The sequence below is a fragment of the Streptomyces sp. TAA204 genome (assembly GCF_000424965.1).
The window spans coordinates 1-115,343 of the sequence record NZ_AUKW01000010.1 but is presented as its reverse complement, the minus strand read 5'-3'; the positions used below and the strand labels follow the sequence as shown (position 1 = coordinate 115,343).

Sequence of the window (115,343 nt, the reverse complement as noted above, 5' to 3'; positions counted from 1 at the left end):
AGTGTGCTGGCCGCTGCCGCCGTGTGGCACCTGGACCACGTCACCCGGCGCCAGGTCGCCCTGCTCACCTACGGCTCACCGCTGGAGCGGCTCTACGGGCGCTGGTTCCCCGCCTACTTCGGTCCCCGGCAGCTGCGCGACCTCCACCACGAAGTGGACTGCTGGCGCAATCTGTGGCGCCTGACCGACCCCATCGGCGGCCCCGTCCGCGCCCGGGACGACGGCAGCGCGCCCGGTGTGGACCGGGGGCCGCTGCTGGATCCGCTGGACTACGGGCGCACCGTCCGCAACCCGCTTCCCGCGCCCATCCTCGGACACGGCGAGTACCAGGCCGACCCGGCCTTCGACGAGGAGAGGGACCGCCTCCTGGCCCGGCTGCGCAGCAGGGAGCCCGCACTCGGCTGCGCCGCGGACGGGGAGCACGGGCAGGGCGAGGCGAATACGGCCGCCGCGGAGGGCGCGGCGGACGAGCCGTCCGCGGTGCCGGGACAGCAGCGGCGCGCGGCCGGCGCCGAGGGGAGCGGTGCGGGCGGCCCGGCGCACGGGCGGACTCCCCCCGGAGGGGGAGATGTTCACAGCGGGTCGGGCAGGTCGTCCGAGTAGAGCAGCGTGAGTTCCTCCGTGCCCGGGTCGGTGAGCTGCGCCACCCGGCCCGCGTGCCGCTCGACCATCGCCTCGAAAGTCTGCCGCGCCGTGCGCCCGTTGCCGAACGAGGGGCCCTTGGGAAGCGCGGTGAAGTACTTCAGCAGCGCCTCGTTGGCGCCCTCGCTGAGGTGGTACTCGTGCTCCTGGGCCTGCTGCTCCACGATGTGCAGCAGTTCCTCCGGCGCGTAGTCCCCGAAGGTGATGGTGCGTGAGAAGCGGGAGGCGACACCGGGGTTGACCGCCAGGAAGCGCTTCATCTCCGCCGTGTAGCCCGCGGCGATCACCACGACCTCCTCGCGGTGGTCCTCCATCAGTTTCACGAGCGTGTCGATGGCCTCCCGGCCGAAGTCCCGCCCCCCGTCCTCCGGCGAGAGGGCGTAGGCCTCGTCGATGAAGAGCACCCCGCCGCGCGCACGGTCGAACGCCTCCTGGGTGCGGATCGCGGTGGACCCGATGTGCTCACCGACGAGGTCGACGCGGGAGACCTCCACGAGGTGACCGCGCTCCAGCACTCCCAGCGAGTGCAGGATCTCGCCGTAGAGCCGTGCCACGGTCGTCTTGCCGGTGCCGGGAGAGCCGGTGAAGACCAGATGCCGCCTGACCGAGGCGGCCTTGAGCCCCGCGCGCTGGCGGCGGCGCCCCACCTCGATCATGTCGGTGAGTGCCCGCACCTCGCGCTTGACGCTGTCCAGGCCCACCAGGGTGTCCAGTTCGCCCAGCACCTCCTGCGCCGGACGGGCAGGGCCTGCCGGCGGCTCCGCCGTCTCCGCAGCAGAACCCGCCCCGGACGCCGCCTTCTTGGGCTGGAGCGGCGCGGTGGCGGGAGCGGTCAGCAGCCCCGTCCCGCCCGCGTCGGGACCGGGCTGCGCCTGCGTGGGGCGCGGTGCGGGTGCGGGGCCGGCGACGGCCTGGACGGCGCTCTGGTCGCTGGTGCAGTCCTCGACGACCGGGCCCTCCTCGGCGAACTCGTAGCCGCCGCGCGCGCACCGCTCGGCCCGGCAGCGGCGCAGTGTCGTACGGCAGCCGTCGATGACGTGGAAGCCGTAGCCCTGCGAACCGGTGACGCGGCAGCCGTGGAAGGTGCCGCGTCCCCCGGCGGAGACGTAGAAGCCCGCCTCGGTGGGCGAGGTGACCGTGCACCGGTCGATGTCGGGGTCGGCGCCCTTGGTGACGATGAAGCCGGTGGCCACCCCGTCGACGGTGCAGTTGGCGAGGGTGCCTCCGCTGCCGTGGTCACGGAACCAGGCGCCGGTGGCGGCCTCCCGTATGCGGCAGTCGTCGAGCTGGACGGTCGCGCCGTCGCTCACGGAGACCGCCGTACCGCGCACCTGGGTCAGGTCGCTGTCGATGACGTCGGCGCGGGAGCCGCGGTCGAGGACGAACAGGGCGTCAGGCACCTTGTGCACCCGGCAGGAGTCCAGGACGGCCGTCGCGCCGTCGCTGATCCACACGGCCGGATAGTCGCCCGTACTCTCGTGTATCTCGCAGCCGTTGGCGTCGGCGCGGGTACCCGGGTCCCACACGGAGATGCCGTTGCGTCCGAAGCGCCGGACCGTGGAGCGGGTGAGGGTGAGCACCGAACGGGCCCGCAGATCCAGGGCGTTCTCGGGAATGTCGTGGATGTCGCAGTCGGCGAGAGTGAGCACGGCGTCGGTGTCGAGGGTGACGCCGTCCGCGGAGGTGCGGTGGACCTGGCAGTCGGTGAGATGGCCGGTGGCGCGGGAGACGACCTGTACGCCGCTGCCCTTGATCTCGTACACCTCGCAGCCGACCGCCTCGGCCGCGCTGCCCTCGCCGTGCAGCGACAGTCCGGCGCCCGTGGCGTGGTGCACGCGGCAGCGCTCCAGCCGGGGATGGGCACCGTCGCGCACGGATATGCCCGACTGCCCGGCAGAGACGACCTCGCACTCCTCGTAGACGCCGCCCGCACCGCCGGTGACGCTGATGCCCAGGCCCGCGGGGTTGTCGACGGTGCAGCGGCGCACCGTGGGACGGGCGCCGCCGCGCACCTCGATGCCGGCCGCGGAACGCGTCAGCACCCGCAGCCCGGTCAGTTCGGCGGCGCCGTCCTCGACGAGCAGCGCGGGGGACGCGGCGTCCTGCGCCTCGATCTGCAGGTCCTGGACGACCGCGGAGGACCGGACGGTCAGGGCGACGCCCTCGGCGGGAGCGATCCGCACGGAGCCCGAGGCGGCCCGTTCCGGGCCGCGCAGGGTGACGGTGCGCTCCAGCACCAGGTTCTCCCGGTAGGTGCCGGGCGCGACGGTGACGACGTCGCCGTCGGTCGCCACTTCCAGGGCGGCGGCGAGGGAGGCGTACTCCCCCGTGCGGCGCCGCCACCGCGACGTTCCGGTGTGCGTCACCTGCACCGAGCCCTGTGCCATGGACAGTTGTGCCCCAACTTCGAAGGTACGGACGGCGCGTCGACACGCGCCAGGAGAGATGCACCACCGTAGCGTGCGCCGGGAGCGGTGTGACGACGCGTCCGCACTTCGGGTGCCCGCAGCCCGGGCACGGGCCCGCGCGTCAGCTGCTGGAGCCCGTACGGCCCCAGTCCGGGCCGATGCGCGCCCACTCCTCGTCCCACCGCGCATACCGGCGGCGCAGCAACTGCCGCAGCGCCAGGCGCCGTCCGCTCTCCATCACTCCCACGGCCGCGGCAGCGGCGGCCAGTCCCGCAAGTGCGGCGTGGGAGGACGCGGTGCGCGGGTCCATCGGGGCGTTGACGGCCCGGCCCTGCTCGTCCGTCCACAGGCGGAAGCGCTCACCGGGCTGAACCCGCTTCTCCGCGGCGACGGAGTTCTTGTGGTTGCTCCCGTCCGGGCCCGACCAGTGGGCGACGACGGGGCTGCGGTCGGGACGCTGTGCCGCCGACTCCGGGTCGGAGTCCAGGGGAGCGCGCGTCTGCACGGACTCGACGGTGGCCCATACCTGGTGGCGGCTGTGCTGCTGTTCCCGCACGGTCTCCAGCAGCGCGCCGTGCGCCGCGGAGGCTCCCAGCCACCCCAGCAGTGGAGCGGTGAGGACGGTCAGGACTACGGCACACAGTGCCAGCCACGCTTCGCGGCGGTCGCTGCGACGGCACAGCGGGTTGCCGCGCCAGCGCCACAGGCCGACGATCGAGCGCATCATTTCTCACCCCCTTCTCCACGCCGTACGTACCTCGCTGAGACCGGTACATGCGTGCGCGGGCCCCGAAGAGAGCCAAATCACCGGCGCGCGGTCCGACGCCCCGGGGCGCGGTCCGTCTCCGGGTGTCCCCTCTCAGGCGTCCGACCCTACTCCGCGCGGCGCGGCGGCGGAGAGCAGGGTGGAGCAGGGCACCGGGTGCCGTCGGGAGCCCGGTCCTCTCCCCGGACGCGCGGGAAGGCGGCGGTGCGCGCGGAGAGCGGACCCGGCGGCGGGAGCTCACGGCGGGTTACCCCCGAGGGAGAAGGATCATTCCCGGCAATGTCTCATCTTTTGAGCGATTGCCGGTGGTCCCGCGCCCGGCTAGTTTCGTGACCGCAGTGAGTGAATTATCAACGCGGGCACGTAGATTGGCGGTTTCTCAATGGCGACTGCGGTGGAACGGAATTCCGGTGACGAGGGCGCGTCGGAAGACGCACAAATGAGCCTCGCCACTGCTGCCGCACGCAATCTGGCCACCACCACGAAAACACCCCCGCAGATGCAGGGAATCACCTCCCGGTGGCTGCTGAAGGTCCTCCCGTGGGTCGATGTCCCGGGCGGCACCTTCCGGGTGAACAGGCGTCTGACGCACACCCTGGGCGACGGGCGCGTGGAGTTCACCACGACGGGAGCGGACGTCCGCGTCATCCCGCTCGAGCTGACGGAGATCCCGCTGCTGCGCGGCTTCGAGGACCGCGCCGTCCTCGAAGCGCTTGCGAACCGCTGTGAGCAGCGGGACTTCGGGCCGGGCGAGACCATCGTCGAGGCCGGGCGCCCCGCCGACCAGCTGGTGCTCGTCGCGCACGGCAAGCTCCGCGTCAGCGGCGAGGGCAAGTACGGCGGTGAGACCGCTCTGGGGCTCCTGGCCGACGGCGACCATCTCGGCGCCGAACGGCTCGTCGGCGAGCCCTCCAGGTGGGAGGTCACTCTCACCTCGCTGACCAGTGGCACCGTCCTCACCCTCGCACGGGAGTCCTTCGAGGAGGTCCTCGGCCGCTCCGACAGCCTCCGCGCCCAGGTGGAGGCCGCGCGTGCCGACGCGTCCGCGGGCCGCACGGACGACGGTGAGTCCGAGATCGACCTGGCTTCCGGCCATGCGGGTGAGGCGGCGCTGCCGGGGACGTTCGTGGATTACGAACTGGCGCCGCGTGAGTATGAGTTGAGCGTGGCGCAGACGGTGCTGCGGGTGCACACGAGGGTGGCGGATCTCTACAACCACCCGATGAACCAGGTGGAGGAGCAGCTGCGGCTGACCATCGAGGCGCTGCGGGAGCGCCAGGAGCACGAGATGGTCAACAACCGGGAGTTCGGGCTGCTGCACAACGCCGGCACGAAGCAGCGCATCCACACCCGGACCGGCCCGCCCACCCCCGACGACCTGGACGAACTCCTGGCGACGGTGTGGAAGGAGCCCAGCGTGCTGCTGGCACACCCCAGGGCGATCGCCGCCGTCGGCCGCGAGTGCAGCAGCCGGGGCGTCCACCCGGGCACCGTCGACGTGGACGGCCACCGCGTGCCGTCCTGGCGGGGCGTGCCGCTCCTCCCGTGCGACAAGATCCCGGTCGCCGGCTCCGGCGCCACCTCGGTGCTGGCGATGCGTACGGGCGAGAAGGGGCAGGGCGTCGTCGGCCTGCACCAGACGGGAATTCCCGACGAATACCAGCCGGGTGTCTCGGTCCGTTTCATGGGCATCGACGAGAAGGCCCGCATCTCCTATCTGGTGAGCGCTTACTATTCGGCGGCCGTACTGGTGCCGGACGCGCTCGGAATCCTCGAGGACGTCGAGACCGGGTATTGACGGCTGCTTCCACCGCAGCCGCTGAGGAATTCATCGCGAACCCCCAAGGAAGGTCCTCCCGCCCATGACGTCCACGACAGGCCGGCCCGGTTCGGCCCCCGGACTCAGCCTCGCCACAGCCGCCGCGCGGCAGTTGGCCACCACCACCAAGACGCCCCCGCAGATGCAGGGGATCTCCTCCCGCTGGCTTCTGAAGATCCTGCCCTGGGTGGAGACCACCGGCGGCTCGTTCCGCGTCAACAGGCGACTGACGCACACCCTCGGTGACGGCCGGGTCGAGTTCGTCTCCACCGGCGCCGACATCTCCGTCATCCCCTCCGAACTGCGCGAGATCCCGCTGCTGCGCGGCCTCACGGACGACGCCGCGCTGGGGGCGCTCGCCGAGCGCTTCGAGCAGCGCGAGTACGCGGCCGGGGACACCCTGGTCGCGCAGGGCGAGCGGAGGGACCGGCTGCTCCTCATCGCGCACGGCAAGGTGCGCAGGGCCGGCACGGGAAAGTACGGCGACGAAGTGGCCCTGGGCGTCCTTGCCGACGGCGACCACACGGGCGAGGCCGCCCTCACCCCGGACCCGGGCGAGTGGGACCACACCCTGCGGGCGCTGACCCGGTGCACCGTACTGGCCCTGCGCAGTGAGGACTTCCGGGAGATCGCCGACCGTTCGCGCCCGCTGCGCTCATATCTGGACAGCTACCTCTCACGGGCGATCCCCCGCCAGAACCGGCGTGGCGAGGCCGAGATCGACCTGGCTTCCGGGCATGCGGGTGAGACGGCGCTCCCGGGGACGTTCGTGGATTACGAACTGGCGCCGCGTGAGTATGAGTTGAGCGTGGCGCAGACGGTGCTGCGGGTGCACACGAGGGTGGCGGATCTCTACAACCACCCGATGAACCAGGTGGAGGAGCAGCTGCGGCTGACCATCGAGGCGCTGCGGGAGCGCCAGGAGCACGAGATGGTCAACAACCGGGAGTTCGGACTGCTGCACAACGCCGACCTCAAGCAGCGCATCCACACCCGTACCGGCCCGCCCACCCCCGACGACCTGGACGAACTCGTCTCCCGCCGCCGCAAGACGCAGTACCTGCTCGCCCACCCGCGTACCGTCGCCGCCATCGGAAGGGAGTGCAGCAGCCGCGGTATCTACCCCCCGGGGGCGGAGATCGAGGGCGTGCGCGTACGCACATGGCGCGGCATCCCGCTGCTGCCGTGCAACAAGATCCCGGTGGCGGAGGACAGCACGAGCTGTGTGCTGGCCCTGCGCACCGGCCAGGAGAACCAGGGTGTGATCGGCCTTCACCAGACCGGCATCCCCGACGAGATCCAGCCCGGCCTGAACGTCCGCTTCATGGGCATCGACGACAAGGCCCTCATCTCCTACCTGGTGAGCGCCTACTTCTCGGCGGCCGTGCTCGTCCCGGACGCCCTGGGAGTGCTGGAGGACGTCGAGGTCTGAGCCGCGCGGCGAACGGCGCCGGACCGGACTGCCGCCGCCCGGCGGCCCGGTCCGGTCCGTCCGGCCCTCCGGCGGGGCGGCCCCCTCAGTCCCGGGCTGCGGACCAGCTCCACCCGGCGACCTCTGGCAGGTCGGTGCCGTGCTGGCGGACCCAGGAGTGATGCCGCGTCCGTACGTCCTGCATCGCCTGCCGCACGGCGTTGGCCGTGACCGGCAGGCCGGGCGTGCGCCGGATGACGTCCATCACCAGCCGGTAGCGGTCCATGTCGTTGCGCACGACCATGTCGAACGGCGTGGTCGTGGCGCCCATCTCCTTGTAGCCGCGTACATGGATCGAGTCGTGCACGGCCCGCCGGTAGGTGAGCCGGTGCACCAGCCAGGGGTATCCGTGGTAGGCGAAGACGACCGGCTTGTCGCGGGTGAAGACCGCGTCGAACTCGTCGTCGGGCAGCCCGTGCGGATGCTCGGAGGGCGGCATGAGCCGTGCGATGTCGACCACGTTGACCACGCGCACAGCGAGCTGCGGCAGATGCTCGCGCAGCAGCTCCGCCGCGGCCAGGGTCTCCTGCGTGGGGACGTCCCCGGCGCAGGCGAGCACCACGTCCGGCTCGCGCCCCGCCACTTCGGTTCCCGCCCACTCCCACACGCCCAGCCCCCGGGCGCAGTGCCCGCGCGCGTCCTGGAGGCTCATCCAGTCGAAGCACTGCTGTTTGCCCGCCACCACGACGTTGACGGTGTCACGGGTACGCAGCACGTGGTCGGCCACGCACAGCAGGGTGTTGGCGTCCGGCGGGAGGTATACCCGCACCACCGCGGGGCTCTTGTTCATGATGTGGTCGATGAACCCCGGGTCCTGGTGGGAGAAGCCGTTGTGGTCCTGGCGCCAGGCGTGCGAGGTGAGCAGGTAGTTGAGCGACGCCAGGGGCATCCGCCACGGCACGTCCCGGGAGCTCTGCAGCCATTTGACGTGCTGTCCGGCCATGCTGGCGACGATGTGCGCGAAGGCCTCGTAGGAGCCGAAGAGCCCGTGCCTGCCCGTGAGCACGTAACCCTCCAGCCAGCCCTGGCACATGTGTTCCGAGAGCACCTCCAGCACCCGGCCGTGCGGGCCCAGGTGGTCGTCGGTGGGCAGGGTCCGCGCCTGCCAGCCGCGAGGTGTCGCCCCGAACACCCCGTCGAGATGGTTGGAGGCGGTCTCGTCCGGTCCGAAGAGGCGGAAGTCGCGCCGCTCCTGCGTGGCGGAGAAGAGTTCCGTCAGCATCCCGCCCAGCACCCGGGTCGGCTCGTGCGAGGTCTCCCCGGGACGCTCCACGGGGACGGCGTGCCGCTCCGGCGCGGGCAGCGGCAGATCCCGCACGAGGCGCCCGCCGTTGGCGTGCGGGACAGCTCCCAGCCTGTGGTCGCCCTCCGGTACGCACGCCAGCACCGGGGGCGCCGGCCTGCCCCGGGCGTCGAACAGTTCCTCGGGACGGTACGAGCGCAGCCAGCTCTCCAGCTCCCGCAGCCGCTCCGGGTCCTCCCGCACGTCCGGCAGCGGGATCTGGTGCGAGCGCCAGGTGTCCTCCACCGGTTCGCCCGCCACCCGGACGGGCCCCGTCCAGCCCTTGGGCGTACGCAGCACGAGCACCGGCCAGCGCGGCCGGTGACGGGTGCCACCGGTCCGTGCGCGTGCCTCGCGCTGAGCGGTCCGGATGCGCTCCACGGCGGTGTCGAAGGCACCGGCCAGTTCGCGGTGCGTCTCCGCCGGCGGTGTGCCCGGGTGCGCGGTGACGTGCAGCGGGTCGTAACCGTATCCGCGCAGCAGGGCGTCGAGTTCGTCCTCGGGCAGCCGGGCGAGCACCGTGGGGTTGGCGATCTTGTACCCGTTCAGATGGAGAACGGGAAGCACCGCCCCGTCGTGCACCGGGTCGAGGAATTTGCCGGAGTGCCAGGAAGCGGCCAGCGGCCCCGTCTCCGCCTCGCCGTCGCCCACGACCGCGCACACCAGCAGATCCGGATTGTCGAAGGCCGCCCCGTAGGCGTGCGCCAGCGCGTACCCCAGCTCCCCGCCCTCCTGGATGGAGCCCGGCACCTCGGGAGCCGTATGGCTGGGCAGGCCTCCAGGCTGGGAGAAGTCGCGGAAGAGCCCGAGCATGCCCTCCGCGTTGCGCGGCCGGCCGGGGGTGTATTCCGAGAAGGTGCCCTCCAGCCAGGTGCCCGCCAGCACGGCGGGGGCACCGTGGCCGGGCCCCCATACGCACATGGCCTCGACGCCGTGCTCGCGGATCACCCGGTTCAGGTGGGTGTAGACCAGACCCAGACCGGGGGCGGTTCCCCAGTGCCCGAGCAGCCGCGGCTTGATGTGCTGCGGGAGCAGCGGCTCCCGCAGCAGCGGGTTGTCCCGCAGGTAGAGCTGGCAGGCGGAGAGGTAGTTCATGGCCCGCCAGTGGGCGTGCAGGCGTGCGGTTTCGTCCTCGGAGAGCGCGGGGTGCGTGTGCATGGCGGATGGGTACCAGGGACCGCGCGCGCTGACACCCGCGCGGGCCGGGCCCGCACGCATCCGAACCGTGAGGGATTGTCCGGGTCCGCAGCGTTGCCTGGGGCCGTGGGGAGCGGCACGATGACGGTGTGCGCAATCCATGGCTGGCGCTGGAGACCGGGGCCGACGCGGCCGAGCGGGCCGGTCAGGTGCGCCGTGCCCATGAGGAGTTCGTGACGCGGGGTGCCATCGGGGCGCTGGTGCGCGGCGTGGTCGCCGACTCCTGGCAGCGCTGTGCCGGGGCCTCCGTGGAGCCGGAGAGCGTCGCCCGCATCGACATGACGGACGCGGAGCTCGCCGCCTACCGTGCCGCACATCCGCTCGCGCGCGTCATGCCGCTCTTCCGTGAGCTGCTGGGCACCGTCGCCGACGACGGCGCCCACCTGCTGTCCGTGTGCGACGAGAGCGGGCGGATGCTGTGGGTCGAGGGTCACTCGCAGGTGCAGCGGCACGCCGAGCGGATGAACTTCGTGCCGGGCGCCCGGTGGTCCGAGCGCTACACCGGCACCAACGCGCCGGGCACCGCGCTCGCCGTCGACCACGCCGTGCAGATCTTCGCCGCCGAGCACTACTGCCGGCCCGTACAGGCGTGGACGTGCGCCGCAGCGCCCGTCCACGACCCGCGCACCCACCGCCTCATCGGCGCCGTCGACATCACCGGCGGCAACCATCTCGCAGCGCCGCAGAGCCTCGCCCTCGTCCAGGCAACGGCCCGCGCCGCCGAGGCACACCTCGCAGAGCTCTTCACCGAGGAGGACCGCTCCGGCAGGGGCGGGCCCGTGCTCAACGCCCTCGGCTGCGACGAAGCGCTGCTCGGCGCCGGCGGCGGCACCCCGCAGCGTCTGGGCCGGCGCCACAGCGAGATCATGGTGCTGCTGGCCGCGCACCCCGAAGGTCTTACCGGCGAGCGGCTCGCCCTCGAACTCTACGGTGAACGCTCCGTCACCCCCGTCACACTGCGTGCCGAACTCTCGCGGCTGCGGGGCCTGCTGGGACCGCTGCTCGACTCACGCCCCTACCGCCTGAGGCAGCGGCCGGGCACCGACCTCGACGCCGTCGGTGACGCACTGTCCGCCGGCAACCTTCCCGCCGCGCTGGCCGCCTACCGCGGCCCCCTGCTCCCGCTCTCGGAGGCACCCGGCGTCGTCCGGCTGCGCAGACTGCTGGAGGACCGCATGCGCCGGGCGCTGCTGGCATCCCGCGACCCCGCCCTGCTGGAGGAGTGGGTGCGCACCCCCTGGGGCGAGGACGACCTGGAGATGTGGGAGGCCCTGCAGGGCAGCCTGCACCCGGGCGGGACGCGCCGCGCCGCGCTCGCCTCCCGCGTACGTGAACTGCGCCGCGAGTACGGGCTGGAGGAGAGCGCGCCCTGAGGAACGGCCCACTGGGCCCGCACGCAGCGCAGAGGGCGGCGCACGCAACGTATCCGCAACGTTCCCGCCCCTAGCCTTCCCCAGCAGATCGACCCGCCCGCCCCGGCACGAGGCGGGCGGCACGCGCCACAAGGGGAGGCAGCAGGATGAGCCGCTACGCCGCGCCCGGGTCCGACGGGGCCGTCATGAACTACCAGTCGCGCTACGACCACTGGATCGGCGGCGCCTACGTCGCACCCGCACGGGGCGGATACTTCGAGAACCCCACCCCCGTCACAGGTGCGCCCTTCACCGAGATCGCCCGCGGCACCGCGGACGACGTGGAGCGTGCCATCGACGCCGCGCACGAGGCGGCGGGAGCCTGGGGGCGTACGCCCGCGGCCGAACGCGCGGCGGTGCTCAACAAGATCGCCCAGCGCATGGAGGAGCACCTCGAGGAACTCGCCGTCGCCGAGAGCTGGGAGAACGGCAAGCCCGTACGGGAGACCCTGGCCGCCGACATCCCGCTGGCCGTCGACCACTTCCGCTACTTCGCCGGTGCCCTGCGGGCCCAGGAGGGCTCGCTCTCCGAGATCGACGAGGACACCGTCGCCTACCACTTCCACGAGCCGCTGGGCGTGGTCGGCCAGATCATCCCGTGGAACTTCCCGATCCTGATGGCGACGTGGAAGCTGGCGCCGGCGCTGGCCGCCGGCAACGCCGTCGTCCTCAAGCCCGCCGAACAGACCCCCGCCTCCATCCACTTCTGGATGAGCCTGGTCGCCGACCTGCTGCCGCCCGGCGTGGTCAACATCGTCAACGGCTTCGGCGCGGAGGCGGGCAAGCCGCTGGCCAGCAGCGCCCGCGTGGCCAAGGTCGCCTTCACCGGAGAGACCACCACGGGCCGGCTGATCATGCAGTACGCCTCGGAGAACCTCAAGCCCGTCACGCTCGAACTCGGCGGCAAGAGCCCCAACATCTTCTTCGACGACGTCTCCACCGCGGACGACGACTTCCTCGACAAGGCACTCGAGGGTTTCACCATGTTCGCCCTCAACCAGGGCGAGGTGTGCACCTGCCCCTCGCGCGCCCTCATCCAGCAGGGCCACTACCGCGACTTCCTGGACGCCGGTATCGCCCGCACGGAGAAGATCGTCCAGGGGCACCCGCTGGACACCGGGACGATGGTCGGAGCCCAGGCGTCCAACGACCAGCTGGAGAAGATCCTCTCCTACCTCGACATCGGCAAGCAGGAAGGCGCCCGGGTGCTGACCGGCGGCGAACGTGCCGAGCTGGGCGGGGAGTTGGAGGGGGGCTACTACGTCAGGCCGACGATCCTCGAGGGCGGCAACAAGATGCGCGTCTTCCAGGAGGAGATCTTCGGCCCGGTCGTGGCCGTCACCGGCTTCTCCGACTTCGCCGACGCGATCGAGACCGCCAACGACACCCTCTACGGCCTCGGCGCGGGCGTGTGGACCCGCGACGGCAGCACCGCCTACCGCGCGGGGCGGGCCATCCAGGCCGGACGGGTGTGGACCAACTGCTACCACGCCTACCCCGCGCACGCGGCGTTCGGCGGTTACAAGCAGTCGGGCATCGGCCGGGAGAACCACCGCATGATGCTGGACCACTACCAGCAGACCAAGAACCTGCTGGTGAGCTACTCGCCGAAGAAGCTCGGATTCTTCTGATGGCGTCCCCGGAACAGGCGGAGAAGCACGGGCAGGAGCAGGCGAAGGCACCGGCCCCCGAACGGGTCGCCCTCACCGGCGGGGCCGCCGCGATGATCCGCCGCCTGACGCAGCGCCACGGACCGCTGATGTTCCACCAGTCCGGGGGCTGCTGTGACGGAAGCGCACCGATGTGCTACGAGCGGGGCGAACTGCGCACCGGCGACTCGGACGTCCTGCTCGGGGAACTGGAGGTCGACGGCGTCGACGAACCGGTGCCGTTCTGGATGTCCGCCAGTCAGTACGCGTACTGGAGCCACACCCACCTCACCGTGGACGTGGTCCCGGGCCGCGGCAGCGGCTTCTCACTCGAAGCGCCGGAAGGCGTGCGCTTCCTGATCCGCTCCAGACTGCTGGACGCACCCGACTGACCGGCCGGCGGACCGGCGGACCGGCGGACCGGGAGAAGGGTCCGCCGGTCCGTCTTCGGAACGGGTCCGGCGCCGCCCGTGAGGGGCCCGGTCAGCCGAGCACCTCGAACGAGTCCCCGCTGCGCACCCTGCCCGTGCGCTCGGGCACCAGATTCTGGCCGAAGACCAGCTGGTCCCCGAAGCGACGGTGGCGGGCCAGGGTGCGCAGCGGCTCCTTGCCCCGCTCGGCCGTCGACTGGTCGGTGGTGGTCACCACGCAGCGGGCGCACGGCTTGGCGACCCGGAAGACCGCCTCGCCGATCCTGATGCGGCGCCAGTCGTCCTCCGCCCAGGGTGCGGTGCCCGCCAGAACGATGTTGGGCCGGAAGCGGGACATCGGCAGCGGGCCCTCGTCCGCGTGATCCCCCTGTGCGATCAGCGAGTTGAGGGCGTCGAGCGACGCGGTGGTCGTCAGCAGGAGGGGAAAGCCGTCCGCGAAGGTGACCGTCTCACCCGGGCCTGCGCCGTCCCCGATCTCCCGTCGCCGCTCGGGGGCGTCCATGTGCACAAGCCGTGCCTCCTCGCCCAGATAGGCGGAGAACCACGCACTGGCCTCCTCGGCCGCCGGAACGACCTCGATCTTGGTGCGGAAGAGCTGCACGCGGACCGTCTCCCGGTCCCGCGGCGGCAACCCGACCTCCAGCGGCTCCCTCCCCGGAGCCGTGAGCCGGATTCCCCCTCCCCCCGGACCCTGCCCGTCGCTGCCGCCGCCGGGCAGGAGTTCGGCCGCGGCGAGCGCCAGCCGCGGATGCTCCCGCTGCGTCAGTTCTCTCCCGTCGGGGGCCGTCACCATCCAGCGCCGGTCGCCGGCCGGACCCCACGGCTCGACGCTCAGCTCCCCGAGCGCCGTCCCCGCCAGCGCCTTGACCGGGTAGAGGTGGAGCGAGGCCGGCCCGGGAGTGGTCATACGGCCATCCTGCCACCCCGCCCGGACAGTTGAACGACCGGACCGGCAGCCGGGATCAGTAGCCGCGGCCCTGGTACTGGGAGCCGCCGTAAGGGTCCTCGTATGCGCCCGGCATCTGCCGGGGCGCGGCCGGACGCGGTGCCGCGGGACGCGGCGCGACCGGGCGCATCTGCTGCTGAGGCGGCGGCGCCTGCTGCTGGTACTGCTGCTGGTACTGCTGCTGCGGGGCCTGCCGCGGGTCCGGATAGCGCTGGGACGGCGCCTGCTGCGGAATGTAGGGCGCGGGCGTCTGCTGCAGCGGCGAGGGCTGCTGCGCCATGCCGGGCTGTGTGTGCTGCGGGCCCATGGCCGCCGGGTGACCCTGCGGCGGTGTGTGGTGGTACTGCTGGCCGCCGCCACCGCCGGAGGGCAGGGCGGGAAGCGCGGGCGGCAGCGCCGCGAGCGAGTGGATCGATTCATACGCCGACGGCACCCGGATCGGCGCGATCTGCGGTGTGCCACGCTCGTTGACGAGCATGTCGTAGATCGGTGTGTCCGGGTAGGAGGGCGCAGCGTAGTAGCCGCCAGGGGAGTAGCGGGGGGAGGTCATGCCCATAAGGTAAGCCCAAATTGTTGCCGTTGGGCACCCCGGACAGTGGGCCGTTTCTTGTGCTTGCAGTGACGCGGTATCACCAATCCGAGCGAATCTGGGAAAATCGGTCGTTCATCGATGTCGAGATCCTGTAAAGGGACGCGCAGCTGACCGGAATGCGACGGGTGGCATAGGTTGGCAACCCGGGGCCGCGCGCAGGGTGGGCCGCACACAGGAGGGGGAGTGGCATGACGATGCAGAAGGGCACCAACGTCCCGGTGGCCGCGGCGTCCGTACGGGTCGAGCTGGGGTGGCGGTCCGGGCCCGGCGTACCGGACGTGGATGCCTCGGCCCTGCTGCTGGCGTCCGGAAAGGTCCGCTCCGACGGCGACTTCGTCTTCTACAACCAGCCCGCTCACGCCTCCGGCGCCGTACGTCACGACGGCAAGCGTCCCGAAGGCGCCGCCCACGTCGATGTGTTGAGCGCCGACCTGCACCGCGTCGAGGCGGACATCGACCAGATCGTCGTCGCCGCCTCCGCGGAGGGCGGCACCTTCGGCCAGGTCGCGGGACTGTACGTCCGCGTGGTGGACGCGGCCGGCGGGGCCGAACTCGCGCGCTTCGAGAGCACCGACGCCACGGTGGAGACGGCATTCGTCCTCGGCGAGCTCTACCGCAGGCAGGGCGGCTGGAAGTTCCGCGCCGTCGGGCAGGGCTACGGAAGCGGACTGGCCGGCCTGGCGACGGACTACGGCATCAGCGTCGACGAACCGGCACCGGCCGCCCCCGCGCCGCCGTCCGCACCGACCGCCCCCGCCGCCGCGCAGCAGCAGCCGCCCGCCGCGCCCCCGTCGAGCCCGCCGCCCCCCGCCCCCGAGCCGGTGCGGCTGACCAAGGTCACCCTGACCAAGGAGTCGCCGTCGGTTTCCCTGACCAAGCAGGGCGGCACCTCCGGCGCCATGCGGGTCAATCTCAACTGGCAGGTGCACAAGCAGTTCTCCGGCTGGGGCAGGAAGCTCGGCAAGGCGATGGCGATGCACTCCGACCTCGACCTGGACCTGTGCGCCCTCTTCGAACTCGCCGACGGCCGCAAGGGCGTCGTCCAGGCCCTCGGCAACGCCTTCGGCTCGCTTCACCAGCCGCCCTTCATCCACCTCGACGGCGACGACCGTACGGGCGCCGTCGACTCCGGCGAGAACCTCACCATCAACCTCGACCACGCCCGGGACCTGCGCCGCATCCTGATCTTCGTCACCATCTACGAGGGGGCACGCAGCTTCGCCAGCGTCAACGGCACCGTCACGCTCCAGCCCCAGCACGGCGCACCCGTGGAGTTCTCGCTCGACGAGTGCACCGTCGCCTCCAACGTGTGCGCACTGGCGCTGATCACCAACGAGGGCGGCGACCTCGTCGTCCACCGGGAGGCCCGCTACCTGATCACGGAGCGCGGCAGCAGCCCGCAGCGCACTGTCGACGCGGCCTACGGCTGGGGCATGCAGTGGACGCCCGGCCGCAAGTGAGCCTCGTGCGGGGCCCGTCGGGGCGGGAACGGGGATGAGGGCCCGCTCGGGCGCCGCCGTGGTTCAGGCGTAGGTGCGGCCCTTCCAGGCCGCGCCGCGCCCGGTGTGGTGCCGCAGCGCCGAGTGGAGCGTCATCAGCAGATAGAGGGCGGCGGTCAGGGGCAGCGCGAGCGCCTGCCACGGCGGCTGACGGTAGTAGCGCAGCATCGGCACGTAGGTCACCGCCATCACCGCCCAGGCCGCCGCCCCGGCCGCGGAGCCCGCCGCTGCCGCCACCGGGGGCACGAGATACACCAGCGTCAGTCCCGCCACCGTGCCGAGCAACACCAGGGGGCTGTGCCCCAGTTGGGCGTACGCGCTGCGGGCCACCATCCGCCACAGCTGCGGCAGCCGGTCGTACGGGCGCACGCTCGTCACGCCGTCGGCCAGGCCGAGCCAGATGCGTCCGGAGCCGCCGCGCTTGACGGCACGGGCCAGTGTCACATCATCGATGACGGCGTGCCGGATGCTGCCGGGAAGTCCGGCCCGCAGCGCGGCGTCGGTGCGCAGCAGCACACAGCCGCCGGCTGCGGCTGCCGTGCGGGCAGCCGGCCGGTTGACCCGGCCGAAGGGGTAGAGCTGGGCGAAGAAGTACACGAAGGCGGGGACGATGAGCCGCTCCCAGCCGCCCTGCGCACGCAGCCGCGCCATCTGTGAGACGAGGTCCAGCCGGGATCCGACCGCCGCGCCGACCAGAGCGCGCAGCGAGTCCGGCGTGTGCGCGATGTCCGCGTCGGTGAACAGCAGGAAGGCGGGGTCCCCGCGGGAGCCTGCGAGCGACATGCCCTGCTGGAGTGCCCACAGCTTTCCCGTCCAGCCGGGCTCCGGTTCGCCGGGGTCGAGCACACTCAGCGGCAGCCCGTGCGGCGCTCCGTCAGCGAGCCGCCGTGCCAGAGCGCCCGTACCGTCCGTGGAACCGTCGTCGACGAGGACGATCTCCGCCCGTCCGGGATAGTCCTGCGCCAGGAGCGTGGGCAGGCTCAGCGGCAGCACCTCCGCCTCGTCCCGTGCGGGCACCACGATCGCCACGTCCGGCCAGCGCGAGGGCTCCTCACCGCCGGGCAGACGGATGTCCGTGCGCCAGAAGAAGCCCTGGCCGAGCAGCAGCCACAGCCAGGCGGCCAGCGAGACGGCGGCGATCCAGGTGAGGGGGCCCATCGCCGCAGTCTGCCGCACGGGGCGTGCCGGGTCCCGCACGCGGCCGTCGAGCGACGTGTCCCGCGCGGACGGCCCGCCGACGCCGGGCGTACGTCCCGGTCCCGCCAGGCAGCGGGTGCGTGGCACCGGTGTGCCCGGATCGGGTGCGTGGCCCGCATGGCCCGTGGACTACAGTTGCCTGCCGTGAGGATCGCGCTCGTGGACTCGGGAATCGGCTTGCTCGCGGCAGCCGCGGCGGTACGCAGGGCGAGGCCCGACGCCGATCTCGTCCTCTCCAGCGACCCGGACGGCATGCCCTGGGGCCCGCGGAAGGCCGAGGAGATCACCGCACACGCGCTGGCCTGCGCCAAGGCCGCGCGCGCCCACGGGCCCGACGCACTCGTCGTCGCCTGCAACACCGCATCCGTGCACGCTCTGCCGGCGCTCCGCGCCGAGCTGGAGCCCGAGGTGCCCGTGGTCGGAACCGTCCCCGCCGTCAAGCCGGCCGCCCTCGCCGGCGGGCCCGTCGCCGTCTGGGCCACCCCCGCGACCACCGGAAGTCCCTACCAGCGCCGCCTCATCGCGGAGTTCGGGCAGGACGCACAGTTCACCGAGGTGCCCTGCCACGGTCTGGCCGACGCTGTCGAGAGCGCGCATGAGCACGCCGTCGACGTCGCCGTCGAGGCGGCCGCGGCGCTCACTCCGCGCGGCGTGCGGTCCGTGGTGCTGGGCTGCACCCACTACGAACTCGTCGGCGAACGCATCCGTTCGGCCGTGTCGGAGGAGGACGGCCCGCTGCCCGACCTCTTCCGTTCGGCCGACGCGGTCGCCGCGCAGGCACTGCGCCGCCTCGGCGCGCAGCCGGACCCGCACGCCGCCCCCACCGGTGGCCTGACCGTGCTGCTCAGCGGACGCCCGGCCCGGCTGCCCGAGGCGGCCGGTACGTACGCCGAGGGCAGGCTGCTCACCGCGGGCACGCTGACCGCTGACCGCTGACCGCTGCCGCGCGCCGCACCCGCTCCGGCGCACCTGCGCCCCCTACGCGCCCCTTTTCGCCTCGTCCGGGCGGAGGAGCCCGCCCGTGCCGCCGGCCGCCGGCCGCCGTACGCTGCGGCCATGAGTGAGCACTCGCGGGCCCGGCCCTCGCCGGCGGTGGTCTGGACTGGCCGCGCGACCAACCGTCTCCAGTGGCTGCTGGCCATCCTGGGGGCGGGCTGCCTGGCGCTGGGGATCGCCCTGGGGTTCCGGACCGCGTGGGCTCTGGACAGCGCGCCGCTGCTGATGTCGGTCGTCGGCTGTGTCGCGGCCGGGCTCCTCGGGCTCTTCGGGACGCTCGCGTTCGTACACGTACAGGTGAGGGTCGACAGCGAGGCGCTGGAGGTGCGCTGCGGCCACGCCGGTCTCCCGCGCCGCCGCATCCTGCTCGGGGAGGTCCTCGCCGCCGAGGTCGCCACCCGCGTCACCCCTCGTCAGTGGGGCGGCTGGGGCTACCGGTGGCGGCCGGGGAAGGGCACCGCCGTCGTCGTACGGCGCGGAGAGGGAGTGGTGCTGAGGCTGGGGAACGGCCACACCTTCACCGTCACCGTGGACGACGCCGAATCAGCGGTACGCGCCATCCGCGGGCAGCTCCGCCGGAGTGCGCCGCACCTCAGCCCGGCGGCCGAGCGCAGGCACACCCCGCGAGCAGCGCGGCGTCCGCCGTCACCTGGGTGAAGCTCAGCGCGTTGCCTATGGCGGCGAGCGCCGCCAGCGCTGTCAGGGTCGCGGCTGCGGTGAGGACCACCGGCGTGCGCCGGGGTGAGGCGCCGAGCGCAAGCAGCAGCCAGCCGAAGACCGCCCCGAGCAGCAGCAGGCCCGGCAGGCCGAGTTCGGCCGCCGCCTGCAGCGGCGCGGAGTGCGGTTTTCCGCCGGAGGCCGCGGCGGCCCCGCTCGTCGGACTCTGCTCCGCGAAGGAGTCGGGCCCCGTGCCGAGCACCGGGTGCTCCCGCGTGATCAGAAGGGCGTCCTGCCACAGCTGGACGCGGTGCTCCGTCAGCTGGCCCTCCAGCACGGCCGTCACCTCACGCGGCAGCGCGTCCTGGGCCACGGCCGCGGTGACACCGGTGACCGCCGCGGCGATGAGGGCGAGAGAGGCCAGGGCCGGTGCCCGCCGGCGTATCCCTCCCGCCGCCAGGGAGCACATCAGTACGGCGAGTGCCGCCGCGAAGCCCACGGGAGACCCCACGAGCAGCGCGGTCACCACCGTCGCGGCGGCCAGCAGCCGCAGAGCCGTGCGCAGCGCGCGGCTCCGCGTCGCCCACGCGGCACAGCACGCCGCTCCGACCGCCAGGGTGAGCAGCGCTGCGGTCACGCCCGAACGGCCCGCCGGGCCCGAGAACTCGAACGTTCCCGAGAGCGCACGTGAGGAGGACGGACCGAAGAGAGCGAGGAAGACGCCCACGAAGGCCGCACCGGCCGTCGCGCCCACGGGGAGCAGCGAGCCGGCGATGCGCCCGGTGGCGTAGCCGGCACCGACCGCGAGCACGGCGAGCAGGAGCCCTTCCGGCCGGGCGTCCCGGCCCGCGGCCGTGATCAGTGCCCAGGCCGCGCACGCTCCGAGTATCAGCACTCCCACGACATCGGGAGCACCGCGCTCCCGCGCGCGCCCGTCGGGCGGCACGAGCACCGGCGACGTCATTCCCTGCGACCCCCCGAGACCGGCGCACCCCGCGGCCGGACTGCTCCGGACAGGCGGTGCGGTGCGACTGCCGGGTCAACCGTAGTGCTTCCGGGGCGAGTTGTGGATGACCTGCACGGGAATGGTGCTGTTGGTGCGCAGGTGGGGACCGGAGCGCGGGCCGGGCAGGACGTAGGGTCGGGATCATGGCGACACCCGAATTCATCCGCGAGATCCGTGTCACCGCCGGTCATCAGCTGCTCTACCTGCCCGGAGTCAGCGCCGTCGTCTTCGACGACGAAGGTCGCGTGCTGCTGGGCAGGCGGGCGGACAACGGCCGCTGGGCGATCATCGGGGGCATTCCCGAGCCCGGCGAGCAGCCCGCCGCCGCAGCCGTGCGCGAGGTGGAGGAGGAGACGGCCGTGCGCTGCGTGGCCGAACGCGTGGTCCTCGTACAGGCGTTGGAGCAGTCCGTCACCTACCCCAACGGGGACAGGTGCCAGTTCATGGACATCTGCTTCCGCTGCCGTGCCACCGGGGGAGAGGCGAGGGTCAACGACGAGGAGTCGCTGGAGGTGGGCTGGTTCGGGCTGGACGCGCTCCCGCCCATGGAGGAGTTCGCGGTCACCCGCATCAAACACGCCACCCTCGAGGGGCCCACCTGGTTCGAGGGCATCGGCCGGTCCTGAGGCGGCGCCCGCCGTGCCCGTGGCAATGCCGCGGACAGCCGGGCGGCGTAGCCTCGGCAGCGCCTACGGTCCGGCGCCTCCGGCGGCGCAGGGAGGAGAACGACACATGAACACATCAGGAGAGCAGGAGGGCGGGGAGCCGGCATGCCTGCTGCCCCAGGTGTGCCCCGAGTGCGGCCGGGTCCGTGAGCAGCCCGGCCGCGTGGGATGCGAACACTGCGGTCACACTCCCCGCGCCGGTGAACCGCAGGAGAGCCCGGCGGCGCCCGCCCCGGCCGGCCGCCGCCGGGACCGCGACCCGGAGGGCAGGGCACGCAACGCGCGGCCGCGCGACGGACTGGGACGTCCGCTTCCCCACGGCCACCAGGGAGTCGCCCGGCAGCCAGAGGGTGTGCCGCGCACCCCGGCCGCGGCTCTGGACGAGGCCCAGGAGCTGCTGGAATCCGGCATGCCCTTCCACGCCCACGAGGTGCTGGAGGACGCGTGGAAGGCGTCCCCGGAGCAGGAGCGTGCGCTGTGGAAGGGCCTGGCCCAGATCGCCGTCGGCGTCACCCACCTCGCCCGGGGCAACACCACGGGCGGGGCACGCCTTCTCCTGCGGGGCGCCGAGGGCATCGGGCCCTACCGGGAGGATCCCCCGCACGGAATCGACGTCGCGGGGGTGGAGCGCTGGGCCCGGGCCTCCGCCGAAGGGATCGGCGACCGCGCCGCGGACGGGCCGGCGACGGTGCGGCCCCCGTCACTGACCGGACGCGGCGGCGGGGTGACCGGCGGCGGGTGACCGGCGGCGGTGCCCGTCTCCCGCACACCCGTCCACCACCGCGCCCCCGGGCCGTGGGGCGCGTGTGCTCACACCTTCCGGAAGTGGTACGCGTCCTCCGCCGCCGCCGCGACCTCCTCCAGACCGGCCCCGCCCGCCGAGGCGACGACCGCGGCGATCGCCCCCTCGACGAGCGGGGCGTCCACGAGCTGCGAGTTCTCGGGCAGTTCGTCCCCCTCGGCGAGCAGCACCTTCACCGTCAGCACCGCGCTGCCGAGATCGACGAGCACGGCGACACCGGCCCCCGTGTCGACCTTCTGCGCGGCGGCGCTGATGAGTTCGGCGCTCGTGCCCAGACCTCCGTCCGGTCCGCCGCCCGCGCCCTCCACGGGTGCGCTGTCCTGTCCCGCGGCCAGTCCCACGGCGAGGCGGGCCACCGAATCGGCGACCTCCTTGCTGTGCGAGACCAGGACGATCCCGACCCGCGGGGGAGGCGTGTCCTGCTGCTCACTCATCGGCGACCACCCCCGCCAGGGCCGTGAACAGCAGAGCGGAAGAGGTCGCGCCGGGGTCCTTGTGGCCCACGCTTCTCTCGCCGAGGTAGCTGGCCCGCCCCTTGCGCGCCCGCAGCGGCACGGTGGCCTCCGCGCCGTCGTTCGCCGCGGTACGTGCCGCGCCGTAGGGGTCGGGCCCGCCGGCGGTGAGCGCCTCCACGCCCGGATACAGCGCGTCCAGCATCGTCTTGTCCTGCACAGCGGCGCCCCCGAGCTGCGCGACCGCGTCGACGCCGACGCGCAGGGCGTCCGCCAGCTGAGCGCCGGTCACCCGCTCCGCGTCGCCCAGGGCCTTTCCCGTACGGCGCAGCAGTGTCCCGTACAGCGGTCCGGACGCGCCGCCGACGCTGGAGACCAACTGGCGTCCTGCCAGGACCAGTACGGCACCCGGCGTGTCCGGTGACTCCTTGCCCAGAGCGGTGACGACCGCGGCGAACCCGCGCTGCAGGTTGCTGCCGTGGTCGGCGTCGCCGATGGCCGAGTCCAGCTCGGTGAGCAGGTCGGCCTCCCGCTCCACGGAGGCAGCTGCGGCGGTGAGCCAGCGGAAGACGGCACCGGCGTCCAGCTCATCGGTCAGGTCCGTCAAGACAACTCCCTTTCACCGGGGCCGGGGACCGGACGCCCAGGGGCGACCGCTGCCCGGCCCGCTGTTGATGACTCATGTTCAGCAGCCCCAGCGCAGAGAGGGCGTGCTCACCGGCGCGTCGTACAGCCGCAGCATCTCCTCGTCGGCCCGGCACAGTGTCACCGACGCACCGGCCATGTCCAGGGAGGTGACGTAGTTGCCGACGAGCGTACGGGCGACCGGTACGCGTCGCTCGTCCAGGACGCGCCGCACCTCGGCGCAGAACCCGTACAGTTCGATCAGCGGGGTGGCGCCCATGCCGTTGACGAGGGCGAGGACGGGACCGTCCGGCTCGAGATCGGTCAGAACGGCGTCCACCGCGAAGTCCGCGATCTCGCCCGAGGTCATCATCGGGCGGCGCTCACGGCCCGACTCGCCGTGGATGCCGATGCCCAGTTCGAGTTCGCCCGCGGGCAGGTCGAAGGTCGGGCTGCCCTTGGCGGGGGTCGTACAGGGGTGCAGCGCCACTCCGAAGCTGCGGGAGGACTCCGCGACCTGACGCGCCATCGCCTCCACCCGCTCCAGCGGCGCGCCCTCCTCGGCGAGCGCGCCGGCGATCTTCTCGACGTAGAGCGTGCCGCCGGTGCCGCGCCGCCCTGCCGTGAACTCGCTGTCCGTGACGGCCACATCGTCCTGCACGAGGACCTTGCCGACCTGGATGCCCTCGTCCTCGGCCAGCTCCGCCGCCATGTCGAAGTTCAGCACGTCGCCGGTGTAGTTCTTCACCACGAACAGGACGCCGTTGCCGCTGTCGACGGCGGCCGCCGCCCGCGCCATCTGGTCCGGGACGGGGGAGGTGAAGATCTCGCCGGGGCAGACGGCGTCCAGCATGCCGCGACCCACGAAGCCGCCGTGCAGCGGTTCGTGGCCGGAGCCGCCGCCGGAGACGAGGCCGACCTTCTCGGCGACCGGCGCGTCCCGGCGTACCACGACCCGGTTCTCCACATCCACCGTCAGCTCCGGATGCGCGGCGGACACTCCCCGCAGCGCGTCCGGGACGACGTTCTCCGGCACATTGATCAGCATCTTCATTGATACCTCCGAGTGAGCGTGGCTCTGTCCCTCTGGCCAGTACTACTACAGGTCAGAGCTGGAACCGCGAGTTGGCGGTCCCGATGTTTCCGGCTGTGCGGGCGGCTGCCCCCAGTGTCCCGCCCGGCTGCGTCCGGTGGAGCGGGCGCCTCCGGTGCGCACGCCCGCACGCCTCCGCGCCGCCCGGTGACGCCGCGCCCGCGAGGGGGCGCCGCGTTCCGCGGCGGGGGGAGGTGACCTCGGTCGGCTGCACACCTACAGCGTGCCGCACGGCACCGCCGCTGCCGAGGTCCGCCGGGGTGACCCGGCGGGTTTCGCAGTGCCGCCGGCGCGTGTACGGCAGCAGGCGTGTCACCCCAGCTCGAGACTGGTGACCCCGAAGACCTGCTCCGCCCGGAAGCGCGGAGCGGTCCCGGCGTACATGCGCACCGTGTGCGAGCCGGGCTCGAGGCCGCGGGAGGTGGCGAGGGCGACGGCCGCCGCGTGGGTCTCCGGGATGTCGAGGAAGACCTCCTCGTCCGGGCCGAGGTGGGCGGTCAGGGCGTCGAAGAGGGCCTCGGCCGACTGAGGGCCGTCGGCGAAGAGAGGCCCGATCCGCCGGCCCTCCCGCGCCCGGCGGATCACTCCGTAGCCGGCGGTCTCCCCGTCGCGCACGAAGGCGTACGCACTGTGGCCCGGGGCGGTCAGCCAGCGTTGCAGGAAGGCCCGCCGGCCGGCGGGGAAGCACTGCCGGTCGAACGCGGCGATCCCCTCGAAGTGGTCGGCGTCCGCGGGCACCACGGACGGGGAGGGAGCGCCGGGCGGCGTGGGACGTCCGCCGTAGCGGCCGGTGCGGTAGGCGGGCGTGAATCCCGAGCGGCGGTAGGTCTCCTCCTGGGCGGGCACCGCGTCCAGGCCGATGGTGCGCCGGCCGGCGTGCGGTACGGCCTCGCTCCAGGTGGCCATGCCCAGGCCGCCGCCCCGGTGCGCTGGGTCCACGAGGTAGTAGCCCAGGAACGCGAACTCCTCGGAGTAGTTGACGACGGAGACGGCGGAGACCGGACGGCCGTCGCGGCGTCCGAGGAAGAAGCCGCCGGGGTCGGTGGGGTGGAAGCAGGCCGTGTCGCCCAGGCCCGGGTTCCACTGCTCTTCGGCGGCCCACTCCTCGACCTGGAGCCACTCCTCGTACGAGGCGCGGGTGACGCTGAGTCCACCTCCGCCGGGGGCGGGCGCGCCGGGCGGAGCGGCTGCGGCGCCGCTGGGCGGTGCCGCGGCGGGGGAGGGCTGAGACGGGACGTCGTCGCCGGGGGGATTCATTCCTTCTGTTCGTCCTTTCCCTGTGAGGCGGGGGCCGCGGCAGGTGTCCGCGGCGTGGCGGTCTCCGGTCGTCAGATCAGGTCCATCGCGGCGACTTCGTCGGGACGCCCGTAGCTGACGGGGCCCTGGAATCTCCTGCGTGCGGTGGCGAACCACCAGACGGTCGCGATGATCAGCACCCCCGTGAGCGCGATGGGCGCGTAGTTGAACGTGGCCGGGGTGATCGGAGCGGCGTGCGGCAGCATGAACAGCACGTTGCTGACCAGGATCCAGGCGACGGCGACGGTCCCGACGGGCCTGCCCCAGCGTCCCAGGTGCCACGGCCCCGGCTCGAAGTCGTCCAGCCGCAGCCGCAGATAGATGGGCGCGGCGTAGGCGAGGAAGAGGCCCACGACGTTGACGCTGACTATCGCGGTGAAGGCCGTCTTGGACCACCAGCCCGGCAGGACCAGCAGCATGGAGCAGGCCGTGGCCAGCCACACCGCCTTGACGGGCGTGCGGGTGCGGGAGGAGACCGAGTGCCACCAGCGGGAGCCGGGCATGGCACCGTCGCGGGAGAAGGCGAAGATCTGACGGGCGTTGCTGGTCATGTTCGCCAGGCCGCAGAAGAGCATCGCGCCGATCACGACGAGCAGGAGCAGCTTGGCGGTGCCCGTGCCGAGGGCGTCGATGAGGATCTGCACCGGCGGTGCCGCCGCGCCTGCCTGCGCGTCGTAGTCCCGGATCGCGTAGACCAGGGCGAGCATGAGGATCAGGCCGGTGACGGCGGAGTAGCCGATCGCACGGACGATGCCGCGCGGCGCGTTCACGGTGGCGCGGACGGTCTCCTCGGACATGTGGAAACTGCCGTCGAACCCCGTGAAGGTCCAGCTGGTGACGAGCAGCCCCAGCATGCCGCCGTAAATGGCGCTCGTGAAACCGGTGTTGTTGGCGAAGTGCGTGACGAAGGACGCGTCCTGATGGTGCGAGGGCATCACGGTCAGCGCGGTGACGATGACCGCCAGTCCGACCAGCAGCCACCACACGGATATCCGGTTCAGCAGGGCGACGAGTTGCACCGTGTAGGTGTTGGCGAGCGCCTGGAGCAGCAGGATCACCGCCGTGATGAGCACCGTGCGCTCACCCGTGACCTCGTAGGAGGGCCATGTCAGGGCGATGAACGCCTGGATGAAGGTGGCGGCGGCCCAGCCGGTCGCGGCCGTACCGCCGACCTGGCCGACGAAGTTCAGCCATCCCGTGTACCAGGACCATGCGCCCTTGCGGCGTTTGGCGAGTTTTCCCGCGGCGAAATACAGCGCGCCGCTCGTGGGATAGGCGGAGGCGATCTCCGCCATCGACGCGCCGATGAAGAGCACCATCACCGAGACGCCGATCCAGCCGAAGACGAGGACCGACGGGCCGCCCGCGTTCATTCCGAATCCGAACGAGGAGAAGATTCCGGAGATGATGTTGATGATGGTGAAGGAGATGGCGAAATTGTCGAACGCGCGGAATCGGCGCGTGAGTTTGCGCGGATATCCCATCGCGTGCAGTGTCGCGTCGTCGTCGAGCGCGCTCTGCTCTTCTCGCTGCCGGTCTTCCGCGGGTGCGAGGGATGCGGAGTCGGACACAGTGGGTGGAACCTTTCTGGTGGGGCGGCGAAGAGGCGGCGGTGGGGGCGCGGTTCCTCTCGTGGAGCGGGCACGAGCCCGGCAGGGACGGACAGCCGCGGGGGAGGCTGCCGCCCCCTTCAGCGGCTGCCGGGCACGGGCAGCCCGCAGGTGAGCCTGGCCTTGCTCAACTGGTCCTCGGGATCGCCCATGACGCTCCAGGGCATCCGGCACGCGTAAGGACCCATGGCGGCGAAGACCGGACGTGCCTCGAACTCGCACTGGGCCATCAACAGCGCGTGCGCCAGGTACGCGAGATCGAGCACGGGGGTGAACTCGTAACCGGCCACCTCCGGGAGCCACTTCTGGTAGACGCCCAGGGCCGTCGTCTTCCACTGGGGCTGCTCCCAGGCACGGTTCGCCAGGGGCGAGGAGGGGTCGTGCTCCTCGACCAGGGCCACCAGCGGCAGCAGCCGCAACGGTGAGGAGGCGGGGGCGCGTTGGCCGAGGAAGGCGGCCACGTCCCAGGAAGCGGTGGACGATCCGCCGTGGCGGGCGAAGAAGTAGGACAGGAGGCGGTGGTGGGCCTCCCGGTGCCAGGGGTCGATGCGGAGGATGTGCGAGAAGAGCGACCACGGCCCTGTCGGTGCGGTCAACAGCCCCTGGGGGGCCGGGTCGCGGGGACGGTGCAGACGGGCCAGCGTCAGCTGGGTGACCCAGGGGGTGGGATCCCGGGGAGCCATCAGTGCCGCCCGCTGGCAGGCCGTGAACGCGATACGTCCCAGCTCGGTGGCCCTGGGGTCCTGAGCGTCGGCGGCGCGCAGCGCCCGCAGGGAGGAGACCCGCGCCCACAGCAGCGCCGCTTCTCTGCACGGCTCTTCGGCGAGCCAGCGTTCCGCCAGGTCGGAGTCGGCGGCCTCCGAGGCCAGTACGAGCGAGCGGTGGGCGCGCAGCCCGTTGTCCCTGCGGGCGTCCAGGAGCGCTTCGTTGGCGCTGAAGTAACGGCCCGCGCGTACATCCACACACGCTCGTGCCAGCTGGCGATCATCGGCCGCCGGGTGCCATACGTACTGCCCCTCAAAAAAGCCAGCGGTCATGCTCTCCTGCCGATTCTGCTGTCTCAGCCGACGCCGCCCGTATGTGCACAATTCGGGCAAGCCGAATTCAACCGGCGCATAGTACCGGTGCCTGGCAGCAACCCACACCCTACTCAGAGTCATGAGGGACCGGAACCACTATTCCGTAACGCCCGGGCTTCAGTGCCCGTTTATCCGCGCGGGGCCACGGCATTGCCGCGCGACGGAAGTGGAGATATGCGCAGAGCATATGTCAGCGCCTTCACTGTGCAATTTCTGTAGTGGCCATCTTTCTGCGGCGGGTGACGGTCCGTCGGCTTCTGTCTTCCACGAGGCCGGTGGGGCTGCAGCCGGACCGTCCCGGGTGCCGTTCACCGGAGGCCCGTCCCGGAAAACGCTGGGGAGAAATGTGCGTGGGGTGACGGCGATCTGCCGTACGGCGTCCGCCGGTGAAAGGCGGCAGAGAACAGGGGCAGGGCCGCGGCCCTCCTCGGAGGACCGCGGCCCGGGGGCGAAGGCCCCCCGAGGGCCGCCCGTCAGGGGATCAGGGGATCGGGGGCACCGTCGGGCCCTCCGCCGCGAGGAGGTCACGGGCGAACTGCTCCCACTGGGCGTACCGGTCGGGGTAGGCCGAGCGCTGGACGGCCTGGCAGACCTCACCCGGGGGCATGGTCTCCCAGCCCGCGATCTGGATCAGTCCCGGATTGCTGCCGAACGGGGCGACTCCGTAGAAGGACTTGGAGGAGGTGGGCACGTCGGTGATCTGCTCCGGCGTACCCCAGCCGGTGCTGGGGCGCTGCTGGAAGATCCCGAGGGAGTCGTGGTCGACCGGCTCCGTGTAGTTGACGAACTTCGACTCCTGCATGGCCGTCATCAGGGCGATGACCTGCCCCTGTTCGGGGATTCCCGCACCCTTGCCGACGCCGATCACCGTGCGGGCGTTGGCCAGTTCCTCCGGGCCGAGGTCGGCGGACGTCCGGAAGGCTCTGCGCAGCTGGGAGTCCGGTGCCTGCTGCAGCGCCTTCGCCGTCGCCGTGTCGACCGAACCCGTCGCGTCCAGCCCGTGCCTGGCCTGGAACCACTTGAGGCCGTGGCCGTGGTCCCCGGCCGGCGCGTCGGCGGCCGGCCGGGACGGGGACGCCGCCGCGGTGCCCGGCGTGAGAAGCACGGTGCCTGCCGCCAGAAGTGCCGCCGCCGCTGCGGCCGTTGCCCGTGATCCCGCTCGTGATCCTGCTCGTGATTCCTGCAAGGTGGTCCTCCCGTTCGCGCGATGCCGCGCGGTACCTCCGCACGGCTGCCGGTGAGTCCGCCCCGGCGCCCGCAGGTGCGGGGTCGCGCTCCGCCGGGGGTCGGTCCGGGGTGTGCGTGCGGCACACGTACGGGGAGCGTCTCCCGTATGACGCACGGGGATGTGATCCGCGCCACGCCGGTCGGTGGTCACCGGAGACGGAGATGTCACCGCGCACTGGTGATTTCCGTGCTTGACGGGCTCCGCTGTGGGACGTGCAGAGCGACCAAGGACCGTGCCGGCTGGCGGAGTTGGGCCGGCACTGGTGCTCTCGGCGCTCACCGGCCGGGCGCGCGGAACCCACCGCGAGAGCGCGGAGCTGCGCGCCCATGCCCTCGTGAGGACCGCCTGGCCGTCAGCGTCGACACACTGCCGTGGGAGACGGAGCGGACGGAGCCCGCTGCAGGGGGCGGCGGAACCGCCCGCGTGGTGCTGCGGGTGGAGGGCACAGCGGACGTACGGCGGCCGGCCCAGAGCTGTTCAGCACCGAGGGGTGCTGGGCATGGACGTCGCCGAGGACCCCGCCCCCGGCGAATGAGCGTGTGCGCGGCGCTCGTCGCATGCTACGAAGAGGCATGCCTGCCGCATCCTCTCGCGACGCCTCCTCTCACGACGCAGCCCCCTACGATGCCGTCATCGTCGGCGGTGGCCACAACGGCCTCGTCGCCGCCGCCTACCTCGCCCGCGCCGGCCGCAGCGTCCTGCTGCTGGAGCGCCTCGGACACACGGGCGGTGCCGCCGTCTCCACCCGGCCCTTCGCGGGCGTCGACGCCCGGCTCTCGCGCTACTCCTATCTGGTGAGCCTGCTGCCGCAGCAGATCACCGACGACCTGGGGCTGCGCTTCGCCGTACGCAAACGCGGAGTCTCCTCCTACACCCCGGCCGTCCGCGGCGGGCGGGCCACCGGCCTGTTCGTGGGCGGCGGAAGTGCGCGCACACGGGAGTCCTTCGCCCGGCTCACCGGAGGGGAGGAGGAGTTCGAGGCGTGGGAGCGCTTCTACGCGATGACGCAGCGGGTCGCCGAGAGGGTCTTCCCGACCCTCACCGAACCGCTGCCCGCCCGCGATCAGCTGCGCGAGCGCATCGGCGAGGACGCCGCCTGGGACGCGCTGTTCACCAGGCCGCTGGGCGAGACGATCGAGGAGCACTTCCAGGACGACCTCGTACGCGGTGTCGTGCTCACCGACGCCCTCATCGGCACCCTCAGCCACGCGCACGACCCCTCCCTGCTGCAGAACCGCTGCTTCCTCTACCACATCATCGGAGGCGGCACGGGCGACTGGGACGTACCCGTCGGCGGGATGGGCGCGCTCACCGATGCCCTGGCCACAGCCGCCCGTGACGCGGGCGCGCAGATCCGCACCGGTCACGACGTGCACCGCGTGGAGACCGACGGGGACATCGCCGAGGTCCACTACCGCACAGGCGAGGACGAGGGCAGCGTGAGGGGCCGCCGGGTCCTGGTCAACGCCTCACCCGAGGCGCTGGCCGGGCTGCTTGGCGAGGCGCCCGTGCCCGGTGCCGCGCCCGTCGCCGGCTCCCAGCTGAAGGTCAACATGCTGCTGCGGCGTCTTCCCCGGCTCAAGGACACCTCAGTCGAGGCGAGGGAGGCCTTCGCCGGCACCTTCCACGTCGCCGAGGGATACGAGCAGCTGGCCGAGGCCCACCGGCAGGCGCTGCGCGGAGAGTTCCCGCGCACCCCGCCCTCGGAGCTGTACTGCCACTCCCTGACCGACCCCTCCATCCTCGGCCCCGAACTGGCCGAGCAGGGCTGCCAGACGCTCACGCTCTTCGGTCTGCTCACGCCCCCCGAGTCCTTCACCGGCGGCGCGGACGGCGACGGCGCCGCCGCCTCCCGGGAGAGGGCACTGGCCGCCACCCTCGCCGAGCTCGACCGCCACCTCGCCGAGCCGGTCGGGGAGTGCCTGGCCCTCGACGCGGACGGCAACCCCTGCATCGAGGCGAAGACCCCGCAGGACCTGGCCGGTGAACTGCGGCTGCCCGGTGGCCACATCTTCCACGGCGACCTCTCCTTCCCTTTCTCGCAAGAGGGGACCGGACGCTGGGGCGTGGAGACCGCCCATCCCAATGTGCTGATGTGCGGGGCCGGTGCCGTACGGGGCGGAGGAGTGAGCGGCATCGGCGGGCACAACGCGGCCATGGCGGTCCTCGAGAGCGGCTGACGGGACGTCACGGGGCGGGTCGCGGACCGGAGTTGACAAACTCCGCCTGGTATCACGCCGAATTCGCGCGACGGGTGGCTGATTTGTCCGGTACCGGGGCTTCTCCCGCAGGGTCGGCGGCAGCCTCGGCGGTAGGCTCAACATGCCGTTTCCGCTGACGCGTTGGAAGACCGGCGCGTCCACCCGGACGGTCGGCGGGCAGGTCTGGGCGCGGTTCGTGTCCGGTGAGTCCGCCCGGAGGCGGCCGGTCCTTCCGCCCGCGGGCGGAGATGTACCCACGCAGCGGTCCGCTGCTGCGCTCACCTGCTACGGAGGATGCCTTGCCAGACGTCGAAGTTGGCATTTCCCTGCCCACCATGGCCGACCTCGAGCCCAACGGGTTCCCTGGTCTGGCCGCCGGTGCCCGGCACGTCGAGGAGGCCGGTCTCGACTCGGTCTCGGCGTCCGACTTCATCATGGGAAACGGCACCCCCGCCCTGGAGTGCACTCTCGCGTTGTCCGCGGCCGCCGCCGTGACCGAGCGTGTGCTCCTGCGCTTCGGGGTGATGACGCTTCCGCTGCGCAATATCGCCTGGGTGGCGGCCCAGGTCGGGACGCTGCAGTATCTCTCGAAGAACCGTGTGGTCCTGGGAGTCGGGTCCGGCGGAGCGCCCGGCACTCCCTTCTGGGACGCCGTCGGCGCCTCCGCGGAGGGACGCAACGGCCGTCTCGAATCCGCACTGAGGCTGCTTCCGGGCCTGCTGTCGGGTGAGGAGACCCGGCTGGAGGATGAGCCCGGTCAGACGGCGCTCTCCCTGGCGCCGGCCGTCCCCGCCCCGCCCGTCCTGGTCGGCGGCAACACGGACAACGCCATCCGCCGTGCCGCCGTCCATGGTGACGGCTGGATGCCGTCGATGATGGCTCCCCACAAGCTCGCCGAGGGCACGAAGAAGCTGCGGGAGATCGCCGCTGAGCACGGCCGTCCGGCACCCGGCACCACGGTCTGGCTGCACGCCGGTCTCGGTGACGAGGAGTCGGTGCGCAGTGCCCGCGAGAACTTCGAGCGCAGCCTCGTCGAGATGTACGGCGTCTCGCCCGAGGACGCCCCGCACGTGCCCATCGGCGGTACGCCGAAGGAGGCGGCCGAACGCTTCGCCGCCTACGCGGAGGCGGGCGCCGACCACATCGACCTCGTCGTCGACGGCGGTGACTGGCAGCGCCAGGTCGAACTGATCGCGGAGGCGCGCTCGCTGCTCGGCTGACGGCACGCCGCCACCGACGTGCCGTGGTGCCGACTACCGGTACCACGGCGGCAGGCCCCGGCACCGCCCTGTGCGCGGTGCCGGGGCCTGCGGTTCATGGACCGCAGGTCAGGGAAGTTCGACCGACTGGCGGTGGTGGAAGAGGTTGCGCGGATCCCACTTCGCCTTGACCTTCTGCAGCCGGGCGTAATTGTCCTTGTAGTACAGCTCGTGCCACGTGGACTCCGACCTGTTCAACTCGGGGTCGCTCAGGTCCGCGTCCGGGTAGTTGATGTAGCACCCGTCAGTGACGTCGTTGGGAACGGGGACGCCGCCGGTGTCGGCGTAGACGTCCGCGTAGATCTCGCGGACCCACCGGATGTTGCGCTCGTCGTCCTGGGCCTCGTGCCAGTAGGACTCGTAGAACATCAGCAGATGCGACTCCCGGTGCGCGGAGGGCGTCGCGGCGGGATCCGTCTTGTTGATCTGGCACCCGGCGGAGTTGAGCACGATGTAGCTGTAGGTGTTGTCGTAGTCCTTGCGCGTCAGGTGCTTGTAGAGCGCGTCGATCTGCCTCTGGGGGAAGAGGTCCTTCATGAAGGCCGACTTGTGGAACGTTCGCAGGTTCGGGTTGTTGAGTGTCTCGCCGCCCGTCGTGCTGTAGGTGGTCGCCTTCATGAAGGGCAGTTCCTGGGTGTCGAGCATGGAGGGTTCGACACCTCCCATCGCCTCGCCGAGGAAGTCGGTGAAGGCCTTCATCAGCTTCTCGGCGTCGGGAACGGTGGCGTCCATCTGGGCCACCAGGAAGAGCGTGCCCGCCGAGACGTGGTTGAGGAAGAGCCAGTGGCCCAGGTCGGCATAGGGCGAATCCACGTCATTGTGCTTCATGGACCACTCGCCGTACTTCTTCAGCAGAGAGGTGAAGCCGGCCTCGGTGATCTTCTCCCACGGCCAGGTGGCCTGGGTGTACAGCACCCGCGCGGGAGGGGTGGGAAGCAGCGAACTCGGGTCCTGGCCCTCGACGCCCGTGGTGCGCAGCCAGTAGCGGGTCACGATCCCGAAGTTGCCGCCGCCGCCGCCCGCGCAGGCCCAGAGGAGGTCGTGGTTGCGGTCGTTCTCGTCGCGGGTGGCGATGACGGTGCGGACCTTGCCCCTGCGGTCGACGGTGACGACCTCGGCGGCGTAGACGTGGTCGATGACGATTCCGTGCCTGCGGGAGAGGACACCGTAGCCGCCGCCCGCGAAGTGGCCACCGGCGCCCACGCTGTGGCAGCCGCCGCCGGGGATCGTCACGCCCCATCCGTTGTGCAGGGTCTCGTAGATGTCCAGCAGCGTGGCGCCCGGTTCGACGAAGTAGGCCTTGCGCCGCTCGTCCCAGCCGACGCGGTTCATCAGCCGCAGGTCGGTGATGATCTGGGCTTCCTTGTTGAAGACGAAGTCCTCGAAGCAGTGACCGCCGCTGCGGATGACCAGACGCTTGCCGTTCCGTACGGCCTCGCGTACGACCTGGGCCACCTCCTCGGTGGTGGCGGGCAGCTTCACGGCCTCGGGCTCACCCACGAGCCGGGCGTTCATGCCCGAGACCATGTCGGCGTAGCGGGCGTCGGCCGGTGTGACGGTGGCGATGCCGGTGCCGCTCGAAGAGGCAGCCGCGGCGGTGGCGGAGCCGGCCGCCTGCGCCGGAGTCGGGAGGGAGGTGACCGCACCGGATGCGGCGACAGCGGCACCCGTACCGGCCAGGAACCGCCGTCTGTTCAACATACTCAATTCGAGCTCCAGTTCTCGCGAGGTCTGGCCCTGTGGCTCCGGCCCGGTGGGTCCGGCACGGGGGTCCGAGAAACAGGCCCAGCCTCACGCCCGCGGCCCGTCCGTGCAGACGGATGGAAGCGTCTTTGTCAGGTGTCACCGCACCGCAACGCACGACGGGTCACCCTCGCGGGGAGAGCGGCACCGCAGCCCACCGCCCGGGCGCCCGCAGGGCCGGCCGGGAGGTGACACACTCCTGACCGTCGGCCGCTGCGTGACTGGCACCGCGGCGAGAATCCCTGCCATGCGTGCCGCCTTCATGGAACGGTTCGGACCTCCGGAGGTCATCCGGTACGGCGAACTGGAGCCACCGCAGCCGGGACCGCGCGAGGTGCTCGTCGACGTCGCGGCCACCGCCGTCAACCACGTCGACACGTTCGTACGCTCCGGAGCGTGGCGCACCCCTGTGCCCATGCCGTTCGTGGTGGGCCGCGACATGGTGGGCAGAGTCGGCGCCGTCGGGGAGGGGGCGCGGGGCTTCTCCCTCGGCGACCCGGTGTGGTGCAGCAGCCTCGGCTACGACGGCAGACAGGGCGCCGCCGCCGAGCTCGCGGTCGTTCCGGACCAACGGCTCTACCACCTGCCCGGTCACGTCAGCCCGTCCGACGCCGCAGCCGTGGCGCATCCGGCCACGACCGCCTATCTCGCGCTGTTCACGCACGGCGGTCTGCGGCCGGGAGAGACGGTCGTCGTCGTCGGAGCGGGCGGGAACGTCGGCAGCGCGCTGGTGTTGATGGCCGCCCGCCACGGGGCACACGTCATCGCCGTGGCCAAAGAGCGCTCCGCCGGGTACGTACGCACGCTGGGCGCCGTCGAAGTCGTCGATCCCGCCGGGCCGGACGCCTGGGAACGGGTGCGGGATGCGGCGCCGGACGGGGTCGGTCTGTACATCGACACGACCGCGCAGAACGACCTGACCACCGCCGTCGGTCTGCTCGCCAGACGAGGCCGGATCGTGCTGCTCTCCGGGCTGCACACCCGTCCCGTGCTGCCGGTCGGCCCGCTCTACGTCAAGGACGCCTCCGTCATCGGCTTCGCGATCTCACAGGCATCCGTCCGCGAACTCGCCGAGGCGGCACGTGAGATCAACCTGCTGCTGGCCGGCGGAGGGCTGCGCCCGCGCGGGGTGGAGTCACTGCCGCTCAGTGAGGCGGCCGAAGCTCACCGCCGCCTCGAGGCGGGCGAGGTCCGCGGGAAGCTGGTGCTGCACACTTCTCCGCGGCCAGCCGGTGACCTGACCAACCCTGTGCGGGTCCTTGGCCGCAGTGGCGAGAGCGCTGGGACGCTCTCGCACATGGCTAACTCCTCCGTCACAGACAAGTCCCCACTGTTCGAACTGCGGGCCGACATCCACGTAACGGCGACGCCGGACCAGATCTACGACGTGGTCAGCGACCTGCCCCGCAGCGGCGAGTGGAGTCCCGAATGCCAGGGCGGTGAATGGATCTCCGGGCCGGCAGCCGCCGTCGGCTCGGTCTTCCGCGGCGAGAACCTGCGCAGCGAGGAAGTCGTCGCCTGGGCCCCGCTGGTCAGGGGCGTCTGGCACACCGAGTGCCGCGTCACCGAGGCGGACCGCGGGCGCACCTTCCGCTGGATGATGCTCTCCCACGCCGGCGCCGACCAGCAGAGCGTCTGGGGTTTCGACATCGAGGCCGCCGGCGAAGGCGCGGTACTGACCCATCACTTCCGGATGGGGAAGGCCACCGCCGGCATCCACAAGATCGTCGCCGGTCTCGGCGAGGACGAGCGCGCGCGGTTCGTCGAGGAATGGACGGCCAAGCTCGAGCAGGACCTCACGGACACGCTTGACCGGATCAAGAGCGTCATCGAGAAGTCATGAACCGGCAGACGGGAACACACAGACGAGGGGGCGCGGATGCTTCTCCAGCGCATCGGTAACAAGGGCATTCAGCTGGGCACACTCTTCGCGCGGGCGGCCGGCAAGCACCCCGCGAGCCCGGTGATACTCGACCACGAGCTGGACATCGCCCCGGAACGTGGCCGCCGCCTGACGCTGACCGAAGTCGCGGACGTCGTCGAGGACTTCGCGTCGCGCCTGTGGGCCGCCGGTGTCCGCACGAGCGAGCGCGTGGTCATCCACAAGGCCAACAACTTCGACATCACACTGCTCGCCTGCTCGCTCGCACGGCTCGGAGCAGTGCCGATCCTGCTGTCACCGAAGCTGGACGGGGCGACGGTGGCCGAACTGCTGCGGCGCGCGGACCGCCCGTACCTCGTCACCGACCAGGCCAAGCTGGACAACGACCTGCCGGACGAGGTCTTCGAGCTGTCGCGGAAGCTGCTGCTGACATCCGGCCACCACGAGGGCGCCGAGGAACTGGCCGCGCTGGCGGGCGTCAGGCGTGTGGACCCGGTGCACATGTCCCCGGACCACCCCACGCTGATCACCCACACCTCCGGCACCACGGGCGTGCCGAAACTCGCCGTGCACACCGGCCGTACGTTCCAGGCGAGGTACCGTCCGCAGGGCACCGTGGCCAGGATGGTCGGTCCCAGCGAACCGATCGCGATCCACGTGTCGTTCGTGCACTCGCGGATGTTCACCGCGATGCCCATCACCATCCTCCAGGGGCACCCGCTCCTCGTGCTCAGGGAGGACGACCCGGCAAGCGTCGCCACCCTGTTCTCGCAGGTGCCGCCCGGTCTGATCGAGGCGCACCCCAACTCCTTCATGCGGTGGGAGGAGCTGGCCGAGGACCCGCGCGCGCCCCTCGCGAGTGTGAAGTACTTCAGCAGCACCTTCGACGCCATCCACCCGCGCACGGTGCACCGGCTCCTCGGCGCGTCCCGCCGCAAGGGCGCACTGTTCGTCCAGATGTACGGGCAGAGCGAGGTGGGGCCGATCGCCGGGCGCACCTACAGCCACAAGCGCGGGGCGGAGGCCGAAGGACGCTGCGTGGGTGCCCCGTTCCCGGGCATGACCGGGATACGGGTGGTCAGCCGCGACGGCAGTCCGCCCAGCAAGTCCTCACCGGGTTTCATCGAAGTCCGCAGTGACGGGCGGATCGTGACGTACCTGGAGGAGCACGAGCGCTGGCAGAAGCAGGTCAACGATGGCTGGTGGCGGATGGGTGACGTGGGCTACCGCACCAAGTGGGGCTGTCTGCACCTGCTGGACCGAGAGGTCGACGAGATTCCCGGCATCGACAGCACGCTGGAGATCGAGGACAAGCTCTTCGGACGGCTCCCGCAGCTCACCGAGGCGATCATCGTTCCCGGTACGGACGGCGTGCCCGTACCGGTGGTGGCCACCCGCGACGACGAGCCCCTGGACCCCGACGTGTGGCGAGCCGCGGTGGCCGGTCTGCCGACCATGGCCCCGCCGGTGCAGTGGCGCCTGGAGGACCTGCCGCACACCGCCACGACGAAGATCAAGCGGCTGGAGCTCATCGAACGGCTTCAGACACAGCGGAGCTGACGGCCCGTCCGTGGCAGCGACCGCAGCACCAGCGTCCGACCACCGAAGCAACGTGGGTCCGGGTTCCCCCGCCGGAGTGCCGGCCGTGAAACGGAGGGCTTTGATGAGCAGCCATCTGGAGATCGGCATCGTCGGTGCCGGTCCTCGCGGACTGGCGGTGCTGGAGCGGTTGTGCGCGAACGAGCGGGCCTCGCCCTCGTGCACGACGGTGACCGTCCATGTGGTGGATCCCTCCTGCCCAGGGCCCGGAACGGTCTGGCGCACGGAGCAGTCCAGCCACCTGCTGATGAACACCGTCGCGTCTCAGATCACCGTCTACGCCGACGAGAGCACCAAGATCGCGGGGCCCGTCGAACCCGGACCGACACTGTACGAGTGGGCCGCTGCACTCCCCGCTCCCGGTGACGGCGGGAACCTGCCGGCGCAGGTCCTGCGGGAGGCCGGGAGCCTGGGGCCCAACTCGTATCCCACCAGGGCGTTCTACGGTTACTACCTGGGCGGCTGCTTCGAGCGGGTCGTCGACGGGGCACCCGGACACGTCACCGTCGTCACCCACAGGTCGCGGGCCGTCGCCATGGCCGACACGCACGGCGTGCCCGGCGGGCCTCAGGGAATCCGGCTGGAGGACGGGACGCGGCTCAACCACCTGGACGCCGTCGTCCTGGCCCAGGGACACGTGCCCACCCGTCCCACGGCGCGGGAGGAGCGAGCGGCGAGTCTCGCCCGCATCCACCATCTGACCTACCTGCCGCCGGGCAACCCCGCCGACCTCGACCTGAGCGGGATCGGGGCGGGGGAGACCGTGCTGCTGCGCGGGCTGGGGCTGTGCTTCTTCGACTACATGGCCCTGTTCACCGTGGGCCGGGGCGGGCGCTTCCTCCGCGAGGACGGCCGCCTGGTCTACCGCCCCTCCGGCGGTGAACCACGCATGTACGCCTTCTCCCGCCGTGGCGTGCCCCACCACTCACGGGGTGAGAACGAGAAGGGCGCGTCCGGCAGGTACTTCCCGCGTCTGCTGACGGTCGAGAGGGTCCGCGAACTGCGTGTACGCGCCGGGGGCGGCGAGCCCGTGCACTTCGGCAGGGACCTGTGGCCGCTGATCCGCCGCGAGGTGGAGAGTGTGTACTACCGGACGCTGCTCACCTTCCGCGGCCGCGCGGACGAGGCGGAGACGCTGGCCGAGAAGTACCTGAAGCTGCCCGCCGACGCCGGGGAGGACACGCCGGGGGACGAAGCCGCACTGCTGGACTCCTACGGCATCGCGGCGGAGGACCGCTGGGACTGGGAGCGCATCGCCAATCCGTGCGAGGGGCGGGAGTTCACCGGCCGCGACGACTTCCGCACCTGGCTGCTGGGGTACATGGAGCGGGACGTGCGGGAGGCGGGCGCGGGCAACCTCACCGGCCCCCTCAAGGCCGCCCTGGACGTCCTGCGCGACCTGCGCAACGAGGTGCGCCTCGCAGTCGACCACGGCGGCCTCGACGGCAATTCGCACCGTGACGATCTGCGCGGCTGGTACACCCCGCTGAACGCCTTCCTGTCCATCGGCCCGCCCGCCTCCAGGATCGAGGAGCTGATCGCGCTGGTCGAGGCCGGTCTGGTGGAGATCACGGGACCGGGAACCCACATCCGTCTCAACACCGACGAGCCGTCCTTCGTCGCCTCCTCCAGCCGGGTGCCCGGACCGCCCGTCCGCTCCCGCGTGCTCATCGAGGCGCGGCTTCCCGAACCCGATCTGCGGCGCACCGACGATCCGCTGCTGCGGCACCTGCTCAACACCGATCAGGCGATGCCGTACCGCATCCCCGCGGACCGCGGCTCGCTCGTCGAGACGGGCGGGCTCGCCGTCACCGAGCGCCCCTACCGGCTCATCGACGGGCGGGGGCAGGAGCATCCGCGCCGCTACGCCTACGGCGTCCCCACCGAGTTCGTGCACTGGGTGACTGCCGCGGGCATACGTCCCGGCGTCGACTCGGTCACGGTCGGGGACGCCGACGCCATCGCCCGCGCCGCGCTCTCACTGCCGCCGGTGGCACACGTGCCTGCCGCGGTCCGCCGGCAGATCTCCGAGTTCGACGTCGACGGGGTGATCGTGTGACAGGACAGGACGACGTGCTCACGGACGCGGGACTGCTCTCGCCCGTACGTGCCGGTACGCCGGTCGAGGCGGCGGTGTGCGACCGCGCGTGGCTCCAGGCGATGCTGGACGCCGAAGCGGCGCTGGCCCGAGCCCAGGCCCGGCTGGAGGTGCTTCCCGGTTCCGCAGCCGACGTCATCTCCCGCACGGCCCGGGCGGACCATCTGGACATGCGTGAACTCGCCCTCGCCGCACGGGAGACGGCAAATCCGGTCGTCTCCCTCGTGCGTGCGTTCACGGGCGTGGTCGCGGCCGAGGACCCCGGCGCCGCCGAGTACGTCCACCAGGGCTCGACCAGCCAGGACATCTTCGACACCGCCGCGATGCTGGTCGCCGACCGGGCCGTGCGCATCATCCGTGCGGACCTGTCCGCCGCGGCCGGGGCGCTGGCCCGGCTCGCAGCAGACCACCGGGACACCCCGATGGCTGGCAGGACCCTGGCACTGCACGCGGTTCCCACGACGTTCGGTCTGAAGGCGGCCGGCTGGCGGGAGTTGCTGCTCAGCGCCGACGACCGGCTCGGCAGGCTCACCGAGAGCGGACTGCCGGTCTCGCTCGGCGGAGCCGCAGGAACCCTCGCCGGCTATCTCGCGTACGCCGGCACGCCCGACGCCGCTGCGCCCGGCACGGCGGAGCCGCCCGGTTACCACACGCGTCTGCTGGCGGCGTTCGCCGAGGAGGCCGGACTGACCGTGACGCCGCTGCCCTGGCACTCGCTGCGCACGCCGGTCGCCGATCTGGCGGCCGCTCTGGGCTTCACCGCCGGGGCACTGGGCAAGGTCGCTCTCGACGTGCAGTCGATGGCGCGTACAGAGGTCGGTGAGGTGGCCGAACCGGGTGGCGAGGGACGCGGCGCCTCCTCGGCGATGCCGCACAAGCGCAACCCGGTGCTGTCCACGCTGATGCGCAGCGCGGCGCTGCAGGTGCCGGTCATGGCGTCCGGCCTGACACAGTGCCTGCTCTCCGAGGACGAGCGTTCGGCGGGAGCCTGGCACGCGGAGTGGCAACTGCTGCGCGAATGCCTCAGGTTGACCGGCGGTGCCGCGCACACCGCCGTCGGCCTGGCACAGGGGCTGGAGGTCAGCCCCTCCCGCATGCGGGCCAATCTCGCACTGACCGGGGGCCAGGTCGTCGCCGAGCGGATCACCGCCGTACTGGCGCCGAAGCTGGGCAAGGCCGCCGCCCGTGAACTGCTCTCCCGCTGCTCGGCGGCTGCGGCCGGAAGCGGGCGTCCTCTGCGGGAGGTGCTGGCCGAATCACCGGAGGTGCATGAGCTGTTCGGTGACGAGGAGCTGGACGAACTGTGCGACCCCGTCAATTACACCGGGGCAGCAATGCCGCTGGCCGAGCGGGCGCTGCAGACCGGCACACCGTCGTGAACGTGGGCTGAAGGGAAGCAGGACATGATCAGCGGCAAACGGGCGAAGCGGCGGGAGGAGAGGTACGCGCGGCTCCGGCAGATCCGGAGCATGGACCTCTCCGAGTCCTACAGCCACATCTGGTGGCTCGACATGGGATACGAGTTCCCCTGGGACTTCAGCGTCGCGGGCGCTCTCGCCTTCAGCAACAGTGTGGCACCGCCGCACATGGCGGCTCTCCTGGTGCGTACGGGTGAGCTGACGGAGAACACGCAGCGGCGGATGGAGCACTTCGCGCTCATCAGCCTGGAGATGGTCCGTCGCGGCTTCAAGGACCCGCGGGGCAAGGCAGCGGTCCGGCAGATGAACCGCATACACAACAACGCGGTCAGGCACATCACCAACGAGAACCAACAGTGGTCCATCAGCAACGACGAGTACCTGTTCGTGCTGGCCACCAGCATGCTCGTACAGGCCCGCTGGGTGGACCGCTACGGCTGGCGCCCGCTGAGTGAGCAGGAACGCAACGCCGCGTACCTGCACATGAGGGAACAGGGCGAACACATGGGCCTGAGGGACATCCCCGGCTCGTACGAGGAGTTCGCCCGCTTCCACGACGACTACGTCGAGGCGAACTTCAGCTACTCGCCCGAGGCCGAGACGCTGTGGAACATCCTGCGGAACACCGTCATCGAGCCCATGGTGGGGTGGCTGCCGCAGCGGTTGCAGCCAGCCGGCAGACGCGTCGCCGAGAGGGCGGTGCCCGCGCTGCTGACGCCGCACATGCGCGAGGCGTTCGGCGTGCGCAGCCCCTCGCGGCTGACGTGCCTGGCCGTCGACACGGCCATCAAGGCACGCTCGGCCTACGTACGCCGCCTGCCGCCGCGCACCGAGCCGGCCTACCCGGACCCGCTGCCGACTCCGGGCTTCCCGGCCGGCGACTACGAGATCGAGAAGCTGGGCCCCGCGCACACGGTCGGTGCGCCCTCCGAGCGGAGCGAAGACTGAGGACGGCCGCCGGGGCGCTGCAGTGTCCCGGCGGCAGGGCCCGCGCGCTCAGTGAAGCCGCGCGGACGCGGCCACCGCTTCGAGCAGTTCGGCCTGCCGCACGCACTCCCCCTCCGTGCCGGCGGACCTCTCACGTGCCGTGCCCGCGCGTACGGCCGCGGCGAACGCGGCGACAGTGTTGGCCACTTGGTCGTCGGGCCGAAGACGAATCTCCCTCGTGCCGGAGCCGTCCTCCAGCACGACGGAGGGCACGTGCCCGGCCGGGGGCGTGAACGCCCGGTCGAGCGTGATGCGGCCAGTGCTGCCGCACAGTTCGTAGGTGTTGCGGTAGGCGTGATCCAGCCCGAAGGTGAGCTGCGCGGTGGCCCCCTCGGGGGTGCTCAGCAGCGCCGCACCACTGGTGTCGACCTCGAATCCCGGCCCCGTGCCCAGGGATGCGCCGACGACCTCCAGGCCGGAACCCAGCAGGTGCAGCGCGGCACGCAGCGGATAGACGCCGGTGTCGTACAGGGCGCCGCCGCACAGCTTCGCGCTGTAGCGGATGTCGTCCGCCGGAAGCCGGGGCACGGTGAACGTCGCGTGGAAGGAACGTACTTCGCCGATGGCGCCCTCAGCGACGAGCGCGCCGATCCCTGCGTGCTGACGGTGGTGGACGAACATGACGTTCTCCATCAGCGACAGCCCGTTCTTCCGCGCCAGGGCGAACAGCGCGGCCGTGGATGCCGCTTCGTGCGTCAGCGGCTTCTCCGCCAGCACGTGCCGGCCGCTGCGCAGCGCCGCCTCCACCCACTCGGCGTGCAGGGCCAGTGGCAGGGGCACGTAGACCGCCTCGACCTCGTCGTCCGCCAGCAGCCCCCCGTAGCCCTGGACCGCGCGGGCGCCGTACCGGGCGGCGACGGCCTCCGCCCTGGCCCTGTCCCGGCCGGCGACCGCGATCACCTCGGTGGCGGGGCAGGAGGCGAAGGCGGGAAGCATCCTCCGGCGGGCGATCCCCGCGCAGCCCAGTACGCCGACACGGACCGGGGTGCTGCGCGCGCTCATGCCGACACCCCCCGCCAGAGGGGAAGAAGACCGGCGGAGAACGTCTCGGCTAGGGAGGGCGCACGGCTGTCCTTGGGCGACATCAGGGGCGGTTCGGCCAGTTCCCAGGGCAGTTCGAGAGCGGGGTCCAGCGGGTCGATGTCGATCTGGGTGCCGGGCGCGTACACGCTGGACATGGTGTAGCTGATGCAGGTGTCCTGCTCGAGCGCGAGGAAGCCGTGGCCGACACCCTCCGGGATGAAGAGGGACCGGCCCGACGCGGCGTCCAGCGTGGTGACGTGGTGCGTCCCGAACGCGGGTGACCCCACGCGCAGTTCGACGGTGATGTCGCGCAGGCGCCCTCGGACACAGGTGACGTACTTCGCCTGGCCCGGCGGGACGGCCACCGAGTGGATGCCACGGAGCGTGTTGCGCCGGGAAACGGAGTAGCTGACCTGCCGGGGCACGAACGGCTCGCCCAGCACGTCCTCCAGCTTGTCCGCCCGCATCGCCTCCCAGAAGCTGCCCCGTTCATCCGGGAGTTGCTTCGGAGTGATCACCAGGACTCCTGGGATCGCGGTCTCGGTGATACGCACCGGGTCTCCTCCCTGGTAGTGCCCGGGCCGGTCACCGTCCCTGGCCGGGACGGTGACCGTCGCCTGCCGGCTGCCGCTCAGGAGCGGGCGGCGACGAGCTTCTCCATCTCGGTCACCATCTCCGCCGGCGGGGGGAGTTCGGCCATCTCGCGAGAGAGGGCCTGCGCCTTGCGTGCATAGCCCGGATCGGCGAGCAGCTCCTTGCACCCGTCGGTGAAGTCCTCGGTGCGCCGGCCGTCGGACTCGACCAGCAGCGCGGCGCCGTACTTCGTGATCTCGGCCGTGGCCGACGTGGGGTACTCCGGGTTGGCGATCAGCTGCGGGACGCCCGCGTCGAGTGCCGTCATGTCGGTGCCGCCACCACCGTGGTGCATGATGATGTCGCAGGTGGGGGCGAGCACGTCCAGCGGCACCCAGCCGACGTGCACGTCGGGGAGGTCCTCCCGCAGCTCCGCGGCGACGTTCTCGGGGGCGCCGACGACGACTTCCACTCCGAGGCCGCCGATGCTCCTGGCCATGTCCCGCAGCGCGTCACCGCTGAAGAGGCGAGTTCCCGCCGTGATGTAGACCCGGGGGCGGTCGCCCTTGGTGTACATCCACTCGGCCAGCGGCTTCTGCGGGTTGCCCGGCACCCACCGCATGAGCTGCGCGGGTACCGCGTCGTCGGGACGCAGACCGGGCGGGCACACGTCGAGCCACAGGTCCGGCCCGGGGACGCGTTCCAGCCCGAGTTCCCCGAGTACCGGTTCGAGCACGGTGACTGCACCCGGGTCGTACATTCGCGCGTCGATGCGGTCCCACTCCAGTCGCACCGAGGGGATGCCGAGATGGTGCGCGAGGAGCGGCGCCGTGTAGAACATGCCGCCCCCCACAACGATATCGGGACGCCAGTGGTCGGCCAGGTCCAAGAGCGGCTCCAGGCTGTCCACGGCGATCTCCGCGTACACCTTGCCGACGGCCTTGACCTGCTCCGACGGGTCGTCCGGCATCGCGCCCATGAAGGCGCTGACCTCTTCCATCGAGACGGGAGAGATCTTCACCGGAGGGAGCCCGACGCTGGCGATGTTGGGCAGCACCCACTCGATACCGCCTACGAACACCTGATGGCCCGCGTTGCGGGCGGCGGTGGCGAGCGGTGCGTGCGAGAAGATGGGATACGGACTGTTGCCCGGGATGAACAGGACCTTCATCGGCTCTCCTTGCTGGATCGGCTGGGGGAGACGCTCAGCTCGCTGTCGTGAGCGTCTCGGCTGCCCGGACGCCGGAGAGCATGGCGGCCTCCGTGGTGGGGGAGTTGAAGTAGTCGCCGGCGAAGACGACGGGGGCCCTCTGGTCGCGCACGATCCGGGCGGAGGTGCGGTAGCGGCCGGGGGCGGGGATCGGGAATCCGTAGGGGCGCTCCGCGATGTGGAACGGTTCGGCGTCGCCGGGGAAGTCCGGCCACAGCGTCCCGAGCAGCGGCGTGACCGCGTCGAACTGCTCCTGCCGTGAGCGGCCCAGGAGCCGGCGGGTGTTCGCCCGGCCGGGATAGGTGAAGACCAGGAGCTTGTCCACGGTGCGGCCCTGCTCGTCGCGGACCTTGCGGGGGTAGGTGATCATGTTGCGCAGCGGAGGATCGTCCGGGCCGCCTGCCACGATATGCGCCTCCGAGGGCAGCGATCCGGGGGAGACGAGGTAGGAGACCGACAGCGCCGGCTCGTACCGCTGCGACTCCAGGAACGCGCGCGTCTCGTCCCGTACGACATCCCCCGGCAGTGCGGTGACGAGTTTCGCGGCGACCGTCGCCGGGGTGGCGACCACCAGGTCGTCGAAGGTCTCCGTGACGGGGCCGCCCCCTTCGGGAGCGGCAGTGACCTGCACTTCGCCCCCTGCGGTCTGCACGCCGGTCACTTCGTGCGAGAGGCGCAACTCCGCACCTTCAGCGTTGCGTTCGGCGATGATCTCCATGCCGTCGCGGAAGACGTAGAAGCCCGATCCGCCCATCCACGCCAGCAGAGCCCTGGCGTGCACCGCGGAGATGTCCTCGCAGGCGAAGTTCCAGAAGCCCTCCACCTGGGGGCGCAGGAGGAAGTCGAAGCCGCGCGCGGAGACCTGGCCACGGCCCCATTCGGCGGCGGTGGTGCCGTCGTCGAACGGTGCGGACTTCAGGGGGTCGAAGAGATCGAGCTCCTTCTGCCTGCGCACCTGTTTGAGCGAGGTGAGCAGAAATGCGAACCGGTCGCGCAGCGAGACGTGCTTGTACGCGAGCAGGCTGCGCGGGGAGTCCGAGGAGAGACCGACCGCCTTGCCCTTGTCGGAGACGTAGACGTTGCTGGAGATCTGCACGAGTTCGTCCTGGAGCCCGTACTCACGGACGAGTTGCGTCATCAGCGGGTAGAAGCTGACGTACATCAGATTGATGCCGACGTCGGGTTCGATCTCGGGCCGGTGCCAGGAACGCGCGCGCCCGCCGAGCCCGTCGGCCGATTCGAAGATCACCACTTCCCGGCCCGCCGCCAGGAGCTTCTTGGCCGCGGCGCAGCCGGCCATGCCACCGCCGATCACGGCGGTTCTGTTGCGACTGGACATCCGAATCCACCTCCGTCGAAGAGTGCGAGTCGCTGGGTCACGTGACCGCGCTCAGTGCTCGACGATCTCGTCGTGCGGCCACTCCAGGCCCTGGCCGAGGCCACCGTCGACCGGGAGGTCGATCCCGGTGGTGAAGGTGGCGTCGAAGGCGAGGAAGAGCACTGCGTCCGCCACCTCCTGCGGCAGGCCGAACCGCCGCATGGGCGTCAACTCCACGCCCTCCTTGATGTTGGCCGCGCGCAACTCCTCCGAGATTTCGGCGATTCCCATGGAGGGGGTCTCGGTGAATCCCGGGCTGACCGTGTTCACCCTGATCCGCCTGGGCAGCAGTTCGGAGGCGAACACCTTCGAGAAGGCGCGGATCGCCGACTTCATCGCAGTCCCGACGCTGGTGGCGACGAACCCCATTCCGACGGCGACGGCGGTCGTGAAGACGAAGGAGCCGCCGTCCTTGACCAGCGGGGCCAGTCGCTGCGCGGTGAAGAACGCACCCTTGGTGTTGGTGTCGAACATCTTGTCGTAGGTTTCCTCGGTCACCTGGCCGAGAGAACCGAATTTGATGTAACCGACGTTGACGAAGACGAAGTCGACCTCGCCCAGCTTCTCCCTCACCGCTTCGCCGAGGGCGTCGATGTCGGCCATGCTCTCGGCGTCCGAGCGCAGCACATGTGCCCGCGGGCCGAGTTCTTCACGGGCGGCCTTCACATTCTGTTCGTTCAGGCCGGTCAGGAGTACCTCCGCCCCGCCGTCGAGAAGGGACTTGACCACGTTCATCCCGATGCCGTGCGTTCCGCCGGTCACCACGGCCTTCTTGCCTTCGTACTTCGTCATGACACCCTTCTTTTTTCTGTGGGTTTCTCCGTGAGCACGGCGGTTGCCGTCGGCGGCGCGGGTGTTTGCCCGCGGGGATTCCCGGGCGGTTTCGGGAATCGGCTCCGTCACGTCAGACGATGTGGACGTCCGGGACGTAGAGGATCCAGCGCCCGCCCGACTCGCGGAATCCCCGCTCCTTGGCCATGATTTCCTCTGCGTGGTTCCACGCGAACAGCAGCGCGTAGTCGGGGTAGGGGTCGCAGAACGCGGCCGGCGAGTGTACGGGAATGTGCGTCCCCGGGGTGAGCCGGCCGTGCTTGGCCGGGGTGCTGTCGCAGATGAAAGGCAGCAGTTCCGGCCCGATTCCGCAGTAGTTGATGACGGTCGCGCTCTTGGCCGTGGCGCCGTAGCCGACGACGCTGCGGCCCTGTGCGCGCAGTTCGGTGAGCAGGCTCATCAGCTCGCGGCAACTGCGCCGGACCCCTTCGGCGAAGCGCTGGTAGGTCGAGGGGCTCGCCAGTCCGCGCCGTCGCTCCTCCTCCAGAAACCGCGAGACGGAAGGGGAGACGGGACGCCTCCCGGGCCGTGCGATGGTGTAGCGCATCGAACCTCCGTGCACGGGAATCGGGTCCGCCCCGACGAGTTCGAAGCCGAAGGTACGGGCCATGGAGGAGACGGAGGAGACCGAGAGCAGATAGAAGTGCTCGTCGTAGATCTGGTCGAACGCGTTCTGTTCCATGATGTCGCCCAGATAGCGGTCCTCGAGGACGAGCACACCGGTGTCCGCGAGCAGTGCGTCGACGCCCTGGAAGACGGAGTCGACGTAGGCGATGTGACTGGTGGTGTTCGCGGAGAAGATGACGTCGGCGGGACCGTCCGAGGCGGCTGTTTCACGCGCTGTGGACTCCTGGAAGAAGTCGGTGCGCACCCGGATGCCTTCCGCTCTGGCCGCGTCCGTCACCTGTCCTGACGGATCGACGCCCAGATGGCGAACGCCGGCCCGCTCTATGGTCCGGAGCATCGTGCCGTCGTTGGAGCCGATCTCCACGATGAAAGGGTCGCCGCCGGTGAGTTCACTGTCCAGGAGCCGCCGGGCGAAGCTCTCGAAGTGTCCGTTCATCACCACGGAACCCGATGAGCGGTAGGGGTATTCCTCGTGGAACATCTGCTCCCGCGGAACTTCCTCCAGAAGCTGCACCATCGTGCAAGAGGTGCAGATTCCCACGGCCAGCCGGAAGTAGAATTCGCTGCCCGCCGATTCCGGCGTCACGAAGGAGTCGGAGACCGGCTGCTGTCCGAAGTCGAAGAACTCCTCGACGCCTCCGCCGCAGATGCGGCATCGGGTCGTGCTCGCCGCATTCGCTGCATTCGCCTCTGCCGGAGCGGTCATTCCATCTCCTCTGGGAGACCCTGGTGGCACGCGTTCACCGGAGGGTGTGGAGGCCGGTTCTGGACGGACCCGCCTTCGGACGGCCGGGACCTCTCCGCGGGGCCGGGAGGGGAAAGGGGCATGCGGGGAGTCTGTTTCACTGTGAGTCGGGCCTCAAGGCGCGGTTCCCGTCCTTGTCAGGTCGCGGTGACGATGTGCCGGAGGGATGCCGAGTCCCCGGAATCCGGCGCCGCGGTCCCTGCCCCGGGACGAGTCGTCCCACGAGAGGCACCGGCCTCTCGCGGTGTGCGCGAAAGCCGGTGCCGTGCCGGGACGGCCCGTGAACGGCGCCCAGTGCCAACGCCGTTCACGGACGGACGGTCACGCAGAGCCGGTGAGGGAGCCCTCGGAGGCTCCGCCGGAGGACTTGCCCGTCCCCCCGCCGTCCTCTGTCTGGTCTTCTGCCTGGTCCTGGTCCTGAGAGCCGACGCGGCGCAGGGTCGTCGCGGCGATGACCGCCGTGGCGGCGATGAGAAGGGCACACACCACGCCGACCGTATTCAGCCCGCTGGTGTAAGCCTCCCGTGCGGCGGTCAGCACCTGCTCACCGAGCTTGTCGGGAAGCTGCCCGGCCGCGGCCACCGCTCCTTCCGCACCGTTGCGCACCGCCTCGGCCTCCTCCTGGGGGACGCCGGCGGGAAGCGTGACGTCGCTGCGGTAGACGGCCGTTCCCAGGCTGCCGAACGCCGCTACGCCAAGCGAGACGCCGAACTCACCGCTGGTCTCTGAGAGGGAGGCCGCGGAGCCGCCCTTCTCCGGCGGGGCCGAACCCACCACCAGGTTGGTGCCCAGTGCGCCGATGGGACCGGTGCCGAAGAAGCTCACGACGAAACCGGCGATGAGCAGCGGCAGTCCGCCGACCGGGTCGACGAAGGCGATGAGTGCGTAGCCGACCGTGCTCACACCCAGACCGACGCCGATCACCAGGCCCATCGACAGCCGCTTCGCCAGGGAAGGCGCCACCATCGCGGAGACGATGGAGGCGACAGCCGAAGGCACCATCCACAGCCCCGCCTCCACCGGGGAGAGCCCCGCGACCATCTGCAGGAAGCCGGTGATGAACAGGTAGCTGCCGCCCATGGTGGCCATGGTGAGCATCAGGATGAGCAGCGCGGCTGTGAACGCGCCGTGGCGGAAGAGCTTGAGGTCCAGCAGCGGGCTGGACAGCCGGCGCTGCCGGGCCACGAACACCGCGCCGACGGCCAGACCGGCCACGATCACCGCGAGCGTGAGGGGCTCCCAGCCGTTCCTGGCGATCTCCTTGAGCCCGTAGATGACGGGCAGGATCGCAGCCAGTGAGAGCGCCACACTCAGCAGGTCCAGCTTGCCCGCGTCGGGGTCGCGGTACTCCGGCAGCAGGAGCGGGGCGGCGATCAGCAGGATCACCATGACCGGCACGCCCAGCAGGAACACCGAGCCCCACCAGAAGAACTCCAGCAGTACGCCGCCGATCATCGGGCCCAGTGCGGTTCCCGCCATGAAGCAGCTCGCCCACACCGCGATGGCCCGCCCGCGCTGATACTCGTCGGGAAACATGTTGCTGATGAGCGCGAGGGTGGAGGGCATGAGCGTCGCCGCCGCGACACCGAGCAGGGCCCGGGTCACGATGAGCATCTCCGCACTGGTGGAATAGGCGGCGGCCAGGGACGCGAGGCCGACGACGAGGGCGCCGATCATCAGCAGCCTGCGACGCCCGATGCGGTCACCAAGTGTGCCCATGGTGACCAGGAACCCGGCGATCATGAAGCCGTAGATGTCCATGATCCACAGCGTCTGCGTGCCGGTGGGGGCCAGCGACTCGGCCAGGTGCGGGAGTGCCAGGAACAGTACGCTCTGATCCAGCGCGAGCAGCAACGTGGGCAGGGCCAGTACGGCGAGCCCGGTCCACTCCCGGATTCCGGCCTTCGGGCCGTCGGCCGCGGGAGCCTTCGATGACATGGAGATCCTTCCCTGAATCGTGTGGTGCCTGCGGAGTTCACGGTGGGGACCGCTCGGTCCCGCCGCTCAGCCGGGGTAGGGCCGGGAGGTGCGCGCGTCACGCAGCAGATGGCCCCACCAGGAGAGCTGGTCGAGCATCGCCTTGGCCGCGGCGCTGCACCCTTCGGGATCGCGCGGCGCTCCCTCCTCGTCGAACTGCTCCCAGCAGTCGTGGAAGGAGACGGTGTCCCGGACGGTGATGGCGTGCATGCCAGGCAGGACCTCACGCAGATGCGCCACGGACCGCAGCCCGCCGGCGATGCCGCCGTAGGAGACGAATCCGATTGGCTTTGCCTTCCACTCCTCGACGTACCAGTCGATGGCGTTCTTGAGGGACGCGGGAAAGCTGTGGTTGTACTCCGGCGTCACCATGACGAACGCGTCCGCCGAAGCCAGCCACGGCGAGAGGTCCTGCACCGGCTGGGGAGCCGCGCCGCCGTCGCCGAGCACATCGGGCAGCCACGCTTTCGCCAGGTCGATCACATCGACGTCGAGGTCGCCGCGCTTGGATGCCTCGGCAGCGATCCAGTTGGCCGGAACGGGTCCGAACCGGCCCGTGCGGGTGCTGCCGATGATGACGGCGACGCGCAGCTTCTCCGGGCTCATCCCGTTTCCCTTCGTCCGCTGAGATGCCTTCACTCCGTCACGGTGCTCCCAGCCGCTCCCGGTCCGGTCCCGGTCCGCTCTCGGCCGCCCTCTCGCGCCGGTCCCGGTCCCGGTCCGCCCGGGGACTGCGCTGCCCCGCCTTTGAGTTACGGTGACCGCATGCGTTTCGGGGTGCTTGGCCCGCTGGGGGTGTGGACGGAGGACGGCCGTCCGGTCAGAGTTCCCGAACTCAAGGTCCGCGCGCTGCTGGCCGACCTCCTCGCGAACCCGGGGCAGCCCGTCTCCGCCGACACGCTGGTCGAGGACCTCTGGGGCAGGAAACTGCCCAGCAACCCCCTCGGCGTGCTGCAGAGCAAGGTGTGGCAGTTACGGCGCGTGCTGGAGGACGCCGAAGCGGGCGGCCGGGACCTGATCGTCTCCCGTCCCCCGGGATACCAGCTGCAGGCCGCCCCGGACGCGGTGGACGCCGACCGCTTCCAGGATCTGAGCAACAAGGCCCGCAGGACCGCCGATCCGCGGGCGCGCGCCTCCCTCCTCGCGGACGCGCTGGCGGTGTGGCGCGGTCCGGCCTTCGCCGACTTCGCCGACGAGGACTTCGTCCGGCCCGCGGTCACCCGCGTCGAGGAGCAGCGCCTGACCGCCCTGGAGGAACAGGCCGAAGCGCGTCTGGAGTTGGGGGAGCACACGCTGCTCGCCGACGAACTCGGCGAGCTGGTGGCGCTGCACCCTCTGCGGGAGCGGCTGCGCACCGCGCACGTACGGGCGCTGTATCTGGCGGGCCGTCAGGGCGCCGCCCTGAGCAGCTACGCCGAACTGCGCGAACATCTCGCCGAGAGCCTGGGTGTGGACCCCGGACCCGAACTGGCCGCTCTGCACCAGGCGATACTCATCCAGGACCCGGCGCTGACGCCCGTCCCGACACCGGCCACCAGCGCGGCCCGGCTGCCCTCGAACGTCCCCACGGCCCTCACCGACCTCATCGGCCGCACCGACGCGATCGGTGAACTGCGCGCGCTGCTGGAGACGAACAGACTGGTGACCCTCACCGGCGCCGGCGGCGTCGGCAAAACCCAACTCGCCCTGGCCACCGCGACGCAGGCCGGCGAGGCGTTCCCCGGAGGCGTGCGGCTCGCGGAGTTCGCGGCCCTGGAACCCCCGCCGGGTGCGGCCCGTTCACGGGGTGCGGCCGCGCTGGCGTCACCAGCCGAGGTGCATGAGGCCGTGGGCACGGTCCTGGGCGTACGGGACGACATCGCCACCAGCACTCCGCCCGGCGAGGAACCGCTGCCCGTGGCGGACCGTGTGGCACGCGCGCTGGGTGACCGGCCCGCCCTGCTGGTCCTCGACAACTGCGAGCACGTGATCGAGCCGGTCGCCGAGCTTGCCGAGCAGCTCCTCAAAGCCGCACCGCACCTGAGGATCCTGGCGACCAGTCAGGAGCCGCTGGGTATCACCGGTGAACACCTCCAGGCGGTGTCTCCGCTGAGCACACCCTCCTCCGCGGACGGGCTCGGCCTCGAAGAGGCGTGTGCGTTCAGCGCGGTGGAACTCTTCGTGGCCCGCGCCACGGCGGCGGCGCCGAGCTTCGTCCTGGACGGGAGCAACGTCGGGGCCGTCGTCTCGATCTGCCGCCGTCTGGACGGCATTCCCCTCGCCCTGGAGATGGCCGCGACCCGGGTACGGGTCCTGGGGGTGCACGAACTGCTCGCCCGCCTCGACGACCGCTTCCACGTGCTGGCCGTGAGCACACGCGGCGCACCCGCCCGCCAGCGGACGCTGCGCGCCGTGATCGACTGGAGCTGGGACCTTCTCGGCGACCAGGAACGCGCGTTGCTGCGCAGGCTGGCGGTGCACTCCGAGGGCTGTTCACTGGCGGCAGCCGAAGAGGTGTGCGCCGGGGACGGCCTGGACTCCCCGGCGGTCCTCGACCTGCTCGCCCGCCTCGTGGACTGCTCCCTGGTCGTGATGAGCGAGTCCGGCACCGGGCCGCGGTACCGGCTGCTGGAGTCCGTCGCGGCCTACTGCTCCGAACGCCTCGACGAGGCGGGCGAGACCGAGGACTTCCAGCGCCGCCACTGCGCCTACTTCACCGGCCTCGCGGAACGCGCCGAGCCCCACCTGCGCGGTCACCGGCAGCGGCAGTGGCTCAGGCAGCTGGACGCCGAGTCCGCCAACCTGCGTACCGCGCTGGAGAATTCCGCCCGGCTCGGTGACGCGGACCGGGCGCTGCGCCTGGCGAACGCGCTGATGTGGTACTGGCGGCTGCGCGGCAGGATCAGTGAGGCGGCCAGGTCGCTGACCCAGGCGCTGTCTGCCGGTCCGGGGCCGGACGGCGCGGCGGTGGCCGAGGCGACGGCGGCACGCGGCGGCTGCAGACTGCTGCTCGGCGGGAGCGCCGATCCGCTGGGGGAGTACCGCACCGCGCTGCTGCCCTACGAGGAGGTGGACGACCCGGGCGGACGTGCCCGCATGGAGTGGTTCCTCGGGTCGAACCTCTACGGCATCGGCGACCTGTCGCCCAGCGAGGAACTCATCAACCGCGCCCTGACGACGTTCCGTTCACTCGGTGACACCTGGGGTGTCGCAGCGGCCCTCAGCAGCCGCAGCTTCCAGGCGAAGCTGCGTGGCGACTTCAGTGCGCTGCGTCGCGACGGTGAGCTGAGCCTGGAGATGTTCCGCGAACTGGGCGATCAGTGGGGCCAGTTGCAGGCCATGGCTCCGCTGGCGACGCTGGCGGAGGTCGTGGGCGACTACGAGCAGGCCCGGCGGCTCTACCGGGACGGCCTGCGCATGGCCGAGGACCTCGGACTGTGGCCGGAGGTCTCCTTCAAGCTCTCCGGGCTGGGACGTACCGCCCTGCTGACGGGCGACCTGGCACAGGCCAGGGAGTTCCACGAGCGTGCCAGAAGACTCGCCATGGAGCAGTCGGACAAGTTCGGAGAGCAGTTCGCCGAGATCGGGCTCGGTCTCGGGGCGCGCAGGGAGGGCGAACTGGACAGGGCCGAGGCGCACTTGCACAGTGTCCTCGAACTGCACCGCGAGATGGGCTACGAGCCCACGACGCCGCCGCTGATACTCGCCGAACTCGGCTTCATCGCCGAGCAGCGCGGTCTCACCCGCGAAGCCCGCGAGCTCCATCGCGAAGGCTTTGCCGCTGCCCGCGCCACAGGCGACCCCCGGGCGGTGGCGCTGGCGCTGGAAGGGCTGGCTGGGGCACAGTCCCTGGCCGGGCATCATCGCCACGCGGCCCGGCTGCTGGGCGCGGCCGCTGAGGAGAGGGAGTCCGTGGGGGCGCCGCTGCCCGCGGGCGAATGCTTCGACGTCCAGCGTGTCCGCTTGCGTGCCGAAGAGGCCCTGGGCGGGGCGGTCTTCGGGGCGGAGTCCGACCGTGGCCGGGAGGCGGGGCCCGAGGAGACGGTGCGCGATTTCCCGCCGGAGGAGCAGCTTTCCTGATATCCCGGATGCGCCGGGATTGCGGCCCCGGCCCGGAGAGTCACGGCAACGCCGCCCCGTTCTGAGAGTCTGTCAGGTCCGTGATGACCTGACAGACTCACCCCCGCCCGGACCGGCGGTTCCCACCCGGCCGCTAGATTGTTCCGCGTAATTCCAGGGCAGCCGGAACAGACGTCCGACATCACCTCGCGGGTGCGTGAAATCCCTTTGTCTGCACTCGGGTCCGGCAACGCCGGTTTGCAGGGGAACAGTGTGGGTGGTGCGTTCTTTCAGTTACGACGGAGTCGCTCTTCGCGGACGCAACTCGTGATGGAGCGATCGGGAATACGACGGAGCCGGACAGCGGATTCACAGCCCGCGTGTGCCACAACGGGGCGCGCATACCGGCAAGCCACCGGCCAGTGGAGCACCACTCGGAGGGGACACCGTGAAGGCTCTTGTGTTATCCGGAGGATCGGGCACCCGGCTCCGGCCTTTCACCCACTCCTCGCCGAAGCAACTCGTTCCGATTGCCGGCAAGGCCGTGCTGGAACATGTGCTGGACAACATCACCAGCGCCGGAATCACCGAAATTGGGGTTGTCGTCGGAGACCGGGCCGCCAGGATCCGTGACGCGATCGGGGACGGTTCCCGGTTCGGTGCCCGCATCACCTACATTCACCAGAGCCGGCCGCTGGGGCTCGCCCACTGCGTGAGCGTCGCCTCCGGCTTCCTGGGCGAGGACGACTTCCTGATGTACCTCGGGGACAACATGCTGCCCGAGGGGATCCGCGAGGTCACCGACTCCTTCGCCGCGGAGCGGCCCGCCGCGCGGATCGTCGTACAGAAGGTCGCCGATCCCAGCGCGTACGGCGTTGCCGAGATCGACGAGCGCGGCACGGTACGGGCACTGGCCGAGAAGCCAGCCGAGCCCAGAAGCGATCTCGCGCTCATCGGCGTCTACTGCTTCACACCGGCCGTGCACGACGCGGTCGCGGCCATAGGGCCCAGCGCACGCGGCGAGTTGGAGATCACCGACGCCATCGCCCGGCTGGTCGCCGACGGGGAACGCGTCACGGCCAGTGAGTACTCCGGCTACTGGCAGGACACCGGAAGCATCGACGGCGTCCTGGAGTGCAACCGCAGGCTGCTCGACGTCCTGCGGCCGGAGCGCCACGGGCACATCGACGAGTCGAGCGAGGTGACCGGCCCCGTCGTCCTCGGGCCCGGCGCCCGCGTGGTGAACTCCCGGATCGAGGGGCCGGCGATCATCGGTGCGGGGACCGTGGTGGAGGACAGCCTCATCGGCCGGCACACCTCGGTCGGCAGCCACTGCGGCCTGCGCGACGCGCACATCGAGGACTCGATCGTGCTGGACGCCTCCGAGGTGGCCGGCCTGCGGGGGCTGAGCGGTTCGCTGATCGGCAGGTCCGCCTCCGTGCGCTCGGCCACCCGGCACCGCCTCATCGTCGGTGACGATTCCGAAGTGGAGGTCGCGTCATGAGAATCCTGGTCACCGGCGGTGCCGGTTTCATCGGGTCGCACTACGTGCGCACGCTGCTCGCCGGCGGCTTGCCGGGTCCCTCCGTGTCCGGCGTGACTGTCCTGGACAAGCTGACCTACTCCGGTAACCCCGGCAACCTGCCGCAGGACGCGGCCGGTCTGCGGTTCGTGCACGGCGACGTCTGCGACCCCGGACTCGTCCGGGCTCTGCTGCCGGGACACGACGCCGTCGTCCACTTCGCCGCCGAGTCCCACGTCGACCGCTCCATCGAATCGGCGGGTGACTTCTTCCGCACCAACGTGCTGGGCACGCAAGTCCTTCTCGATGCTGCTCTGCAACTGGGCACCGGGCGGATCGTGCACATCTCCACCGACGAGGTGTACGGGTCGATCCCGGAGGGCTCCTGGACCGAGGCGTCGCCGCTCGCGCCCAACTCCCCCTACGCGGCGTCCAAAGCGGGCGCCGACATGCTGGCCCGCTCCTACTGGCGTACGCACGGACTGAACGTCTCGATCAGCCGCTGCTCCAACAACTACGGCCCGTACCAGCACACCGAGAAGCTCATACCGCTATTCATCACCAACCTCCTGGAGGGCAAGCAGGTCCCGCTGTACGGCGACGGTCACAACATCCGCGAATGGCTGCACGTCGACGACCACTGCCAGGCCATTCACCGGATACTCGTCGACGGCCGAGCGGGCGAGGTCTACAACGTCGGCGGCGGCGACGAACGGAGCAATCTCGTCATCGCCGAACGCCTCGTGGAGTTGTGCGGCGCGTCCCCTTCGGCCATCACGCGGGTGGCCGACCGGCTCGGGCACGACGACCGCTACTCGGTGGACGACTCCAAGATCCGTGGCGAACTCGGGTACGCGCCACGGGTGCTGCTGGAGGACGGACTGGTCGAGACCGTCAACTGGTACCGGGACAACCCCGGTTGGTGGAAGAGCGTGAAGCGGCGGCCCGGGCAGCCGAGCGCCGCACCCGTGGAAGCGCCGCCCGCCGTACGGACGGTCCTGGGCGACCCGGGCCACGAACTCACCGGGGGAGCCCATGCCGTCGAGCGCGGGTAGCACCGCGTCCCCCCTCTCGCCTCTGCGGCCCCGGGAGGACGAGGAGGTCGCCCGCCGCATGGAGCGCTCGGCCCGCACCACGGACGGCCGGGGACCGGCCACCGAGGATGTCGCCGGCTGGCTGGACGAACTCGCCGGTGCAGGCCGCTTCCAGGTCGAGCGGATCCCCTTCGCCGCCCTGGAGGGCTGGTCCTTCGAGCGGGAGAGCGGCAATCTGGTTCACCGCAGTGGCCGGTTCTTCACCGTCGAAGGGGTGAGTGTCCGGTTCGGCGAAGGCCCCGTGCGCGAGTGGCAGCAGCCCATCATCAACCAGCCCGAGGTCGGCGTCCTCGGTATCCTCGTCAAGGACTTCGACGGCGTGCCGCACTTCCTGATGCAGGCGAAGATGGAGCCGGGCAACCCCAATCTGCTGCAGCTCTCCCCGACCGTCCAGGCCACCCGCAGCAACTACACCGGAGTGCACAGGGGCGCGGACGTGAAGTACCTCGAATACTTCACCGGTGAGGGCCGGGGCCGGGTGCTGGCCGACGTCCTGCAGTCCGAACACGGATCGTGGTTCCTGCACAAGGCCAACCGCAACATGCTCGTCGAGGCCACCGGAGAGGTGCCGCTGGAGGAGAATTTCTGCTGGCTGACGCTGGGACAGCTCGGAGAGCTGCTGCGACGTGACAACGTGGTGAACATGGACGCGCGCACGGTACTGGCGTGTGTCCCCCTCGCCGACGGCGGAGCGCAGGCGCTGCACACGGACACCGAGGTGCGCTCCGCCGTCACCGCGGAGCGCTCACGGCACGAAGTGCGCGTGGAACGAGTGCCCTTGGCACAGGTGAGTGACTGGGAGCGCGGTCTCTCCTCCATCGAGCACGTGCCCCGGAGGTACTTCCGTGTCATGGCGGTGGCGGTGCAGGCGGCCAGCCGCGAGGTAACCCACTGGACGCAGCCGCTGCTCGAGCCGGTCGGGCGGGGGGTCACCGCGTTCCTGACCCGCCGCTTCGGCGGCGTGTCGCATGTACTGGCCCATGCCCGGCCCGAAGGGGGCTTCCTCGACACGGTCGAGCTGGGCCCCACCCTCCAGTGCACGCCCGAGAACTACGCCCACCTCGGCGGCCCCGAGCGGCCCCCGTTTCTGGACCTGGTGCTGGGGGCGCCGTCCGGAAGCATCCGCTACGAGGCCGTGCACTGCGAGGAAGGAGGCCGCTTCCACCACGCGGAGAGCCGGTACCTCATCGTCGACGCCGACGAGGCCCAGGCCCCGTCCACGCCGCCGCCCGGCTATGTCTGGGTCACGCCCGGACAACTCAACTCCCTTGTCCGGCACGGTCATTACCTCAACGTGCAGGCGCGCAGCCTGCTTGCCTGTCTCAACACCAGGGCGGCGGCGCTGTGAGGTAGGGGCCGGGTCGGCGGGGCGCGCGAACGTCGTGGAGACGCGCGGGAGCGGCCCGCGGACCGATCCGAAGCAGCTCACAATTGTAAGGACATCTTTATGGCAGCCAGTACTGACGTTTCGCCGGGGCCGGGGATTCTGCGGAAGGTGGGCCTTTTCGCCCGGCTGGTCAAGTTCCAGTTCGTACTGGACTTCTTCCTTGCCCTGGTCATCGTCTGGACCGCGCTGGATTCCGATACCCGGTTCGACGGCCACGTCCTGCTGACGTTTCTGCTTTTCGCGCTGGGGAAGGCGGGCGTCCTCTTCGCGGTCATGACACTGGACGATGTCACGGGCACCAAGGACGGCAGCGACAGCGCGAATTACCTCTCCGAGGACAGGACGGAACTTCGTCCCTTGAAGCGCAAACCGTTGCTGACCGGGGAACTGACGGTGCGCCAGGCACAGATGTTCGGACACTTCAGCTGGGCCTGGGGCGCGCTGTGGTGGACCGTGGCGACCCTGCAGGCCCCGCACACCCCCACCTGGGCGATTGTCGTGGCCACGGCACTCCTCCTCTTCAGCGTGCAGTACTCGTGGGGCCTCAAACTCAGCTACGTCGGCCTCGGTGAAGTGCTCCTGCTATTCTCCGCGTCTGCGTTCGTGCTCGCTCCGTACGGAATCACCGCGGGGGACCTGCCGCCCCACATCCTCGTGGAGGCGCTGTTGTTCGGCTTCGGGCAGCTGCTCATAGCCGGCTACTCCAACACCAACGACGCGAACGGCGACGGGGCCGTAGGCCGGCGCACCGTTGCCGTGCTGGCCTCCGAACGCGGCAACACGGTCTTCCTCGGCCTGCTGACGGCCCTCAACCTCCTGGTTGTCCTCCTCCCGTCGGCGCTGGGGTGGATGCCCTGGTGGTTCGCCCTGGTCATGGCGCCGTTCCTGGTGGTGCGGCTCCGGCAGTACGGCTCGTACCTGCGCAACGGCCATGCCCTGCTGGCCCGCAGCCGCGGTGTGATCGCCTTCCGCAGCACCGTCGTGTGCGTTGTGGTTTTCAACGTGATCCAGTTCGTCCTGTGAGGAAGGCAGCCCGCACACGGCGGCACCCCCGGGGAACGGCCCGTCACCCGGGGGTGCCGCCGTGTGCGGGCGCTATTCCGCGGCGCTTCCCACCGCGTCCTCGGCTCTTCTGGCCATCCAGCTGGCCACCTGCACACGCGAGGAGCACGCCAACTTCCGCATGATCTTGCGTAAGTGGTTGACCGCGGTCCATTCGGCGATGCCGAGCCGACGCGCTATCTCACGGTTGGTCAGGCCGCTGGCCACCAGCTCCGCGACCTCCAGCTCCCGTGGAGTCAGCGGCTGCCGGGAACCCTCGCAGGCGCCGGAAAGACCCGCGCACTCCAGCGGGGTGAGCGCAGCCGTGATGGCCACATCGGGTTCCATCCTGGCTCCGACGGCGGCGAGCTCCCCGGCCTCTTGGTCGCCGAGCCGCACCCGTGCGTTGGCCGAGACGCTCTCGACCTCCATCTTCTCGGACACGGGTGCGACGAACCCCGTCGCGGTACGTATCGCTGCCGCCGTACCGAAGGCCTTCGCCGCCCGGCGCCAGCTCTCCGTGGGGCGGCTGCGGCTGCGGGTCAGCATGACCGCGAACTTCTCCAGCGCCGTTGCACACGCCGGCAGGTGACCCAGCTCGGCCACCTGCAGCATGGCGGACTGGTACAGCTCGATGGCGGTGTCCTGGTCGCCCATGCCGAAGGCGATGTCCGCCCGGACGATGTCCGTGAGGGCGATGTTGCGGGTGTCCCGCATCCGTTGGAAGATCGCCAGAGCGTCCTCGGCGACCGTCCGGGCGGAGTGGAGGTCGCCCGAGGCACGGTGACACTCGGCGAGGTTGCGCATCGCCTCACCGTGCTCGACGACGTCGTCGAGCCAGGCGACCGTCACGCACTCCTCGAAACGCCGCTCGGCCTCCGAAAGATCACCCCTGTGGAAGGCGATGCGGCCAGACAGCCGCAGGCAGCCGGAGATGCCGGCGGCGTCACCGGACTCCCGGTAGGTGGTGCGGGCCTTGGCCAGCCACTCCTCGGCGGCCGACAGTTCTCCGGTGCACAGCAGGAGTTCGGCGAGTACCCGTTCGGCGCGGGCGGTGACCTCCTGATCGGCTCTCGGCGCGGCGAGGCCCTTGCGCAGCCAGCGGATGCCTTCCCGTGCACTTCCGCGGGCTTGCCAGTAGAGGCGGAGCGAAGAGGAGATGCGCGATACGCCGGCACCGTCTCCGCCGTCTGCGAAGCAGCACAGTGCGGCGGCGATGTCGAGATGCCAGTGCTCGAACTGCCGGAGCCAGTGCGCCTGTTCCGGACCGAGCAGAGCGGATTCGGCCGAGTCGGTCATGGAGAGGAAATAGCGGGCATGGTCAGAACGGATACTCTCGGAATCCCCGACCTCTCCGAGCCGCTCCAGGAGATATTGCCGGGTCAGGCCCATCATCGTGATGATGATGTCCCCGTCGGGGCATTCCCTGGTGCGGAGAAGGCTCTTGTCCACCAGTCTTTCCAGTAATTGCTGTGTTTCGGCCGCCGAGTCCGGAGACACCCCCACGGCGGCGGCCGCGTCGAATTCCCTCCCGAACATCGCGAGCCGTCCCAGGAACTCTTTCTCCCTGGCACTCAGTCCGGTCAGGCTGCGCTCGATCGCCGGACGCATCCCACGGTGCCGGGAGAGCGTGTCGAATTCTGTCCCGGAGAGGCTCTTCAGGTCCTTGTCCAGTTCGGCGAGCAGCCGCTGCGGGGACAGCAGCTTCATCCGGGCTGCGGCGAATTCGATGGCCAGGGGCAACCCGTCGGTACGGATGCACAGCCGCGTCACCGTGTCGAGGTTCTCATTGGTCAAGGCGAAATTCGGACGAACCATCCGCGTCCGTTGGACGAACAGGCGCACCGATGGGATCTGACCCGTGGTCGCCAGGTCCTCGGGATGCTCGGGGTCGGGCAGGGCCAGCGGGTCCAGCCTCAGCAGGACCTCGCCGTACACCCCGAGCCGTTCCGGGCCTGTGACCAGTACGGACAGGCGTGGGCAGTCCTTCACCAGAGCGGCGACGAGCGGGGCGAGCTCCTCCCGCAGCTGGTCGCAGCCGTCCAGGACGAGCAGGAACCGCTGATCGCGCAGCCTTTGGGCCAGCCTGTCACCGGAAGGCGATGAGTCGCTGCCGGCCTCGGCCGCCAGTGCCCCGGCGATCGATCCGGCCAGATCCTCCTCCACGGGGATCTCGTGGAGATCGAGAAGTCGGCCGCCATGCTCGAATTCCTGCAGGACTTCGTCACAGGCCTCGGACACGAGGCGGCTCTTGCCTACTCCGACGGGGCCGGTGACTGTGAGGATACGCGTATCCGGAGAGAGGAGCAGTCGACGAATCTCGGCCGTCTCCGGACCCCGGCCGACAATTCCGGACGAGGCAATGTCGACGTCATTCTCCTCATCGACGCCTAGCTTTTCAGCCGGAGCTTGCTGTCGGGGTGACGACATGAACAGTCCCTTCGATGGCTATAGATACCGACGCTCCACAGTGCTGGTTGTGGGAGCAACCACCGATTTCTCTGGACTGTATTGTCACAGCCAACTCTGGCATGGCCCCCGTAATAATGGATCATGTCCTCCTCTCAGAGCCTCCTGGCAACACGGTTACGGTACCTCGACACCGTAGGCGCAGGCACCCCTGCACATGAACGAACGGATCAACGGAGTGTTCGGCCGCATCCGTGATGCAGGGCCGTGAGAGGTCCACACATTTGATACGCCGCCTGCAGGTGACCCAGTACTTGAGGAGTGAACTGCAGGCCGGTCCAACCACATTCGGCATCTTCCCGGACGCAGGGTCGACTCACACCAGGAAAAGACAGGCAAAAGGCCCCGAAATTGGACTCGTCCGGGCGCGGCGGAGCGCAGGGGGAATGGCTGGTGCCAGGAATGCTCAGGAGGTGAGGAAAGTGGGCTTCTCGGGCCGTGGGTTGTGTGTTGTGGCGTTCCGTCCGTATCCGCAGCGGCGCGGCGGGCCGATGGGCGGGGACGGCACACGCTTGCGGCCCGCTCCCGGAGGGGAACGGGCCGCGGCTCTCCGACGCTCTGTGAGGCGGGGTCAGCCGGACGACTCCGGCGTCACGACCACCGCGCCGGGTTCACCTTCGAGGGGGCCCTCCCGCTCCTCCGCCACGCGCATTGCCTCCTCCACCAGAGTCTCGACGATCTTCGACTCGGGGACGGTCTTGATGACCTCGCCCTTGACGAAGATCTGCCCCTTGCCGTTGCCGGAGGCGACTCCGAGATCGGCCTCGCGGGCCTCGCCGGGGCCGTTGACGACGCAGCCCATGACGGCCACCCGCAGCGGCACAGGGAAGCCTTCGAGTGCCGCGCTCACCTTCTCGGCCAGCGTGTGCACATCGACCTGCGCCCTGCCGCAGGACGGGCAGGAGACGATGTCCAGCCCGCGCTCGCGCAGTCCGAGGGACTCCAGGATCTGATTGCCGACCTTGACCTCCTCGACCGGGGGCGAGGAGAGCGAGACGCGGATGGTGTCGCCGATCCCCTCGGCCAGCAGCGCGCCGAAGGCCACGGAGGACTTGATGGTGCCCTGGAAGGCGGGTCCGGCCTCGGTGACGCCCAGGTGCAGCGGGTAGTCGCACTGCGCGGCCAGCTGCCGGTATGCGGCGATCATCACGACCGGGTCGTTGTGCTTGACCGAGATCTTGATGTCACGGAAGCCGTGCTCCTCGAACAGGGAGCACTCCCACAGCGCCGACTCCACCAGCGCCTCGGGAGTGACTCGCCCGTGCTTCTCCAGCAGCCGCTTGTCCAGCGAGCCCGCGTTGACCCCAATACGGATCGGGATCCCCGCGTTGGCGGCCTCCTTGGCGATGTCGCCCACCCGGTCGTCGAACTTCTTGATGTTGCCCGGGTTCACACGCACCGCCGCGCAGCCCGCGTCGATGGCGGCGAAGACGTACTTCGGCTGGAAGTGGATGTCCGCAATCACGGGGATCCCGGACTTCTTCGCGATGGCCGGCAGCGCCTCGGCGTCGTCGGCCGAGGGTACCGCCACCCGCACGATCTGGCATCCCGACGCGGTCAGTTCGGCGATCTGCTGCAGCGTGGCGTTCACGTCGGCCGTCAGGGTCGTCGTCATCGACTGCACCGAGACGGGCGCGTCGCCGCCCACCGGGACAGCGCCCACCATGATCTGACGCGTCGTGCGCCGCGGGGCGACCTTGAGCGGCTCCTCCCGGAGCGTCGGAATCCCCAGTGCCGTGGTCGTCAACGCGACTCCTTCCCTATGCCCTGCTCCATGAGACGGAGCATCTCCTGACCGAGACCGTCCTCGTCGGCGCCGTTCTGAGTGGCCACCGCTCCGCTGATCTCCTCCACCACGGTCCGTGCGATGTCCTGGGCGGTCAGCCCGCACCCGGAGAGAACCTCACTCCGGCTGCCGTGGTCGAGGAACCGCCGGGGAATGCCGAACTCACGCAGCGGTGTGTCCACACCGGCGTCGCGGAGGTACTGTGCGAAGTTCGAACCCACCCCGCCCGTACGGCTGTTGTCCTCGACGGTGATCACCAGCCGGTGCCGGCGCGCCATGTCGCCCAGTGCCGGGTTGACGGGGGTCACCCAGCGCGGGTCGACCACCGTCGCGCCGATCCCCTCGGCGCGGACGACCTCGGCGACGCTCAGCGCCACGCCGGCCAGCGCCCCCACCGAGATGACCAGGACGTCCAGCGGCCCGGCGCGGTGCAGGACGTCCACGCCCGCGAACGTGGCCTTGGCAGGCAGGTCCTCACCCGTGGCGCCCTTCGGGAAGCGCACCAGCGTGGGGCTCTCCTCCCAGCTCACGGCCTCGGCGAGCAGTTCGGCCAGCCGGGCCCCGTCGCGCGGCGCCGCGATCCGCAGCCCGGGCACCACCTGCAGCACCGACATGTCCCACATGCCGTTGTGGCTGGGGCCGTCGTCCCCGGTCACCCCGGAGCGGTCCAGTACGAAGGTGACCGCCCGGCGGTGCAGCGCCACATCCATCAGTAGCTGGTCGAAGGCCCGGTTGACGAACGTCGAGTAGATCGCCACAACGGGGTGCACCTCGCCGATCGACAGTCCCGCGGCCATGGTCACCGCGTGCTGTTCCGCTATCCCGACGTCGATGACGCGGTCAGGGAAGCGCTCCTTCATGGGGAGCAGCCCCGTCGGCTCCAGCATCGCGGCCGTGATCGCCACCACGTCGGGCCTCTCCTCGGCGATCCGGACGATCTCGCTGCCGAACACGGAGGTGAAGGAAGGACCGGAGGAGCGGCCGAGCGAGGCTCCGGTGACCGGGTCCATGGGCTTGATGGCGTGCCCGCGGTCCAGTTCGTTGTTCTCCGTGTGCGGGAAGCCGCGCCCCTTCTCGGTGACCACGTGGACCACGACGGGGCCGCCTGTCCGGCGGGCGCGGCGCAGCGCCTCCTGCACGGCGGCCACGTCGTGACCGTCGGTGGGGCCCAGATAGGACAGCCCCAGCTGCTCGAACAGACCGGGGCCGGGATGGCCCTCTCGCAGTCTGCCCAAATGGTCGGCGAAGCCGCCCTGTGTGGGTGCGTACGAGCGCTGGTTGTCGTTGAGCACGACGATCAGACGGCGGTCGGGGCCGCCGGCGATGTTGTTCAGCGCCTCCCATGCCATGCCGCCGGTCATCGCACCGTCGCCGATCACGGCGACCACCGAGCGGTCCCTGCCGTGATGGGCGTTGGCGCGCGCCAGCCCGTCGGCGTAGGACAGAGCGGTGGAGGCGTGGGAGTTCTCGACCAGGTCGTGCTCGGATTCGGCGACGCTCGGGTAGCCGGAGACACCTCCGCTCTGCCGGAGCCTGTCGAAGCCGGCTGTTCGGCCGGTGAGGATCTTGTGGACGTAGGACTGGTGTCCGGTGTCCCACAAAAGCCTGTCCTCGGGTGAGGAGAACACGCTGTGCAGCGCGATCGTCAGCTCCACCACGCCCAGGTTGGGGCCGAGATGCCCTCCGGAGCCGGTCACCTTCTCGATCAGGAACTCCCGGATCTCACCTGCGAGCTTGTCCAGTTCGGCCGTGCTCAGCTCCCGCAGCCGCTCGGGGCCCTGGACGGTCTCCAGCAGGGACATCGCCCTCACCCGCCCCGTCGTGAGCTGGCCCTGGGCGGAAGCGCCGCCCGAGCGTGGTATGTGTACAGCATCCTGCTTCTCCTCACCGGTTCCGGTAGGCGACTTCGTGGGCCATCTCGATGAGTTCGCCGCGCCAGGCCGCGTCGAGCCGCGCCGTCGCGACAGCTTGCCGGGCCTGTTCGACGAGAGCGGTGATGCGCTGCTCGATCCGCTCCCGGTGCTCGCCCAGCAGGTCGAGGAGTTCGGCGGTCTCCCATGCGCTCGTCGAGATCAGCTTGCGTACGCGTTCGTCGCGCTGCGCCGCCTCGGCGAGCAGCAGCGTCATCTTGTGCTGCTCCAGGTCCAGCCCCACCGGCTTGCCGGCGGCACTGCTGTCGCCGAAGACGCCGATGAGGTCGTCGCGCAGCTGGAAGGCCTCCCCGAGCGCTTCGCCGTACTCCTCGAACGCCGGGGCGAGGTCGTGGCGTTCGGCGAGGGCGGCGCCCAGCAGCAGAGGCCGGTGGATGCTGTAGCGGCCCGACTTGCATATCGCGATCCAGCGGGAGAGCTCCGGCTCGGTCACGCTCTCTGCCGCCACAGCGAGATCCAGATACTGGCCGATCTGGATCTCGGTGAGCATCTCCGTCCAGATGTCCCGAGCAGTGCGGGGCATCCCGCCTGTCAGCCGGTCGGCGTAGATGTTGGCGAGGACGCCGGAGAGGATGGCCACACCCTCGCCGTACCGGCGGGGTTCGCCACGCCAGCCGCGCCTCACGTGCTCGGCGGCGTACCGCGTGTGCACCGCCGGGCTGCCGCGCCGCAGTTCGGAGGCGTCCAGCACGTCGTCGTGGATGAGCGCGCCGGTGTGGATCAGCTCCACCGCAGCCGCGCAGTCCACGACCGTCGGGCCGGCGGCGTCACCGCCGGCGGCGAGGTAGCCGGTCACACAGAAGGCGGGACGCAGCCGCTTCCCGCCCGCACCGACGAGACTCGCCACGGCGTCGACGGGGACGGTGCCACGGTCGTTCACCTCCGCCCACCGCTGCCGCTCGTCCGCCAGAAGGTCGCCGAGCCGCCGCTCGACCCGCTCGATCACCTCCAGACGGGTCCGCCGTGCGTCGGAGACCGGGGGACTCTCCATCTCCACCCTCCTTCATCTTCCGTGTCCGGATCAGCCTGCGTGCGCTGTGTCGGTAAGCCGTGCCGGCGGGTGGAAGACAACGTCCTCCTGTGCGACCTGCTCGATCTCCACATCGGAGAATCCGAATTCGGCGAGCCGCTCCAGAAGTTGCTCGACCAGAATCTCCGGTGCGCTCGCGCCCGCGCTCACTCCGACCGTGTGCACTCCCTCGAGCCAGCTCTCGTCGAATTCCGTGACGTCCGGGACGAGATGGGCGGGGGTGCCGAGACGGCGGGAGACCTCCACCATGCGGAGGGAATTACTGGAATTCCGTGAACCGACCACGAGGACCAGGTCGCTGCGCGGTACCACTGCCTTCACGGCGTCCTGACGGTTCTGGCTCGCATAACAGATGTCATCGGTTCCGGGGCCGCGCAGATCGGTGAACCGCCGGCGGAGGACCTCGATGATGTCCTTCGTCTCGTCCACCGAGAGCGTCGTCTGGGTCAGGTAGGCCACGGGCGCGTCGGCGGGCAGGTCCAGAGCCTCGGCGTCCTCCGCGGTCTCGATGATCACGGTGCGGTCCGGCGCGTGACCGTAGGTCCCCTCGACCTCCTCGTGCCCCTCGTGCCCCACCAGCAGCAGTGTTCGCTCCTCACGGGCGAAGCGCCTCGCCTCCTGGTGCACTTTGGAGACCAGCGGGCAGGTCGCGTCGATCACGTCGAGTCGGCGCACCTCCGCGTTGCGGCGGACCTCCGGTGCGACGCCGTGCGCGGAGAACACGCACACGGCACCCTCGGGCACGTCCTCCTCGGAATCGACGAACCGCGCGCCGCGGCGTTCCAGGAGCCTTACGACGTAGTGGTTGTGCACGATCTCCTTGCGCACGTACACAGGGGCGCCGTAACGCTCCAGGGCCAGCTCGATAATCGAAATGGCCCGTCGTACTCCCGCGCAGAAACTACGGGGTTCCGCGAGAAGAACTTTCTTTGTGAGCGCCATCTTCGCTCCGCTTCTCAAAGCATTGGATTCAGTGCCGCCGGGGTGGCAGGTCTGGTCGTCTTGCCCTTGATCGCCGGTACGTCGACTTTGCTGTCCGTGCTGCTTCGCGGTCAACTCCCCAATTGCCTGCCGACACGAAGTAGTCATGTGCAGTGACAGGCCCAACCGCTGAACCTTGCCATCGGGTTGTTATTCAAAATTCTGGAGCCCCCGATTTCTAATGTGGAATGCGGCGGAAGATCGCCGCCGTAGCAGAACGTCTGCTGAGCGTCGCCCTGCAGTGGCACCTGACCGGAGGACTCATATGAGCACTGTCAGCCAGCCGTTGACCGCTGATGCGTCGGTACTGCCGGCGGCGACGCTGTCCGTCTCCCGAGTCGGTCCGGCGGGAAAGGTGCAGGAGCCCTACCCCGCCGCGGTGGACGCCGGCGACCTCGAGGTCGTGCTCAACGAGCTGTGCACCCCGCTCTTCCGTTCCCTGCGCCGTAGCGACCAGCGCAGGCGGGGCATGGACTACATACGGGGACTTCTCTCGACCAGGGGCCGCAAGTCGATACGGAACATGGCGGCGCTGCTCGGCGGCAGCGGTACCGGGCAGAGCCTCCACCATTTCATCTGCAGCTCCACATGGGACTGGACGCCGGTGCGGCAGGCGATGGCCTTGCACATGACCGCCACCGCTCCGCCGCAGGCCTGGGTCGCACGGCCGATGACCATCCCCAAGGTCGGGGAGCACTCCGTCGGCGTCAGCAGGTACTTCTCACGCGCCGAGGGTCAGGCGCTCAACGCGCAGCGAGCGATCGGCGTCTGGGGCGTCTCGGAGGGGATGAGTGTCCCGCTCAACTGGCGGTTGCACCTGCCGCAGACATGGATCAAGGACGGTCTCCGCCGCAACCAGGCGTCCATCCCCTGCGAGGTCGAGCCCGAGACGCTCAGCGACTGCGTTCTGACCGCCTGCCGGGAGATGCTGACGGACTGGAAGGTGCCCGCGCGTCCGGTCGTCGTCGACATCGCGGAGGCGGACCCGCTGGCCACGGCGGCCGGTCTGCACGCGGACGGCATTCCCTCCGTCGTCAGGGTCCCCGACGAGGTGCTTCTCGCCGTGACCGATCCTGCGCTGACGGGCCACGGTTCGCACAAGCTGCCCGCGGCGGAGATCATGCGTGCGGCCAGGAACACGCGCCGTCCCGTCCTGTGGCGGGAGCCCGGGCCCTGCCCCCGGCGCCGCACGAGCCTGATCACTGCCGTGCGGGTCCGCGTGCCCGGAACACAGCCGGGCGCGCAGCGGGACGCGGGCGGCTTCCTGCTGGTCGGTCTGGGGGGAGTGACCAGCGTCGGCCGTCCGAACTGTGGCTGACGGACCTGCCGCGGTCCCAGAGCGCGGCCGTCCCGCACCTGAGCAGCATCTCCCGCCGCGTGGACCGAGACTTCGACGAGATCACCTCGCAGGTCGGCATCCGCGACTACGTGGGCCGCTCCTACAGCGGCTGGCACCGCCACGTCACGCTCGCCTCGGCTGCGCACACGGTGGCCGTCCTCACGGCGGCGGGCCGGCAGCGGCATCACGCTTCCTGAGCGCCGGGGGAGTCAGTGGTTCCCGTCCGGGGCCGGCGGGCGGCACCGGCCCCGGTGGTGTCGGCGGCGGAAGAGGCAGAGGCAGGGCGGGTCGCCGGCGCGGCTCGTGTTCGCCGTTATCCCCGACGTGGAGGAGTCAGTGGTCAACGATCTGCTGGACATCCGATCGAGAACGGCATTTCAGCAGCCCGACTGGGGCGGCGATCCACTGCTTGAGACGGTCCGTGACGAACTGGCGCGGCAGGCACCCCTCGTGCGGGCCGAAGAGGTGCACAGCCTGCGCTCGCATCTCGCGCAGGTGGCCTCCGGCGCGGCCCACCTGGTGTGGGCGGGTGACTGTGCCGAGGACCCCGCTGAATGCACCACCGACTGTGTCGCCAGGAAGGCAGGCATGCTCGACGTGCTCGCCGGCACCCTGAAGATGGTCACGCACACACCCGTCCTGCGCATCGGCCGGATCGCGGGCCAGTTCACCAAGCCCAGGTCCTCGCCGGCCGAGCGGATCGGCAAGCTCCAACTGCCCGTCTACCGCGGGCACATGGTCAACAGCCCGGAGCCCGACCTGGCGCTGCGCAGGCCGGACCCCACTCGCATCCTGGACGGGTATCGCGCGGCCGCCGCGGCCATGACGCAGCTTGGATGGCGCAGTTGCGGCCCTGCGGCGCAGATCGACACGCACGTGTGGACCAGTCACGAGGCGCTGCTCCTCGATTACGAGGTCCCGATGCTGCGGCGGACCTCGCGGGGCGAGCTGCTGCTCAGCTCGACGCACCTGCCGTGGATCGGGGAACGGACTCGGCAGATCGACGGTGCCCACGTCGCGCTTCTCGCCGGCGTGGTCAACCCGGTGGCATGCAAGATCGGCCCCGGAATCGGCACCGGTGAGCTTCTCGCGCTGTGCGAGCGTCTGGACCCCGGCAGGGAGCCGGGCAGGCTCTGCCTCATCGCGCGTATGGGCGCCGGTCCTGTGTCCGGACGCCTGCCCGCGCTGGTCGCTGCCGTACGCTCCGCCGGCCACCCCGTCATCTGGCTCAGCGATCCCATGCACGGCAACACGGTCGTCACCCGGGCCGGGCTGAAGACCCGCTTCGTGGAGAGCATCGTCGAGGAGATCCAGCACTTTCAGACGGCGGTGCGCTCCGCGGGCGGAGTGGCGGGCGGACCGCACCTGGAGACGACACCGGACGCGGTCACCGAATGCGTGACCAACGAGTTCTTCGCCGACCAGGTCGCCGAGAAGTACACGAGCCTGTGCGATCCGCGGCTCAACCCGGAACAGGCGGTGTCGGTGGTGGCCTCTTGGCTGGGCTGACTCCCACGAAGGGGAAGCGCGCCGTCGGACGTTCATGAGGGGAAGGGGTTGCGGGATGAAGGACAGGATCGCGCTGGTGACAGGCGCGGCGGGGGGCATCGGCGCCGCGGTGGCCGGAGTGCTGAGCGAACTGGGAGTGACGGTGGCCGCCGTGGACCGTGACGCCGACAGGCTGCGCGAGACCACGGAGAAGTTGTCCGCCGACGGGCTCCCGGTGCTGGCCTTCCCCGCGGACGTCACCTCCGGGGCGGAGGTCACCTCCGTCGTGAATGCGGTGGAGGAGCAACTGGGGCCTGTGGACCACCTGGTCAACGCGGCGGGAGTGCTGCGGCTCGGCAGCGTGGGCGAACTGGCCGAGAGTGACTGGCGGGCGACCTTCGACGTCAACGCCACCGGGACCTTCCTGATGTCTCAGGCCGTCGTGGGGAGGATGACAAGACGCGAGCGGGGTGCGGTGGTCACCGTCGCCTCCAACGCCGCGGGCACGGCAAGGATGGAGATGGCCGCGTACGCCGCGTCCAAAGCGGCTGCGGCCATGTTCACCAAGTGCCTCGGCCTGGAGGCCGCGCGGCACGGCATCCGGTGCAACGTGGTGGCTCCCGGCTCGACGGACACACCGATGCTCCGCTCCATGTGGCACGACGAGACCGGCCCGCAGAAGACTCTGGAGGGCTCACCCGCCGCCTACCGGCTCGGCATCCCGCTCAAGAGGATCGCCGCCCCGCGCGATGTGGCGGACGCCGTCGTCTTCCTGCTCTCGGACCGGTCCGCACACATCACCATGCACACCCTCACGGTCGACGGCGGCGCCACGCTCGGCACCTCCTGAAGCCGCTCCGCACGGCCACCGGCACAGCGAATCCAGCAGAGGTGGGACATGCCAGGCATCCCCGAGATCAAGCCCTACTCACTGCCGTCGGCGGGCGACCTGCCGGGGAACACGGCGAGCTGGGCGCCCGACCGTGCCCGCGCGGTGCTGCTCGTCCACGACATGCAGAGGTACTTCCTGCGTCCGCTCCCGGCCGACGGGCTGCGCCGGGAAGTCGTGGCAAACGCAGCTCGGCTGCGCGAGCGCTGCCGAGCTGCGGGCATACCCGTCTGCTACACCGCGCAGCCCGGCGGCATGAGCGACGAACAGCGCGGCCTGCTCAAGGACTTCTGGGGCTCCGGCATGCGGGTGGACCCCGAGGACCGCCGGGTCGTGGACGAACTGGCCCCTGGGCCGGACGACTGGATGTTCACCAAGTGGCGCTACAGCGCGTTCTTCCGCTCGGGACTGCTGGAGAAGATGCGCGAGAGAGGCCGGGACCAGCTCATCGTCTGCGGCGTCTACGCCCATGTCGGTGTGCTGATGACGGCGGTCGAGGCATTCACCAACGACATCCGCACGTTCCTGGCCGCCGACGCCGTGGCGGACTTCTCCGAGGCGTACCACTGGATGGCGCTGGAGTACGCGGCACAGCGCTGCGCGGTGGTGGCGGTGACCGCAGACCTGACCAGAGCGCTCGGTGACACTCCGCGATCCCCGTCCGCCGCGTGCGGGGAGAGAGCCGCAACGTGACAGCAACCGAGAAGGAGCCCCCCATGGCATCCGGCCCGCTTGATTCGGTGCTGGCGCTGCGACCGCCGGCCTTCGCCCTGCTGCACCGTCCGGAGAGCACGGGCGCGATGCTGGAGGTGTTGATCGGCGAGGTTTCCAACCCGGCAGCCCTCGGCGAGCTCCCACTCCCCGAGGACGCCGGGGAGACGGACGGACCGTGTCACGACGTCCTGGCGATCGTGCCCTACCGCCACCTCGCCGAGCGCGGATTCACCTGCGTCGACGACGGCTCCCCCCTGATCGCCATGACGGTCACGCAGCAGGAGACGGTGCCGCTGGCCCGTGCGCTGGAGCGCATCCCCGACGTCGCCACCAGGCTGAAGGGCGAACGCTTCGACCTGGACGACGAGACATACGCCGAGATGGTGCGCGGCGTCGTCCGCGACGAGATCGGCAACGGCGAAGGCTCCAACTTCGTCCTCAAGCGTTCCTTCACCGCCGAGATCACCGACTACAGCCTGCACACGGCGCTGGCCTTCTTCCGCCGGCTGGTGCAGCGCGAGTCCGGTGCCTACTGGACGTTCCTCGTGCACACCGGGGACCGTACGTTCGTCGGCGCCACCCCCGAGCGGCACATCAGCCTCGCCGAGGGAACCGCCGTGATGAACCCCGTCAGCGGCACCTACCGGTACCCGCCCTCCGGGCCGAGCCTGCCGGAGGTGCTGGACTTCCTCGCCGACCGCAAGGAGACCGACGAGCTCTACATGGTCGTCGACGAAGAGCTGAAGATGATGACGCGGATCTGCGACACCGACGTCAAAGTCCTGGGGCCCTATTTGAAGGAGATGGCGCGGCTGGCGCACACGGGCTACTTCATCGAGGGCAGCAGCGAGAGGGATCCGCGCGAGATCCTGCGCGAGACGCTCTTCGCGCCCACAGTCACCGGCAGCCCTCTGGAGAACGCCTGCCGGGTGATAAAGAAGTACGAACCGGAGGGCCGCGGGTACTACAGCGGCGTCATCGCGCTGATGGGTCGTGACGGCTGCGGCCGGCGGTCCCTCGACTCGGGCATCCTCATCCGCACCGCCGACATCGACAGCGCGGGCCGGGTGCGCATCGGCGTGGGCGCGACGCTCGTACGCCACTCGGCGCCGGAGTCCGAGGTTGCCGAGACCTGGGCCAAGGTCGCGGGTCTGCGCAGTGCGCTGTCGACCGGCGGCTCGGCCTCCCTCAGCACGCACCCGCGCGTACGCGCCGCGCTCGAACAGCGCAACGCCACCGTCTCGGGTTTCTGGCGGGCGGAGGGGTGCGGCGCCGTCGCGCCGTGGTCGGACCGGTCACTGCCCGGGCGCCGCGTCCTCGTCGTCGACGCCGAGGACACCTTCACCTCGATGCTCGAGCACCAACTGCGTTCCCTGGGGCTGTCGGTGGACCTCCAGCGCTACGACGGCCCTTACACCTTCGGGGGACACGACCTGGTCGTACTCGGTCCGGGACCGGGTGACCCCGGCGACCGAGGGCATCCCAAGATCGCCCATCTCAGGTCGGCGGTGCGCACGCTCCTCGCCGAGCGGCGCCCGTTCCTCGCCGTGTGTCTGAGCCATCAGGTCCTCAGCCTCGAGCTCGGGCTTGCCGTCGCCCGCAGGGAAGTGCCCAACCAGGGGGTCCAGCGCCGGATCGACCTCTTCGGAGCCACCGAGGACGTGGGCTTCTACAACTCCTTCGCCGCGAACAGCCGCGCCGCCGAGTTCAACCGTGACGACCTGGGGACCGTCAGGGTCAGCCGGGACCCGGAGACGGGCGAGGTGCACGCGCTGCTCGGGCCCGGTTTCGCTTCGCTCCAGTTCCACGCCGAGTCGCTCCTCACCCGCAACGGGGTGAGCATCGTGGGCCGGCTGCTGACGACGCTGCTGCGCGGAGAGACCGTTCCGCCGTGGCCGGCGCAGGAGGAGAGCGCGGCCGGCCCGTCCGTCCGGTCGGCCAGAGCGCCGTTCGAGGTGCACACCGTCCTGCGATGACGGTTTTCGCCCCGGGGCCACTCGCACCCGTAGAGTGTTTGGTTGAAGACCAAATCACTTCTGCAGGAAGGTCCGCGATGGCTCAGCCCGAGGGAGAGGCGTTGGAAGAACTGCGCAGCCGCCGCGAGGCGCTGCGGGCCCGTTATCTGCGCGGCGGTTCCGGGCATCCGGCCACCACTGCCCGCGGAGTGCACCATGTCGCGTTCATCTGCCGGGACGTGGAGGAGACCATCCTCTTCTACCAGGAACTGCTCGGCTTTCCGCTCGTCGAGGTCGTCGAGAACCGCGACTACCGGGGCTCGACCCACTTCTTCTTCGACATCGGCAACGGCAACCTGCTCGGGTTCTTCGACTTCCCCGGCCATGAACACCCGCCGTTCGCCGAGACCGTGGGCGGCGTACAGCACCTCGCGCTGTCCATGGGGCAGGACGCGCACGCGGCGGCGCGCGGCGCCCTCGACGAAGCAGGCATCGAGTACGCCGGCCCGGACCGCGGCGTCGAGGAGAGCCTCTACCTCCGGGACCCCAACGGCGTGCCCGTCGAGCTGTACTGCGAGGAACTGGGGATCTTCGACGGCCGCAAGATCGTCTGACTGACCGGACCGGCCGGATTGTGCCGCCGGGCCGGCGGCACAATCCTCACTCAGAGGCCTGTCCGGCAGCCGCCACCGATGGATACGCTGACTGCCGGACGAGATTCTCGGGAGGACCGCACGTGGCTGAGCGCACCACCAGTACGGCGACCAGGCCGGACCTCGACCTGACCAATGCCCGCTGGCAGTCGGGCACACAGGCCATGGGGGGTGTGGAGATCGCCTTCGTCGAGGGCTACATCGCGATGCGCAACGGGCGTACACCCGAGATCCCCGCCGTCATCTTCTCGCCGGGCGAGTGGAACGCCTTCGTGCTCGGTGCGCGCAACGGCAGATTCGACCTCACCTGACGGCACGGCCGGCGGACACGGGCAGAGAAGGCAACTGCCTCAGGGGTTCCGGCAGTTCGCCCTCATGGACGACCGTCACACGGCGCGTGGCACGGGTGAGCGCCACATACAGGTCACCAGCACCCCTCGGCGACTGCCCGAGGATGCCCGCCGGATCAGCCAGCACCACCCGGTCGAACTCCAGCCCCTTGGCCTGCGCCACGCTCAGCACGGCGACCGGGGCGTCCAGCGCGGCCCGCCCGCCGCCTGATGCTGCACCGGGCAGAGCGTCGAGGAGTGCGGGCAGCACGCGGTCCGGTGCGACGACTGCCAGATTGCCGCCCCCTGCCGTGTCCGTCCCCGCCAGCTCACGGGTCACGACCGCGCTGACCTCGGCGACGAGTCCGCCTTCCCCGGCCCGCACTGCACACGGACGCTCGCCACCCTTGCGTACTGAGAAGGGGGGCCGGGCACCGGGCGACAGAGCGTCGAGGACGTTTGCTGCCGGCTCCATCACCTCAGCGGGAGTGCGGTAGTTGACCGTCAGTCGCTCCAGGCGCCAGCGGCCCCTCACATAGGGGTCGAGCATCCCCTCCCACGAATTCGCGCCCGCCGGGTTGCCTGTCTGGGCCACGTCGCCGACCAGCGTCATGGACCGGTTGGGCGAGCGCCGCATCACCATGCGCCAGGCCATCGCGGACAGTTCCTGTGCCTCGTCCACGATCACGTGTCCGTAGGCCCATCCGCGGTCGACTGCCGCCCGCTCAGCAGTGGTGCGTCCCGGCCCGCCGTCTCTGTGCGCGGCGGCCAGTTCACCGGCGTCCACCAGCCCCGAACCCTCCAGGCCGAGGATCTGCAGCACCTCGCGCGCGTACCGCTCCTCTGCGCTGAGCTCGGCCTGCGTGGCACGATCGCGGGCGCGTCGCACGGAGTCGTCCTCGCCGAGCAGTTCGGCCGCCTCGTCCAGCAGCGGAACATCGCCTTCCGTCCACTCCACCCGGGCATCCCGCCGCAGCGCCGCCTGCTCCGACTCCGCCAGCTCTTTCCCCGCTGCGGCCCGCAGGAAGGCGCTGTCGCTCAGCAGGTCTTCGACGAGGCCCTGCGGAGTCAGCAGCGGCCACAGTCCGTCGAGTGCCCGCACCACGCTTTCCTGTCGCCACAGCTCCGCCGGGCCGTGACGCATCTCCTCCTCGTCCAGCGGCCGTCCGGTCCGCTCGGCCCGTGCACGTACGAGAGCCGCGAGCATGTCGGTGACGAAGCGTTTGCGGGCCATGTTGTGCGGTGCCCCGAGGGCCTGGGCCCTCGTGCGGGCGAGGGCGCACGTCCCGCGGGGCAGCCGCACCCGGATGCCGTCCTCCTCGAGCGGAACGGTCAGGTCCCCCGCGGGGGCGCGCTGGTTCAGCCGCACCGCTTCGGCCAGGACCCGTGCCATGCGCGGGTCGCCTTTGACCACGGCCGCATCGGCAGGGTCCTGGGCGTCTGCGTGCACGCCCGGGAAGAGGCCGCCGAGGGTGGTGAGCACGACGTCGGTCTCACCCAGAGAGGGCAGGACCTGCCCGATGTAGCGCAGGAAGACCGCGTTGGGGCCGATGACGAGCACACCCCGGCGCGTGAGTGTCTCGCGGTGGGTGTAGAGCAGGTACGCGGCACGGTGCAGGGACGCCACGGTCTTCCCGGTCCCGGGGCCTCCCTGCACGACCAGGACGCCCGGCAGTCCCGAGCGGATCACGCGGTCCTGCTCGGCCTGGATGGTGGCGACCACGTCGGTCATCCGTCCCGTCCGAGAACGGCGCAGCGCCGCCATCAGCGCGGCTTCGCCGACCAGGGTGCCGGTGGGGCGGGGGCCCGTACCCTCCAGCACGCGGGGATCCAGAACGTCGTCGTCGATGCCGGTGAGGGTGCGTCCCCTCGAGTGCAGACGGCGGCGCAGCAGGACGTCTGCGGGCGCGGCGGGTGAGGCGGTGTAGAACGGCCGGGCCGCCGGCGCGCGCCAGTCGATCAGCAGCGGGTCGAGAGCGGCGCTGCGCAGACCGGTCCTGCCGACGTAGAGGGTCTCTCCGTCGGCCGTGTCGAGCCTGCCGAAACACAGCCCGCTCTCCACGGAGTTGAGCAGGGCCAGACGCCGGGAGTGCTCGTGTGCCAGCGCCTCCCGTTCGGTCATCGCCTGCCGGGTGCCCCCTTGCCGGCCCCTTGCCAGGACGTCCTCCAGCGCGGTCCGTGCGGAGTCGCGTTCCTCGTCCAGCCGGGCGTATAGCCGGTCGACGTGATCCTGTTCGTCCAGCAGGACGGAGACCGTATCGGCTTCCGGTTGACGCTCGTTCATCTTGCTGATACCATCCTCAAAGGTAGGTCTATGCAAGGAAGTTGACTTGCTGTGAACCGTAGAGCCTAACAGCTCCGGTCGGACAGGTCCCGCCTCTCCCTCATGCCGATGTCTTCTCCGCGATGCCGCCGTGCTCGACACGGCTGCTCAAGCTGAGCCGTCACCGGCGCCGAGTTCGTGCTCCTGCCGCGCGTTCTTGCGCCGGTCCGGGATGTGCGTACGCCCCGAAGGAGGCATCGCGGCGCGGGACGTACCATGTCCGCATGTCGTTCCTCCGCCGTCGCAGTGCGTCCGTCCCCGCAGGTCCGGACTTCGACGTCCTGGCCATGGACCCGACCGACTGGCCGGGCAACCTCGGGGCAGGGCTGCTGCCCGCCGAGGACGGCACCTGCCAGGGCGTCTTCCTCCGCTACGACCTCTTCGGCGGCCGCGGGCCCGCCATGATCATCGGCAATCTGCCCGAGGGCTCACCGGCCCGCGAGGTCACCGGCAGCCAGGTGCCCTTCGAAGTGGCCCAGTTGCTTTCCGCGCTGGAGAACGACGAGCAGGTGGAGGTCGTCGACGTCGAGGACGACCCGGTCATGCACGAGGACAACCTGCTGATCGTGCGCCGCGTGAAGTGCTCCGAGGAGCGCATCTCCTGCGTTCAGTTCGACCGGAGCGACGGTGTGCTCGTCACGATCGCGAGCTGGGACCGGCCCATCACCAACGATCTCTACGCGCTGCTGAAGCCGCTGCCCGCGGAGATGTTCCAGCACTGAGGACGAGGCCCGGAGGGGGGCGGGCGCATCCTTGCCGCCGCCCCCTCCGGGCCCGCTCACGCCGTCCCGTTCGCCTACGGGGCCGCGTCCACCACGCGCACGTCCTCCGCCTTCACGAAGGCCACCCGGTGCCCGAGCTGAATCTGGTGGTAGGTGAGGTCACCGCGCACCACTTCGGACTTCCGCGCCTGCGGGTCGAACTCCTTCGCGTACAGGTACTCGCCGCGCACCTTCGGGCCCGCCGCGTACGCCTGACCCGCCCCGATCGTGTACGGCAGCGGTGACAGCTCCTGGACGGGAATGTGCTCCGGGTAGGCCTCCTTCTCCGGGTAGGCACGTCCGTAGACCGGGATCTCGTCCTCGCCGTCCCGGGGCACGACCAGCTTGCCGCGCGCCGGTACGGCCGTGCGCCCGCCCGCGGGGTCGTGGAACCACGCCTTCTGCCCCAGGTACCACACGGCACTCCAGTCGCCCTCGCGGCCGGCCACCGCGTACTGCTGGCCGGTGCTCGCGCGCGCCCCGGTGTCGTTGACGCCGGTGGTGGACTCCCCGCCGCCGGGACGCAGCCCGATGTCCTTCACCAGGGGGGCGTCCTCGTCCGGCGCGGTGTGCAGCCGTACGGCACCCGAGCCGTGCGGTGCACAGGGCTCACCCGCCGTCTCGCACCCGGTGTAGACCGGCTGGTGCCGGGCGTAGTCGGGCCGGACGGTCACCAGCCGGCTGTCCGTGCCGCCCCCCGGCTTGAAAGGCTTGCCCAGCAGTGCGAAGTAGTGCTCCCAGTCGAAGTACGGGCCGGGATCGGTGTGCATACCGGGGATGTTGGCGGAGGTCACGCCCGGCACATTGTCGTGACCGAGGATGTGCTGCCGGTCCAGCGGGATGCCGTACCGGGCCGCCAGGTACCGCACCAGCCGCGCCGAGGAGCGGTACATCGCCTCCGTGTACCAGGCGTCGGGATCGGCGAGGAACCCCTCGTGCTCCAGTCCCACGGACTTGGCGTTGACGTACCAGTTCCCCGCATGCCAGGCCGCGTCCTTGCCCCGTACGTGCTGGGCGATGTGGCCGTCCGAGGAGCGCAGCGAGTAGTTCCAGGACACGTACGTCGGGTCCTGGACCAGGTCCAGGACGGTGTCCCACTCGCCCTCGGTGTCGTGCACGACGATGTAGTCGACGGAGGCCGAGGAGGGCCGGCGGGCCTTGTCGTGGTTGCCGTAGTTCGCCTCGCCTGTGTCGTCCGTGTACTCCTCGTAGGGCGCCGGGAGCCACTCGCAGGAAACGCCGCGCGGACACTCGGGCCGGGTCTTCCGCTCTCCGGGCCCGCCCTCCGCCCCGGCCCCGTCCTCCCGGGCGGACCCGCGTGCCTGCTCCGTGTCGGCACGCAGCGCGGGACGGGCTCCGAGCGTGACGCGCTGCCCGCTGTCCGTGGTGCGGCGCATGCCCGAACGCAGCACCTCGAACACGTCGTCTGCGAACGCCGTCCCCGTGGCGCGCTCCTCGCCGCCCGGGTACGCCGCCACGGCGCCGTACCAGTCGGCCGGGTCGGCGCTGAGCGGACGGCCCCGCTTCTTCTGCTCCGCGGCCAGCAGCGCCGCGCCGCCCCGCACGTTCGCGGCCGGGGACTCGCGCAGCTGCTTCCTCGGCAGCCCCGTCAGCTTCGCCGCACGCTCCGCGGTGCGCAGCCGCGCGGGCAGCTCTGCCGCGTCCGGCGCCTCTGGATGCGCCCCGGCGGTGCGGGCGGGCCGTGAGGTGTCACCGCGGGCGTCCTCCGAAGAGGAGTGGCCCACGTGCGGGGCCGCGCCGGCGAGTGCCGTACGGGCGTCGGTGAGATGCATCGGGCCGTAGCCGCCCGAGACGCTGGGCGCACCGCCGTGCGTGTCCCAGCGGGACTGCATGAAGGAGACTCCCAGCAGCACACTGCGGGGCACGCCGTACTGCTCCGCAGCGTCGGCGAAGTGTTCCTGGAGCGCGGAGGTGTCGCGCTGTTCGGCCGTCGCGTTCGGACCGGCGGAGACCAGCGGCAGCAACAGCGCCGTGGTGGCGGCGGCGACGCCGGCGGCCCGCAGCGCGGGGGAGCGCCGTACCCGCATGGTGCGGGCGTGCGGTGCTCCCGCGCGGCGTCTGAAGGGGTCGGGGAGGGAAGGGAGCGATCCGGGCAATGCGGCCTCCTGTGACGGGGCTTCCCGCACGCGGGGACGCGCGCGGGCAGGCCTCACGAGCAGCCTCAGAGGTACCCGGTCGGCGCCCGCCCGTCAATGACCGCTATGGCAGGGGAAGCAGCCCCCCTGCTGCTCTTCCGCGGCCCCCTGCGCGAGCAGAGCACGAGGCGTCAGGGCTGATGCGGCGGCGGCCTGCGGGGCGTCACCGGTCCAGACCGGTGACGCCCCGCGGACGCTTCGTCCGCAGCCGCCCGGCAGCGCCCCTAGCGGGTTCCCACGGCCGCCCGCACCGCACGGCGCGCCAGCCCGCAGTCGTCGTGGAGCCTGCGCAGCAGCAGCCGCTGTTCCTCCCCGGTGGCCATCACACCCGGCCGCTCCTGGCCCGCCGAGGGCGCGGGAGCGGGGTCGCGCATGGTGCGCTGGACGGCGTTCTCGTACATGCGGATCTCGCGTGTCAGCACGAGCATCAGGTTCACCAGGAACGAGTCCCGGGCGGCCGGGCCCTGCGCCTGCGCGAGCTGGCTGATCTGCCGTCGCGCTATCGGAGTGTCACCCAGGGCGGACCACAGCGTCGCCAGGTCGTAGCCGGGCAGGTACCAGCCCGCGTGCTCCCAGTCGACCAGTGCGGGCCCGGCGGGCGCGAGCAGCACGTTGGTGAGCAGCGCGTCCCCGTGGCAGAACTGCCACGGCGTGCCTCCCCCCGAGGCGTGCGCGATCCCGTGCAGCAGCTTCTGCAGATCACCCAGATCGCGGTCGGTGAGTAACCCCTGCTGGTGGAAGCGGCTGAGCCGGGCCGGGTAGTCGACCGGACGCTCGAAGACCCCGGGCGGAGGCTGCCAGAGGTTGACCTTGCACACGGCGCCCAGCGCGGCCCGCAGGTCCGAACGCGGAGGTGCGTCGAGAAGGTGGCGTCGCATCGCGGCCACCCGTCCCGGCATCCGCTCGATCACGAGTACGCACTCGTCCGGGTCGGCGGCCACCAGACGCGGCACCCGCACAGGCGGCCGGTGGCGTACGAACGAGCGGTAGGCAGCTATTTCGTGCTGGAACCGGTCGGTGAACTCGGAGGCCCGCTCCACCAGGCACTTGGCGACGACGGAGTTGCGTCCCGCCGTGCCCGCCACCAGCACGGAGCGGCCGACCCGGCGCAGCACCTGCACCGGGTGGAACTCCGGGCAGATCCGGTGGACCGAGGCGATCGCCGTGCGCAGCTGCGCACCCTGGGGGCCGGAGAGGTCCAGCCTCCCGGAGACGGGCTGGGAACGGGTCCCGCCCGCGAGACGCGGCCGGGGTGCGCCGCCGCCCAAGGAGGCCCCCCGCCCCCGCGCGGGGGGTGCGGAAGGAGCCGCCGGGGAGCCGCCCGCGGAGGGCGGGGCGCCGAGCGGCCGGAGAGGTGCCGACACGGAGGACGTCGCTGGATGCATGATGAGCAGGGTCCCTTCGTGCGCCGACGGGTTGCAGCGCCGCCGGCCCGCCCGGGGGTCGCGCACCCTGGGGAATGCGTGGCCGGACCGGACGGGGCCGGGGTGGCGCGTTCCTACAGGACACCCGGCGTCGGGTGGCACACCATCTGGCGGACCCTGGCGAACCCTGGCGAATGCTCGCAGGGCCCTTGAGCGGGGGTTACTGTCAACTAAGCCGAGAACCTGGGGGCTTGACGTGACCAAGGGACCCAACACCCGCCTCGCGGACCTGTTCGGCCTCGCCGGATGGTCCAAGGGCGAGCTCGCGAGACTCGTGAACCGGCAGTCGGCGGCCATGGGCCACGCACAGCTGGCGACCGACACCTCGCGGGTGCGGCGTTGGATCGACATGGGGGAGACCCCGCGCGATCCGGTGCCGAAGGTGCTGGCGGCTTTGTTCACCGAGCGACTCGGCCGTGTCGTGACCATCGAGGACCTCGGGTTCAGCAAGCCGGGACGGCCCGCCGGGCGGCGGCAGTCCGGACTGGACGGGCTGCCGTGGGCGCCCGAACGGACAGCCGAGGTCCTCACCGAATTCACGGGAATGGACCTCATGCTCAATCGACGCGGCTTGGTGGGTGCGGGCGCCGCGCTCACCGCAGGATCGGCACTCAGCAGTGCCATGTACGACTGGCTCCGTACCGAACCGGCCTCCGCGGGCGGCCTCTTCAGCCCCGTGCGCCACGTGGACCAGGCGGGCTTCGACCGCTACGACGCCGCTCCCGTCGGATCGCAGGAGATCGAGGCGCTGGAGCACTCGGTGGAGGTCTTCCGCGCCTGGGACGCCGCCCGCGGCGGCGGGCTGCAGCGCAAGGCCGTGGTCGGGCAGCTCAACGAGGTGGGCGGCATGCTCGCGTACGGCCATCCCGAGCGTCTGCAGCGGCGGTTGTGGGGTGTGGCGGCGAATCTCGCCGTGCTCGCCGGGTGGATGTCGCACGACGTGGGAATGGAACCCACGGCGCAGAAGTACTTCGTCATCGCTGCCCACGCCGCACGCGAGGGCGGGGACAGGCCGCGGGCCGGCGAGGCGCTCTCCCGCGCGGCGCGTCAGATGGTCCACCTGGGACGGCCCGACGACGCACTCGATCTGATGAAGCTGGCGCGGACCGGATCGGGCGAGACGCTGCCGCGTACGCGCGCGATGCTGCACACCATCGAGGCATGGGCGCAGGCGTCGATGGGACGCGGCCAGGCGATGCGCAGAACGCTCGGGGAGGCCGAGGAGCTGTTCGCCTCCGACAAGGGCGATGTACCGCCGCCCAGTTGGATGCAGATGTTCGACGAGGCAGACCTGCACGGCATGCAGGCGCTGGCGTTCCGCACGCTCGCCGATCACGAGCCGGCCGCTGCCCGGGCGGCGGAGAAGCACGCCACGCGTGCCCTGGAGCTGCGGGCCACGGAGCGGCAGAGGTCGAAGATCTTCGACTGGATCTCCCTGGCCTCGGCGTACTTCATCGCGGACGAGCCCGAACAGGCCGACCGCTACGCCCGGCTCGCCCTCGTCAGCATCGGGGAGAACTCCTCGCACCGAACGTGGGACCGGCTGCGTGAGATGTACCGGCTCACCGCCGAGTACGCCGGGCACGCCGTCGTGTCGGACCTGCGCGAGGAGATCCAGCAGGCGCTGCCCAGGAAGCCGAAGACGGCCCGGCCGGGACCGACCGCCCGGCTGCCCGGAGCGCCGCGCGCCATCTGAGCGGCCCCGGACGGGGCGGACCGCGGGCGCGCACGGTCCCGGTTCGGGCGGTGCCGGGCCGGGCTGTTCGGTTCGGGCGGGGCCGGGCCGTACGAGGCGGGCCGGCGCGCGGCGCGACCGGTACGGGGACCGCCGGGGAGCGGCCCTCCGCCGTTACGGGTGCAGGTACCGCTCGGCGACGACGGTCGGGAACTCCACGGGGGTGCCCGCCTCCACCGAGCGTGCCAGACGCAGGAACTGCGCGTGTGTCCAGGCCAGCGGCGTGGCCGAGGCCGTGCCGTCGCCGGGACGCACGCGCGGTACCGGCGGCCGCTCGTCCCAGACCTGCTCGGGCAGCATCAGGGTCTCGCCGGCCGTGGCCGCGATGTCCCGCAGCCGCCCGGCCGCCGAGTACGCGTCACCGCACAGGAGTTCGTACTCTCCCCGCTCGCCGCAGAAGATCGGCCACAGCCTGCCGTGGGTCGTCTCCACATCGGGACGGTCCACGGTCCAGGGCTCCCCGCTGGGCTGCTCGCCGTAGCCGTCCCCGTTGTAGCGGTACCAGTGGCGGCCCGAGGGCGTCCGCACCGACAGCTCCCGGTCCACCACGGAGACCGAGTTGCGCACGACCGGGTCGTCGGCGGACTTGACGCCGAGGCGTACGAGCTCCAGGAAGCCCGCGTCGACGACGGAGCGCTGGTCCACCGGCTCCGGGTCGTTGTTGCCGAGTTCGTACTCGGCGCCGGAGTCGGGTTCTCCGTTCTTGGTCAGCCGGAGGTAGTACGGCCGGGAGGAGTGCGGGCCCTTCCGGGTGACCGTCCAACGCTCCAGCGACTCCCGCCACTTGTCGGCGGCCCGCAGGTACGCGGCCGTCTCGGATCCCTGGCCTCCGCGCTGCATGAGGTCCGCGAGACAGACCAGTCCCGCTATGCACGAGGCGATCGTGGAGGGGGAGTAGCCGGACTGCTCCTCCCAGCGCTCCTGCTGGGTGAAGGGCGCCGCATACCCCTCGTCGCTCTCGTAGCCGAGGATGTACTCCGCCCCGCGCCGGAGCTGCTCCAGGGTCCGGGCGTCGTGCCGGTCCAGCAGCCAGGCCAGCAGCATCGGCGCCGCCGTCTCGTCCAGCTGGATGTTCGTCCAGACCGGTGTGCCGTCGACCTTGTAGTTCTGCGGCCAGTGCCCGTCGCGTCCCTGGGTGCGCAGGAGGCAGTCCATCGCGCGGTCCGCCCCCTCGTAGTCCCCGGCGGCGAGCAGCCCCGTGCCTATCTGGTAGAGGTCGCGGGGCCACACCAGGTGGTAGGGGCCGGTCTCGGGGACGATGTGCCGGTCGGTTCCGAACGCCCAGGGCATGGACGGCGAGGCGATGAACGCACCGGGGTTGTGCTTGTCCTCGCACGCGGCCAGCATCACCACGGACGAGGTCCACACCGACCTGTGGGCAGCGGTGCGCAGACTGCCCGGCGCCGACGGAAGCCCCGCGAGGTAGGTGCGCCACCCGTCCCCGTACGCGCTCAGCGCGGCAGGGAAGCCCGCCTTCAGCGAGCGCCGCGCGGTGGTGACGGCGTCTGCGGCCTTCTCGCCGAAACCCAGCACCACCGTCTGCCGCGTACGCGTGAGGCCGTCGAGGCGCAGCCTGCCCAGCTGGACCACGTTCCCCGGCCCCGCCGTGGCGTAGTGGTGCTCCAGCCGGCCGCCGTTCTCCGACAGTTGCGTCCATCCGTCGTTGACGCCGAGATAGCCGGCGGTCGACTCCGTGAAGCCGTCACCGGCCAGCAGCGCGCTCGCCGCGTGTCCGTCCTCGGCGACCAGCGCGCCCTCCCGCGGAAAGGCGCTGTCGTCGTTGCCCTCCCCGGAGAGCGAGGGGTCGTGCAGCACGAACACCTGCAGCGGGGCACCCGTACCCGAGCGGACCTCGACGTCGATGAGCACGCTCGCGCGCACCGGGTCCGTGACGTACCGGGTGACCGCGTGCCAGCCGGTTCCCCTGCTGGTCTGCCGGTAGGCGGGGACGCCCTCCTCGGGCAGCTCGACGGTGCTCTCCACGTCGCTGAGCCGCTCGGCGAAGGTCTTCCCGTCGGTGACGACCAGCTGGGTCTGGCGGCTCGCGGGAGTGCTCAGGTCCGGGTAGTACGTCTCGCTCATCCGGCCGCCCTGGAGCGTGAACCACACCGGGCTCCGCTTCGTACGGGAGGTACCGAAGCCCGTCTTGTCGGCGGGGAGGAAGCCCGCCTCGGCCCCCGGACCGCCCGGGGCCTCTCCGGCCGCCTCTCTCGCGCCGCCGGCGCCGGCCGCGCGGGCGGCGCCGGCCGCCGGGACGGGCGCGGCCACCGCCGACGCTCCGACCAGGGCTGCTCGCAGGAAGTTCCGACGGGAGTTGCCACGCACGCGTCCTCCAGTGGGGGAGAGGAGCGGAGCCGGCGAGCGGCCCGCACAGCTTGAGTTCAGGACGTGAAACCGCGCGGTCCGACGATCACGTCCGCAGTGACCAAGAGCCTCACGGCGGAAGGCTGTTGCGTCAAGAGAGCGGTTCCGGCTCCAGGAAACGAACACGCACGGGCGGGAACCGCCGTGCCGTGCCGTGCCGGTCAGCCGTACCGGCCCATTCGTGCGGCCGGGGAGTGCCGGGGCAGTGACCCGTGCCGGTCAGTCGCCCACGCGGGCGATCAGCACGCAGGCGTCGTCCTCACGTTCCCGCTCGCCGAACTCCTCCAGCACGGCGCGTACGCACTCCTGTGCCGTCCGGGCGAGCGCGAACCGGCCGGCGAGGCCGAGCAGCCGGTCCCCTCCGCCCGGCGGCTCGTCCCCGGAGGCGCTCAACCGGTCGCCGCGCGGGGCGAGTCCGTCGGTGTGCAGCACCAACAGGTCTCCGGGGCACAGCACTTCGGATCGCTGCCCGTACGTGGCCCCGGAGGTCGCACCCAGAAGCACCCCCTCCGGCGGACGCAGGGCCCGCCCGGCACCGGCGCGGAAGAGCAGCGGTGCGGGATGGCCCGCCTGCGACCAGGTCAGCGTGCGGTCGCGGGGCTGGTAGCGGCAGCACACCGCACTGCCCAGCGCGGGCTGGGCGGCCGAGTCCAGCAGCTGGTTGAGGTGGCCCATCAGCGCCCCCGGCTCCACTCCGGCCACGGCCATGCCGCGCACCGCGCCGAGCAGCATGGCCATTCCGGAGGTGGCGGCGACGCCGTGCCCCGTCAGGTCTCCCGCGGACAACAGGGTCGCCCCGTCGGGCAGCTCCAGCGCGTCGTACCAGTCACCGCCGATGAGCGCGCTGGTCGCGGACGGCAGATAGTGCGAGGCGATGTCGAGCACGCCCCCGGCGTGGCCGTCCGACTGCGGGAAGCGCTGGGAGCCCCGCCACGGCGGCAGGACGGACTCGTGCAGCTCCACGGCGACTCTGCGCTCGGTACGCGCGGCGTGCCGCTCGCGGCGCAACGACTCGCGGGTCTCGCGCACGGCGAGCTGGCTGCGGCGCAGTTCGCTCACGTCGCGCAGCACCGCCCACATCGCGGCGGTGCCGCCGCGGTCGTCGAGGACGGGCTCGCCCACCAGGTGGAGCGTGCGTACGGCGCCGTCGCCGCGGGTGATCCGGAACTCCAGGTCGATGGGCCTGCCGTCCACCAGGCAGTCGGTCACGGCGGCCGCGAGCAGCGGCTGGTCCCCGGGCAGCACCCAGGAAGGCAGCTCGTCCAGGGAGAGGGGGCCCTCCTCGCGCGAGCGGCCGAAGAGGGAGTAGAGCTCCCCGGACCAGGAGACCTCGTCGGTCAGCAGGTTCCACTCCGCGCTGCCCGCACGGGCGGCCGGCGCCCGTGGCAGGCCGTCGGGCACGTGCACCGCCACGTCCGGGACCACGTCCGGGTCCACGTCCAGGTCGACGTCCGGGGTCACGTCCGGGGCCACGGCTTCCTCCCGGCCGCCGGCGGCGCTCTCGGGGCCCGTCGGCTCCGCCGGGACTCCGGCGCGAAGCTGGCCGAGGTGCTCGCCGAGGTCGTCCAGATGGTGGGCCGCGAGATCGCACAGGGCACGCTGCCAGCGCGCGGAGGGGTCCTCCGAGCCCTCGGCGTCCTCACCCGCTCCGCGCGGACGCACGGCCTCGATCCCGCCGCGCAGCCGGCGCGCCTGAGTGATCAGCGCGTCCAGCGTGACGCGCCCGGGCGGCTGGGGGGCCTGCCGGTCCGCATCGAGGGGGGAGGGCATGGCTGTCTCCGATACGGGGTGTGAGTGCTCGGTTACGACTGTTGCACAGGCTGCGACGGACCGTAAGCGGTTTGGCGATACCCGCTCCGGTGGGTGACGGGCCGCGATGACGACGGCCGGTTGGGCGGCGGGCGGCAAGCAGGCACGCCCCCAGCAGGCCCCATGATCCCCTCCGTCCGCCCGCTCCCGCCCCGTGGGCGCCGAAGGGCGGAACTCCCGGTAGGCTCCGGCACCGGACCCCCGGATTCCCCTCATGTGCAGAACCCAGGACTAGAACCACCCACACCGGCAAGGATGCTGGTCAACGGAAATCCCGTTGCCAGTCGAACACCCCGCACCGGATGCTGACCTCATGTTCGTCGATCCCGTCGATTCCGACATAGCGCCCAGCGGTACGCTGCTCGGCCTCCTGCAGCGAGGCCGCGGCGACGGCACGCTGCACGCCCTGGCGGCGCCGCGTGCCGAAGCGCTCGCCGCGCTCCGCCGGTGCGTGCTCCACGACCCGCGTCGGGACTGGCAGATCGAGCACCGTTCGCTCTACTACGCCCGGCTCCACATGGAGCTCGACGCCCCGCTCGACGACATCGAGAAGCACCTCTTCCACCCTGAGGACGGACTCACGGCCGACGCCGCCTGCGAGGTACGGACGGGGCTCGCCCTGTCCGTACTGGGGCACCTCGCCTCATACGGGGACACCGCCGCACTCGGGCTGCTGCGCCGGTACGCCGCGGCGGGCGCCAACTGGCAGTGGGCGCTGGACGAGTTGGCCGTACGGGACGAGGACGCGGCACTGCGCGCACTCGGCCCCGCCGTCCTCGCCCGGTTCGCGCGCACCGCCGAGGGCGACGCGGAGCTGGCGGCGGCGGCGCGTGACGCCTTCGAGCCCCGGCCCTGGCGCCTGTGGGCGGAGGACGACACCCATCCCGAACAGGCCGGCAGGCTGGCGCGGGTGCGCGAAGCGGGCTGCTTCGACCGCTGGCAGCGGCAGCTGCACACACCGGGGCCCCGTCCGGGCTGGAGCGTCCGCGAGGTGCTCGACTGGGCGCAGGACGGCCACGACCAGCACCCGCGGGTCTCCCGCGAGTCCGCGGCGGCGCGCTGCCTGTCCGCCGTGGCCGGCCCCGAGGACCGTGAGGAGCTGCTGGCGGCCGCCCGCGGTCCGCGTGAGGCCGCCCGCGCCGCTGCCCTGCGCCACCTCGCCGAACGCGGCGACGCCGAGGCCCTCGGCCTCATCGAACTGGCCGCCGCCGACCCCGAGGAACTGGTCTCCCGCGCGGCCCTGTGCTCCTTCGCCCGCATGCGCAGTACGGCCGCCATCGTCCGCGCCAGGCAGTGGGCCGCCGCTCCCGAGGGCACGCTGCCCGCCGGACTGGCCGCCGTCGCCGCGGAGATGCTCGCCTGCTGCGGCGCACGGCGCGACGCCGACGCCGTCCTGCGCGCGCTGCGGCGCACCGTCCGTGAGGCGGGTCCCGACAGCGACGCGCTGTGGCCGCTGGTGGACGGCGTGGGGAGGCTCGGCGTCGCATGTGCCGCACCGGTGCTGCGGCACATCTACCGCGAGACGGGCTCCTCGCAGCTGCGTGGCCGCGCAGCCGCGGCGCTCGCCGCCACCGACCCCTCCTTCGCCGCGGGCTTCGCCGTGGAGTGCCTGTGGGACTGCGAGGAGTCCACGCGTCAACTGGCCGCCGAACACGCCACCACCGGGGACGACCGGGTCGTGGAGCGCCTGCGCAGGCTCGCCGTCGACCCCGCCGAGGAGGAGGGCGTGCAGAGCGCCGTACGCGGAAGGCTCAGCCCCGAGGCCGGGCGCTGACGCCTCCTCCGGCCGGCCCCGCCCGCCGCGGGGGGCTTGCGACGCCGGTGCGTGCGCCGGGGATGTAACGGCACATCAGGGGCTGTTCCGGGCGTTGTCACCGTGACCGCATAGTGTGTCCGTCGTGAGTGAGCACGCCCCGCCGATCATCCCGTCACCGGCCCCCGGCCCCGCCGCCGACGAAGGGCTGGCACGCCGGCTGCGCGCGCTCGCCTGCACGGCGCCGCTGCACGATCTGGACGTGCGCAAGGCCAACCTCGCCGGGGAGTACAGCACATACGCGATGGCCGAGGTCGCGCTCAGCGCGATCGACGTCGTCACCCTGCAGATGGACTTCGACACCGGAGCCGACCACGAGGACGTGGTGGCCCGGCTGTTGCCCCGCATTGCCGCCCAGGCCCCGGCCCGTCCGGCCGCCGAGCACGAGCGCGTCGCCCGCTGGGTGCTGGAGAACCTGCTCAACGTCGGCAGTGTGGACCGCGGATTCCGCGCCGTGTACGGCACGTTCGGTCCGGACGGCGCCTATGTGCGCCGCGACTACGACTTCAAGCTCATCGAGGAGGTCCCCGGCCCCGGCGGCAGTGTCTATCTGCGCACCACCGACGAGGCGGTCAACGTCCTGGTCGGTGCCCTGGACACCGACGTCACCAGCGCCCAGATCGCCGCCGAGGTCAAGCTGGAGGTCCTCATCAGCCGCGGCCGGCTCGCCGACGCCCAACTCGCCGCCGAGCAGGCCCGGTACCGCACCGTGCAGTACGCCGAGACGCTGCGCCGCACCCTGGAGGCGACCCGGCGGGACGTGCGGGCGGTCGACTGGCTGCGCACCGTCCCGGACATGATCACCGAGGCCCTCGGCCACGTCGCCGACCGCTACCGCCACGAGAACGCCATCCTCACCAACATCCGCCGCGCCCGCGACGAGGCGGCCTCCGAGCGCGGTCCGGACCACAAGCGCCGGGCCGCCGAACTCGTCGACATCGTCAAGGACTGCATCCGCCGCCACACCCAGCTCCAGTCCCGGCTGCTGGCGGCCGGCCCGCTCTTCCGCGCCGAGCAGGACCGGCAGGCCTTCGCCCCGCCCGCGGCCCGCGCCGGTCTCGATCTGTACGGGCAACTGCTCGCGCCGCTCCTGCCGTTGCCGCTGGAGCGGGCCGCCGGGGTGACGGACTCCTTCTTCGCCCACGGCACCGGGTTGCGCACCCCCGGCGCGGTCCGGGTGGCGGACCTGGTCGAGATGCTGCTCACGCCGCCCGCCCCGCGCGAGCACCTGGGCGCCGAGATGCCCGAGCCGGACCTGATCGCCACCCCCGACGACAGCCGGTTCAGCGAGGAGCAGCTGGAGTCGGCCATGGAGCTGCTGGACCTGCCCGCCGACGCGCCCCGCCGGCTGTCGGGCCTGCTGGCAGACGCCCGGCGGCGCGACCCCGCCCTTCCCTATCTCGTCTCGCTGCTGGCGGTGCACGCGGCCAGCCCGCCCGTGGGCACGGCCCACCGCCAGGGCGAGCGCAGACTGCTCTTCGCCGTCGACGACGGGGAGGAGCTCCAGGACCCCGAGTTCGGCGGAGCGGACCTGATCGTCGGCACCGCCCTCCTCGACGCCGCAGGCACCGGCCCGGACCGTACGGAGGTGGCATGAGGCCGCCGCCCCCGCAGCGCAGCGCGCTGTGCCGTGCCGCCCGCGGCACCGCGCCCCTCCTCCCGCCCCGCGCCCCGTTCTCCCCGTCCCTTCCGACCGCAGGAGCACCGCACCCGTGACCGAGCACCGCGACGAAGGCACCGACGACGGCTTCACCGCCGCCGCGACCGCCACGGTCCCCGCCGCGGGGGAGGGCGCACAGGCCGAGAAGCCCGTCACCCCCGCCGACACGGCGGACGCGGCACGCCTGGTCTCCTTCGGGCTGCACCCCAAACTGCTCCCGGCCCGCGACGCCGAGTACGCCGAACTGCTGCGGCGCTACCGCGACGAGCCCGTCTTCGCGCGCCTGGCCGACGCGGTCGCCACCGGCCTGGGACTGGTGGTCCTGGAGGTCTCCACGCGGGCGGGAATGGCGCTCGCGGCGGACGAGGAGTCCGTCTTCTCCGTCCGTATGGGCGACTACGCCCGGCGGGCCACCGCGGACTCCGCCGACCGCTTCCTGCACGGACTGGCTCATCTCGCAGTGGCCGCCATGGCCTTCCCGCGTCCCGAGGACCTCGCCGACGACGGCTACATCGGCCGCATCACGGTCAACGGGGTCGACGCCTTCCTCCGGCAGGCCTGCCGGAGGCTGGCCGAACGGGCCGAGGAGGCGGGTGAGAACCCCGACCCGGCCGCCGAGACCCCCGGCCTGGAGGCCGCCTGGCGGGTCTACGCACGGCGCAGCGCCACCGGAGCCACCAAGGACGCCCGCAGACTGGCCGGTTCGACGACCGGCATCATCGGCAAGGCCGTCACCTTCCTCGTCGACTCCGGCTTCCTCCAGCGCACCGGCGACGACGCGGGAGGCACCTACCGCACCACCGCCCGCTACCAGCTCCAGGTCCGTGACATGGCCGGGAGCGCCGCCATGTCCGAACTGCTGGAGCTGGGAGTCGTGCCCGTCAGCGACGGGACCGCCACGCTGGTGCCGTCCCCCGACCAGGAGGAGGGTCCGCAGGCGGCGGGCGAGAACGCGCTGCCCTTCCACTCCTGACCCCCGGAACCGCCACCGGGCGGCCGTCCGCCGGCCAACGCCGTAGGACGCGCCCGACCGATACCGATACCGACGCCCCCGGCCGACGCCCTGACGACGACCCACCAGACGACGAGAGCCCCGCCGCCATGTACGAGCTGTCCCGGATCCGCCTCTACTCCATCGGGCCCGCGGGTGCGCGCTACGCCGACACCGTGCTGGACCTGCGCGGAGTCGGCGGCCCGGTGCCCAGCCCCGCCCCCGCGCAGGCCGACTTCTTCGAGGACGAGCCCAGCGGCCCGCCGCGCCGTCCCGCCCCCGCCGGTGTGCTGTTCCTGGAGAACGGCGGCGGCAAGTCCGTGCTGCTCAAACTGATCTTCTCCGTGATGCTGCCCGGTCACCGCAACACCCTCGGCGGGGCGAGTTCGGGAGTGCTGCGCAAGTTCCTGCTCGCCGACGACTGCGGCCACGTGGCCCTGGAGTGGCAGCACACCCGCACCGGCGAGTCGGTCGTCGTGGGCAAGGTCAGCGAATGGCGGGGACGCCAGGTCTCCAACGACCCGAGGAAGTTCGCCGAGGCGTGGTACGCGTTCCGGCCGGGCCCCGGCATGAACCTGGACTCGCTGCCCGTGGCCGAGTCCGCGGCCCTGCGCCCGGCGACCGAGGGCGCCTCGGCAGCGCGCGGGCGCCGCCGCACCATGAAGGGCTTCCGCGACGTACTGACCGAGACGGGCAAGGCGTACCCGAATCTCGACGTCGCCTGGGAGGAGGTGCACGAGCGCTGGACGGAACGCCTCACCGGTCTCGGCCTGGACCCCGAACTCTTCCGCTACCAGCGGGAGATGAACGCGGACGAGGGCGAGGCCGCCGGCCTCTTCGCCGTCAAGAACGACTCCGACTTCACCGATCTGCTGCTGCGTGCCGTCACCGACACCCGCGACACCGACGGCCTCGCCGACCTGGTGCACGGCTTCGCCCACAAGCTCGGACGCCGTGACGAGCTCACCGCTGAACGCGACTTCACCGCCGGCTCACTCGAACTGCTCAGCCGCATCGCGGAGTCGGCGCAGCAGCGGGACCGCGCCCGCGAGATCCATGCGGGAGCCGAACACCGCACCCGCACCCTCGCGTCCCGTCTCGCCGCCCGCGGCGCCGCTGAACGCGCCCGCGGCGCCGAGCTGGCCGAGCAGGTCGCCGAGGCCGACCGCGCCGTCGCCGGCGCGGACAGCGAACGCGCCCGCTCCGGTCTTGTCGCCGCCGAACTCGCCTACCGCCACGCCTCCTTGGCCCTGGCCGGAGCGGAGAAGTCGGCCACGGCGCAGCGCCGTGAGCTGACCGACGCCCGTACGCTGTACTCCGCCTGGCAGGCCGCCGAGACCGTCCTGCAGCACCGCACCGCAGCCGACCGGGCCGCCCGCGTCTCCGCCGCCATCCGCGAGGCCGAACGTGACGCGGCTCCCGCTCTCGCCGCCCGCGCCAAGGCCGCCGCCGACCTCGTACGGGCGCTGCACGCCGCCGCCGAGGACGGGGAGCGCACCGCCGCTACGGAGGAGGAACGCTCCGCGGCTTTGCAGACCGAGAGCGAGACGGCCCACCACGACGCCACGACCGCCGCCACCGAGGCCCAGCGGGCCCGCAGCGAGGCCGATCACCTGCGCCAGCGCCTCGCGGAGGTCGAGCAGGAGACGGACGAAGCCGTGCGTGCGGGCTGGATCGAGGCCGCGGAGGACGGCGGTGAGGCAGACCCCGCCCGTGCCGCGCTCGCCGCGAGCGACGCGGAGAAGCGTGCCGTGGCCGCCTGGGAGCAGGCCCGCGAGACCGCCGGCCGTACCGCGGACCACGCCGCGGAGGCAGCCGCCGGGTTCTCCCGTGCCGAACTGGCCGCCGCCAGAGCCTCGGACGCCTGCGAGGCGGCCGAGGCGGCCCACGCCGCCGAACGCCACACGGCCGAGACGCTGGGCACCGAGGAGCGTCTGGCGGAACTCCTCGGCATGCCCCACTCGGCCCCCGCCCCGAATGAACTCTCCGTGCCGGCCCCGCGCTCCCACCACAGTTCCGGTGCCACCGCCGCGGAGCCGGAGCGCAACGGCGCGGAGCCGGAGGCGGACTCGGGCCGGGACGCGGCAACCGGTACGGAGACCGGCGTGTCCGCCGAAGGCCCGCTGACCGCCGAGGAACTGGACCGCAACGGCGACGCGCTGGCCGGACTGCTCGACGAGGCGGTCGCCGCCGGGGAGCGGCAGCTCTTCGAACTGCGTACGGCAGCTGCTGAGGACTCCCGGATGCTCGGCGCGCTGGGGGACGGCGGGCTGCTGCCGCCCGGGCCCGACGTCACCGCCACCGTCGACTTCCTCGGTGAGCACGGTGTCCCCGCTCTGCCCGGCTGGCGCTACCTCGCCCAGGCCGTCGACCCGGCCGACCACGCCGATGTGCTCAGCGCCCGCCCGGAGCTGGTCGACGGAGTCGTCATCACCGACCCCGCGAGCCACGACCGCGCCCGCGAGGTGCTCGCGGGCGCGGCGCTGCTGCCCCGCTCGGCCGTGGCCGTCGGTACGGCCGCCGCGCTGCTCGCCCCCACGCCGTCGCCGGACGGCCGGCAGCGGAGGGCGGACGTCTTCCTGGTCCCGCCCAACCCCGCCATGCACGACGAGTCGGCCGCCGACGACGAACGTACGCAGCTGCGCCACAGGGCACACGCCCGGGACGAGGAGATCCGCGGCCACGCCGCACGCCTGAGCGCCGACAGGAGACTGGCGGCACGCCTCGCCTCCTGGCGCACGGGATGCCCGGCCGGCCGCCTCGCGGAGCTGGCCTCCGCCGCTGAGGCGGCCCGCGACGCCGCCGACGAGGCCCGCCGGCACCTCGAACACGCCCGCACCGCCCAGGAGGAGGCACAGGAGGCCGCCGCCGACGCCGCCCGCGTACGGGACGAGCGGCAGGAGCAGGCGCAGCGGGCACGCCGCAGTGCCGACGCTCTGGCCGGGCTCGCCTTCCGCCTGCGGGAGCGCACCGGGTGGCTCGCCCGGCTGCGCTCGCTGGCCGGTGAGGCGGAGGAGTCCGAGGAGCGGGCCGCCGCCTGCCTCACCCGTGCGCGGGCCGCCGACGAGGACCGGCGTGCCGTCCAGCGCGCGGCGGACGACGCCCGCCGCACCGCGCGGACTCTGCGTGCCGAACGGGCCCAGATCGCGGGCGTCCCCGACGACATCGACGAGAGCCTGGCGCCCCCCGACAGTTCGCTGCCCGCGCTGCGGGAGGCCTACCGCAGCGCCTCCCAGCTCTACGAGAAGGTCGGAGTGGGAGCGGACCTGCGCGCCGAGCAGGCCCGCGCCGAGAGCGACGAGTCCGCGGCGCTCGCCGCTCTGGACCGCCTGACCAACAAGGTCCGCACCCGCGCCGCGCAGCTGCTGGAGGGATCGGACGGCGCGGACGGCCCGGCACGCCAAGCCGCCGCCGCCCGCGCCGAATCCCTCGTGCAGAAGCTGGAGTCGCGCGCGGCAGCCGCGAGTGAGCAGCTCGGCAGGCTGCGGGGCGAGGCGGAACGCCTGGCACCGGCCGACGGCGACTGCCACACCCGGCTCCCCGAAGAGCTGGAGCCCTCCGGCGCCGAGGACGCACAGAGCCTGCTGCGCAGGGCCAACTCCGAACTCGCCGCCCACAGCGACGCGCTGGAGACGGCACGTGCAGCCCACGCCGAACTGGTGCGCTCCCACCGCGGCACCCAGGACGCGGCCGACGGATTCGACGAGACCGCCTCGATGCTGCGCGACCTGCTGCGCGATCCGCAGCCCGGCGCCGGGCAGGACGGCGACGACGCGTCGGAGGCGTATCCCAAGAGCCCCGCCGAGGCCCGCCGGGCGGCGGCCGAGGCGCGCCGCTCGCTTCGCGGCTGTGCCACCGACCTGTCCGCCGCCGAGCAGGCGGTGCGGGATGCCTGCGATGTTCTGGTGCGGCACGCCAATTCCACCCGCTACGAGCAGGTCCGCACCCCCGCACGGCAGCAGATCCGTGAACTGCCCGCCGCCTCGCTGCCCGAGCACGCGGCCGCCTGGGCAGCGGCGTTCGCTCCCCGGCTGCGCGTGCTGACCGACGAACTGGAGCAGCTGGAGCGCAACCGCGACAGCATCGTCGACCGGCTGCGCGGCCTGGTGGAGTCCTCCCTGGCGACGCTGCGCTCGGCCCAGCGGCTGTCCCGGCTGCCCGAGGGGCTGGGGGAGTGGTCGGGCCAGGAGTTCCTGCGCATCCGCTTCGAGGACCCCGACCAGGCCACCCTGGCGGAGCGCCTGGGGGAGGTCATCGACGAGGCCACCCGCGCCGCCGTGCGCAAGAACTCCGACCTCCGCCGGGACGGGATGTCGCTGCTGCTGAGGGGGGTCCACGCGGCGCTGCAGCCGCGCGGCGTGTCCGTGGAGATCCTCAAGCCGGACGCCGTGCTGCGGGCGGAGCGTGTCCCCGTCGGCCAGATGGGAGATGTCTTCTCCGGCGGGCAGCTGCTGACCGCCGCCATCGCGCTGTACTGCACCATGGCGGCGCTGCGCAGCAACGACCGCGGTCACGACAGGCACCGGCACGCGGGCACCCTCTTCCTCGACAACCCCATCGGCCGCGCGAACGCCACCTATCTGCTGGAGCTGCAGCGTGCGGTCGCCGACGCCCTCGGCGTGCAACTGCTCTACACCACAGGGCTGTTCGACACGACGGCGCTCGCCGAGTTCCCGCTCGTCATCCGGCTGCGCAACGACGCGGACCTGCGGGCGGGGCTGAAGTACATCAGCGTCGAGGAGCATCTGCGCCCGGGGCTGCCGCAGCAGGACCCCGAGGGGGAGACGGTGCACGGTGAGATCACCGCGACGCGCATGTACCGCCGCCCGGAGCAGGACGGAGCGGGGCAGGACGGAGCGGCACAGGACGGCCCGGAGCCCCGTGTGCCCGCGCAGGCGGACCCGCGTGCGGAGTCGTGACGGGCGGGCCTGTCACGCCGGGCCCGCCCGTCCCGTCAGCTCCGCCCGTCCCGCGCGCTGTGCTTCTCCCGCCCGGGCCGTACGGCATGGGGCCGGCCCCGGGCCGCGCTGCTGGGTTCGGAGAGCACGCCGTGCCGCTGTCTCCACACCTGCCGCGTGACCCACACGTCCAGCACGGCCCACGTCGCCACGACGGTGCTGGCCACCGTGGCGATCACCATCGGGAAGGCGAGCCACACCGCGGCGAGCGAGCACAGCACCGCGATCATCAACTGCACGAGTGTGACCGCGACGATGACGAGCGCCCGCACCGCGGCCGTACGCACCGGGTCCGGCAACCTGGGTTTTGTGTACATGACCCCTTCACTCCCCCCTCACCACTCCCCACCCGGTCACACGTTTCCATGGTGGCCGCCCGCGCCACAATTCTCTGACCGGACCGGGTCATCGCCGGACATCCGGGACAAGGCACCCTGGAGTGCCGGTTTTCCCACTCGGACACCTCTACGACTCGACAACGCGTCAGTAGTAGGCTCACGCCGTTTGCTGTCGGAACTCGCGCCCCGTTCCAAGGGGGTTGACTAGGGGAGGCCATGCGCTTTCGCGGTAGGTCCATCCGCCGGAAGATCGTGGTGCTGCTGCTGGTGCCGCTGTTGTCCCTGGTGTCGATCTGGGCCTTCGCCACCTACATCACCGGCAGCGAGGCGGAGGAGCTGCTCGACGTCGTCAACACCGTGGACGAGGTGGGTGATCCCGCACAGGACGCGGCCCAGGCCGTCCAGCGGGAGCGGCGCCGGGTCCTGGTCTACCTGGCCGATCCCCGTGGTTCCGACTCCCTGACCGACCTGAAGAAGCAGCAGCGCGACACGGACGAGCAGATCGAGACGCTGCGCTCCAACGCCGCCGACCCCGAGATGCGTTCGCATCTGACCGCCGGTGCGCAGGCCCGTCTCGACGTGATGCTGGAGAAGTTCGGGGAGCTGGAGGGGCTGCGCACCAAGGCCGAGCAGAGCACGATCACCCGTGGCGGCGCCTTCCAGGCCTACAACGAGATCGTCGACCCCTGCTACACGTTCGTCAGCACGCTGGGCGGAGTGAAGGACGTCGACCTCGACAAGCAGGGACGTGCCCTCGTCGGTCTCGCACGGGCCCGTGAGTACCTCTCCCGAGAGGACGCGCTGATGGCCGCAGCCCTGGCCTCCGGGAAGATGACGAAGGGCGACCGGCGGGCCTTCTCCGACCGGGTCGCCGAGCGCAACCTCACCTACGACACCACGCTGTCCGAACTGCCCGCCGAGGAGCGGCAGATCTTCGACACGTACTGGAACGGGACCGACGGCCGCACCCTGCGCAGCTACGAGGACGCCATCATCGCGGCCGGCGCTCGGGGCACCGACGGCGTCGTCAACCCGGAACGCTGGTCCTCGGCGACCTCCACCGTGCTCACCGATCTGGAGCGGATGAACTTCGAGGCGGGCGACCGCTACGAGCAGCGCGTCCAGCCCGCCGCCACCAGGGTGCTCATCCAGGCAGGCGCCGCCGCCGTCCTCGGTGCAGCGGCCGTGCTCGCCTCCGTCGTCATCTCCTTCCGGGTCGGCCGCAGCCTCGTACGCGACCTGCGCACCCTGCGGCGCGAGGCACAGGACGCCGCCGGCGTCCGCCTGCCGGGCGTGATGCGGCGGCTGGCGGCCGGCGAGGCGGTCGACGTCGAGACAGAGGCCCCGAAGCTGGAGTACCCGCAGGACGAGGCCGGACAGGTCGGCCAGGCCGTCAACACCCTCCAGCGTGCCGCCGTCGAAGCGGCTGTCAAACAGGCCGACATGCGCCGCGGCGTCTCCGAGGTGTTCGTCAACCTGGCCCGCCGCAACCAGGTCCTGCTGCACAAGCAGCTCACGCTCCTCGACCTCATGGAGCGGCGCACCGAGGACTCCGACGAACTGGCCGACCTCTTCCGCCTCGACCACCTCACCACCCGCATGCGCCGGCACGCGGAGGGCCTGGTCATCCTCTCCGGAGCGACACCCTCCCGGCAGTGGCGCAAACCGGTCCAGCTCATGGACGTCGTACGGGCAGCCGTCGCCGAGGTCGAGGACTACGAGCGCATCGAGGTGCGGCGCCTGCCCCGCCTCGCCGTCGACGGCGGGTCCGTCGCCGACCTCACCCACCTCGTCGCCGAACTCGTCGAGAACGCGACCGTCTTCTCACCGCCCCACACCGCGGTGCAGGTCCACGGTGAGCGTGTCGTCAACGGCTTCACCCTGGAGATCCACGACCGCGGCCTGGGCATGCCCGCCGACGCGCTCCTCGAAGCCAACCTCCGGCTCGCCGAGACACCGGAGTTCGAGCTGTCCGACACCGACCGGCTCGGCCTCTTCGTGGTCTCCCGGCTCGCGCAGCGCCAGGGCGTACGGGTCTCGCTGCAGCCCTCTCCGTACGGCGGCACCACCGCGGTCGTGCTGATCCCCGGCAGGATTCTCACCGAGACCTCCGGCTCCGACGACGACCTCGGTTCCCGTGAGGGGAGCAGGAGCCTCACCACCACGCGTCTCGACGCCCTCACCCGCGGTCCGAGTGCGACGGGAGGGGGCGCGCAGCAGCGTGCCGCCCTGGACGGCCCCGTCGAACTGGAGGCGCCGCTCAGGGAGTCGGAGGAGCGCTTTGGCGAGGACGGTGAAGGCGGCGCCGGAAGGCACCACGACCGCGATCACGGCACGGGCCGCCCGGGGCCAACTCCCGGGCTGCGGCCCGCCGGAGGCCCCGTGCCGCGTCCGCGGCACACCGCCGAGCAGCACCAGCAGGCCGGGGACGAGTCCGAGTCCTCCCGGCCCGCTGCCGGGGAGCAGCGCGACGACGGCCTCGCGCCGCTGCCGCGCCGCCGTCCCCACACCCCCGTGCTCGTGGCCGACCACGGCCGCACCGTCGACGGCGGCTCACGCCGGCGCAACTCCCGCGGCGGGGAGTCCGCTTCCCGCCCGGAAGAGCGCGAGGAGAGCACGGAAAGCGCCGATCGCCGGTCCGAGTCCGATTCCGCTTCCTCCGCGTCCAACGGAACGGAAGAATCCGGTACGGTCAGCGGTCTGCCCCGCCGTGTCCGTCAGGCGAGCCTGGCGCCCCAGCTCAAGCAGGACTCGGGCGACGGGGCACCGGGGGGCGGCGAGCCCGGTCCCCAACCGGACGACCTGGCCGACCGGGACGCGGAAGAGGTACGCAGCAGGATGGCGTCGCTCCAGCGCGGCTGGCAGCGCGGCCGGATGCAGAACGCCGACGCCCCGGCCGATGAGGCGTCGGAGCCAGTACAGGGAACAACACCGGAGGGGGACGGTCGATGACCGCACCGAAGTCCACAGCGAACACTGCCCCGGGAAGCGGTGAACTGAACTGGCTCCTGGATGAGTTGGTCCAGCGCGTCGGCAGCATCAGCAAGGCGCTCGTGCTCTCGGGTGACGGCCTGGCGCGCGGCGCCTCCCAGGAGCTGACCCGTGAGGACACCGAGCACCTGGCTGCCGTGGCGTCCGGATTCCACAGCCTGGCCAAGGGCGTCGGCCGGCACTTCGAGGTCGGCGGCGTACGGCAGACGGTCGTGGAGCTGGAGGAGGCATTCCTCTTCGTCACGGCGGCGGGCGACGGCAGCTGCCTGGCCGTCGTCGCCGACGCCGACGCCGACGTCGGACTGATCGCCTACGAGATGACCCTTCTCGTCAAGCGCGTCGGAGTCCACCTGGGCACCGCCCCCCGGTCCGGCACGCCCCCTCGCACGAGCCGCAAGTGACGGGGCGCTGACAGGACTCACGTGATGACGGACCCCTGGTTCGACGACGCCGCGGGGCCTGTGGTGCGGCCGTACGCCATGACGCGCGGCCGCACCCGCAGCAGCTCCGACGAGGTACGTCTCGACCTGATCGCTCTGGTGATCGCCCAGAGCACGGACGGTGAAGGGGATGCGAAACCCGACGAGAACGGCGGCGGCGCGGGAGAGGCTGACGCGGCCGGGAGCGACCCGGCCGGTCACCCCGCCGTCGGGAGAGGGGACGGCCACGCCGATGTGCACGCGGACAGCACCCTCGCTCCCGAGCACATCGACATCGTCGTCCGCTGCCGCCGTACTCCGCAGTCCGTCGCCGAACTCGCCGCGGATCTCGATCTGCCGGTCGGTGTCGTGCGCGTGCTCATCGGGGACCTCATCGACGCGGACTGGGTCCGCGTCAGCCGCCCCGTACCTCCGGCGGAACTGCCGGACGAAAGCATTCTCAGAGAGGTAATCGATGGTCTTCGGGCGCTCTAAGCGTGGTGCCGGCCCGGCGTCGCCGGCCGAACCGGTGACGCTGAAGATACTGGTGGCGGGCGGTTTCGGCGTCGGCAAGACGACCCTCGTCGGGGCCGTCAGCGAGATCAGACCGCTGCGCACCGAGGAGGCGCTCACCGAGGCCGGACGCCCGGTGGACGACACCTCGGGGGTGGAAGCCAAGTCCACCACGACGGTCGCCATGGACTTCGGACGCATCACCATCAACGACAGCCTGGTGCTCTACCTGTTCGGCACGCCCGGCCAGGACCGCTTCTGGTTCCTGTGGGACGAGCTGGCACAGGGAGCGCTCGGTGCGGTGGTGCTCGCCGACACCCGGCGCCTGGAGGACAGCTTCGCGGGGATCGACTACTTCGAACGCCGCGGCATCCCCTTCACGGTGGCCGTCAACCACTTCGAGGGCGCGCGGAGCTATTCGCCCGAGGCCGTACGCAAGGCACTCGACCTCGACACCGAGGTGCCGGTTCTCGTGTGCGACGCCCGCCGCCGGGAGTCCGTCCGCGACGTACTGGTCTCCGTCGTCGAGCACGCCCTGCGCCGTGCCGCCTCCCAGCAGCAGAACGAGCCCCGTCCCGCCCCCGCACGCTGAACGGCGCGCGGGCGGGACGGGGCCGGCCGCCTTCGCCCCTTTTCCCGGAGCGGCGGCCTTCAGTCGCCGTCCTCCTCCAGCCAGCCGAAGCTGCGCCGCACGGCCTTGCGCCAGTTGTGGAACTCGCGGTCCCGCTCCTCCGCCCCCATCTGCGGCGTCCACTCCGCGTCCCGCTTCCAGTGGCTGCTCAGCTCGTCCAGGTCCGCCCAGACTCCGGTCGCCAGCCCCGCCGCGTACGCCGCCCCCAGGCACGTCGTCTCCGAGACCACCGGGCGGATCACCGGTACGCCCAGCACGTCCGCCTGATGCTGCATCAGCAGGTTGTTGCCGGTCATGCCGCCGTCGACCTTGAGGCTGGTGATCTGCACCCCCGAGTCCTGGTACATGGCGTCGACGACCTCGCGCGTCTGCCAGCTGGTCGCCTCCAGGACCGCGCGGGCCAGGTGGGCCTTGGTGACGTAGCGGGTCAGTCCGGCGACGACACCGCGTGCGTCCGAGCGCCAGTACGGGGCGAAAAGCCCGGAGAACGCCGGGACGATGTAGGCACCCCCGTTGTCCTCCACGCTCGCCGCCAGCGGCTCGATGTCCGCCGCCTCGCGGATGATGCCCAGCTGGTCGCGGAACCACTGCACCAGCGCCCCGGTGATGGCGATCGAGCCCTCCAGGCAGTACACCGGGGCCTGGCCTCCCAGCTGGTAGGCCATCGTCGTCAGCAGCCCGTTCTCGCTGGCGACCGGGCGGGTACCGGTGTTGAGGAGCAGGAACGAACCTGTGCCGTAGGTGTTCTTGGCCTCGCCGACATCGAAGCACGTCTGGCCGAACAGCGCCGCGTGCTGGTCACCCAGCGCGGAGGCGACCGGCACCCCGCCCAGCTGCCCGACGGCTGTCCCGTACACCTCCGAGGAGGACCTGATCTCGGGCAGCATGGCGGCGGGGACGTTCATGGCCTCGAGGATGGAACTGTCCCACTGGAGGGTCTCCAGGTTCATCAGCATGGTGCGCCCGGCGTTGGTGACGTCGGTGACGTGTACGCCGCCGTCCGTGCCGCCGGTGAGGTTCCAGATCAGCCAGGAGTCGATGGTGCCGAAGGCGATCTCGCCCGCCTCGGCCCGCTGCCGCAGGCCCTCCACGTTGTCCAGCAGCCATGCCGCTTTCGGGCCGGCGAAGTAGCTGGCCAGCGGTAGCCCCGTACGGTCGCGGAAGCGGTCCTGGCCCTCGGAGCCGCCCAGCTCGGTGCAGAGTGCGGCGGTGCGGGTGTCCTGCCAGACGATGGCGTTGTGCACCGGCTTGCCGGTCTTCCTGTCCCACAGCACCGTGGTCTCGCGCTGGTTGGTGATCCCGAGCGCGCTGAGCTGGTCGGCCCGCAGCCCGGCCTTGGCGATGGCACCGGCCACGACGGCCTGCACCTTGGACCAGATCTCGGTCGCGTCGTGCTCCACCCAGCCCGGCTTGGGGAACATCTGGCGGTGCTCGCGCTGGTCGACCGCGACGATGGCGCCTTCCTTGTTGAAGACGATGCAGCGGCTGGACGTGGTGCCCTGGTCGATGGCGGCGACATACTTGTCCGACATGGTCGCGTCCCCTTTTCCGGAACCGGAATACGGAAGAGACTCCAAAGGACCGGACGGCCCCGGGGAGAATCAGAAGGCGAATGGCAGCATCCGCCGCGTTCGTGGCCCCCTGGCGAGGTGACGGCGGGTTTCGTCGCGGCTGAGGGGCCGTCAAGGTGATTGACATCATGGACGTTCAGGGCAGCGGAGGTCATCGACATCCCCGCCGTGTCGGAACGATCGGAGGGGGTATTCCCCCGGATCACTCCACCGTCGGGCAAGGCGGACCTGTCCGCAGGCGGTCGTGCCGGCCCGTGACGGCTTCCGCGCGCCGCGCGCCGCAGGGAGGTCCGGGCCGGGCCGTCGCCGCTGCCGGCCGCCCACAGGTCGAGACCTCCTCGAACCACAAAGTCCCCATGACCCGGCCCGCCGACCTCCCGCTCTCGTGACCAATCCGGTCAAGGAGCGGGCGGCCGGCCGCCGACACCGGCCGGCCCCCGGCCGCCGGAACCGTGCCGCCGCCGGAACCTGTGCCTCCGCGGGCCTCGCGGGAGGCGTTGACAGGGGCACCCGCCGGCCGGAGACTCGGCCGCCAGCCGGTCGTGGACAGGAGGTCACCCCGGCGACAGGCCCCGTCCGCCGGGCCTGTGCATCCCGCCGTGAGCGTCCGCACCTGCGAAAGGGACCAGCCATGACCATCCACCGTGACCTGCTCATCGGCGGACAGGAGGTCCCCGCCGCGTCCGGCCGGAGGGCCGAGGACCACAACCCCTGGACCGGCGAGGTCTGCGCCACCGTCGCGGCCGCCGGCGCGGAGGACGTGGCCCGTGCGGTGGCGGCGGCCGACGCTGCGTTCGAGGAGTGGGCCGCGAGCGGACCCTCCGCACGCAGGGCGGTCTTCCTCAAGGCGGCGGACATCCTGGAGGCACGCGGCGAGGAGGCCGCCGGGCTCATGGCACAGGAAGCGGGCGGCACCCGCCCCTGGGCCCTGTTCAACGTGCACCTGGCGGCAGGCATGCTGCGCGAGGCCGCCGCCGCGGTCACCGCACCGCGCGGCGAGGTCCTCACCCCGCAGGACGAGGGCACCCTCAGCCTGGCGATACGCGAACCGGTGGGTGTCGTCGCGGCGTTCGCGCCGTGGAACGCTCCGGTGATCCTCGGCACCCGCGCCGTGGCCGCCCCGCTCGCCGCCGGCAACACGGTGGTGGTCAAGCCCAGTGAGGACGCCCCGCTGAGCTGCGGCCACTTCGTCGCCGACGTACTTCGCGAGGCCGGGCTGCCCGACGGCGTGCTGAACGTCGTCAGCAACGCACGCGAGGACGCCGCCCAGGTCGCAGAAGCCCTGATCTCCGACCCCGCCGTGCGGTCGGTGAACTTCACCGGCTCCACCCGCGTCGGCCGCGTCATCGGCAACTACGCCGCACAGCACCTCAAGCCCGCGGTGCTGGAGCTGGGCGGCAAGAACTCCGTCGTCGTGCTGGAGGACGCCGACGTGGACTACGCGGTCGAGGCCGCCGCGTTCGCGGTCTTCATGAACGCGGGACAGATCTGCATGTCGGGCGACCGGATACTGGTGCACGCCTCGCTCGCCGAGGAGTTCACCGCGAAGTTCACCGGCAAGGTCGCCGCGCTGCCACACGGCGCACCGACCGACCCGCAGACCGTCGTCGGCCCGATGGTCAGCGCGGCCTCCGCCCAGCGTGCCGGCGCGCTCGTCAGGGACGCCGTGGAGAAGGGCGCGCAGGTGCTCACCGGCGGAGGGGCGCCCGAGGGAGCCCTGCACCCCGCCACCGTACTCACCGGTGTGACCGAGGAGATGGAGCTGTGCCGGGAGGAGGCGTTCGGCCCGCTGTGCACCCTGACGGTCTTCCAGGACGACGAGGAGGCCATCGCTCTTGCCAACGCCACCGAGCACGGGCTGACCTGCGGGATCATCACCGAGAACGGCACCCACGGGATGAAGGTGGCCCGCCGTGTGCGCACCGGCATCGTGCACGTCAACGACCAGTCGGTCGCGGACGAGCCGCAGGCGCCCTTCGGCGGTGTGAAGGCCTCCGGTTACGGGCGGTTCGGCGGGCGCTGGGGCATCGAGGCATTCAGCGACACGCGCTGGGTGACCCTGGCGACCCGGCAGGCCCACTACCCCTTCTGAGCAGGCCACGAAGCGTCGAGTGTCACGAGCACGTCACCGGATGCGCACACGCGTGTCCGGACGGGCGCCGGCGTGAACCGTCTCACAGGGCGCGGCGTCCACCATCACAGACGGCGGCACGGGGACCACGGGGGTGATTCCGTGCCGCCGTCACCTGCGAGGACACAGGCAGGCACCCCGGGTGGAAGGAGCGGCAGCCTGCCGCTCCTTCCACCCCGGCTGCCGCTGCGTCAGTGGCCGTTCAGCGCCCTGCGCCAGACGGGAAAGTCGAAGTAGGTGTCCGGGAAGGTCTCGTCCTCGAGCGTGTAGTGCCACCACTCCTCGGGGAGATTGCTGAAGCCCGCCTTCTCCAGCGTGTTCTTCAGCAGCATCCGGTTGCGCCGCTGCTCACCCTCGATGCGCGGGTCGAGGGTGTGGGAGAGGGTGTCGAAGCAGTCGTAGCCGGTGCCCATGTCCACGGAGTTGTCGGGGAAGCGCTCGCTCCGCGGCGCGAAGCACGACACCAGCTCCTCGCCCGGCCGGTAGGGACGTGTGGGCTTCACGGGCAGCCGTACGAGCGTCAGATCGACCGTACTGCCCCGGCTGTGGCCGGACTTCTCCGCGATGTAGCCGTCCTCGAAGAGCCGGTCCTTGTCCACCCGCGGATAGAACTCCTCCTTCATCCGCCTGTCGTCCAGGTCCTCGGCCCACTCGACGAAGTGGTCCACGGCGCGCTGCGGCCGGTAGCAGTCGTACACCTTCAGGGTGTAGCCCTTGCGCAGCACGGCGCGCTGAGCGGCGCGCAGCGCCCTGGCGGTGTCACGCGTGACGATGCACATGCTCTGCCGGTAGCCGCGCACGCGGTCACCGACGAAGTTGTGCCGCGTCGTATAGCGGATCTCCTCCACAACGGTGGGCGCCACATCACGCAGGGCCACGAACTCCTCAGGTGCGGACGGCTCTTGGGCCGCCCCTCCATGACGTCCGTCCGGCTGCGTGCCCGTGGCTGAGGCTGCGGGCACACCGGTTGCGAGGGTGGCGAAGGCGAGCAGCGCCGCGGCGAACCCGGCGCGGGGGAATGAACCTCTGAATGGCATGGCAATCCGTCTATCAGGTGCGCACCCGCACCGGATAGACCACGGCCGCACCGTCCTGGCCCTCCACCACCGCTCCGCCGCCCTCGCCGTGCACCGTGAAGCGCTCGGGCCTGGGACGCTCCCAGCCGTCCCCCGCGTCCCTGATCAGCAGCCCGCTGCCCGTACGTCCCGGCGCCGGCGGCCACACCTCCAGCTCGACCGCCCCGTCCGCACCCGCCACGGGCACCGCCGCACCCGCCCGCGCCAGCACCGGGACACGGGAGAGCGGAGCATCCAGCCGCACCTCGCACGGCCCTTCGTGGGCCACGCCCGTTGCCGTGTCGTACCAGCGTCCCGGCGGCAGCCGCACCGAACGGCGCCGTGCCCCCTCCTCCAGCACGGGGGCCACCAGCAGCGCGTCACCCAGCAGGAAGGCGTCGTCGCATCCGCGCAGCGACCGCTCGCGCGGATGCTGCCACCACAGCGGGCGCACGTAGGGCGCGCCCCAACGGTGCGCGAGCTGGGCGAGAGTGGTGAAGTACGGCATCAGCCGCTCCCGTTCGGCCATCGCAGCGCGGCAGCTCTCCAGCACCCGGCCGCCGAAGGCCCACGGCTCCCTCGGCCCGGCAGGACCGCCGGCGTGCGTTCGGAACAGCGGCAGGTAGGCGGCCAGTTGGAACCAGCGCACATACAGCTCCGGCGACGGGGGAGCCGTGGACCCCCCGATGTCCGGACCCGAGTACGGTACTCCGCACAGCCCCAGGCCGAGCACCAGCGACAGCGAGGCGCGCAGCCCCTCCCAGCCGGTGGCCACTTCGCCGGACCAGGTGCCGCCGTAGCGCTGCATCCCCGCCCAGCCGGAGCGCGAGAGCAGGAACGGGCGCTGCGAGGGCCGCAGTTGGCGCAGCCCGTGGTGGCCCGCCTGCGACATCGTCAACGCGTACACATTGTGCGCCTCCCGGTGGTCGCCGCCGCGCCCCTCCAGGGAGTGCCGCGTGGAGCGGGGCAGGGTACGGTCGCCGGAAGCGGCGGAGCACGTCGGCTCGTTCCTCTCGTGCCACACTCCTGCGAAGCCCTGCTCCAGCCGCTCCGCGTACAGCTCGCCCCACCACTTGCGCACCCGCGGCTCGGTGAAGTCCGGGAAGAGGGCCGTGCCTTGACGTGGCAGCAGGCCCGGCACGTGCCGGCCCCGGGCGTCCCGCACGAACGCGTCCACCGCCGCTCCGCTGTCGTGCACCGCGTAGCCCGGCTCGGCCTTCACCGCCGGATCGAGTACGGAGACCAGCCGTACCCCCTCGGCCCGCAACTGAGCCGCCAGCCGGGGCAGATCGGGAAAGCGGGAGCGGTCCACGGTGAAGATGCGGTGGCCGTCATGGTGCTCGACGCCCAAGTGCAATGCCCTCAACGGCAGTTCACGCTGCCGGTAGCCAGCCGCCGTACGCCTCACCTCCCGCTCGCTCGTGAAGCCCTCGTCGGCGTGCTGATGACCCAGCGCCCAGGAGGGCGGCAGCGCGGGCGGACCGGACAGGCGGGCCCAGCCGTGCAGCACCCGCGCGGGCGGCCCGGCGATCACCCAGTAGCGCAGCGGCCCGCCGCTCATCCGGATCTCGCTGTGCCCGCCGCGGTCGTGCCCGGACCCCCGGCCCTCCTCGCCCTCGCGGAGCGTCACCCGGCCGTCCCAGGAGTTGTCGTGGAAGACGAGATGCGTCCCCACGTCCGCGACGACCAACTGCACGGGCATGGTGATGTACAGCGGGTCCCCCTCCGGTCCGAAGGGGCCCTGGTCGCTGTTCCACAGCCGGTACGAGCCGTCCCGCAGCCGCGGTCCGCCGGCTCTGCCGCCCAGGCCGAAGAAGCGGGCGTCGGCGGCCACTTCGGAACGCTGCAGCCACCGGCCCCCGGACCCGGCGTGCACCGGGTCCGTGTGTGCCGGGTTCGTGTGTGCCGGGTCCACGTGCGCCGGGTCCGCGGGCGGAGCGGGACGGGCGCTCCCGGCCCCCTCCACCGCAGCGGAGTCCGGGCGGCCCTGTTCGGGGCCTGCCTCCCACCAGCGCGGCGGCAGGTCCCGGCGCAGCAGTTCACCTCCCGGCGTACGCACCTCGACAGCGCCGTGCCGGGAGACGATCACCAGCAGCCGCTCGGAGACCACCCGCCACCCGCCGTCCTTGTCCGGCTCCAGCTGTGTGCGGGTGTCCGGCTCGGGGACCGGGCCCGTCAGCGCGTACGACGGCGAGGGCTCGGCACCGTCCCAGCCGAGGAAGACGGCTCCGCCCGCCGTCACGCGTACGGACAGCGACGAACGCTCGAACCGGACCACCCCGCCGCCCGGCTGTGCACGGGCACCGTGCGCCGCACCGGGCACCCGGGCCCGCTCACGGCGCGGGAGCGCACCACCCGCGGCGTCCGCGCGCCTGTGCTGCCAGGCCGCGCGCACCCTCCCCACCCGCCACCTCGCACCGACCACCCTCACCGACCGCACCAGGCCCCGAGCATCCATGCTGTTCAGCGTGCCAGCGCCCGCTGTGCCCGTCAGGGGCGTTCAACCGGCGTTCATCCAGCGACCACCAGCCCTTGACGTGCGCCCCTGCCTCTTCACGCGCCCCTCCTCACGGGTCGTGAGTGCGCCGGTGACGGTGCCGTGAGGGCCGTGGCCGGGGCACACCTTCCGGGAGCCGGGCATGTGGCCTCCGCCCTGGCGCGAGTTTTGATCACGTGGCATCGTCCTGCCCAGCCGATACGTACGCCCACAAGGCGTGCCGAGCCCAGCCGGACCGGGAGCCGCCATGACCGAAGCGCACAGCACATCGCAGCCGCCGCCCTCCACGCCGCAGCCGCTCTGGCAGCCGGGCCCGGACCGCGTCGCTGGCGCTCAGATCACCCGGTTCCAGGCGTGGGCCGCCGAGCACCACGGAGCGCCCGCCGCCACTCCCGGCGATCCGGCCGCCAGTTACGACGCACTGCACCGCTGGTCCGTCCAGGAGCTTGCCGCCTTCTGGGAGGCACTCACCGAGTGGTTCGGGATCCGCTTCTCCACCCCGTACGAGACGGTGCTGGCCGATGCGTCGATGCCGGGCGCGGACTGGTTCCCCGGAGCGAGACTCAACTACGCCGAGCACGCGCTGCGCACCGCCGAGGACCCCGCGCGCGCCGGGGACCCCGCGCTGCTGCACGTCGACGAGGACCACGAACCCCGCGCCGTCACCTGGGGCGAACTGCGCCGCCAGGTGGCCTCGCTCTCATCCGAGCTGCGCCGCCTCGGCGTACGTCCCGGTGACCGCGTCAGCGGCTATCTGCCCAACATCCCCCAGGCCGCCGCCGCGCTGCTCGCGACCGCCGCCGTCGGCGCCGTATGGACCTCGTGCGCGCCCGACTTCGGCGCCCGCAGCGTCCTGGACCGCTTCCAGCAGGTCGAACCGTCCGTGCTGTTCACCGTCGACGGATACCGCTACGGCGGCAAGGAGCACGACCGCCGCGAGACAGTCGCCGAACTGCGCCGCGAACTGCCCAGCCTCCGCGCCGTGGTGCACGTGCCGCTCCTTGGCACCCCTGCTCCCGAAGGCACCCTCGAATGGTCCGCGCTGACCTCCGCGCCGGCCGGCTCGCAGGAGGCCGGACCCGTCTTCGAGCAGGTCCCCTTCGACCACCCGCTGTGGGTGCTGTACTCCTCCGGTACGACAGGGCTGCCCAAGGCGATCGTCCAGTCGCAGGGCGGCATCCTCCTGGAGCACCTCAAACAGCTCGGCCTGCACAACGACACCGGCCCCGGCGACCGGTTCTTCTGGTACACCTCGACCGGCTGGATGATGTGGAACTACCTCGTCTCCGGCCTGCTGACGGGCAGCACCGTCGTCACCTACGACGGCAGTGCCGGGTATCCGGACCTCAGCGCCCAGTGGGCCGTCGCCGCCCGTACCGGCACGACGTTCTTCGGCACCTCGGCCGCGTACGTCATGGCCTGTGCCAAGGGCGGCGTCCACCCCGGCCGGGACTTCGACCTCTCCCGGGTGAAGTGCGTGGCCACCACCGGCTCCCCGCTGCCGCCCGACGGCTTCCGCTGGATCCACGACGAGGTCTCCCAGGACATGTGGATCGCCTCCGTCAGCGGCGGCACCGACGTGTGCAGCTGCTTCGCCGGAGCCGTACCCACGCTGCCCGTGCACACCGGGGAGCTGCAGGCCCCCTCACTCGCCACCGATCTGCAGTCCTGGGACGCGCAGGGCAGACCGCTCACCGACGAGGTCGGCGAACTGGTCGTCACGCGCCCCATGCCGTCCATGCCGATCCGCTTCTGGAACGACCCGGACGGGTCGCGCTACCGGGAGAGCTACTTCGAGATGTTCCCCGGCGTGTGGCGGCACGGCGACTGGATCACCCTCACCGCGCGCAACTCCGTCGTCATCCACGGCCGCTCCGACTCCACGCTCAACAGGCAGGGCGTGCGTATGGGTTCTGCCGACATCTACGAGGCCGTCGAACGCCTCCCCGAGATCCGCGAATCGCTCGTCATCGGCGTCGAAGAGTCCGAGGGCGGCTACTGGATGCCGCTCTTCGTCCATCTCGCCGAAGGCGCCGTGCTCGACGACACCCTCCGTGACCGCATCAAGCGCACCATCCGTGAGGGGCTCTCGCCGCGCCACGTGCCCGACGAGGTCATCGAGATCGAGGGCGTGCCGCACACCCTGACCGGAAAGCGGCTCGAAGTGCCGGTCAAGCGCCTCCTCCAGGGCGCACGTCTGGACAAGGCGGTCAACCCCGGCTCCGTCGACGACGTCGAACTGCTGCGCTTCTACGAGCGCCTCGCCCAGGAACGCACGAGCTGACCGGCCTCCGGCCTGCCCCTGTCAGACCCTCTGATTACGGTGAGTGAGCAAGTGATCCGCAGGCACCGAGGGGGAGACCATGGCACACACCCGAAGCCGCAAACGCAGCCGCCGCCGTACCCTGCACCGGGAGGCACCGAGCATCGTCGCGGTGCTGACGGACGAGTCCCACTTCGCACGCATGCGCGGCTACTGCTCCTTCGCCTTCGACGACCACGGAAGCTATCTGCGCCAGCTGGAGGGCCAGTTGCGGGCTCTGGCCGCACAGCAGGTCCACGCCCGCGTCGCCCTGTTCGACCCGGTGGACTTCGAGCTGTTCTGCCAGGAGGAGCGGCTCGACCCCGACACCCCCGGCAGCCGCGCGCGCTACGTCGCCGAGGTCGCCACCGCCGGTACGACCCTGCCCTACCGAGGCCAGGCCATGGACCAGCTCCTGCCGCAGCTCCGTGACGCCCACACGTGCCGCCTGACCTGGCAGGCGGGCGCGGAGGTACTGGCCCGGGCCGGCTCCTGCGCACGCTGCGGCACCGACATCGGCAAGGCCGCCTTCGACCGCGCCGTGCACGCGCTGACGCTCGTGCTGGAAGCGGCGGGCCGCGGCACCCACCACCTCGTCGCGAGCGTGGCGGTTCCCGGGACACCCCTGGTCACCGCCCTGGACGCGCGGAGGACGTCCCATGGCGCGGTGCGCGCCCACGAATCGGCGACCCTCGCCCTGACCACGGCACTCGCCGCCGGCTTCGCCACATCCAGTCACGGCGGTCTCGTACTGCGCACGGACGCGGTCCGCGACGGCACGGCGGGCGGCGGTCCCGGCGCTGGTCCGCCCGCGCGGGACGTGGTCCGCGGCTGGAGCCTCGACACGGGCCGCTGCTGGCTGCGCCCGCTGAGCGCCGCCGAGGTCTTCACCGCCTACTGCACCGACCCTGCCACCCGTGAACCGGTCCCTCCCGAACCCGGAGTGGACCACGCACCGGGCTTCGACCTCCCGCACCCGGGAGATGACCTGCACTGCTGAGCCTCACCGCGCCCCGGGCCGCCGTGTCGTGGGGACGCGGCGGCCCGTCCGGCAGATCTGGTCGAAGCCTCCCCGTCATTCCCCGGAGAGCACGGCCTGGGCGGCAGGCCGCGACTCCTGCGCGCTCTCGGCGCCACGCGCCGCCTCCGCGGCCCGTTCGCACTGGGCCAGCGTGTACTTCGCCAGCGTGGCCCGTACGTACGGAATGGAGGCCGCTCCCATCGACAGGCTGGTCACACCGAGTCCGGTCAGAACACAGGCCAGCAGCGGATCGGCCGCGGCCTCACCGCACACCCCGCAGCTCTTGCCCTCGGCCCTCGCCGCCTCGGCCGCCAGCGCCACCAGGTCCAGCAGCGCCGGCTGCCAGGGGTCCTGCAGCCGCGAGACGGCCCCGACCTGACGGTCCGCCGCGAAGGTGTACTGCGCGAGGTCGTTCGTCCCCAGCGACAGGAAATCCACCTCCCGCAGCACCGAACGCGCCCGCAGCGCAGCGGACGGGATCTCCACCATGGCCCCGGACTTGGCCCGGAGGCCGGCCGCGCGGCAGGCGTCCGCGAAAGCCCTGGCATCTTCGCGGTCCGCCACCATCGGCGCCATCACCTCGAGATGGACAGGCAGCCCTTCGGCAGCCTCGGCCAGCGCCGTGAGCTGACCGTCGAGCACCTCGGGGTGGTCGAGCAGCGTCCGCAGCCCGCGAACTCCCAGTGCCGGATTGGGCTCGTCGCCCGGGGAGAGGAAGTCCAGCGGCTTGTCCGCACCGGCGTCCAGGACCCTTACCACGACGCGCCCTTCGGGGAAGGCTTCGAGCACCTGCCTGTAGGCCGCGACCTGCTTCTGCACCGACGGCACCTTCGTGCTGTCGTCCAGGAAGAGGAACTCCGTCCGGAACAGCCCGACACCCTCCGCCCCGGCCTCCAGCGCTCCCGGCACATCCGCCGGGCCGCCGACGTTCGCCAGCAGGGGCACACTGTGACCGTCGGAGGTCGCCCCGGGTCCCCTGGCCGCGTCCAGCGCGGCCTTCCGCTCCTCCGCCTCCCGCCTCAGCTCCGCCTGAGTCTCCTCACTCGGGGAGACCAGGACCGACCCGGTGCTGCCGTCGACCGCAACGACTGTGCTCTCCGGAACCTCGCACGCGCCCGGCAGCGCCACGACCGCCGGCACGCCCAACGCCCGAGCCAGAATCGCGCTGTGGCTGGTCGGTCCGCCCTCCTCGGTCACGAAGCCCAGCACCAGCGAAGGGTCCAGCAGCGCGGTGTCCGCGGGAGCGAGGTCGCGGGCGAAGAGCACGAAGGGACGGTCACTGTCCGGCACGCCCGGCATCGGAACGCCCATCAGACGCGCAACGATGCGGTTGCGTACGTCGTCGAGGTCGGCCACACGCCCCGCGAGGTACTCGCCGGCGCCGGCGAGCAGCACACGGTAGGCGGCGAAGGCGTCGTAGACCGCTCGCGCCGCGGCGCTCCCCACAGTGATACGGCGCTCCACGTCCGCCATCAGCTCCGGGTCCTGGGCCATCATGGCCTGTGCCTCCAGCACGGCCTGTGCGTCACCGCCCGCCAGATTTCCGCGGGCCATCAGGTCGTTGGCCACGGCTTCCACGGCCTGGTGCGCACGCTGCTGCTCCCGCGGAGCCTCCTCCGCCGTGACCTGGGTGGCCGGCGGCTCGAGCGCGGCCGTCCCCATGTGCCGGATCTCGCCGATCGCCACCCCGTGGCTGACGCCCACGCCTCGCAGGGTTGTGTCCATCTCACTCATCTCCGGTTGATGCGGTGAGCTGGCCACCGCTCGTCCTGCTCTCCTACCCGACCCACTGCGCCGTGCGGGGGAGAGGTGTCACTTCCACTTGAAGAGAGCGGTGGCCACTTCGACAACCCCCTCCTCGAGCACGGCGGCCAGCGAGTCCGCGGACGCCTCCAGCGCGATGACGGGAGAGATCGGCGATTTGCCGGCCTGCTCGACCGCGGTGGGGTCCCAGCGCACCACGGGCGCTCCCCGTTCCACCGTGTCCCCCTTGGCTGCCAGGAGTTCGAAGCCCTCCCCGTTCAGCTGCACGGTGTCGATGCCGAGATGCGTCAGCACACCGTGGCCGTCCGGGTCGACGACCACGAAGGCGTGCGGATGCAGAGAGACGATGATCCCGGGCACCGGTGCGACCGCTTCGGTCCGGCGGCGCACGGGGTCCACCGCCGTTCCGGGGCCCACCATCGATCCGGAGAAGACGGGGTCGGGCACCGCTGCGAGACCGACGGCCGCTCCGGCCAGGGGGGACGTCACAGTGGTCATGGGAGGCCTCCCGAGGGGGGATCGAGCAGCCGCCGTCTCCACCTGTCCCGGACGGCGCACCGTTGAGAAGCGTAAGTCATGGAATCGGCACGTTCCGCCCGGCCACGGGGTGTGGCGTGTGCCTCCCCTCCCCGCGGTGACCTGCCCCTCAGCCGAAATCAATTTGCACCACGGATCGGGCGCCGGGTAGCGTCACCTCCCGGCCGGGCGCCGACAGCCCGCGCCAGAGCCCCAATTTCGTTGCGGGGCAGGGAGTTTGATAGCGTCGGTTGCACCGAGAGGGAAACGTCCGGAGAGGCCCTGTGAGGGGTTTTGAAGGGATCGTCCGTTCTTTGAGAACTCAACAGTGTGCCAAAAGTCAACGCCAGATATGTTGATACCTCGTGCCTCACAATATTGTGGGGTGGGGTTTCTTTGAGATTGATCAGCGAGGATGTTGTGCATGCCGGGATGATTCCTCCCGGTGGTGCCGCTCTTCGGTGGTTGCTGATGAAGCATTCACGGAGAGTTTGATCCTGGCTCAGGACGAACGCTGGCGGCGTGCTTAACACATGCAAGTCGAACGATGAAGCCCTTTCGGGGGTGGATTAGTGGCGAACGGG

The 115,343-nt window shown here is 71.4% G+C and carries 81 protein-coding genes, 1 rRNA gene and 1 pseudogene (1 of these 83 running past the window's edge); 44 read left to right on the top strand and 39 right to left on the bottom strand.

Annotation, left to right across the window (positions count from 1 at the left end):
* On the top strand, window positions 1–603 hold the 3' portion of the coding sequence (locus tag H343_RS31065; protein ID WP_486586929.1) for a hypothetical protein. 1,959 nt of this gene lie to the left of the window's left edge; the window shows 603 of its 2,562 coding nt (coding positions 1,960–2,562); its start codon lies off the left edge, out of view; the stop codon is at window positions 601–603.
* Here the strand turns inward: H343_RS31065 and H343_RS0116825 are convergent.
* Together H343_RS0116825 and H343_RS0116820 are read right to left on the bottom strand one after the other, a co-directional pair.
* The gene (locus tag H343_RS0116825; RefSeq protein ID WP_028432114.1) at window positions 573–3,029 is read right to left on the bottom strand and encodes a right-handed parallel beta-helix repeat-containing protein; all 2,457 of its coding nucleotides are present in this window, start codon (window positions 3,027–3,029) and stop codon (window positions 573–575) included. The two genes, H343_RS31065 and H343_RS0116825, sit on opposite strands and share 31 nt — an antisense overlap.
* A gap of 142 nt (window positions 3,030–3,171) precedes the next feature.
* Window positions 3,172–3,777: an Rv1733c family protein gene (locus H343_RS0116820; RefSeq protein ID WP_037904035.1), complete on the bottom strand. Its 606-nt coding sequence runs from the start codon at window positions 3,775–3,777 to the stop codon at window positions 3,172–3,174.
* Between the two features lie 421 nt (window positions 3,778–4,198).
* On the opposite strand from H343_RS0116820, the gene H343_RS0116815 reads away from it, so the two are divergent.
* The gene (locus H343_RS0116815; protein ID WP_028432112.1) at window positions 4,199–5,614 is read left to right on the top strand and encodes a family 2B encapsulin nanocompartment shell protein; all 1,416 of its coding nucleotides are present in this window, start codon (window positions 4,199–4,201) and stop codon (window positions 5,612–5,614) included.
* Between the two features lie 64 nt (window positions 5,615–5,678).
* Window positions 5,679–7,067: a family 2B encapsulin nanocompartment shell protein gene (locus H343_RS0116810; RefSeq protein ID WP_028432111.1), complete on the top strand. Its 1,389-nt coding sequence runs from the start codon at window positions 5,679–5,681 to the stop codon at window positions 7,065–7,067.
* Window positions 7,068–7,152: 85 nt separating this feature from the next.
* Here H343_RS0116810 and H343_RS0116805 read toward each other — a convergent pair whose 3' ends face one another.
* A complete protein-coding gene (locus H343_RS0116805) occupies window positions 7,153–9,546 on the bottom strand; it encodes a phosphoketolase family protein (protein ID WP_028432110.1) in 2,394 nt (797 codons plus the stop codon).
* A gap of 128 nt (window positions 9,547–9,674) precedes the next feature.
* Between H343_RS0116805 and H343_RS0116800 the strand changes: the two genes are divergently transcribed.
* The 3 genes from H343_RS0116800 to H343_RS31060 all read left to right on the top strand — a co-directional run bounded on the left by H343_RS0116800 (window position 9,675) and on the right by H343_RS31060 (window position 13,038).
* On the top strand, window positions 9,675–10,958 hold the full coding sequence (locus H343_RS0116800; protein ID WP_028432109.1) for a hypothetical protein: 1,284 nt from the start codon (window positions 9,675–9,677) through the stop codon (window positions 10,956–10,958).
* A 146-nt stretch (window positions 10,959–11,104) separates the two neighbouring features.
* The gene (gene exaC / locus H343_RS0116795) at window positions 11,105–12,628 is read left to right on the top strand and encodes an acetaldehyde dehydrogenase ExaC (RefSeq protein WP_028432108.1); all 1,524 of its coding nucleotides are present in this window, start codon (window positions 11,105–11,107) and stop codon (window positions 12,626–12,628) included.
* Entirely contained in the window at window positions 12,628–13,038 is a 411-nt protein-coding gene (locus tag H343_RS31060) for a DUF779 domain-containing protein (RefSeq protein WP_051265386.1), read from the top strand. The genes exaC and H343_RS31060 overlap by 1 nt, the downstream gene beginning before the upstream one ends.
* 91 nt (window positions 13,039–13,129) lie before the next feature.
* Here H343_RS31060 and H343_RS0116785 read toward each other — a convergent pair whose 3' ends face one another.
* Both H343_RS0116785 and H343_RS0116780 read right to left on the bottom strand, forming a co-directional pair.
* Window positions 13,130–13,984 (bottom strand): MOSC N-terminal beta barrel domain-containing protein, encoded by an 855-nt coding sequence (locus H343_RS0116785; RefSeq protein WP_028432107.1) that lies wholly within the window; start codon window positions 13,982–13,984, stop codon window positions 13,130–13,132.
* Between the two features lie 55 nt (window positions 13,985–14,039).
* Window positions 14,040–14,573 (bottom strand): DUF6643 family protein, encoded by a 534-nt coding sequence (locus H343_RS0116780; RefSeq protein ID WP_028432106.1) that lies wholly within the window; start codon window positions 14,571–14,573, stop codon window positions 14,040–14,042.
* Window positions 14,574–14,809: 236 nt separating this feature from the next.
* Here H343_RS0116780 and H343_RS0116775 point away from each other — a divergent pair, with 236 nt between their 5' ends.
* Complete coding sequence (locus tag H343_RS0116775; RefSeq protein ID WP_028432105.1) at window positions 14,810–16,075, top strand: TerD domain-containing protein; 1,266 nt, start codon at window positions 14,810–14,812, stop codon at window positions 16,073–16,075.
* 63 nt (window positions 16,076–16,138) lie between these two features.
* On the opposite strand, the gene H343_RS0116770 is transcribed toward H343_RS0116775, so the two are convergent.
* Window positions 16,139–17,272 carry a glycosyltransferase gene (locus H343_RS0116770; protein ID WP_028432104.1) on the bottom strand — a complete coding sequence of 378 codons (1,134 nt, stop codon included), beginning with the start codon at window positions 17,270–17,272 and terminating at the stop codon, window positions 16,139–16,141.
* 183 nt (window positions 17,273–17,455) lie between these two features.
* Here H343_RS0116770 and H343_RS0116765 point away from each other — a divergent pair, with 183 nt between their 5' ends.
* Both H343_RS0116765 and H343_RS31055 read left to right on the top strand, forming a co-directional pair.
* Window positions 17,456–18,247 (top strand): aspartate/glutamate racemase family protein, encoded by a 792-nt coding sequence (locus tag H343_RS0116765; protein WP_028432103.1) that lies wholly within the window; start codon window positions 17,456–17,458, stop codon window positions 18,245–18,247.
* Between the two features lie 120 nt (window positions 18,248–18,367).
* On the top strand, window positions 18,368–18,964 hold the full coding sequence (locus tag H343_RS31055) for a hypothetical protein (RefSeq protein WP_051265384.1): 597 nt from the start codon (window positions 18,368–18,370) through the stop codon (window positions 18,962–18,964).
* Here the strand turns inward: H343_RS31055 and H343_RS0116755 are convergent.
* The gene (locus tag H343_RS0116755) at window positions 18,900–19,928 is read right to left on the bottom strand and encodes an O-antigen ligase family protein (protein ID WP_078505761.1); all 1,029 of its coding nucleotides are present in this window, start codon (window positions 19,926–19,928) and stop codon (window positions 18,900–18,902) included. The two genes, H343_RS31055 and H343_RS0116755, sit on opposite strands and share 65 nt — an antisense overlap.
* A 185-nt stretch (window positions 19,929–20,113) precedes the next feature.
* On the opposite strand from H343_RS0116755, the gene H343_RS0116750 reads away from it, so the two are divergent.
* Both H343_RS0116750 and H343_RS0116745 read left to right on the top strand, forming a co-directional pair.
* On the top strand, window positions 20,114–20,596 hold the full coding sequence (locus H343_RS0116750) for an NUDIX hydrolase (protein ID WP_028432101.1): 483 nt from the start codon (window positions 20,114–20,116) through the stop codon (window positions 20,594–20,596).
* Between the two features lie 106 nt (window positions 20,597–20,702).
* A complete protein-coding gene (locus tag H343_RS0116745; protein WP_028432100.1) occupies window positions 20,703–21,377 on the top strand; it encodes a DUF309 domain-containing protein in 675 nt (224 codons plus the stop codon).
* A 68-nt stretch (window positions 21,378–21,445) separates the two neighbouring features.
* Here H343_RS0116745 and H343_RS0116740 read toward each other — a convergent pair whose 3' ends face one another.
* From H343_RS0116740 to H343_RS0116705, 7 genes are all read right to left on the bottom strand, one after another.
* A complete protein-coding gene (locus H343_RS0116740; protein WP_028432099.1) occupies window positions 21,446–21,871 on the bottom strand; it encodes a PTS sugar transporter subunit IIA domain-containing protein in 426 nt (141 codons plus the stop codon).
* A complete protein-coding gene (dhaL, locus tag H343_RS0116735; protein WP_486586928.1) occupies window positions 21,864–22,496 on the bottom strand; it encodes a dihydroxyacetone kinase subunit DhaL in 633 nt (210 codons plus the stop codon). The genes H343_RS0116740 and dhaL overlap by 8 nt, the downstream gene beginning before the upstream one ends.
* 78 nt (window positions 22,497–22,574) lie before the next feature.
* Window positions 22,575–23,567 (bottom strand): dihydroxyacetone kinase subunit DhaK, encoded by a 993-nt coding sequence (gene dhaK / locus H343_RS0116730; protein ID WP_028432097.1) that lies wholly within the window; start codon window positions 23,565–23,567, stop codon window positions 22,575–22,577.
* 351 nt (window positions 23,568–23,918) lie between these two features.
* Complete coding sequence (locus H343_RS0116720) at window positions 23,919–24,863, bottom strand: GNAT family N-acetyltransferase (RefSeq protein WP_028432095.1); 945 nt, start codon at window positions 24,861–24,863, stop codon at window positions 23,919–23,921.
* A 71-nt stretch (window positions 24,864–24,934) separates the two neighbouring features.
* Window positions 24,935–26,386, bottom strand: coding sequence for an amino acid permease (locus tag H343_RS0116715; protein ID WP_078505794.1), 1,452 nt, complete (start codon window positions 26,384–26,386; stop codon window positions 24,935–24,937).
* A 206-nt stretch (window positions 26,387–26,592) separates the two neighbouring features.
* Window positions 26,593–27,549 carry a hypothetical protein gene (locus tag H343_RS0116710; protein WP_028432093.1) on the bottom strand — a complete coding sequence of 319 codons (957 nt, stop codon included), beginning with the start codon at window positions 27,547–27,549 and terminating at the stop codon, window positions 26,593–26,595.
* 523 nt (window positions 27,550–28,072) lie between these two features.
* Window positions 28,073–28,696 carry a peptidoglycan-binding protein gene (locus H343_RS0116705; RefSeq protein WP_486586927.1) on the bottom strand — a complete coding sequence of 208 codons (624 nt, stop codon included), beginning with the start codon at window positions 28,694–28,696 and terminating at the stop codon, window positions 28,073–28,075.
* Between the two features lie 695 nt (window positions 28,697–29,391).
* Here H343_RS0116705 and H343_RS0116700 point away from each other — a divergent pair.
* Window positions 29,392–30,999 carry a phytoene desaturase family protein gene (locus H343_RS0116700; RefSeq protein ID WP_028432091.1) on the top strand — a complete coding sequence of 536 codons (1,608 nt, stop codon included), beginning with the start codon at window positions 29,392–29,394 and terminating at the stop codon, window positions 30,997–30,999.
* 356 nt (window positions 31,000–31,355) lie between these two features.
* The gene (locus H343_RS0116695; RefSeq protein ID WP_037904031.1) at window positions 31,356–32,240 is read left to right on the top strand and encodes an LLM class flavin-dependent oxidoreductase; all 885 of its coding nucleotides are present in this window, start codon (window positions 31,356–31,358) and stop codon (window positions 32,238–32,240) included.
* Window positions 32,241–32,348: 108 nt separating this feature from the next.
* Here the strand turns inward: H343_RS0116695 and H343_RS0116690 are convergent, their stop codons facing one another.
* Complete coding sequence (locus H343_RS0116690; RefSeq protein ID WP_037904029.1) at window positions 32,349–33,980, bottom strand: FAD-binding oxidoreductase; 1,632 nt, start codon at window positions 33,978–33,980, stop codon at window positions 32,349–32,351.
* Window positions 33,981–34,269: 289 nt separating this feature from the next.
* Here H343_RS0116690 and H343_RS35960 point away from each other — a divergent pair, with 289 nt between their 5' ends.
* From H343_RS35960 to H343_RS0116665, 5 genes are all read left to right on the top strand, one after another.
* On the top strand, window positions 34,270–35,865 hold the full coding sequence (locus H343_RS35960) for a zinc-binding dehydrogenase (protein WP_486586926.1): 1,596 nt from the start codon (window positions 34,270–34,272) through the stop codon (window positions 35,863–35,865).
* 36 nt (window positions 35,866–35,901) lie between these two features.
* Window positions 35,902–37,464 carry an AMP-binding protein gene (locus H343_RS0116680; RefSeq protein ID WP_028432088.1) on the top strand — a complete coding sequence of 521 codons (1,563 nt, stop codon included), beginning with the start codon at window positions 35,902–35,904 and terminating at the stop codon, window positions 37,462–37,464.
* A gap of 103 nt (window positions 37,465–37,567) precedes the next feature.
* Window positions 37,568–39,562 (top strand): FAD/NAD(P)-binding protein, encoded by a 1,995-nt coding sequence (locus H343_RS0116675; RefSeq protein WP_028432087.1) that lies wholly within the window; start codon window positions 37,568–37,570, stop codon window positions 39,560–39,562.
* Window positions 39,559–40,980 carry a nitrosuccinate lyase gene (locus tag H343_RS0116670; RefSeq protein ID WP_028432086.1) on the top strand — a complete coding sequence of 474 codons (1,422 nt, stop codon included), beginning with the start codon at window positions 39,559–39,561 and terminating at the stop codon, window positions 40,978–40,980. The genes H343_RS0116675 and H343_RS0116670 overlap by 4 nt, the downstream gene beginning before the upstream one ends.
* A 24-nt stretch (window positions 40,981–41,004) precedes the next feature.
* Complete coding sequence (locus tag H343_RS0116665) at window positions 41,005–41,967, top strand: oxygenase MpaB family protein (protein WP_028432085.1); 963 nt, start codon at window positions 41,005–41,007, stop codon at window positions 41,965–41,967.
* A gap of 48 nt (window positions 41,968–42,015) precedes the next feature.
* Here the strand turns inward: H343_RS0116665 and H343_RS0116660 are convergent, their stop codons facing one another.
* From H343_RS0116660 to H343_RS0116625, 8 genes are all read right to left on the bottom strand, one after another.
* Window positions 42,016–43,008, bottom strand: a complete 993-nt coding sequence (locus tag H343_RS0116660) for a Gfo/Idh/MocA family protein (RefSeq protein ID WP_028432084.1) — start codon at window positions 43,006–43,008, stop codon at window positions 42,016–42,018.
* Window positions 43,005–43,583, bottom strand: coding sequence for a dTDP-4-dehydrorhamnose 3,5-epimerase family protein (locus H343_RS0116655; RefSeq protein WP_028432083.1), 579 nt, complete (start codon window positions 43,581–43,583; stop codon window positions 43,005–43,007). The genes H343_RS0116660 and H343_RS0116655 overlap by 4 nt, the downstream gene beginning before the upstream one ends.
* A 77-nt stretch (window positions 43,584–43,660) precedes the next feature.
* A complete protein-coding gene (locus H343_RS0116650; RefSeq protein ID WP_028432082.1) occupies window positions 43,661–44,773 on the bottom strand; it encodes a nucleotide disphospho-sugar-binding domain-containing protein in 1,113 nt (370 codons plus the stop codon).
* 34 nt (window positions 44,774–44,807) lie between these two features.
* Complete coding sequence (locus H343_RS0116645) at window positions 44,808–46,151, bottom strand: FAD-dependent oxidoreductase (protein WP_028432081.1); 1,344 nt, start codon at window positions 46,149–46,151, stop codon at window positions 44,808–44,810.
* A 51-nt stretch (window positions 46,152–46,202) separates the two neighbouring features.
* Complete coding sequence (locus H343_RS0116640) at window positions 46,203–46,982, bottom strand: SDR family oxidoreductase (protein ID WP_028432080.1); 780 nt, start codon at window positions 46,980–46,982, stop codon at window positions 46,203–46,205.
* Between the two features lie 112 nt (window positions 46,983–47,094).
* Entirely contained in the window at window positions 47,095–48,354 is a 1,260-nt protein-coding gene (locus tag H343_RS0116635) for a class I SAM-dependent methyltransferase (RefSeq protein ID WP_051265380.1), read from the bottom strand.
* Window positions 48,355–48,714: 360 nt separating this feature from the next.
* Window positions 48,715–50,331 carry an MFS transporter gene (locus H343_RS31045; protein ID WP_078505758.1) on the bottom strand — a complete coding sequence of 539 codons (1,617 nt, stop codon included), beginning with the start codon at window positions 50,329–50,331 and terminating at the stop codon, window positions 48,715–48,717.
* Window positions 50,332–50,397: 66 nt separating this feature from the next.
* Window positions 50,398–50,976, bottom strand: coding sequence for an NADPH-dependent FMN reductase (locus tag H343_RS0116625; protein WP_028432078.1), 579 nt, complete (start codon window positions 50,974–50,976; stop codon window positions 50,398–50,400).
* Between the two features lie 159 nt (window positions 50,977–51,135).
* On the opposite strand from H343_RS0116625, the gene H343_RS31040 reads away from it, so the two are divergent.
* The 5 genes from H343_RS31040 to H343_RS0116600 all read left to right on the top strand — a co-directional run bounded on the left by H343_RS31040 (window position 51,136) and on the right by H343_RS0116600 (window position 59,434).
* Window positions 51,136–54,429 (top strand): BTAD domain-containing putative transcriptional regulator, encoded by a 3,294-nt coding sequence (locus H343_RS31040; RefSeq protein WP_037904026.1) that lies wholly within the window; start codon window positions 51,136–51,138, stop codon window positions 54,427–54,429.
* Window positions 54,430–54,856: 427 nt separating this feature from the next.
* Window positions 54,857–55,912, top strand: coding sequence for a glucose-1-phosphate thymidylyltransferase (locus H343_RS0116615; RefSeq protein WP_028432077.1), 1,056 nt, complete (start codon window positions 54,857–54,859; stop codon window positions 55,910–55,912).
* Entirely contained in the window at window positions 55,909–56,985 is a 1,077-nt protein-coding gene (gene rfbB, locus H343_RS31035; protein ID WP_078505756.1) for a dTDP-glucose 4,6-dehydratase, read from the top strand. Before H343_RS0116615 ends, rfbB begins: the two co-directional genes overlap by 4 nt.
* A complete protein-coding gene (locus H343_RS0116605) occupies window positions 56,966–58,372 on the top strand; it encodes an NDP-hexose 2,3-dehydratase family protein (protein ID WP_028432076.1) in 1,407 nt (468 codons plus the stop codon). The genes rfbB and H343_RS0116605 overlap by 20 nt, the downstream gene beginning before the upstream one ends.
* A gap of 99 nt (window positions 58,373–58,471) precedes the next feature.
* Complete coding sequence (locus H343_RS0116600; protein ID WP_028432075.1) at window positions 58,472–59,434, top strand: UbiA family prenyltransferase; 963 nt, start codon at window positions 58,472–58,474, stop codon at window positions 59,432–59,434.
* Between the two features lie 72 nt (window positions 59,435–59,506).
* Here the strand turns inward: H343_RS0116600 and H343_RS0116595 are convergent, their stop codons facing one another.
* From H343_RS0116595 to ispH, 5 genes are all read right to left on the bottom strand, one after another.
* Window positions 59,507–61,882, bottom strand: coding sequence for a LuxR C-terminal-related transcriptional regulator (locus H343_RS0116595; RefSeq protein ID WP_078505754.1), 2,376 nt, complete (start codon window positions 61,880–61,882; stop codon window positions 59,507–59,509).
* A gap of 610 nt (window positions 61,883–62,492) precedes the next feature.
* Window positions 62,493–63,668 (bottom strand): flavodoxin-dependent (E)-4-hydroxy-3-methylbut-2-enyl-diphosphate synthase, encoded by a 1,176-nt coding sequence (gene ispG / locus H343_RS0116585; RefSeq protein WP_028432072.1) that lies wholly within the window; start codon window positions 63,666–63,668, stop codon window positions 62,493–62,495.
* On the bottom strand, window positions 63,665–65,509 hold the full coding sequence (locus tag H343_RS0116580; RefSeq protein WP_028432071.1) for a 1-deoxy-D-xylulose-5-phosphate synthase: 1,845 nt from the start codon (window positions 65,507–65,509) through the stop codon (window positions 63,665–63,667). The genes ispG and H343_RS0116580 overlap by 4 nt, the downstream gene beginning before the upstream one ends.
* An 82-nt stretch (window positions 65,510–65,591) precedes the next feature.
* Complete coding sequence (locus H343_RS0116575) at window positions 65,592–66,629, bottom strand: polyprenyl synthetase family protein (protein ID WP_028432070.1); 1,038 nt, start codon at window positions 66,627–66,629, stop codon at window positions 65,592–65,594.
* 30 nt (window positions 66,630–66,659) lie between these two features.
* Window positions 66,660–67,610: a 4-hydroxy-3-methylbut-2-enyl diphosphate reductase gene (ispH, locus tag H343_RS0116570; RefSeq protein ID WP_028432069.1), complete on the bottom strand. Its 951-nt coding sequence runs from the start codon at window positions 67,608–67,610 to the stop codon at window positions 66,660–66,662.
* Window positions 67,611–67,971: 361 nt separating this feature from the next.
* Here ispH and H343_RS31030 point away from each other — a divergent pair.
* The 7 genes and pseudogenes from H343_RS31030 to H343_RS35955 all read left to right on the top strand — a co-directional run bounded on the left by H343_RS31030 (window position 67,972) and on the right by H343_RS35955 (window position 74,998).
* Window positions 67,972–69,185, top strand: a pseudogene (locus tag H343_RS31030) (IS701 family transposase).
* A 106-nt stretch (window positions 69,186–69,291) separates the two neighbouring features.
* On the top strand, window positions 69,292–70,497 hold the full coding sequence (locus H343_RS0116555) for a 3-deoxy-7-phosphoheptulonate synthase (protein WP_486586925.1): 1,206 nt from the start codon (window positions 69,292–69,294) through the stop codon (window positions 70,495–70,497).
* Between the two features lie 55 nt (window positions 70,498–70,552).
* Complete coding sequence (locus H343_RS0116550) at window positions 70,553–71,326, top strand: 2,3-dihydro-2,3-dihydroxybenzoate dehydrogenase (protein ID WP_028432067.1); 774 nt, start codon at window positions 70,553–70,555, stop codon at window positions 71,324–71,326.
* 48 nt (window positions 71,327–71,374) lie between these two features.
* Window positions 71,375–72,058, top strand: coding sequence for an isochorismatase family protein (locus H343_RS0116545; RefSeq protein WP_028432066.1), 684 nt, complete (start codon window positions 71,375–71,377; stop codon window positions 72,056–72,058).
* A 23-nt stretch (window positions 72,059–72,081) separates the two neighbouring features.
* Window positions 72,082–74,055: an anthranilate synthase family protein gene (locus H343_RS31025; RefSeq protein ID WP_078505752.1), complete on the top strand. Its 1,974-nt coding sequence runs from the start codon at window positions 72,082–72,084 to the stop codon at window positions 74,053–74,055.
* 77 nt (window positions 74,056–74,132) lie between these two features.
* Entirely contained in the window at window positions 74,133–74,648 is a 516-nt protein-coding gene (locus tag H343_RS0116535; protein WP_028432065.1) for a VOC family protein, read from the top strand.
* Window positions 74,649–74,770: 122 nt separating this feature from the next.
* Complete coding sequence (locus tag H343_RS35955) at window positions 74,771–74,998, top strand: DUF397 domain-containing protein (RefSeq protein WP_028432064.1); 228 nt, start codon at window positions 74,771–74,773, stop codon at window positions 74,996–74,998.
* Here the strand turns inward: H343_RS35955 and H343_RS31020 are convergent.
* Entirely contained in the window at window positions 74,991–77,300 is a 2,310-nt protein-coding gene (locus H343_RS31020) for an ATP-binding domain-containing protein (RefSeq protein WP_051265378.1), read from the bottom strand. The two genes, H343_RS35955 and H343_RS31020, sit on opposite strands and share 8 nt — an antisense overlap.
* 263 nt (window positions 77,301–77,563) lie before the next feature.
* Between H343_RS31020 and H343_RS0116520 the strand changes: the two genes are divergently transcribed.
* Window positions 77,564–78,061 carry a hypothetical protein gene (locus H343_RS0116520; protein WP_028432063.1) on the top strand — a complete coding sequence of 166 codons (498 nt, stop codon included), beginning with the start codon at window positions 77,564–77,566 and terminating at the stop codon, window positions 78,059–78,061.
* 74 nt (window positions 78,062–78,135) lie between these two features.
* On the opposite strand, the gene H343_RS31015 is transcribed toward H343_RS0116520, so the two are convergent.
* Together H343_RS31015 and H343_RS0116510 are read right to left on the bottom strand one after the other, a co-directional pair.
* Window positions 78,136–80,148 carry an N-acetylmuramoyl-L-alanine amidase gene (locus H343_RS31015; protein ID WP_051265376.1) on the bottom strand — a complete coding sequence of 671 codons (2,013 nt, stop codon included), beginning with the start codon at window positions 80,146–80,148 and terminating at the stop codon, window positions 78,136–78,138.
* 332 nt (window positions 80,149–80,480) lie between these two features.
* The gene (locus H343_RS0116510; RefSeq protein WP_028432062.1) at window positions 80,481–81,641 is read right to left on the bottom strand and encodes an aminoglycoside phosphotransferase family protein; all 1,161 of its coding nucleotides are present in this window, start codon (window positions 81,639–81,641) and stop codon (window positions 80,481–80,483) included.
* A 235-nt stretch (window positions 81,642–81,876) separates the two neighbouring features.
* Here H343_RS0116510 and H343_RS0116505 point away from each other — a divergent pair, with 235 nt between their 5' ends.
* Window positions 81,877–83,376, top strand: coding sequence for a DNA-binding protein NsdB (locus H343_RS0116505; RefSeq protein WP_028432061.1), 1,500 nt, complete (start codon window positions 81,877–81,879; stop codon window positions 83,374–83,376).
* A gap of 153 nt (window positions 83,377–83,529) precedes the next feature.
* Here H343_RS0116505 and H343_RS0116500 read toward each other — a convergent pair whose 3' ends face one another.
* Both H343_RS0116500 and H343_RS0116495 read right to left on the bottom strand, forming a co-directional pair.
* Window positions 83,530–85,740, bottom strand: a complete 2,211-nt coding sequence (locus tag H343_RS0116500) for a glycoside hydrolase family 15 protein (protein WP_199778934.1) — start codon at window positions 85,738–85,740, stop codon at window positions 83,530–83,532.
* Window positions 85,741–85,998: 258 nt separating this feature from the next.
* Entirely contained in the window at window positions 85,999–87,549 is a 1,551-nt protein-coding gene (locus H343_RS0116495) for a SpoIIE family protein phosphatase (RefSeq protein WP_028432059.1), read from the bottom strand.
* A 352-nt stretch (window positions 87,550–87,901) separates the two neighbouring features.
* Between H343_RS0116495 and H343_RS0116490 the strand changes: the two genes are divergently transcribed.
* The 4 genes from H343_RS0116490 to H343_RS31010 all read left to right on the top strand — a co-directional run bounded on the left by H343_RS0116490 (window position 87,902) and on the right by H343_RS31010 (window position 96,971).
* Complete coding sequence (locus tag H343_RS0116490; protein ID WP_028432058.1) at window positions 87,902–89,362, top strand: hypothetical protein; 1,461 nt, start codon at window positions 87,902–87,904, stop codon at window positions 89,360–89,362.
* 124 nt (window positions 89,363–89,486) lie between these two features.
* Entirely contained in the window at window positions 89,487–90,998 is a 1,512-nt protein-coding gene (locus H343_RS0116485; protein WP_028432057.1) for a hypothetical protein, read from the top strand.
* 115 nt (window positions 90,999–91,113) lie between these two features.
* Window positions 91,114–92,034 carry a hypothetical protein gene (locus H343_RS0116480; RefSeq protein WP_028432056.1) on the top strand — a complete coding sequence of 307 codons (921 nt, stop codon included), beginning with the start codon at window positions 91,114–91,116 and terminating at the stop codon, window positions 92,032–92,034.
* 128 nt (window positions 92,035–92,162) lie between these two features.
* A complete protein-coding gene (locus H343_RS31010) occupies window positions 92,163–96,971 on the top strand; it encodes a hypothetical protein (protein WP_078505750.1) in 4,809 nt (1,602 codons plus the stop codon).
* Between the two features lie 35 nt (window positions 96,972–97,006).
* On the opposite strand, the gene H343_RS31005 is transcribed toward H343_RS31010, so the two are convergent.
* Entirely contained in the window at window positions 97,007–97,327 is a 321-nt protein-coding gene (locus H343_RS31005) for a hypothetical protein (protein ID WP_486586924.1), read from the bottom strand.
* A 237-nt stretch (window positions 97,328–97,564) separates the two neighbouring features.
* Here H343_RS31005 and H343_RS0116465 point away from each other — a divergent pair, with 237 nt between their 5' ends.
* From H343_RS0116465 to H343_RS0116450, 4 genes are read left to right on the top strand one after another with little or no spacing between them, the layout of a single operon-like run.
* On the top strand, window positions 97,565–100,300 hold the full coding sequence (locus H343_RS0116465) for a nitrate- and nitrite sensing domain-containing protein (protein WP_028432055.1): 2,736 nt from the start codon (window positions 97,565–97,567) through the stop codon (window positions 100,298–100,300).
* Complete coding sequence (locus H343_RS0116460) at window positions 100,297–100,740, top strand: roadblock/LC7 domain-containing protein (RefSeq protein ID WP_028432054.1); 444 nt, start codon at window positions 100,297–100,299, stop codon at window positions 100,738–100,740. Before H343_RS0116465 ends, H343_RS0116460 begins: the two co-directional genes overlap by 4 nt.
* Window positions 100,741–100,764: 24 nt before the next feature.
* Window positions 100,765–101,253 (top strand): DUF742 domain-containing protein, encoded by a 489-nt coding sequence (locus tag H343_RS0116455; RefSeq protein ID WP_028432053.1) that lies wholly within the window; start codon window positions 100,765–100,767, stop codon window positions 101,251–101,253.
* Window positions 101,234–101,863, top strand: coding sequence for an ATP/GTP-binding protein (locus H343_RS0116450; protein ID WP_028432052.1), 630 nt, complete (start codon window positions 101,234–101,236; stop codon window positions 101,861–101,863). The genes H343_RS0116455 and H343_RS0116450 overlap by 20 nt, the downstream gene beginning before the upstream one ends.
* A gap of 59 nt (window positions 101,864–101,922) precedes the next feature.
* On the opposite strand, the gene glpK is transcribed toward H343_RS0116450, so the two are convergent.
* Window positions 101,923–103,434 carry a glycerol kinase GlpK gene (gene glpK, locus H343_RS0116445; protein ID WP_028432051.1) on the bottom strand — a complete coding sequence of 504 codons (1,512 nt, stop codon included), beginning with the start codon at window positions 103,432–103,434 and terminating at the stop codon, window positions 101,923–101,925.
* Between the two features lie 670 nt (window positions 103,435–104,104).
* Between glpK and H343_RS0116440 the strand changes: the two genes are divergently transcribed.
* A complete protein-coding gene (locus H343_RS0116440) occupies window positions 104,105–105,565 on the top strand; it encodes an aldehyde dehydrogenase family protein (RefSeq protein WP_028432050.1) in 1,461 nt (486 codons plus the stop codon).
* A 230-nt stretch (window positions 105,566–105,795) separates the two neighbouring features.
* Here H343_RS0116440 and H343_RS31000 read toward each other — a convergent pair whose 3' ends face one another.
* Window positions 105,796–106,641 (bottom strand): M15 family metallopeptidase, encoded by an 846-nt coding sequence (locus tag H343_RS31000; protein ID WP_051265374.1) that lies wholly within the window; start codon window positions 106,639–106,641, stop codon window positions 105,796–105,798.
* Window positions 106,642–106,654: 13 nt separating this feature from the next.
* Window positions 106,655–109,117 (bottom strand): glycoside hydrolase family 31 protein, encoded by a 2,463-nt coding sequence (locus H343_RS0116430; RefSeq protein ID WP_078505748.1) that lies wholly within the window; start codon window positions 109,115–109,117, stop codon window positions 106,655–106,657.
* Between the two features lie 286 nt (window positions 109,118–109,403).
* Here H343_RS0116430 and H343_RS0116425 point away from each other — a divergent pair, with 286 nt between their 5' ends.
* On the top strand, window positions 109,404–111,440 hold the full coding sequence (locus tag H343_RS0116425) for an acetoacetate--CoA ligase (protein WP_028432048.1): 2,037 nt from the start codon (window positions 109,404–109,406) through the stop codon (window positions 111,438–111,440).
* 79 nt (window positions 111,441–111,519) lie between these two features.
* The gene (locus H343_RS0116420; protein WP_028432047.1) at window positions 111,520–112,458 is read left to right on the top strand and encodes a hypothetical protein; all 939 of its coding nucleotides are present in this window, start codon (window positions 111,520–111,522) and stop codon (window positions 112,456–112,458) included.
* A gap of 75 nt (window positions 112,459–112,533) precedes the next feature.
* Here the strand turns inward: H343_RS0116420 and ptsP are convergent, their stop codons facing one another.
* A complete protein-coding gene (gene ptsP / locus H343_RS0116415; protein WP_028432046.1) occupies window positions 112,534–114,204 on the bottom strand; it encodes a phosphoenolpyruvate--protein phosphotransferase in 1,671 nt (556 codons plus the stop codon).
* Window positions 114,205–114,291: 87 nt separating this feature from the next.
* Window positions 114,292–114,741: a PTS glucose transporter subunit IIA gene (locus H343_RS0116410; RefSeq protein ID WP_028432045.1), complete on the bottom strand. Its 450-nt coding sequence runs from the start codon at window positions 114,739–114,741 to the stop codon at window positions 114,292–114,294.
* 497 nt (window positions 114,742–115,238) lie between these two features.
* Here H343_RS0116410 and H343_RS0116405 point away from each other — a divergent pair.
* Window positions 115,239–115,343 (top strand): 16S ribosomal RNA (locus tag H343_RS0116405); the annotation flags it as partial.

Bases quoted from the DNA above. Each gene is read 5' to 3' on its own strand.
- H343_RS0116825 (WP_028432114.1), bottom strand. From the start codon at position 3,029: ATGGCACAGGGCTCGGTGCAGGTGACGCACACCGGAACGTCGCGGTGG.
- H343_RS0116820 (WP_037904035.1), bottom strand. From the start codon at position 3,777: ATGATGCGCTCGATCGTCGGCCTGTGGCGCTGGCGCGGCAACCCGCTG.
- H343_RS0116815 (WP_028432112.1), top strand. From the start codon at position 4,199: ATGGCGACTGCGGTGGAACGGAATTCCGGTGACGAGGGCGCGTCGGAA.
- H343_RS0116810 (WP_028432111.1), top strand. From the start codon at position 5,679: ATGACGTCCACGACAGGCCGGCCCGGTTCGGCCCCCGGACTCAGCCTC.
- H343_RS0116805 (WP_028432110.1), bottom strand. From the start codon at position 9,546: ATGCACACGCACCCCGCGCTCTCCGAGGACGAAACCGCACGCCTGCAC.
- exaC (WP_028432108.1), top strand. From the start codon at position 11,105: ATGAGCCGCTACGCCGCGCCCGGGTCCGACGGGGCCGTCATGAACTAC.
- H343_RS31060 (WP_051265386.1), top strand. From the start codon at position 12,628: ATGGCGTCCCCGGAACAGGCGGAGAAGCACGGGCAGGAGCAGGCGAAG.
- H343_RS0116785 (WP_028432107.1), bottom strand. From the start codon at position 13,984: ATGACCACTCCCGGGCCGGCCTCGCTCCACCTCTACCCGGTCAAGGCG.
- H343_RS0116780 (WP_028432106.1), bottom strand. From the start codon at position 14,573: ATGACCTCCCCCCGCTACTCCCCTGGCGGCTACTACGCTGCGCCCTCC.
- H343_RS0116775 (WP_028432105.1), top strand. From the start codon at position 14,810: ATGCAGAAGGGCACCAACGTCCCGGTGGCCGCGGCGTCCGTACGGGTC.
- H343_RS0116770 (WP_028432104.1), bottom strand. From the start codon at position 17,272: ATGGGCCCCCTCACCTGGATCGCCGCCGTCTCGCTGGCCGCCTGGCTG.
- H343_RS31055 (WP_051265384.1), top strand. From the start codon at position 18,368: ATGAGTGAGCACTCGCGGGCCCGGCCCTCGCCGGCGGTGGTCTGGACT.
- H343_RS0116755 (WP_078505761.1), bottom strand. From the start codon at position 19,928: ATGACGTCGCCGGTGCTCGTGCCGCCCGACGGGCGCGCGCGGGAGCGC.
- H343_RS0116750 (WP_028432101.1), top strand. From the start codon at position 20,114: ATGGCGACACCCGAATTCATCCGCGAGATCCGTGTCACCGCCGGTCAT.
- H343_RS0116745 (WP_028432100.1), top strand. From the start codon at position 20,703: ATGAACACATCAGGAGAGCAGGAGGGCGGGGAGCCGGCATGCCTGCTG.
- H343_RS0116740 (WP_028432099.1), bottom strand. From the start codon at position 21,871: ATGAGTGAGCAGCAGGACACGCCTCCCCCGCGGGTCGGGATCGTCCTG.
- dhaK (WP_028432097.1), bottom strand. From the start codon at position 23,567: ATGAAGATGCTGATCAATGTGCCGGAGAACGTCGTCCCGGACGCGCTG.
- H343_RS0116720 (WP_028432095.1), bottom strand. From the start codon at position 24,863: ATGAATCCCCCCGGCGACGACGTCCCGTCTCAGCCCTCCCCCGCCGCG.
- H343_RS0116715 (WP_078505794.1), bottom strand. From the start codon at position 26,386: ATGGGATATCCGCGCAAACTCACGCGCCGATTCCGCGCGTTCGACAAT.
- H343_RS0116710 (WP_028432093.1), bottom strand. From the start codon at position 27,549: ATGACCGCTGGCTTTTTTGAGGGGCAGTACGTATGGCACCCGGCGGCC.
- H343_RS0116700 (WP_028432091.1), top strand. From the start codon at position 29,392: ATGCCTGCCGCATCCTCTCGCGACGCCTCCTCTCACGACGCAGCCCCC.
- H343_RS0116695 (WP_037904031.1), top strand. From the start codon at position 31,356: ATGGCCGACCTCGAGCCCAACGGGTTCCCTGGTCTGGCCGCCGGTGCC.
- H343_RS0116690 (WP_037904029.1), bottom strand. From the start codon at position 33,980: ATGTTGAACAGACGGCGGTTCCTGGCCGGTACGGGTGCCGCTGTCGCC.
- H343_RS35960 (WP_486586926.1), top strand. From the start codon at position 34,270: ATGCGTGCCGCCTTCATGGAACGGTTCGGACCTCCGGAGGTCATCCGG.
- H343_RS0116680 (WP_028432088.1), top strand. From the start codon at position 35,902: ATGCTTCTCCAGCGCATCGGTAACAAGGGCATTCAGCTGGGCACACTC.
- H343_RS0116675 (WP_028432087.1), top strand. From the start codon at position 37,568: ATGAGCAGCCATCTGGAGATCGGCATCGTCGGTGCCGGTCCTCGCGGA.
- H343_RS0116665 (WP_028432085.1), top strand. From the start codon at position 41,005: ATGATCAGCGGCAAACGGGCGAAGCGGCGGGAGGAGAGGTACGCGCGG.
- H343_RS0116660 (WP_028432084.1), bottom strand. From the start codon at position 43,008: ATGAGCGCGCGCAGCACCCCGGTCCGTGTCGGCGTACTGGGCTGCGCG.
- H343_RS0116650 (WP_028432082.1), bottom strand. From the start codon at position 44,773: ATGAAGGTCCTGTTCATCCCGGGCAACAGTCCGTATCCCATCTTCTCG.
- H343_RS0116645 (WP_028432081.1), bottom strand. From the start codon at position 46,151: ATGTCCAGTCGCAACAGAACCGCCGTGATCGGCGGTGGCATGGCCGGC.
- H343_RS0116640 (WP_028432080.1), bottom strand. From the start codon at position 46,982: ATGACGAAGTACGAAGGCAAGAAGGCCGTGGTGACCGGCGGAACGCAC.
- H343_RS0116635 (WP_051265380.1), bottom strand. From the start codon at position 48,354: ATGACCGCTCCGGCAGAGGCGAATGCAGCGAATGCGGCGAGCACGACC.
- H343_RS31045 (WP_078505758.1), bottom strand. From the start codon at position 50,331: ATGTCATCGAAGGCTCCCGCGGCCGACGGCCCGAAGGCCGGAATCCGG.
- H343_RS0116625 (WP_028432078.1), bottom strand. From the start codon at position 50,976: ATGAGCCCGGAGAAGCTGCGCGTCGCCGTCATCATCGGCAGCACCCGC.
- H343_RS31040 (WP_037904026.1), top strand. From the start codon at position 51,136: ATGCGTTTCGGGGTGCTTGGCCCGCTGGGGGTGTGGACGGAGGACGGC.
- rfbB (WP_078505756.1), top strand. From the start codon at position 55,909: ATGAGAATCCTGGTCACCGGCGGTGCCGGTTTCATCGGGTCGCACTAC.
- H343_RS0116605 (WP_028432076.1), top strand. From the start codon at position 56,966: ATGCCGTCGAGCGCGGGTAGCACCGCGTCCCCCCTCTCGCCTCTGCGG.
- H343_RS0116600 (WP_028432075.1), top strand. From the start codon at position 58,472: ATGGCAGCCAGTACTGACGTTTCGCCGGGGCCGGGGATTCTGCGGAAG.
- H343_RS0116595 (WP_078505754.1), bottom strand. From the start codon at position 61,882: ATGTCGTCACCCCGACAGCAAGCTCCGGCTGAAAAGCTAGGCGTCGAT.
- H343_RS0116580 (WP_028432071.1), bottom strand. From the start codon at position 65,509: ATGTCCCTGCTGGAGACCGTCCAGGGCCCCGAGCGGCTGCGGGAGCTG.
- H343_RS0116575 (WP_028432070.1), bottom strand. From the start codon at position 66,629: ATGGAGAGTCCCCCGGTCTCCGACGCACGGCGGACCCGTCTGGAGGTG.
- ispH (WP_028432069.1), bottom strand. From the start codon at position 67,610: ATGGCGCTCACAAAGAAAGTTCTTCTCGCGGAACCCCGTAGTTTCTGC.
- H343_RS0116550 (WP_028432067.1), top strand. From the start codon at position 70,553: ATGAAGGACAGGATCGCGCTGGTGACAGGCGCGGCGGGGGGCATCGGC.
- H343_RS0116545 (WP_028432066.1), top strand. From the start codon at position 71,375: ATGCCAGGCATCCCCGAGATCAAGCCCTACTCACTGCCGTCGGCGGGC.
- H343_RS31025 (WP_078505752.1), top strand. From the start codon at position 72,082: ATGGCATCCGGCCCGCTTGATTCGGTGCTGGCGCTGCGACCGCCGGCC.
- H343_RS0116535 (WP_028432065.1), top strand. From the start codon at position 74,133: ATGGCTCAGCCCGAGGGAGAGGCGTTGGAAGAACTGCGCAGCCGCCGC.
- H343_RS31020 (WP_051265378.1), bottom strand. From the start codon at position 77,300: ATGAACGAGCGTCAACCGGAAGCCGATACGGTCTCCGTCCTGCTGGAC.
- H343_RS0116520 (WP_028432063.1), top strand. From the start codon at position 77,564: ATGTCGTTCCTCCGCCGTCGCAGTGCGTCCGTCCCCGCAGGTCCGGAC.
- H343_RS31015 (WP_051265376.1), bottom strand. From the start codon at position 80,148: ATGCGGGTACGGCGCTCCCCCGCGCTGCGGGCCGCCGGCGTCGCCGCC.
- H343_RS0116510 (WP_028432062.1), bottom strand. From the start codon at position 81,641: ATGCATCCAGCGACGTCCTCCGTGTCGGCACCTCTCCGGCCGCTCGGC.
- H343_RS0116495 (WP_028432059.1), bottom strand. From the start codon at position 87,549: ATGCCCTCCCCCCTCGATGCGGACCGGCAGGCCCCCCAGCCGCCCGGG.
- H343_RS0116490 (WP_028432058.1), top strand. From the start codon at position 87,902: ATGTTCGTCGATCCCGTCGATTCCGACATAGCGCCCAGCGGTACGCTG.
- H343_RS31010 (WP_078505750.1), top strand. From the start codon at position 92,163: ATGTACGAGCTGTCCCGGATCCGCCTCTACTCCATCGGGCCCGCGGGT.
- H343_RS31005 (WP_486586924.1), bottom strand. From the start codon at position 97,327: ATGTACACAAAACCCAGGTTGCCGGACCCGGTGCGTACGGCCGCGGTG.
- H343_RS0116465 (WP_028432055.1), top strand. From the start codon at position 97,565: ATGCGCTTTCGCGGTAGGTCCATCCGCCGGAAGATCGTGGTGCTGCTG.
- H343_RS0116460 (WP_028432054.1), top strand. From the start codon at position 100,297: ATGACCGCACCGAAGTCCACAGCGAACACTGCCCCGGGAAGCGGTGAA.
- H343_RS0116455 (WP_028432053.1), top strand. From the start codon at position 100,765: ATGACGGACCCCTGGTTCGACGACGCCGCGGGGCCTGTGGTGCGGCCG.
- H343_RS0116450 (WP_028432052.1), top strand. From the start codon at position 101,234: ATGGTCTTCGGGCGCTCTAAGCGTGGTGCCGGCCCGGCGTCGCCGGCC.
- glpK (WP_028432051.1), bottom strand. From the start codon at position 103,434: ATGTCGGACAAGTATGTCGCCGCCATCGACCAGGGCACCACGTCCAGC.
- H343_RS0116440 (WP_028432050.1), top strand. From the start codon at position 104,105: ATGACCATCCACCGTGACCTGCTCATCGGCGGACAGGAGGTCCCCGCC.
- H343_RS31000 (WP_051265374.1), bottom strand. From the start codon at position 106,641: ATGCCATTCAGAGGTTCATTCCCCCGCGCCGGGTTCGCCGCGGCGCTG.
- H343_RS0116430 (WP_078505748.1), bottom strand. From the start codon at position 109,117: ATGGATGCTCGGGGCCTGGTGCGGTCGGTGAGGGTGGTCGGTGCGAGG.
- H343_RS0116425 (WP_028432048.1), top strand. From the start codon at position 109,404: ATGACCGAAGCGCACAGCACATCGCAGCCGCCGCCCTCCACGCCGCAG.
- H343_RS0116420 (WP_028432047.1), top strand. From the start codon at position 111,520: ATGGCACACACCCGAAGCCGCAAACGCAGCCGCCGCCGTACCCTGCAC.
- ptsP (WP_028432046.1), bottom strand. From the start codon at position 114,204: ATGGACACAACCCTGCGAGGCGTGGGCGTCAGCCACGGGGTGGCGATC.
- H343_RS0116410 (WP_028432045.1), bottom strand. From the start codon at position 114,741: ATGACCACTGTGACGTCCCCCCTGGCCGGAGCGGCCGTCGGTCTCGCA.